This is a genomic window from Rhodoferax sp., assembly GCF_044236835.1.
In the GTDB taxonomy this organism is placed as follows: Bacteria; Pseudomonadota; Gammaproteobacteria; order Burkholderiales; family Burkholderiaceae_C; genus Allorhodoferax.
In genome coordinates this window covers 1-88,948 of sequence record NZ_JBIIGC010000015.1, presented here as the reverse complement: position 1 = coordinate 88,948, position 88,948 = coordinate 1, and the positions used below count along the sequence as shown (strand labels likewise).

Sequence of the window (88,948 nt, the reverse complement as noted above, 5' to 3'; positions counted from 1 at the left end):
GTCGTCCGGTGGGCGCCACACCAGCTTTGCCAGCGTGTTCGTGTACCCCGAGATTGACGACTCGATCGAGATCGACATCAACCCTTCCGATGTGCGCGTAGACACCTTCCGCGCCAGTGGTGCCGGTGGTCAGCACATCAACAAAACCGACTCGGCCGTGCGCCTGACCCACCTGCCCACCGGCATCGTGGTGCAGTGCCAAGACGGGCGCAGCCAGCACAGCAACCGCGACGTCGCCTGGAAGCGCCTGCGCAGCCGCCTGTATGACTTTGAAATGCGCAAGCGCATGGAAGCCCAGCAAAAACTCGAAGACACCAAAACCGATGTGGGCTGGGGCCACCAAATCCGCAGCTACGTACTCGACAACAGCCGCATCAAAGACCTGCGCACCAATGTGGAGGTCTCCGCCACCCAAAAGGTGCTGGACGGAGACCTCGATGTGTTCATTGAAGCCTCGTTGAAGCAGGGTGTGTGATGCCACTTGAAGCCCTGATCTTCGACATGGACGGCACCATGATCGACTCCATGCCGGCGCACAAACAAAGCTGGTGGGAGTTCGCCCGGCGCAAGCAGTTGGAGGTGGACATGGACGACTTGATGCGCCGTACCACCGGGCGCACCGGCGTCGAGTGCATGCGCGACCTGTTCGGCGACCCCGCCATGGACGAGGCCCACGCGCTGGCCCTGGTGCACGAAAAAGAAGCGGTCTACCGCGAGATTTTTTCGCCTGTGTTTGCCGAGGTGGCGGGCTTCCAGGCCTTTTATGACCACGCGCACCGCCGCGGCTTGAAACTCGGCGTGGGCACCGCAGGCGACCGCCACAACCAGGCGTTTGCCTACCAGCACCTGCGCATGCCCATCGCACCCCTGGCCACGGTGGGCGGCGACGAAGGCCTGCCGGGCAAGCCCGAACCGGCCATCTTTTTGGAAGTGGCGCGGCGCATCGGCGCCAACCCGGCGCACTGCATCGTGTTTGAAGACGCGCCGCTGGGCATCGAGGCGGCACGCCGCGCCGGTATGCGCGCCGTGGGCATCTGCACCAGCTACACCGCCGACGAGTTGGCAGGGCCGCATGTGATCGCCCACGTGCCCGACTACCACGCATTGATGAACCTGAATTTTCTGGAGACCCACCATGCTGCACACCCCCACGGATGACCTCGCAGGCGCGGCCCCGGCCCGCGTGATTCACCGCAGCGACTACAGCGCACCGGCATTCTGGATCGACACGGTGGACCTGTGCTTCGACCTGGACCCCGCCAAGACCCGTGTACTCAATCACATGCGCATCCGGCGCAACCCCGACGTTGCCGCACAGCCGCTGCGGCTTGACGGAGAAGAACTCAATTTGTCTCGGGTGCTGGTCAACGGCCAGGGCACTTCTTTCAAGCTCGACGGCAGCACCTTGGTGCTGGAGAACCTCCCCGAGGGCCACGAGGCCTTCACGCTCGAGATCTTCACCACCTGCTACCCCGCAAAAAACACCAAGCTCATGGGCTTGTATGTGAGCAACGACTCCTTCTTCACCCAGTGCGAGGCAGAAGGATTCAGGCGCATCACCTACTTTTTGGACCGGCCCGACGTGATGGCCAGCTACACCGTGACGCTGCGCGCCGACAAGGCCAAGTTCCCGGTGCTGCTCTCCAACGGCAATCTGGTGGAGCAAGGCCTGCTCGACGATGGCCGCCACTTCGCCAAGTGGGTCGATCCCTTCAAGAAACCCTGCTACCTCTTCGCCTTGGTGGCAGGCAACTTGGTGGCGCGCGAGCAGCGCATCACCACCCGCTCGGGCTCTGAGCACCTGCTGCAGGTGTTTGTGCGCCCCGGCGATTTGGACAAAACCGAGCACGCCATGCACTCGCTCATGGCTTCGGTCGCCTGGGACGAGGCCCGCTTTGGCCTGCCGCTGGACCTGGAGCGCTTCATGATCGTGGCCACCAGCGACTTCAACATGGGCGCCATGGAAAACAAGGGCCTCAACATCTTCAACACCAAGTACGTGCTGGCCAACCAAGCCACCGCCACCGACGCGGACTACAGCAACATTGAAAGCGTGGTCGGCCACGAGTACTTTCACAACTGGACCGGCAACCGCGTGACCTGCCGCGACTGGTTTCAGCTCAGCCTCAAAGAGGGTTTGACGGTGTTTCGCGACCAGGAATTCAGCCAAGACCTGTGCGCCGACCCCTCGGCCCGCGCGGTGAAGCGCATCGAAGATGTGCGCGTGCTGCGCACCGTGCAGTTCCCCGAAGACGGCGGCCCCATGGCGCACCCGGTGCGCCCCGACAGCTACATCGAGATCAACAACTTCTACACCGTCACCATCTATGAAAAAGGCGCCGAGGTGGTGCGCATGATGCAAACGCTCACCAGCCGCACAGGCTTTGCACAGGGCATGCGGCTGTACTTCGAGCGCTTTGATGGCCAGGCCGTGACCTGCGACGACTTCGCCCAAGCGATTGCCGATGCCAACCCCGAGTCGCCACTGACGCGGCTGCTACCCCAGTTCAAACGCTGGTACAGCCAGGCCGGTACCCCCCGGCTGGCCACGCGCGGCGAGTACAACGCCCAGGCCCGCACCTACACCCTGTTCTTCAACCAAAGCTGTGCACCCACGCCGGGGCAAGACAGCAAAGACGCGTTTGTCATCCCCATCAGCCTGGGCCTGCTCAGCGCCGCCACCGGCGCCGCCCTGCCCTTGCGGCCCCATGGCGCTGTATCGCCGCTGCAGCCCGACGGGGCTGCGGGTGCGCCACAGAGCAGCCACCTGTTTGTGATGACCGCACACAGCGAGTCCATCACCTTTGTGGATGTGGACGAAGCGCCGGTGCCGTCCATCTTGCGTGGCTTTTCAGCACCGGTGCTGCTGGACTTTGGCTACAGCGATACCGACTTGCTCACCTTGCTGGCCCACGATCCGGACCCGTTCAATCGCTGGGAGGCGGGCCAGCGCCTGGCGCTGCGCAGCGCCCTGGCCGCGCTTGAACACGGCGAGGCCTCGGGCCAGACCGACGTGCTGCACGCCGACACCATCGACGCGCTGCGCAGCGTCCTGCGCCACCCAACCCTGGACGCGGCATTCAAAGAATTGGTGCTCACCCTGCCGTCCGAGGCCTACATTGCCGAGCAGCTCACGCAGGTGGACCCGCAGCGGATCCACGCGGTGCGCGAGCGCATGCGTCTGCAGCTGGCGCTGGCTTTGCAAGCCGACTGGCAGTGGGCCTATGCGGTACACCAAGACAACGGCGCCTACCGGCCCGACGCGGTGTCAGCAGGAAGGCGCGCGCTGGCTGGCATGGCGCTGGGCTTTCTGTGTCTGGCCGCGGTCCACACCGGCGACTCTCTGTGGCCGGGCAAAACGCTGCAGCGCTTCAAAGACGCCAGCAACATGACCGACCGCTTCAACGCCCTCAACGCGCTGGTCGGCAGCGGCCACCCGCTGGGCGCGCAGGCGCTGGCGCGCTTTCACACGCTGTTCAAAGACGAGGCACTGGTGCTCGACAAATGGTTTGCGCTGCAAGCCAGCGCGCCTGACCGCGGCGGCAACGTCCTCCCAGCAGTGCGCCAGTTGCTGGCCCACCCCGACTTCCACCTGCACAACCCCAACCGCGCGCGCAGCCTGATCTTCAGCTACTGCAGCGCCAACCCCGGTGGCTTCCACCGCACAGACGCCGCTGGCTATGTGTTTTGGAGCGAACGGGTGCTGGAGCTTGACGTAATCAACCCGCAGGTGGCGGCACGCCTGGCCCGCGCCATGGACCGCTGGAGCCGCCTGACGGAGCCCTACCGCAGCGCCGCCCGCGAGGCGCTGGTGCGGGTGGCTGCCAAACCTGACTTGAGCAACGATGTGCGCGAAGTCGTGCAACGCGCGCTGGCCGACTAACTTCCCTCCACAGGACAACCCAACATGACCCACGCCGTCTCACTCACCCGCTACCTCGTCGAACAACAGCGCGCAGGCGGACTCATTCCGTCGCAGTTGCGCCTGCTGCTGGAGGTGGTGGCACGGGCTTGCAAAAGCATCAGCCTGGCGGTCAACAAAGGCGCGCTCGGCGGTGTGCTGGGGACGGCCGAGAGCGAGAACGTGCAAGGCGAAATTCAAAAGAAGCTCGACATCATTGCCAACGACGTGCTGATCGAGGCCAACGAATGGGGCGGCCACCTCGCCGCCATGGCCAGCGAGGAAATGGAAGGCATCCACCTGGTGCCCAACCGCTACCCGCAGGGCGAGTTTTTGCTGCTGTTTGACCCGCTGGACGGGTCGAGCAACATCGATGTAAACGTCAGCATCGGCACCATCTTCAGCGTGCTGCGCAAGCCCGAAGGCCCGGGCGTTTCCGAGCAAGACTTTTTGCAGGCAGGCAGCAAGCAGGTGGCAGCCGGCTATTGCATTTACGGCCCGCAAACCACCTTGGTGCTCACCGTAGGCGCGGGCGTGGCCATGTTCACCCTGGACCGCGAGCAAGGCTCGTTTGTGCTCACGCACGAGCATGTGCGTGTGCCCGAAGACACGCAAGAGTTCGCCATCAACATGAGCAATATGCGCCACTGGGATGCGCCCATGCGCCGCTACATCGACGAATGCCTGCAAGGCAAAGAAGGCCCGCGCGGCAAAGACTTCAATATGCGCTGGATCGCCAGCATGGTGGCCGATGTGCACCGCATCCTGACCCGCGGCGGCGTCTTCATGTACCCCTGGGACAAGCGCGAACCCGAAAAAGCCGGCAAGCTGCGACTGATGTACGAAGCCAACCCCATGGGCTGGCTCATCGAACAAGCCGGCGGCGCCGCCACCAACGGCAGCCAGCGGATTTTGGACATCACACCCGGCAAACTGCATGAGCGCGTGAGCGTGATGCTGGGCTCCAAAAACGAAGTCGAGCGGCTGCGCAGCTACCACGAAGCGGCCCGCTGAACCCACCGAGCCAGCACAGACCGCTGGCTATAATTCCTCGCTCACGTGCCGGTGTAGCTCAGTCGGTAGAGCAGCTCATTCGTAATGAGAAGGTCGGGTGTTCGATTCATCTCTCCGGCACCATTTTTTTCAATGAAATCAAGAACGTTCCGTTCTTGGCATCACTGACGCATGTTTGATTTCGTGCTGACATGGCCACCATGTAGCCAAACGCGTCGAACTTTCCCACCCTGCCCCGTCGGCACAACAGCCCAAAGTTTCTACCTAGGGACCAAAACTGTGGAGCACTTTCCTGGCCTACGACAATGGCTGTGTTGGCGTCTCGGGCCCACCAGCTGGGTCGGTGTTGGTGCGGGGCTCGGTGACACCGGCCTTGCCCAGGTGCTGCGCCGACGTGACGCCCATCGATACATAGATACTGGTCAGACCGTCCACGCCCAGAGGTGCGGGCGTGACCCAAGCCTGCGGCACATACAGCAATCCGCCACCCACCGGCACGGGCGAAGTGGGCACCATCACACCCAAATACGGCTCACCGCAGACGAGAACGGGCTCGGGCGTTGAGAGCAACCCCAGCACCGCGACTTGTCCTGGGCCGCCAAAGCGTAGCCATACCGGGCGCATGGAAGCCAAGCCATCCTTGTCTCTCTGCGAAAGCAAGTCCACCATTTTGCGCACGATGTCGTACACATGACGCACCAGTGGAATGCGCTGCATCACGCCATCCATCGTGCGGTGCAGTACCACGCGAAGCCGGGTTTGCACCAAAAGCCCCAGCATAAAAATGCACAGCAGCAGGGCGCCAACGCCAATCAGGTAACCCGCCACCTCCGAGCTATGCCCCAGGCCTGCGCGCGCCAGCCAGCCACCCACCAAGCTGCTAGGCCCTACCCAGTCGTACAGCAGGCGCACACCGGCCACAAAAATGAACACCGTCGCCGCCACTGGCAGGGCGGTGAGTAAGCCGGTCAAAAAAATTCGCGACAGATGGCGTGCTGTGGCGCGCATGGTGTGATGAATATGGCTCGGTTGTGGATGCTGGCAAAAATTGTAAGTGCAGGGCGGAGTTGGCCGTTCGGCGGGCGGGGGCGGACCTGACAACGCAGGGCCATCTGACCGTTTGTAGTTTCGCCGTCCACATGCCTTGCACACCACAAGCAACGACTCAGAGCACAGGTGATATTGGGTAAAAGTGAATCTAGGTTTCGTGGTCAATCGCTGCGCGATTCAACCACGATGGGTTTGTGTTTGACAAAGATGGGGAAGCCCTTGTAGTTTGACATGAGGGGCGTCCAAGGGCGATAGCCCTTGGACGCCCCTCTCGATGGAACGGTTAGGCATGCGTGGCGCCCCAGACGGAAAAGAGTTCCTCGAAGTTCTCTGGGTTCTCCGCGTACTGAAGCGAGGAGGCTGCGATATGAACCCAGTGTTGCTTGCTCGTCGTCCAGATATGTCCAGCAGGCTCCAACAGCGTCGTGTCGTTGAGCGTGCCCGGTTTAATGCTCATGATTTGGGACTGCCCAAGTATCTTGTGGAACAGCCGTGTCCCGCATGTTGGACAGAAACTGCAGGCCATGTTCCGACCGGAAGGCATAGTTCGAATCCACTCTTTGAGGTTGCCGCTCAGGAGCTGGGCATTGGCATCGCGTAACCAGAGCGCCATTCCGAAGGCGCTTGAAGACTGGCGCTGACACTCAGTGCAGTGACAAGCAAACAGTGTCACTGGCGTGCCAACGACGCGGTACTTCACGTCGCCGCACTGACACTGACCTTCAAATGTTTCGATCATGGTTGTTGATTGCGTTTGAAAACTGAGCCACTAATGCGCTAGTTTCGCTCCAAATTTGAGCCACGTCATCCACCTATGCTGCTTATTTTTTGAGCAGAGGTGGCAGGAGTGATTAACGTGGGAACCCTCAGCAAATTAAGGCGCATGGTTTTACGTGACAACGTATCCGTGCGCGAAGCAGCCAAGCGGTTGCGCATCTCCAGAAACACCGCAAAGCGCTGGCTGACTGAGCCAGAAATTGTCGAACCCAGTTACCCCAAGCGCGTGGCTGCCGAGCGGCTGATCGACGCCTATACCGACAGTCTGCAACTTTGGATTAAGGCCGACAGCCACCGTGGCAAACGCGATCGCCGTACCGTCAAGGCCTATTACGAGTCCATCCGCGCAATGGGCTACAGCGGTGGCCCAACACAGGTCTACCTGTATTGCAGGGCCTTCAAGCAGTCCCTGGACAACGCTCCACGCCACGCTGGCTTCGTCCCCCTGAGCTTTGAGCTCGGCGAAGCCTTCCAGTTTGACTGGAGCTGTGAATACGCCGTCATTGCAGGCTTGCGCAGACGCTTGGAAGTGGCCCACACCAAGCTCGCTGCCAGCCGGGCCTACGTGCTGGTGGCCTACTTCACCCAGTCACACGAAATGCTGTTTGACGCCCATACGCGGGCCTTTGCGGCTCTGGGTGGTGTGCCCAAGCGCGGCATCTACGACAACATGCGCACCGCCGTAGACAAGGTAGGCAAAGGCAAGGAGCGCAGCGTTAACGCCCGGTTTGAATCCATGACCGGGCACTACCTGTTTGAGGCCGAATTCTGCAACCGCGCCGCTGGCTGGGAGAAAGGCCGGGTGGAGAAGAACGTGCAAGACAGGCGTCGCCACATCTGGCGCGAAGCGGCTGAGAAACGCTGGGCCAGTTTGGCTGAACTCAACACCTGGCTGATCCAAGCTTGCCAGGACAGTTGGAGCGAACTCACCCACCCCGACTGGCCGGAGTTGACGGTGGCTGACGTCTTGCAGGATGAGCGTACGCGCCTGATGCAAATGCCAAAACCGTTTGATGGCTACGTCGAGCAGCCTGCCCGTGTTACAGCAACATCGCTAATCCACTTCCAGCGTAACCGCTACAGCGTGCCCTGCGAATGGGTCAATTCGGTGGTCAGCCTACGGGCCTACCCCGAATTCCTACGGGTGGTCAGCGTGCATGGTGAAGTGGTGGATCTGCCACGCAGCTTTGAGCGGGACCAAACCTTCTATGACTGGCAGCACTACATCAGCCTGATCGAGCGCAAGCCTGGCGCACTGCGCAACGGTGCGCCGTTCAAGACCATGCCCGAGCCGTTACAGGAGTTGCAACGCCAGTTGCTCAAGAACCCGGGCGGTGATCGGGTGATGGCGCAAGTCCTGAGTGCCGTTCCACTGCACGGATTGGATTCAGTATTGGCAGCCATAGAGATTGCTTTGCAGGCGGGGCGTGTCAGTGCCGAACACGTCCTCAACACCTTGGCCCATTTGAAGGACCAGTCCCGCCCCATGGCGGTTGGTGAGGTAAATACCCCACTGACACTGCAAACCCCACCGCTGGCCAACGTGACGCGCTACGACAGTCTGCGCGTCAACGACCTGGAGGCTGGCCATGTCCAATGACATCGTGACAGCCCTGAAGGGTTTGAGTTTGCATGGCATGGCCAGTGCGTGGCCGGAAGTGTTGGGCACGGCGCGTATCAAGACGCTGGATCATGAAACAGTTCTGCACCAGTTGCTCAAGGCAGAAGCTGCACAGCGTGAGGTGCGATCCATGGCGTACCAGACGCGGGTGGCACGCTTCCAGTCGCACCGAGACCTCGCGGGGTTTGACTTTACCCAAGCCGGCGTTGATGAAGGCTTGATTCGGGACTTGCACCAAATGAAGTTTCTGGAGTCGGCGCACAACGTGGTGCTCATTGGCGGGCCAGGCACGGGCAAGACGCATCTGGCCACCAGTTTGGGCGTTGAAGCCATTCGTACTCACGGCAAGCGGGTGCGCTTCTTCTCGACGGTGGAGCTGGTGAATGCGCTGGAACTGGAGAAAGCACAGGGCAAGTCAGGGCAGATCGCTTACCGGCTGATGTACGTCGATATGGTGATTCTGGATGAGATGGGGTACCTGCCATTTACCCAGGCTGGTGGGGCATTGCTGTTCCATTTGCTGTCCAAGCTGTACGAGCGAACCAGCGTGGTGATCACCACCAACCTGAGCTTCTCGGAGTGGGCCAATGTGTTTGGGGATCCGAAGATGACCACGGCTCTACTGGATCGGCTGACCCATCACTGCCACATTGTGGAGACTGGCAATGAGAGCTGGAGGTTCAAGAATTCCAGTGCACAGGTGCGTCCAGCACGCAAGACAAGTAAACCAAAATCAATGAAAGGAGAGCATCAAGAACAAGCCAATGACATAGACTTATCCACAACCGAGTAGGTAAATTTATCTTTAACCAGGTGGCTCAATATTGGTCCGAAATGCTGGCTCAGTTTGTACGCGAAATCAACACTGAGGGCTCGTTCATGTTTGCCTTTGATATATCCCGCAATTTTGCGGGATAACAAGGGAGGCAGTCAGATAACGTGGTTCGTTGTTCATCAAAAAACCTCTTGTTTTCATAGACTTACAGCAATATTCTGTTTTTATGTACAGGTATATTGAATCTGACAAAGTCGCCGCTCCCGTTGTGCACTCAGTTCGGCTGCTTGACCAACTTAGATAGCGCATTCCGTACCTTCACTATAGCCTTCAAACCGAAAAAGCTTACTTGTATTGGGCACGGTTTTTCATCCGTTGGCATGGACGCAACGGCTCCATGCGTCACCTTGGGTGCCATCGCTGAACCCTACAGCCTGCCAACCCAATTGCTGACTTGGGCCTTCGGGCCACGTCTACAGTTCGCTCGACCTGTGGCACCATGCCCCGCGCGCCACCACCTGCTGCACTCCCAACCACCCACCATGCCCCGCTTCGCCGCCAACCTCTCCCTGCTGTACAACGAACACGCCTTCCTGGACCGTTTTGCGGCCGCTGCTGCCGATGGGTTTTTGGGTGTGGAGGTGTTGTTTCCGTATGCGTTTGCAGCCCAAGATATCGCCAAGCGCTTGCAAGACTGGGGCCTGCAGCAGGTGTTGCTCAACGCACCACCGGGCGACTGGGATGCGGGTGAGCGCGGCTTGGCGTGTTTGCCCGGGCGCGAGGCGGAGTTTCGCGCGGGCTTTGGCCGCGCCCTCGACTACGCACACGCCTTGGCCTGCCCGCGCATCCACACACTGGCCGGCCTGGCTCCCGCTGACGTTGAGCGCGCAGCACTACAGACCACCTATGAAGCGAATCTGGCCTGGGCTGCCGAACAGGCCGCCGCCGCCGGGGTGCAAGTGCTGATTGAGCCGATCAACACGCGGGACTTCCCGGGCTACTTCCTCACCCACCAAGAGCAGGCGCACCACACGGTGCAGTCGTTGGGCATGGATGCGCTGAAGGTGCAGTTTGACCTGTACCACTGCCAGGTCATGGAGGGCGATGTCGCCACCAAAATCCGCCACTACCTGCCCACCGGGCGGGTCGGGCACTTTCAGATTGCGGGTGTTCCCCAGCGCCATGAACCCGACGTGGGTGAGCTCAATGCGCGCTACTTGCTGGGTGTGATTGACGAGGTTTCCGCGGCCTGCGGCTGGACGGGCTGGGTGGGTTGCGAGTACCGCCCGGCGCGCGGCGCGGTGGCGGGGGCCACCTCGGCTGGCCTGGGCTGGATGGCCTGATTTGCGCTGGCGCCAGCGCGTCGATAGGCCCGTTTCTGGCGCAAGCGGCTTTAGGCCGTAAAATCGCGCCCTATGAGCAAACCCGTTACCAAGTCTGCGATCCTGGATGATGGACTGCGTTACAAGTCCAAAGTGTCGGGATCACCGTTCACCTCCACCGCCTATGTGGGTGCCTCCACCATGTCGTGCTTCCTGTGCGGCAAGCACCGCCCACGCACCCAGCTGACGACCCGCAAACTGTTGGGCAAGTCGCAGGCGGTGTGTTCCCCGAAGTGCGAAAAGTAGCCCCTCGGCGCTAGTCCAATCACTGGCTGCGCTGCAGTATGCCCCGGCGCACCAGCGCTTCAAGCTGGTGGTAGTCCAGCGGCTTGGGCAGATAGGCCACACCATCCGGAAGACCGCCTTGTGCGCGGATCTCTCCGGTACTCAGCGCTGAGACCGCCACTACCGAGAGCTTTGCAAACCCCGAGCCGGGCTTTTTGAGTGCGCGCAGCATCGCGATGCCGTCCATGCCGGGCATCACCAAGTCGGTCACCACCATGTCCGGGGCGATTTCGCCGATCCGCACCAGCCCCTCAAACCCGTTGCCCGCCACCGTGATCCGGATGGGCAAACCCCAACTCTGTACCACCGAGCTGAAAAGCCGAACCAAGTGCACGTCATCTTCAACCAGAAGCAGGCTGAACGCTTGAACATCGATGGGTGGGGTGCTGGCGCCAACGACGAGGCTGCGTGCGCGGTCGGCCAGCAAACGCTCAACCGCGCTGCGCGCGATGCGCCGGTGTCCGCCTGCCGTGCGCCATGCGCTGAGCACACCGGATTCCACCCAAAGTTGCACCGTTCTTACCGCAACGCCCAAGGCCTCACCGGCTTGCCGGGTCGTCATCACATCGTCGTTGGCGGCGGTTTTACGCATGAAAATCGGGGGGAATCCAAGGCTTCGCCGATCATACAAGTTCACCCTGCAAGGGATTTATGTTCATCGCATCCAAACTGTTGGCACTGTTGGCGCAACCCCTGCACTGGGTGATTGCGCTGCTGCTTTTGGCCTTGGCGCTGCAGCGGCACCGCGTTGCGGCGCGGCGGCTCACTGCCAGTTCGGTGCTGCTGTTGGTGCTGCTGGGCTGGCAGCCTTTGCCGGACTGGTTGCTGCGCCCACTTGAGTCGGCGTACCCCGAGTTCGCCCCCAGCGCCGATCTGTCAGGCTACACCGGCGTGGTCGTGTTGGGGGGCGCACTGGAGCCAGGCTACCTCGCTCAAGACCATACGCAAGCACTTTTGGGCGAGAGCGCCGAGCGCATGACCGCCGCCGTGGCCTTGGCCCAGCGCCACCCCAATTTGCGCATTGTGTTCACAGGCGGCGAGGGCCAGCTTTTTGGCACTGGACCCACCGAAGCCGAGCGTGCCGCGCGCTTCTTTTCCAGCATGGGCGTGGATGCGCAAAGGATCACGCTGGAATCTTCCTCGCGCAACACCTACGAGAACGCGGTCATGGGTGCCGCCCTGCCCGGTATCGACATCCGCCAACGCTGGTTGCTATTGACCTCGGCGTGGCACATGCCGCGGGCGATGGGCAGTTTTGTGAAGGTAGGCTGGAACGTGACCGCTTACCCCGTGGACCACCGAACCGCACACGCGACGCCTTGGAGCCAGTACTCGCTGCACCTGGGCGCTGCGAAGTGGCAGTTGGTGTTGCGCGAATGGCTGGGCTTAGGGGCCTACCGGCTCGCGGGCCGGATCGAGTGAGTTACTGCCAAGCGCAATGCTGGCCCGCACCTTGTCGATGCGCTTACCGTCCAGTCCGGTGACTTCAAACTGCCAGCCGGCACAGGGGACACGGTCGCCCAGAGCAGGCACGCGGCCAGAGACCGTCATCAGCAGGCCAGCCAGCGTGTTGTAGCGGCCCCGGCCTTCCTGGGGCAACTCGTCTTCGATGGCGAGCCGGGTCTTGAACTCACCCACCGGCATCGCTCCGTCCAGCTCCCAGGAGCCATCGCCCAGCGCAATCGCCCAGGCTTGGGCTTGGGCGTCGGGCTGCAGCTCGCCGGTGATGGTTTCGAGCAAGTCCATCGGAGTAATCAGGCCCTGCACCACACCATACTCGTCCACCACAAAGACCATGCGCGCCGGTGCTTTGCGAAACTGTTCAATCAGCTCCATGCCAGTGAGTGTCTCTGGCACAAACGAAGCAGGCTCCACCAACGGCTCGACGCTGCCCTGGTGCGACGGCCCAAACTCCAGCAAACGCGCCACGCGCACTACGCCCACCACGTCGTCGAGCGAGCCACGGCACACGGGGTACCACGAATGCGCACCTTTGCTTCCGGCTGTACTGGCCGCCCGCAAACAGTCGGCCACGCTGTCGCCGAGATGGAACCAGGCGATGTCGGCGCGCGGCAGCATCATGGAGCTCAGCGGCCGGTCGTCGAGGTGGAACACATTGCGCACCATTTGGTGCTCATGCTCTTCGATGATCCCAGCGTCCACGCCCTCTTCTAGGCTGGCCGAAATCTCCTCCTCGGTGACCGCGCGCTGATTGGCGGTGTTCACCCGCAGCAGCACCAAGGTGGCCTGGGTGCAAAGGGCCAACAGCCGCACAAAGGGCTTGGCACCGATGGCAACCCAGGTCATGGGCCGTGCCACGACGCGGGCCACCGCCTCGGGGTACAACTGCCCAATGCGCTTAGGCACCAGCTCGCCAAACACGATGGTGATGAAGGTAATGACGGTCACCAGCAGCACCGTCGCGGTGATCGCCGCCGCTTGGTCCGACAACGCAAAGCTGTGCACCAGCCATGCAGCCAAGCCGTCGCCAAAAGCGGCCTCGCCTACGATCCCATTGAGCATGCCGATCGACGTGATGCCAACTTGCACTACCGACAAAAACTGGGTGGGGTTGCTCAGCAAGTCCAGCGCCGCCTTAGCGCCTGCGTCCCCCGCTTCGGCCATGGTTTGCAAACGCACTTTGCGGCTTGCGGTCAGCGCCAACTCTGACATGGCGAATGCACCGTTGAGTAGCGTGAGCACCAGAATCACCAGAAAGTCCATGCAATCCCAAGCAGAATAAACACCATGGCACTTTACCTGATCGGCGACGTACAAGGCTGCGATGCAGCGCTGCAGCGCCTGCTCGACACGCTGGCGTTTTCGCCCAGCCAAGACACCCTGTTTTTTCTGGGGGACCTGGTCAACCGCGGCCCCGAATCAGTCCAGGTGCTGCGTCGCTTGCTGGCCTACGGCAGTTCGGCACAGTGCGTGCTGGGCAACCACGACCTGCATCTGCTCGCGCTGGCCTGCGGTGCACGCACACCCTCGGCAAAAGACACTGTGGCCGACGTGCTGCAAGCGCCGGACCGCGACGCGCTGCTGCACTGGCTCGCGCAGCAACCACTGGCACGGCAGCTCTGGGTCGCAGACCAAGAAGTTTTGCTGGTCCATGCTGGCGTATTGCCGCAATGGAGTGCGGCCGACACCATCGAGTTGGCGCACGAGGTTTCGGTGGAATTGAGGCAAGCAAGTGGTCAGCCAGCCGGCGGTGCTGCCGCGCGCGCATTCTTTCAGGCAATGTATGGCAACACGCCCAACCACTGGTCTGCTGACTGGCAAGGCGCAGAGCGCACCAGAGTGGTCGTCAACGCCCTGACGCGCCTGCGCTTTTGCACCGCGCAAGGCGAGATGGAGTTCGATCACAGCGGAGCGGCTGACTCGGCGCCCGCAGGCTACCTGCCTTGGTTCGACGTGCCAGGAAGAAACACCAGCGACATCACGGTGGCCTTTGGCCACTGGTCACGGCTGGGTGCGTTGGCGCGCAGCGATGTATTGGCCCTGGACACCGGCTGCGTCTGGGGCGGCTGCTTGAGCGCGCTACGGCTGGCGCCAGGCGCGACTGGCCAGGGCCTCAACACCGAGCGCATTGCAGTGGCATGCGAGCCGGCCCAATCCCCGGGCGACTGAGCGCGCAACCCCGACTTCTGGAGTCCTCAGCACAGGCGCAGGCCAAGGGCAGCGACACGCACTGCCACTGCGCTGGCGTCCAATCGCTACGTCCCCAATCCCTACTTCCAAAACCACTTCAGGCCAAGCTGCCATGTGGTGTTGGCAGGTTCCGTCACGCTCGCGTTGATCTGGCGCTGCACATCAGAATCGTCCACCCAGCTCACGCTAAGGTAGGGCCTGAACTCCCCTGGCGCATAGCGGTAACTGCGCTCGGCACGCAGCGAGATGCCGCGGCTTTGGCGGTTCACCGCGTCGCCGTAGGAAGCAGACACCTGCGACAAATGCGAGACCGCCAGACCCTGCAGCAGCACGGCCGCTTCAAGCCGCCAATGCTGTGCGCCCTGGGACTGCGCTGGTGCGGCAGTCGACTGGTATCCAGCCAAGGCCCACAGACCATAGCGTTCGCGCTCGTAACCCACATGGCCCACGCTGGTGGTGCCCCGCAAATCGTTGTAGTAGGTCTGCCACTCCAACCCAGCGTCCCAGCGGCCTGCCGAGGCGGTGCCTGGTGCGCTCAGGCTGTACAACGCCCGCCACGCCGTGTCGAGGGTGGTTCGCCGGTCGATGGCGCCGCTGACTGGGCTGCTGTAATTGGGCGCAGACAGCAAGCCCTGCGCCTGCAGCACCCAGCGCTCCAGGCCCCAAGGCTGCGCCCACTCCAGCTGCACGCCGAGGTTGGGACCGGCGAGTTGCATCAACGACTCTCTGTAGTGGGTGTAGCCCGTGGACACCCCCAGCCGCAAGCCCGACTTGGTAACCAAGGGACCCGGTCCTGTGGCAAGGCCAGCAGAGGCGTCGGTGGGCGCGTCAGCGCGGGCGTCTGCTGCCGCGTCTGCCGAAGCCATCGGGGTCGGGATCGGAGGCGCAACCGGTACGCCGGACGTGGCTTGGACGTCCAGCGGCCCAGGCAACGTGTTCTGCGCCCAGGCTGCTGGCGCGAGCAGCAGTGCGATGCATGCCAGCGCCGCGCAGCGGCCGGCCAACAACCGGGGCACTGGCGCGGTCACCATCAGTTGGCCGCCCACTCGAAGCTAATCATGCGGACCTTGCCGTTGGACGGCAGCACGGCGGTGAGGTCTGCAGAGTCTGCTCCAACCACGACGCCCGTGGCGGCACTGCGAAAGCGACGCGACAGCGTGTCGTACAACGTCACTGAGGGAAATGGGTTGGCACTCAGCGGATCGGTGGCACTTGGGTCGGCAAAGTCATACGCGAAGAAGCGCAGGGACGCGATCTTCCAGGAGCCCGCGAAGGTAAAGGAATCACCCTTGGCGAAGATCCCGCACGCACGTCGACCTTGGTAGTTAGGGGCGCTGTACACGCACAACCGGGTGAAGTCCGCCGCGAACGGCGTTGGCGTTGGCGTTGGCGTTGGCGTTGGCGTTGGCGTTGGCGTTGGCGTTGGCGTTGGCGTTGGCGTTGGCGTTGGCGTTGGCGTTGGCGTTGGCGTTGGCGTGGGCGTGGGCGTGGGCGTGGGGGTGGGGGTGTCTACACCTGCCACTGCCAGCAGTTGGGCACCCGCCTTGGAGGTACGCAGCAGCGGGCGCGTCAGCGTCTGGCCGCTCAGGTTCAGCGAAATGCTCTTGTCACTGGTAAGTAGCGCAGCTTCAATTTCGGCCAGGCTGGCATTAGGCTTCAAGCCGCGCAGCACGGCCACCGCGCCCGACACCATGGCGGTGGCTGGCGAGGTTCCCGCTGCGGAGGTCCAGCATTCAAAGCCTTCGCTGGCGTTGGCGCAGGGGGTGGGCATGCTGTACTTGGCATCGACGTCGCCGCCAATGGCAAACAGTTTGACCTGGGAACTGAAATTGGTATAGGCCGCAGCGGCATTACCGCCGAGTTTGGCTGCGGCAACGCTCACCGTGTTGCTCACGCAGGCCGGGAACGAAATGGCTGAAGTGTTGTACGAATTGCCCGCAGCCACCACGGGCACCACGCCTTGCGCGCGCAAATTGGCAAAGGCCGTGTAGAAGAGGCCGCCGACGTATTCGGAATCGCAGGCAGCGCTGTAGCTGCCACCACCCAGGCTGAGGTTCACGGCCACGATGGGTGGCTGACCGGCCGCCTTGCGGGCCTGGGCCTGGGCCGTGACCCACTCGATACCTGCCAACAAGTCGCCCGAGTTGGCCGACACACTGACCTTGCCGTTGCTGTTGCTTCCGCTAAACACTTGTACCGGCAAGATGCTGGCCGCCTTGGCGACGCCACCCGCGGTGACCGAGCCATTGGTGTACGCCATCGCAGCCGTGGCCGCCATGCTGGTGCCGTGGCCGCAACCTCCGCCCAAAGCCTGAGCGCCATTGGCAGTGCCTAGCTTGTCTACGCAGCTGCGCCCGGCATCTGCACTCGTGGTGTCGGAAATCGCTTTGCTTGTCGCCCAAGAGGGGCAAAAGCCCACACCACCCACCGAGGGTGTGGAGAAGCACGCGCCCTGGAGCACTTTGCCGGTGCCGCTGAGCGCCGGGTGCCGCTCGTCCACCCCGGTGTCGAGCACTGCGATCACGGTGCCCGCGCCGGTGGCTTGCAGCGTGCTGCCGCCCACTGTGTAACTGGGCCACGCGGTGCCGCCGTCAAAGCCATCCACTACCGCCTTGTTGAAGGCGGCCACCGTAGAACTGGTAGCGACCCCATTGGTACTCAAGGGAATGTCGGCAAACACGCCCTTGACGTTACCGATTCTGGGCAGCAGGTTGAGTTCGCATGCGGTGAGTTCAATGCGCACCACCGTGCCACTCTTTGGCTTGTAGGCCTGGGAAATGCGGGCGGCCAAGGCTGCCACATCGCAGCTGCTTCCCGTGTCTGCACCTGCTGCTGGGCGCTGGGCGGCTTGCGCCAAGGCCGCAAGAAACTGGTCTTGGGCCAGCGCGCGTGCATCGTCTGCACTCAAAGTGGCGCCGCTGCTGGGCGTTACCGGCTGCAGCTCCACAAAAGCGCCCACGGTATCGGCCGGGTCGGCGGGCTGCAGATCTTGCACCTGCGCGCTCACCGCCGGGTTGGTGGTGGCTGGTGTGCTGCTTGCACTACCACCACCGGCACCGCCGCACGCCGACAGCACCAAGGCGCTCGCTAGCACCCAGCCCACACGCCAAGGTGGCGCGCGCGTGCCCCAAACGGGAACCCACGAAGACAGAGACGATTTCATAGGAAAACTCCTTTCTGATTCAATGTACACACCCGATTACCCAAAAAAAAGCTGCAGGAAACGCGCTATCGAGTCCGACTCGAAGGCAACACCCGACACACCACTGACTCGGGCTGCACCACCGAGCCGCTGGGGTAGCCGGTGACCTCAATGGCCACCGTGGTCTCGGGCTCCAAGTCGGCGCAGGTATCGCTTTGCGCCAGCCAGTCACCGAGGTCCACCTCTACGCCGTTGAGCAGAACAATCTGCTCACCCCTCAGCACCATGTCCGCACTGCCCCGAAACACCACCGCGGTGCTGCGACCCAGTGAGTCGCCTTCGCGCGGGGTGATCTCTTCTACGGTCCAGACGCCCGTGCGCTCGTCTTGGCGCAACCTAAAGCGCGAGAAGGTGCCCGCTTGCAATGCCTGCAGGGTGTCTGCGTTCAGGCGGTCAACTTCCACCCGGGCGCTGATACCCTGCACGACCACCCTGTTGTCCTGTGCATTGAATTGCACCGGCAGTCCGCTGATTTCCAGGGTGTTGCCCGCAAGCGCCGGGTTGCTGGGCAGGTTGGCCGAGCGCCAGTGCGCAGCGGGAATACTTGTCACGCCATGCCACGCTGGCAACTCCGTGGTATCCACCCACACCTTCACCCAGTCGCCTACCGCGACATCGCTGCCCGCGTCGGTGCCCTGCACACGCCGACCATCGCCGGTGTGCAACGTAAAGCTGCGCGAGCCCGGCTGAACCGTGACAACGGTGCCGGTGACCAGCATGCGCTGCGGCGGGATGCTGCGTTTCTCAATGCGCGACGCCACCAACACCCGGCCCTTGATGGGGTCGGCATCCACCCATGCACCGTGGACTTCCACCACATCACCTGCATCCACGTCGACAAGCTGGTTGAACCCTTCCAGATAGGTGCTGCTGCTTAAGGTGCTTTGGTAGGGCAAGGCGCGGCTGACAAAGCGCACCCACTGGCCCATCACCACCAGGTAGCCCTGTGCATCCGGTGCGCGCTCCACCGGCCCAAGCAAAGCCGGCAGGATCTCAGCCGTGCTGACCTGCCCCGCGCCGTTGACCAAGACCCGTACCCGCTGACCCAACTTGAACTGACCTGCAGCCAGGGTGCCGCTACCGTCATCCACCTGCACAAGCGCTTGGCTGTTGTCGTAGCGAACTCCATCGATGAACACGCTGCCAAAGCCGGTCACATTGCCTTCCTTCAAGCCGGTGCCGCCCGTGCCCACACCGGCGGTGAAATCGCCACCGCCGCAGGCCACCAGCATCGCCAACAGCAGACACAGCCAGTGGCGTGGGCGTGTCAGGGCCAGGTAGAGGGGCAGTGCTTCGCGCTTCATTCTTCAGTGTCCATGGTGTCTCGGTAGGTGAACATGCCCATGCGAAAGCGTTGGTTGCCGCCGCGCGGCTCATCGTGCTCACACAGCGGGGTGGCGGCGCGCACCACGTGGGCCATCGCGTCCATCCACAGCTTGGTGGACAGCCGCTCCAGAGCGTCCACCGATTCGCGGCTCAGACCGTCGGCAAACACACTCTGCTCCAGGTGCCGGTCGCCTGGCTGCGCGCCCAAGTTATGCATGCCCGCGGCCAGGTGGTCGCAGACGCTGTCGGCCAGCAGGTCTTGTGCAGTCTGGTCCTCGTCACTGGTCCCAACAGGCATGTAGGCGCGCTGGGTCAGCGTCACCTTTTGTCGCTGCGCATCCACCTGCACCACGCCCTGGCGCTCCAGTTCGCTGAGCAGCGCGCGCGGGTGCACATCGGTGGAGAGGGTCTGGGCCATGGCAGTGAAAGACTGAGCCTCGCCCGCCAACGGCAGGGTCATGCCGCTCTCGGAGCCCAGCCAGCGGGCGACCAGTTGCGCGGGCAAACTGGGGCGACGCTGACCCGCTACATGCGGCACAGCGTCACCTGCGGCATTGGTGACCAGGGTTTGTGCCTCGCGCCATGCCTTCACGTCTTTGCGGTGCAGGCCCGAGAGCAGGCTCAAGGAGGAATCGGTGACTTTGGTGTGGGTCCGCTCCAGTTCCAGTACCGCAGCTTCCAAAAACACCGGCTTGGCCTCTTGCATGAACTCGCGGTAATCGATACCACTGCGCAGCGCCCAACGCACGACCGGGCGCAACAGCCGAAACAAGGGCTTGGACGGACGACGCGGCGGGTTGGTCGGGGTGCTCACGCCGCCATTCTATATGGGAATTTTTCCCATTTTTTAAAAGTGCGGATGTTTTTCTCGGTCGCTACCAAAAAAAATGGCCACCCGCAGGTGGCCATTGCCCTGTACCCGCGTGGGCTGGCTACTCTGACTTGAACAGGGCTGCCACTTTGCGTTTGGGCTTGATATTGGCCGAAATACTGCGCGCCGCAGGCCGCACTGAGGCCTCCCACGCAGGGGGCGCTTCCTCGGACACCGCGGTGGGCTCGTAGGGCATGTCGAAAAACGGATCGCGCGGCTTGGCCGCTGGGCGGCTGTGGGCGCGCGCTGTGGGCCGCGCCTCCGGATGGCTGCTGCGGGCGTGGTCGCTGCCCTCGTCACGGTACATGCGCCGACCGTCGTTGATGCGGCCCTGCCGGCGTACGTCAGGTTGGTCTTCTTCGAACTCGATGGCTTCGAGTTCGATCTTGGTCTTGATCAACTTCTCGATGTCTGCCACCAAGCGGGCGTCGTTGTTACCGCCGACAAAGCTCACTGCCAGCCCCGACGCGCCAGCACGGCCGGTGCGGCCGATGCGGTGCACGTAGTCTTCGGCGTTGAAGGGGATGTCAAAGTTGAACACCGCAGGCACGTCCTTGATGTCCAAGCCGCGCGCGGCCACATCGGTGCAGACCAGCAAATCGACTTCGCCTTTTTTGAAGGCGTCGAGCGCTTTGAGGCGCTCATCTTGGCTTTTGTCGCCGTGCAAGGCCGCTGTTTTGAGGCCCTCGCGCTCCAGTGAGCGGGCTAGGCGCGCGCAACCCAGTTTGCTGTTAACAAATACGAAGGCCTGCTTCAGGCCGCGGGTTCTGAGAACCTGGTGCAGCGCATGTCGCTTGTTGTCTTCGCCTACGCTGTAGAAATGCTGCTCCACCGTGGAGGCGGTGGCGTTGGAGCGGGCGACCTCGATGGTGACCGGGTTTTGCAGGTAGCTGTTAGCGAGGCGCTTGATCTCGGGCGAGAAAGTGGCCGAGAACAGCAGCGTGGTGCGCTGCTTGGGCAGGTACGAGAGGATGCGTTGCAGGTCCGGCAAAAAGCCAATGTCGAGCATGCGGTCGGCCTCGTCCAGGACCACATACTCCACCTGGTTGAGCACCGCGTTTTTGGCTTCGATATGGTCCAACAAGCGACCCGGCGTGGCCACCAGCACCTCCACACCGGCCTTGAGTTCCAGCGTCTGGGGTTTCATGTCCATGCCGCCAAACACCACGGCGCTGCGCAAATGGGTGTACTTGGCGTAGAGCTTGACCTGCTGTGCCACTTGGTCGGCGAGTTCCCGGGTGGGCAGCAGCACCAAGGCGCGCACCGGGTGGCGAGCGGGCGAGGTGGACGCGTTTTCGTGCTTCATGAGGCGCTGCAGCAGGGGCAGCGCGAAGGCGGCTGTCTTGCCGGTGCCGGTTTGGGCAGCGCCCATCACATCTTTACCAGTCAGCACCACCGGGATGGCCTGCGCCTGGATCGGCGTCATGGTTTGGTAGCCCATTTCGGCTACGGCACGGGCCAGCGGTGCAGCCAGTTGCAGCTGGGCAAATGCCATGACTGGCGTGTCAGTATTGAGTTCGTTGCTTCCAGCAGAGTAGGTGCCAGAGAGAGGCGCGGGCTGCGCAGATGTGGGAGTCGGTGCGCTGGACAGGGCGGGCGCGTTGGGGGAGGTCGGTTCAGGTTTCAAGTCGGTCAGGCATAGCCAAGTGGGTGCTATCCATCCGATAGCAGGGTGGCCCCCAGACCGGGGGCGAGCCGCATTATCCCCTATCGGACTTTTCAGGCCTTGGGCAGCGTCACACCGACCTGGCCTTGGTACTTGCCGCCTCGGTCTTTGTAGCTGACCTCGCAAACGTCGTCTTTGTCGCTCTCGAAAAACAGCACCTGGGCACAGCCCTCGCCCGCATATATCTTGGCGGGCAGCGGCGTGGTGTTGCTGAACTCCAGCGTCACGTACCCTTCCCACTCCGGCTCAAATGGGGTGACGTTGACGATGATGCCGCAGCGCGCATACGTGCTTTTGCCCAGGCAGATCGTCAGCACATTGCGCGGAATGCGGAAGTACTCCACGGTGCGGGCCAAGGCGAAGCTGTTGGGCGGGATGATGCAGACGTCGTCGTGGAAATCCACGAAGCTCTTCTCGTCAAAGTTCTTCGGGTCCACCACAGTGCTGTGGATGTTGGTAAACACCTTGAACTCGGGCGCGCAGCGGATGTCGTAGCCATAGCTGCTGGTGCCGTAGGAGATGATTTTTTTGCTTTCGCGCTGGCGGATCTGACCCGGCTCAAACGGCTCGATCATGCCGGTGGTCTCGGCCATGTGGCGGATCCACTTGTCGCTTTTGATGCTCATGGGACGGGGCTCCTGGTGTGGCGCGGATTGTAAGCAGCGGCCTTAGCGTGGCTGTGCGCCCTGCGGCTGGGCGTCCAGCGCCTGCGATATGACGGTGCGCTCTACCAAGCGGTCGTCGCCCAACACAATCATCGAGAAGAGCAATTCATCCAGGTTCGCGGCCCGCGCCGTCTTGCGCGCCAAAAGCGGCGTGGCCTGCGGGTTGAGCACCACAAAGTCGGCCTCGCAGCCGGGCAGCAAGTTCCCCCAGGTGCATACGCCCCCGCCATGCTGGTTTCCTGCCAGCACCTCACCAGCGCCTGCGGTGTGTTGCCACCACAGATGCTGCGGTGACAAGGACACGCCAGGCTTGGTTTGCCCCTCGCGGCCCACGGTGTAGGCCGCCAGCATGGTGCGAAATGGGCTAAAGCTGGTACCACCTCCCACATCGCTGGCCAGGCCGTAGCGAAAGCCCACGCGGTCGGCACCCAGGTAATCAAAGAACCCGCTGCCCAAAAACAAATTGCTGGTTGGACTCACTGCTGCAGCCGCGCCGGTCTCACGCATCAGGGCGCGGTCGTCGTCATCGAAGTGGATGCAGTGGGCATAGACCGCGCGTGCGCGCATCAGACCGAAGTCGGCGTAGGTGGCAAGGTAGCTGCGCGAATCCGGAAACAGGGATCGCGCCCACGCGATCTCGTCTTTGTTCTCGGCCACATGCGACTGGATCCACACGTCTGGATAGCGCTGCGCCAACGCCCCGGCTCCGCGCAGTTGCGCCTCGGTGCTGGTGGGCGCAAAGCGCGGGGTGATGGCGTAGCCCAAGCGGTCTTTGCCATGCCAGCGCTTGATCAGCGCCTCGCTCTCCATCAGGCTCTGTTCGGTGGCGTCTGTGCCGTTTGGGCCGGCGCGGTTAAGCAGCTCGGCCGGTGCGTTGCGGTCCATCAGGCACAGGCCGGTGACCAGACGCATCTGCCGCTGCTGGGCCTGCGCAAACAAGGCATCGACCGACGCAGTGTGCGAGGTGGCAAAGGCCAAAGCGCTGGTGACGCCGTTGCGCAACAACTCGTCGATGAAAAAGGCCGCCGCCTCGGCGCTGTACGCGGGCGAGGCAAAGCGCATTTCTTCGGGAAATGTGTAGTTCTCCAGCCAGGGCAGCAGGCCCGAGGCGGGCGATCCAATCACGTTGGTCTGGGGAAAGTGAATGTGCAAATCCACAAAGCCCGGCGCGATGATGCGTCCGCTCAAGTCTTCAACCACCACGTCCGGGTACTGCGGGCGCAGGCTGTGCCAGTCACCAATGGCCTGCACCAGCTGCACGCCCCGCGCATCGGCGTCCACCACCAAGAGGCCGTCTTGCTCAAACCGGGCCTGCGGTGCGCCGCCAGTGTAGGGAGCAAACCACAGCAAGGACGCGCGGTAGGCCCTCATGGCTGTGGGCTGCGTCGCAGCGTGCAACCGTCGCCCAGTGCCTCGCGCCACACGCGCACCTGCACCACCTGTGGCAAGCGAGATTCCATACCGCGCCAAACGAAGGCAGCCAGGTTCTCCAAGGTGGCCGGGCCCAGGCCGGGCACCTCGTCAAGCAGCTGGTGGTCGAGTTGCGGGCGCAGCTCGGCAATGGCCAAGCGCACCCGACCCAGATCAACCACCATGCCGGTGTCCGCATGCGGTGTGCCTGCCAGCGTGACCTCGGCGTGGTAGGTGTGGCCATGGATACGGCGGCTGCCCTCGGCCTCGATCTCGCGCTGCAAGGTGTGCGCCGCGTCGAAAAAGAACTTTTGCGTGATTTCGAACTGGGCGAGCGCGGGTGGCGCAGCAACTGTGGTCATCGGATGCCTGTGATTTTGTGAGTTTGTAAAGAGAGCCGCCACGCCGGGCGTTGCAGGCACAGGGCGACGCAGCGCTCGGTGTTGGAAGTGCGCAGCAGGTTGTCCATGGGCTGAAGGTAGCGGTGCTGGAAATCGGCGGCCTCCAGCACGTCCAGGTCCAGGCCGGTTTGCGGCCACACCACCTTGAGCTCGTGGCCGCTGCGCTGCACCCAAGGCGCACCGGCTTTGGGGCTGACGCAGATCCAGTCAATACCCGCTGGTGCAGGCAGACTGCCGTTGGTCTCTACTGCGATATCGAACTGCAGTGCATGCAGCGCATCGACCAGCGCCGCATCCACTTGCAGCAAAGGCTCGCCGCCGGTCAGCACCACAAAGCGGTGGGCAGCGTCACTATCGGGCCACTGCGCGGCAATGCACTGCGCCAACTGCGCTGCGTTGTCGAACTTGCCACCCAAGGTGCCGTCGGTGCCCACGAAATCGGTGTCACAAAACTGGCAGACGGCGCTGGCCCGGTCCGCCTCGCGGCCCGACCACAAATTGCAGCCCGCAAACCGGCAAAACACGGCCGGGCGGCCGGCATTGGCGCCTTCCCCTTGCAGGGTGTAGAAAATTTCTTTGACTTGGTAGCTCATGCCGCGCCCTAGAGTGCAAGGGAGCAGCAGACACGCGCAGCGCGGTGCGCAGCCGTGAGGTTTTTGTACATGGTGGTCCTCGACATGGTCCCGCACGTTGGCAACACAGCTCCTGACCGGGACGCCCAGAGCGGCGCTGATTTTATCCGCCAGGGAGGCACGCCAAAGCAGGACACAAAGAAGCAAGCGTTTGGCCAGCCTTTTTGGGCTTTAGCCGCAAGCGCCGTCCCGAAAAATCAGGCCATTACCGCTTTAGCACTACCAACCATGTCACTCCAGTACCAACTCAAAGGCGGCGCCTACAACTTGTACGACCTCAGCACACCCACCAGTGCGATCACCGGCGAGCACCGGCTGCGGTTGCGCACCGACACGGTGGCCATCGCTTTTGATATGAACACCGGCAAGCTGCATGAGCATGGCAGCCCCACGCGCATCCACTCATGGGCGCAGCACACGCGCAGGCGTCTGCGCTCCAACGGCGATCTGGCGCAGGCCAATAGCATCGTCGTGGTGTCCGGCCCACTGCCGGTGGACGAAATCAACAAGTGTCTGACGATCCAGGGCTACTGCAGGCGCATGTTCAAGCGCCTGAGCAGCCTGCCCCACGGCAAGTGCATGGCGCACTGAGCCGAATCACTCAAACGTTTCAAACACCGCATCCAGTCGCGCGATGTGGCGGGCGCGCTCGGAGGGCTCGATGAAGCTGGCATCGAAGCTGTTGCGCGCAAGCTGGTAGGCGTGCTGGGCGCCCAGCCCCAAGGCGGCAAACGTCTGCGTGAAGTTGTCGTTGATGTAACCGCCGAAGTACGCCGGGTCATCCGAGTGCACCGTCGCCACCACGCCGGCTTGTAGCATGTGCCCCAAGGTGTGCTGGGCCAATGTGGGGAACACCCGCAGCTTGATGTTGGAGAGCGGACACACCGTGAGCGGAATTTTGTCCTGGGCCAGGCGGCGCATGAGCGCTGCGTCGTGGGTGGCCTGCACCCCGTGGTCGATACGCTCTACCTTGAGCACATCGAGCGCACCCCAGATGTAGGCGGGTGGCCCCTCTTCGCCGGCATGCGCCACCAAGCGAAAACCCAGCTGGCGGGCCCGGGCAAACACCTTGGCAAATTTCTCTGGTGGGTGCCCCACTTCGCTGCTGGCCAGCCCGATGCCCACCAGCATCTCCCGCATGGGCAAGGCCTCTTCCAGGCAGGCAAAGGCCTCGTCTTCGCTGAGGTGCCGCAGAAAGCACAGGATCAGCGACGCCGTCATGCCAAAGCGCGAAGGGGCATCCATGCAGGCACGGTGCAAGCCGCGGATGACGGTCGCAGCGCTCAGGCCGTGGCCGGTGTGGGTCTGGGTGTCAAAAAACAACTCGGCATGGGTGACGTTGTCGGCTTGCGCCCGCGCAAAGTAGGCGCAGGCCATGTCGTAAAAGTCCTGCTCGGTTTTGAGCACCAGCGTGCCTGCGTGGTAGATGTCTAAAAACTCTTGCAGGTTGTCAAACACATAGGCTTCTCGCAGCGCTTGCACGCTGGGGTAGGCCAAAGCGACGCCGTTGCGCTGGCCTAGCGCGAACATCTGTTCGGGTTCGAGCGAGCCTTCGATGTGGATGTGCAGCTCAGCCTTGGGCATGGCGCGCAGCAATGCGGGCAGGCGGTCAGCGGTGATGGGGCGGATGTGGGGTGGCATGGTGTGTACTCTTGGGGTGTGTTCTAGGGGTGGTTCGGTTTGGGCAGCACGGTTGGATACAGCGTTTGCGCATCAGAGCACGCCAAACCGGACCCCGCTGTGCTTCAAGAACCGGCGGTAGGCGCTTGACGCCCTATCTGCTGCGGTGTGCAACTCGCTGTGCCCCTGCAGCGGCAGACGCTTGGGGTACTGCGACTCCAGCACCGGCTGGTCTTGCAAAAAGATGGTGTGCTGGAACGCCTGCAAGTGCGTGTCTGGCGAGGTGAAGTCGGCCACTGCCAATCGAAACCACACCCGACTGCTTTGCGGCGTCAGCGGGCTGATGAACAGAGCAATCGACTCACGGTAGCCAGCCACCGCCGTACTGTTGGTGTCAGGCACTTTGCTCAACACAGCCGAGTACGGCGCCGTGACCTCGTAGCGGTACTCCACCTCGGCCGGCGCAGTGGAGTGCACATTGCTTTGCGGCTGCCAAGCCTTGCAGCCCGTAGCCACCAGGCCGGTGCGCGTGCTGGCCACGGTGTAGTCGGCCACGCGGGTGTGCTGGCGGCTGCCAAGCCAGCCTTCGTGCACAAAGCCGAAATGGGCCATGTCCAAAAAGTTTTCCACGATGCGTGGTGCGCTGGTCAGTACATCGTAGGGTCCGCAGTTGAGCTTGCGCAAATGGTCGTCATGCTCGGCCGCGAAGGCGGGCACCTCGGCGGCGTCGGCACCGCCGAGCGCCAGCCGCACCCAGACCAAGCCGTAGCGCTCCTGCGCCTCAAACACGGTTGCCCTGTGGCTCGGTGGTGGCACAAACTCTGGCATCGCAGGCACCTGGATGCATTGGCCTGACGCATCGAATTTCCAACCGTGGTAGGGGCACTCCAGCTGGCCATCGCACACCCGGCCCAAGGAGAGCTTGGCACCGCGGTGCGGGCATTGGTCGGCCCAGGCGTGAATGGTCGTGCTGCGGTCGCGCCAGAGCACCACGGAGCGCTCCAGCAGTTGCACAGCCACTGGGACGGCGCCCACATCCTGCACCTGCGCAACTGGGTGCCACAAGCGCGCTTCGACGGAAAGTTCGGATGCGGTCTCTACGGTGGTTGCTTCGCAATCGGCCATGTCACACCTTGCAACGTGGGGCGCTTGAATAAACAAAGGCCGCTGGAAAGCGGCCTTTGTTGGAACGCGTGTGCGGTAGCTTACTTGTTGTTTGGCACTTTGCCTTCCACGCCCTTGACGTAGAACATCACGCCGCTGAGGAACTTGTCGTCAGCCACCACGTCTTTGGCCAACTGCTCTTTACCAGTGTTGTCGACGATGGGGCCTTTCCAGATGGCGTAGGTGCCAGCCGCCAAACCACTGCGGATTTCGTCCACGCGGGCCTTGGTCTCGGCAGGCACATCTTCGGCGATGGACACCAAATCAATGGCGCCTTCTTTCACGCCCCACCAGCTGCTGCCCGTGGTCCATTTGCCTTCCAGCACGTCGCGGGTGGTCTTGATGTAGTACGGTGCCCAGTTGATGATGGCCGAACCCAAGTGGGCCTTGGGGCCATAGGCCGACATATCCGAATCCCAACCAAAGGCACGCTTGCCCTTTTCTTGGGCGGTCTTGAGGACGGCTGCCGAGTCGGTGTTTTGGAACAGCACGTCAGCGCCGCTGTTGATCAGGCTGGTTGCCGCCTTGGTTTCTTCTGGCGGGTTGAACCACTGGTTCACCCACACCACCTTGGTTTTGACCTTGGGGTTGCTGCTTTGGGCGCCCATGGTGAAGCTGTTGATGTTGCGGATCACCTCAGGGATTGGCACCGAAGCCACCACGCCCAAGGTGTTGGTCTTGGTCATCTTGCCAGCGATCACACCCGCCATGTAGGCACCTTCATAGGTGCGGCTGTCGTAGGTGCGCAGGTTCTCGGCGGTTTTGTAGCCGGTGCCGTGCTCGAACTTCACATCCTTGAACTCAGGGGCCAACTTGACCATGGTTTCCATGTAGCCAAAGGTGGTACCAAAAATCAGCTTATTGCCTTGGGTAGCCATGTCGCGGATGACGCGCTCTGCGTCGGCCGACTCGGGCACGTTCTCCACATAGGAGGTCACGATCTTGTCACCGAATTCTTTTTCCAGCGCCTTGCGTGCGGTGTCGTGCGCAAAGGTCCAACCACCGTCGCCCACCGGGCCGACGTAGGCAAATGCGATCTTGAGCGGTTCGGCCTTGGGTGCAGACGCGGCCGCAGCGGGTGCGGGGGCCGGTTCTTCTTTCTTGCCACAGCCCACCAATGCTGCACCCAGCACCGCGGACACCGCCGCTACTTTGAGCAGCGAGCGCTTTTGCAAATCTGTCATGTCAATTCCTTGTTGATAGAAGTTAGATGAGAAGAACTCAGGAGCCCGGATAGAACGGTTTGCCTATCGAGGCTGGCATGTTAATACGAATCCAGCGGGGATTTCGCGATATCAAGGCCAGCACCACGATGGTTGCCAAGTACGGCAGGCTGCTGAGCAACTGGCTCGGTACATCGACGCCCATGCCCTGAAAATGGAACTGCAACATGGTCACCCCACCGAACAAATACGCACCAAGCAATACCCGTGCCGGACGCCATGTTGCGAAGGTGGTCAGGGCCAGCGCGATCCAGCCGTTGCCCGCCACCATGCCCTCCACCCACAGCGGCGTGTAGATGATAGAAATATAAGCACCAGCCAGTCCACACAGGGCACCACCCAGCACCACCGCAGCCAGCCGAATCCAACGCACCGGGTAACCCAGCGCATGGGCGGACTCGGGGCTTTCGCCCACGCTGCGCAAAATCAGCCCGGCGCGGGTGCGATACAAAAACCAAATCAGGGCCAGCGCAAACATCACCGTGAGGTAGACCAGTGGATGGTGCCGAAACAAGGCGGGGCCTACCAAGGGAATGTCAGACAGCCAAGGCACTGCAAAGTTGTGCCGATCGGGGATTTTTTCTTGGACAAAACGGATACCGGCAAATGCCGAGAAACCCGCGCCAAACAAGCTCAGCGCCAGGCCAGTGGCGTACTGGTTGGTGTTGAGCCAAATCACCAGCACGCCGAACACGGCTGCCAGACCCGCACCAGCTAACACGCCTGCCGCAAAACCAGCGGTGTCGCTGCCGGTGCCCACCACCGTGGCAAAACCGGCGATGGCGGCGCACAGCATCATGCCTTCAGCGCCCAGGTTGACAATGCCGGCCTTTTCGTTGATCAGCAGGCCCAGCGAAGCGATGGCCAACACGGTGCCCGCATTGAGCGTGGCCGCCAGCAGCAGTGCGTAGGATTCCATCATGCGTTCCCCGCAGCCACCTTGGGCTGCGCACGGGTCCATTTGAAGCGGTAATTCACCAGGGTGTCGCAGGCCAGCAGGCTAAACAGCAGCAGCCCCTGGAACACGCCGGTGATCGATTTGGGCAGCCCCAAGCGGGACTGCGCCAGCTCGCCGCCGATGTAGAACATGCTCATCAGCAGGGCCGAAAACACCATGCCCACCGGATGCAGCCGCCCCACATACGCCACGATGATGGCCGCAAACCCGTAGCCTGCGGGTACGTAGGGCGTGAGCTGACCAATGGGTCCAGCCACTTCGAGCGCGCCCGCCAGACCAGCCATGCCACCCGAGACCAAAAAAGCCGTCCAGAGTGCGCGGCGCGACGAGAAGCCCGCATAGCGCGCCGCAGCCGGGGCGAGGCCGCCCACCTGCTGGGCGAAGCCTGATCGGGTGCGAAACAGAAAAACCCAAAGCGCGGCCACGCCGAGCAGGGCGATCAGCACCCCTATCGACATGCGCGAGCCCTCAAACAAACGCGGGATGCGTGTGGCCGCCTCGAAGGTCTTGCTTTGCGGAAAGTTGTAGCCCGCTGGGTCTTTCCACGGGCCGTACACCAGGTAACCCAATAGCTGCACCGCCACATAGACCAGCATCAGGCTGACCAAAATTTCATTGGTATTGAACTTGTCGCGCAGCAGCGCCGCCAGACCGGCCCAGACCATCCCACCCACGATACCAGCCAGCATCACGGGCACCACCATCCAGCCTCCGGTGGTGGCATCGGCCGTGAGCGCGATACCGCTAGCCGCAATGGCGCCCACCAGGTACTGGCCTTCGGCGCCAATGTTCCACACGTTGGAGCGATAACACACCGCCAGCCCCAACGCGATCAGTAGCAGCGGCGTGGCCTTGACCACCAACTCACCCAGGGCGTAGCCGCTGCGAATCGGCTCCCAAAAAAAGACCTGTAAACCGCGTACCGGGTCTTTGCCCAAGGCCGCAAAAAGGACGACGCCAATCACCACCGTGCAGACCAGCGCCAACAAGGGCGAGCCGTAGCTCCAAAACTGCGAGGGTTGGGGACGCGCTTCGAGCTTAAGCATGCTGCACCTCTGGCGTGGGCGCGCTTGTGACGGTGGCATCTGGCGCGTCCCACAGGCCGCTCATCCACTCGCCAATTTTCTCCACCGTGGCCTGCGCCACCGGGATCGAGGGCGAGAGCCTGCCACGCGCAATCACATGCAGTCTGTCGCTGAGCTCAAACAGCTCGTCCAGTTCCTCGCTGACCAAAAGCACCGCGCAACCGGCCTCGCGCAGCGCCAAGATTTCGCCCCGGATTTGTGCCGCCGCGCCCACATCGACCCCCCAAGTCGGCTGCGACACGATGAACAGCCGGGGTTTGGCATCCATCTCGCGCCCCACAATGAACTTTTGTAGATTGCCCCCAGAGAGCGAGCGCGCCACCGCATTGGGACCACCCGCCTTGACGTTGAAGGTCTCAATGATCCGTTGGGCGTGCGCCTCCAAGGCGCGCACCCGGATCCAGCCCCCGGCAAATCGTGGGTGCGAAATGGCGCCGGTGCGCGTGAGCAGCAGGTTGTGCGCCAAACTCAGCGTGGGCACCGCCCCGCGGCCCAAGCGCTCCTCCGGCACGAAGTGCAGACCCAGTTTGCGCCGTGCACCCGGATGCAAGGCGGAGACGTCCACTCCATCCATCTGGATGCTGCCCTTGGGCGCGCGGCAGTCCTCCCCCGACAGGGCGTACAGCAACTCCTTTTGGCCGTTGCCCGACACGCCGGCGATACCGACCACTTCGCCCGCGCCCACCTGCAGGCTGATGCTGTCCAAGTCCACACCGAACTGGTCCTCGCGCGCCAAGCGCAGGGAGTGCACGCTCAACACGGTTTTGCCCACGGTTTGCCGACGGTGTGCGAGCGGCGGCGGCTCGGCGCCGATCATCAGGCGCGACAGCGACGCGTTGGACTCCTCGGCAGGGTTGCACACCCCAGTGACCTTGCCACCACGCAACACCGTGCAGGCATTGCACAGAGCACGAATTTCATGGAGCTTGTGCGAGATGTACAGAATGCTGCAGCCCTGTTCGGCCAGCTTCTTGAGCACCACAAACAGCTTCTCCACCGCCTGTGGAGTGAGCACCGAGGTGGGCTCGTCCAGGATCAGCAGCTGCGGGTTGGTGAGCAGAGCGCGGATGATTTCCACCCGCTGCATCTCGCCCACGCTCAGGGTGTGCACCGGACGCGAGGGGTCAATCTCCAGCCCGTACTCGGCGGCCTTGGCGGTGATGCGCTCGGTCACCCGCGCCAAGGACATGGCCTTGTCCAAGCCGAGCCAGACGTTCTCGGCCACGGTGATGGTGTCAAACAGATTGAAGTGCTGAAACACCATGCTGATACCCAAAGCGCGCGCCTCTTTGGGATTGCGAATCTGGGTGATGCGGCCATTGAAAGCGATCTGGCCGGCATCGGCCTTGACCGAGCCATAGATGATTTTCATCAGGGTCGACTTGCCCGCTCCGTTTTCGCCGAGTACCGCATGGGTCTCGCCCGGCATCACCGCCAGGCTGATGTCGCTGTTGGCCACCACACCGGGGTAGGCCTTGGTGATTCCGCTGAGTTGAAGCCGGGGGACGGGAGCGATGGACATGACAAACCAGAAGCAGGATGTGTGCCCGACTTTACACGGCGGCGGCAGCTTGGCACCGGGGGATTTCCCGTTGTACCCTTGGCACATGACCGACACCTTGCACACCCACCCCTTGCGATTCGTCCGGCGCGGCCAGACCGTCACACTGCACAACATACCGCCCACCCGCACCCTGCTGGACCTGCTGCGCGAAGACCTGCATTGCACCGGCACCAAGGAAGGCTGTGGCGAAGGCGACTGCGGCGCCTGCACCGTGGTGCTGGGCGAAGAGCGGGACGGCACACTGCGCTTGGGCGCAGTCAATAGCTGCATCCGCTTGGCCCATTCCATCGACGGCATGGCCTTGTGGACCGTCGAGGACATCGCCCAACCCGATGGCACGCTGCACCCTGCGCAAGAAGCCATGGTGGCCTGCCACGGCTCGCAATGCGGCTTTTGCACGCCGGGCTTTGTGATGAGCCTGTTTGCCCTGTACCAAGACACCCAAGGGCAGCCCATCGCGCGCGAACAGGCGCAGGCGGCGCTCTCGGGCAACCTGTGCCGCTGCACCGGCTACCGCCCCATTCTCGAGGCGGCCAGCGCCATGCAAAACCTGCCGCGGCATTCGCTCGACGAAAGCACGGTGCGCGCGCAGTTGCGCGCCCTGGCCGACCCAAAGATCAAAGCAGCAGCACGAAAAGACAAAGCCTCCAGCGCCTACCTCGCGCCGCGCACCCTTGCGGAGCTGCTGCGCGCACGCGCCCAGCACCCGCGGGCCCAATTGGTCGCTGGCTGCACCGACGTGGGCTTGTGGATCACCAAAATGCACATGCAGTTTGCGCAGGTGATAGACACCACCCAGGTGGCCGAACTGCGCCGCATCGAGCACTACCCGCACCATCTGGCCATCGGCGCGGCGGCCAGCTTGACCGACGCATTCGCCGCTTTGGTGGCCGACCGGCCACAGCTGGCCAGCTTTGCCCACCGCTTTGCCGGCCTGCCGGTGCGCAACTCCGGCACCTTGGGCGGCAACGTGGCCAATGGCTCGCCCATTGGTGACTCCATGCCGCTGCTGATTGCACTGGGCGCCAACGTGGTGCTGATGTCCGAGCGCGGCCACCGCGAGATGCCCCTGGAAGACCTCTACACCGGTTACCGCAAAAACGTGATGGCGCCCGACGACGTGCTGGCTTGGATCAAAGTGCCCAAGGCAGTCCCACACGAGTTCAGTCGGGCCTACAAAATCTCCAAGCGCTTCGAAGACGACATCTCTGCGGTGTGCCTGGCCATCCACCTCACACTGGACGAAGGCCATATCGCCGCTGCGTCCATCGGCGTAGGTGGTGTAGCCGCCACCCCAGTGCGCGCCGTCAAAACCCAGGCGGCGCTGCAAGGCCAGCGCTGGACCCAAGACACCGCCCACACAGCTGCACAGGTGCTGCAAGCCGAGTTCCAACCCATCTCCGACCTGCGCGCCAGCGCGCTTTACCGCAAGCAGGTGCTGGGCAATTTACTGCAACGGCTGTGGCTGGAAAGCCAAGGCACCGCCAACGTGAACCTAGAGAACTTCGCTGCGACGGGGGTGGCCGCATGAGCAAGACCAGCACCCCCGGCGCGGCGACCGGGGCACCCATCCCAGCCGCGCGCCCCACGGTTTCCAGCGGCACCTCGGTAGCGCACGAAAGTGCCCGCGCGCAGGTGGCAGGCGCGGTCACTTACATCGACGACATGCCCGAAGTGCGCGGCACCCTGCATGCCGCGCCCATTTTGTCCAACGTGGCCCACGGCACGTTGCGCGGTGTGGACGCCAGCGCGGCCCTGGCCATGCCCGGCGTGGTCGATGTGATTTTGGCCGCCGACATTCCGGGCGACCCCATGCTGGCTGCGTTTGCTGGCGACGAGCCGGTGTTTGCCCATGGCACCGTGCAGTTTGTGGGCCAGGTGGTCGGCCTGGTGCTGGCGCGTACCACCCTGCAAGCACGCCACGCGGCGCGCAAAGTCAAGCTCGACATCGCGCCCTTGCCCGCCATCCTGACGGTGGCCGATGCGTTGGCGGCCCAAAGCTATGTGCTGCCGCCGGTGTTCGTGCGCCGGGGCGACGCTGCAGCGGCCCTGCAATCTGCGCCCCACACCTTGCACGGCATGCTCGAAGTCGGCGGCCAAGAGCACTTCTACCTGGAGGGCCAAATCGCCTACGTGCTACCCCAAGAGCAAAACCAGTGGCTGGTGCACAGCAGCACCCAGCACCCGGGCGAGGTGCAGCACTGGGTGGCGCACGCGCTGGGCATCGACAACCACGCGGTGCGCGTGGAGTGCAGGCGCATGGGTGGCGGCTTTGGTGGCAAAGAAACCCAGGCCGGGCACCTGGCAGTGTGGGCGGCGGTGGCAGCGGCCAAACACCAACAGGCCGTCAAGCTGCGGCTGGACCGCGACGACGACTTCATGGTCACCGGCAAACGCCACCCCTTTGCCTACGACTACACCGCCGGTTTTGATGCCACCGGACGGCTGACGGCGTTGCAACTGACGATGGCGGTGAACTGCGGCTTCAGCGCCGACCTGTCCGGACCGGTGGCCGACCGCGCCATCTTCCACAGCGACAACGCCTACTACCTGGAGCATGTGGAGATTGCCTCCTACCGCTGCAAAACCCACACCCAAAGCCACACCGCATTCCGTGGCTTTGGCGGACCGCAAGGCGTCATCCTGATTGAAACCGTGATGGGCGACATCGCCCGCCACCTGCACATGGACCCGCTCGATGTGCGCCTGCGCAACCTTTACAGCGACGAGCCCATTGCCGGCACAGCGCACAAGCGCGACACCACGCACTACCAGATGAAGGTGGAGGACAACATCCTCGCACCGCTCTTGACCCAGCTGGAGGCAAGCTCACAGTACCGCCAGCGCGTGCAGGCCATTGCGCAATGGAACGCCGCCAGCCCGGTGCTCAAACGCGGCTTGGCCATCACCCCGGTCAAGTTCGGCATCAGCTTCACCGCCACCCTGTTCAACCAGGCTGGCGCGCTGGTGCATGTGTACACCGACGGCAGTGTGCAGGTCAACCACGGCGGCACCGAGATGGGCCAGGGCCTGCACACCAAGGTGGCGCAAATCGTGGCCGATGAGCTGGGCATTCCCTTTGGGCGGGTGCTGGCCACTGCGAGCGACACCAGCAAAGTGGCCAACGCATCGGCCACTGCAGCGTCTGCAGGCACCGATCTCAACGGCCGCGCAGCACAATTTGCGGCGCGCCATGTGCGCGACAACCTGGCGGCCTTTGTGTGCGGGCTCGACGGCTGCGGCGCGGGAGCCATCCGCTTTGAGGGTGGGCAGGTGGTGTCGCCCAAGGCGACGCGCAGCTTTGACGAGGTGGTCAAACTCGCCTACGCCAACCGCATCCAGCTCTGGAGCGACGGCTTCTACCGCACGCCCAAGATTCACTACGACAAGACCACCTTGAGTGGCCGGCCGTTTTATTACTTTGCCTACGGCGCGGCCTGCACCGAAGTGGCCATCGACACCCTCACCGGCGAGAGCAAAGTGCTCAAGGTCGATGTGCTGCACGATGTGGGCCGAAGCATCAACCCCGCGATCGACATCGGCCAGATCGAGGGCGGCTTTGTGCAGGGCATGGGCTGGCTGACTACCGAGCAACTGGTGTGGAACGACAAAGGCTACTTGGCTACGCACGCGCCCAGCACCTACAAGATCCCCACAGCGGGCGACATCCCGGCCCACTTTCGCGTCGACCTGTGGCCCGAACCCAACCGGGAAGACAATGTGTTTGGCAGCAAGGCGGTGGGCGAGCCGCCCTTCATGCTGGCCATCAGCGTGTACGAGGCGCTGCGCGATGCCATCGCCCAAGCGCGCGGCGACGGCATGGCGGTCACACTCACCGCACCCGCCACCGCGGAGAACGTGCTGCACGCGCTCAGCAAACAAGCCACCCCATGAACGACACCATCACCCAATTCATCGCCCAGCACCGCATCCACGAAGTGGAATGCGTCATTCCCGACATGACCGGCATCGCCCGGGGCAAGATTCTTCCCAAAGACCTGTTCCTGGCAGCGGGCGAAATGCGGCTTCCCAAAAGCGTGCTGCTCAACACCGTCAATGGCCAGCAGCCCGACAACGGCCCGTTTGTCGGCGAGACCGACCCCGACATGGTCTGCATCCCCGACATCCGCACCGCCCGTGTGGTTCCCTGGGCGGCCGAGCCGGTCGCGGTGGTGATCCACGATTGCCAGGAGTTCGACGGCTCGCCTGTGACCTTGTCGCCGCGCAGCGTGCTGCGCCACGTGGTCGGCCTGTTCGAGGCCAAAGGATGGCAGCCAGTGGTGGCGCCCGAGATGGAGTTCTACCTGGTCGCGCGCCAGCAAAACCCGCACGAACCGCTGCAGCCGCCGCTGGGGCGCTCGGGCAAGCCCGAGGCGGGCCGGCAGTCGTACTCGATTGACGCGGTCAACGACTTTGACCCCTTCTTCATGGAGCTGTCGCAGTTTTGCGAAGTGCACCGCCTGGGCGTGGAGACGCTGATCCACGAAGCGGGCGCTGGGCAAATGGAAATCAACTTTTCGCATGGCGACCCGATGGACCTGGCCGACCGGGTGTTTTTGTTTAAGCGCACGGTGCGCGAAACCGCCTTGCGCCACGGCATTTTTGCCACCTTCATGGCCAAACCCATGGAGCGCGAACCTGGCAGCGCTATGCACATCCACCAAAGCGTGCTGGACCAAGACACCGGCCACAACGTGTTTTCGCTGCCCGACGGCAGTGCCAGCCCGCTGTTTACCCACTACATCGGTGGGCTGCAAAAGTACGTGCCCCAGGTCATGCCCATGCTGGCGCCCTACGTCAATTCCTACCGGCGGCTCTCGCGCTTCATGTCTGCGCCCATCAATGTGCAATGGGGCCACGACAACCGCACCTGCGGCATCCGCATCCCCAAGTCTGGCCCCGACGCGCGACGCGTAGAAAACCGAGTGCCCGGTGTGGACGTCAACCCTTACCTGGCCATGGCCGCCACCCTGGCCTGCGGCTACCTGGGCATGACCGAGCAGATCGCGCCGTCCAGTCCGATGACCAGCAGCGCCTGGGACCTTGACTTTGAATTGCCCAACCACCTCGAAGACGCGCTCTCGCGCATGCGTGCTTGCGAGGCACTGGAGAAGGTTCTGTTCCCCGAGTTCGTCAAAGCCTTCTGCGCTGTCAAAGAGCTTGAGTACGCTACCTACAACCGCGTCATCAGCTCCTGGGAGCGCGAACACTTGCTGCTGCTGGTGTAAACGAATCTGAAAAGCACCATGCCAAGCGCCACGCCCACCCCCAACACCAGCCCAGCGAGTGGCAGCGCGCCGCCGCACCCAGGCTTACCCGCAGCAGACGCTCCCAGCAACCCCACACCAGCGCGCCTTTCGGCCAGCCGTCTGCAAGCGATGGCCGCGTCCGAGCGCGCACGCTATGTCGCCGCCAACCCGCGCTCCCAGGCACTGGCCGAGCGCGCCGCCGCCCATTGGCTTTTTGGCGTGCCGCTGCATTGGATGAACGACTGGTCCACACCGTTTGCGCTGCATGTGGCGCACGCCAGCGGCGCCACCGTCACCGACGTGGACGGCAACATCCGTGTGGACTTTTGCCTGGGCGACACCGGCGCCATGTTCGGCCACGCAGCACCTGCCGTGGCACAGGCGGTAGCCACCCAGATGCAACGCGGCTGCACCACCATGCTGGCCACCGAAGACGCAGCCTGGGTGGGCGAGGAGCTGGCGCGCCGCTTTGGCTTGCCGGTGTGGCAAAGCGCCATGACCGCCAGCGATGCCAACCGCTTTCTGCTGCGCTGGGTGCGCGCTGCCACCGGGCGCAAAAAACTGCTGGTCTTCAACGGCTGCTACCACGGCACCGTGGACGATGTGTTTGTCGATCTGGTGCGCGGCAAGCCGCAGATGCGCGACAGCCTGCTCGGCCAGGTGGTGGACCTGACAGCGCACACCGTGGTGGTGGAGTTCAATGACCTGCCCGCACTGCAAGCCGCGCTGCAGGAGGGCGATATCGCCTGTGTGCTGGCCGAACCGGTGATGACCAACATTGGCATGGTGCTGCCAGAGGATGGGTTTTGGCAGCAGGCGCAAGCCCTGATACGCCAACACGGGGCCTTGCTGATCTTGGACGAGACGCACACCCTGAGCAGCGGCTGTGGTGGCTACGCCCAGGCCCACGGCCTGCAGCCCGATGCGCTGGTGCTGGGCAAACCCATGGGTGGCGGCGTGCCTTGTGCCGTCTACGGCTTCAGCGCGGAGCTGGCCCAGCGCGCCATGCAAGCCAAGCGCGACGCGCCGCCGGGCCACTCTGGCATTGGCACCACCTTGACTGCCAATATGCTGGCCATGGCCGCCATGCGCGCCACGCTGGGCGCGGTGGCCACCGAGGCCGCTTACGCGCACATGCTGCGAATAGCCGACCGCATGGCGAAGGGCCTGCGCGACTGCATTGCGCGCCATGCGCTGCCGTGGTGCGTGACCCAGGTCGGCGCGCGCTGCGAGTTCCAGTTCGGGCCGATCGCACCACGCAACGGCAGCGAGGCCGCCAGCCTGATGGACGCCGAGCTCGAACAACTCATCCACCTGGCCCTGCTCAACCGCGGCGTCATGATCACGCCGTTCCACAACATGTTGCTGGCCTGCCCCGCCACCACCGAGGCGCAGGTGGAGTCGCTCTTGCGCGCGCTCGACGAGGTGCTGGCGCTTCTCACGCAGCCTTGAAGCGCAGGCGCAGCCCGGCCACCGGCGAACCAGTACCCCAACCCGGACCAACGCAGTGCCCCGCCCAGCTCCATCTCAGGCCGAGCCCTGGCTCCCCTAGAGTGCCTGGACCGTTTGGTGCCTACACCCCGGCCAGCGAGCGCAGGCCCTTGGGGTCCACCAAATTGAGCACCCTTCCTGAGCCGCTGATGAGGCTGCGCTCGCGCAGGTGCCGCAACACCCGCGACAGGGTTTCCGGAGCGATTCCCAACTGGGCGGCGATCAGGCGCTTTCGCTGCTGCAAGCGCACTGCCATCACACCCATGTGGCTGGACTGCGCTTGGCTGAGCAGCCACTCGGCGAACCTGGCCTCAGCGTCCTTGGCCAGCCGGCTCACCGCCAGCTCGGCCTGGCGGCGGTAGGCGCGCGCCATGTCGGTCAGGACCGAACGCGTCCACTGCGCAGACTGGGTTAACTGGGCCTGAAACTCATCGATAGGTACCCAGCGCAGCTGCACTTGCGACTCGGCCAGGCCATCGACCGCACTGGGTAAGCCCAAAACGGCCGCATTGACCTCCAGCCAGCACGGGCCTTGCACCACGCCCAATTGGTGCTCCAGGACAGAGCTTGGTCCAGCGTCACCCGGGGCGGTGGCTACCGCCAAACCCAGGACCACCCGGCCGGACTCCAGAAAGACGGCTTGCGTGGGCCGTGCGCCACGACGCAGCAGCACCGCACCTTCGGCAACGGTGTGCACCGGGTAGGCAGACAGAAAATTGGGGGTGCCGCTGGCAAGCATAGCCCGCACTGTGCCGCCTTGACCCAGCTTGGGCTTTGAGACAGATCAAACATCGGCCGCCGGCGCTTGCGGATTCGGCACCAGCGAGCGGGGTTACAGCACCAAGATGGCGCGGAAGTCGTTGACGTTGGTGTGCGTGGGGCCAGTCACCAGCAAATCGCCAAGGGCCTCGAAGTAGCCGTAGGCATCGTTGCGATCCAGATGGTCGACCAGTTTGGCGCCCAGCGCCTGCGCGCGGGCCAGCGTGTCGGGCGCCACGTACGCACCTGCGTTGTCTTGGACCCCGTCAATGCCGTCGGTGTCCGCCGCCAACGCCCAGACGCCATTTTGCCCTTGCAAAGCCAGCGCCAAACCCATGCAGAACTCCCCGGCGCGCCCGCCACGCCCCTTGGCAGCGCCGGCGGGCAAGGGGCGAACCGTCACCGTGGTTTCGCCCCCGCTCAATATCACACAAGGCGTGGCGAATGGCTGACCTGTTTGGGCCACCGCGCGGGCCAGGGCCGCGTGCACTTTGGCTACCTCGCGCGACTCGCCTTCGATGGCGTCGCTGAGCACATAGGCCGCCAAGCCGGTTGCGCGGGCCGCATCTGCTGCAGCTTGCAGCGCCTGCTGCGGGGTAGCAATCAGGTGCACCTCGTTGCGCTCGAACACCGCGTCGCCTGGCTTGGGCGTTTCCAGCGCGCCGCTGGCCAGTTGCGCTGCGATGGCAGGCGGTACCGCAATGCCATAGCGCCGCAAGATGTCTTGCGCCTGGGCGCAGGTGGTGGGATCGGGCACCGTGGGGCCGCTGGCGATCACCGAGGGATCGTCGCCGGGCACGTCGCTGATCAGCAAGGTCACCGCCCGTGCCGGCGCACACGCTGCGGCCAAGCGCCCACCTTTGATGCGCGAGAGGTGTTTGCGCACGCAGTTCATCTCGCCGATGTGGGCACCGCTTGCCAGCAGGGCTTGGTTGATGCGCTGCTTGTCCTGCAATTCCAGTCCGAGCGCGGGCAGCGTCAGCAAGGATGAGCCACCGCCCGAAATGAGGCACAGCACCAAGTCCTGGTCGCTCAGGCCCTCGGTAAGCGCAAGCATGCGCTCGGCCGCCTGCAGCCCGGCGGCGTCAGGCACCGGATGCGCCGCCTCCACCACCCTGATGCGGGGCGCTACGCCGTTGGGGCGCTCCGGCGTGTGGCCGTAGCGGGTGACCACCAAGCCATCCAAGGCCGCATCGGCGGGCCACAAGGCCTCGACCGCGTGGGCCATGGCACCGGCCGCCTTGCCGGCGCCCAGCACCAGGGTGCGCCCACCAGCCGCAGGCCGCATGGGCAAAAAAGCAGCGGTGTTGTGCAAGGGCAGCGCGCGGCGCACTGCAACATCAAACAAGTACCGCAAAAAATCGCGCGGCTGGGTGTGGGGATCGGGCGCGCTGTCGGTCTGGTTCATGGTGTGATTGGAGCGGTCGGCGGACGCTATGATTGTGCCGCACAGCCCGGTATGCACGGCAACGAGGCGCTCGCCTGTGGAAGCAGCGCGGGCGGCCTCCATCGGGATTCGGCCTCGGTCTTTTTGTCTTTATCCCAGCCAAAAGCCATGCCGACCCTTCTTATCCACAACGCCCACACCGTAGCTACCCAAGACGCGACCCAGCGCGAGCTGCGCAACGCCTCGGTGTTCGTGTGCGACAACCGCATCGAATGGCTAGGCGCCACCGCCGACCTACCGCCACAGGCCTTGCAGGCGGACACTGTCATCGACGCCCGCGACCACCTGGTCACACCCGGCTTGGTCAACACCCACCACCACATGTACCAAAGCCTGACGCGGGCGATTCCAGAGGTGCAAAACGCCGAGCTCTTTGGCTGGCTGCGCGGCCTCTACCCGATCTGGGCCGGGCTTACGCCCGAGATGGTGGCCGTGTCCACCCAGGTGGCCATGGCCGAGCTGCTGCTCTCGGGCTGCACCACCAGCAGCGACCACCTTTACATCTACCCCAACGGCGTGCGCCTGGAAGACAGCATCGCGGCAGCCCAAGACATCGGCATGCGCTTCGTGGCCACGCGCGGCAGCATGAGCGTTGGGCAAAGCCAGGGCGGTCTGCCGCCCGACCAAGTGGTGGAACGCGAGGACTTCATCCTCCAAGACACCCAGCGCTTGATCGAAACCCACCACGATGCAAGCTGGGGCGCGATGACCCAAATTGCGGTTGCGCCCTGCTCGCCCTTTAGCGTCAGCCGCGACCTGATGCGCGAGTCCGCCGCCTTGGCGCGCGCTTACGGCGTGCGCTTGCACACCCACCTGGCGGAAAACGACCACGACCTGGCCTACTCGCAGGCGAAGTTCAACTGCACCCCTGCGCAATACGCCCAAGACCTGGGCTGGTTGGGTAGCGACGTGTGGCACGCGCACTGCGTCAAGCTCGACGCAGACGGCATCAGCCTGTTTGCTGCTAGCCGCACCGGCGTGGCCCATTGCCCCTGCAGCAACATGCGCCTGGCCAGCGGTATTGCCCCAATTCGGCGCATGCTCGATGCTGGCGTTCCCGTTGGGTTGGGCGTGGATGGCAGCGCCAGCAACGACGCGGCCCACATGGTCAACGAGGCCCGCACGGCTTTGCTGCTGGCACGTGTAGGCCGCGCCATGCAACCGCCCGAGATGCGCGATGGCCGCACGTTCTTTGGCTGCGACTTGGGCCCCGCTGAAATGACCGCGCGCGACGCACTGCGCATCGCCACGCTCGGCGGCGCAAAGGTGCTGGGCCGCGCCGACATCGGCGCTCTGTCACAGGGTATGTGCGCTGATCTTGCGCTCTTTGACTTGCGCACCTTGGGCTTTGCCGGCGGCGCAGTGCACGACCCGGTAGGCGCCTTGCTGCTGTGCGCCAGCCCGCAAGCGGCTTACACCATCGTCAACGGGCGCTTGGTGGTGCAGCAAGGCCAACTCACAACCCTTGAACTCGCGCCCCTGCTGGAGCGGCACAACCGCTTGGCAGTTCAATTGGCGCAGACCGCGCACTAGGTCGGTCAGGTAGCCCCTCGCTGCGCGTTGCAGCGACCCGGCCACTCTTGCGCTCCATCGCTCTGCAAGGTCGCCCGGTGCAGGCACACCAACCCCAATAAGCACTTGTAGCGCGCGGGGTAGTGTCCGTACTCGAACAGTAGCGCCCGCCCGGCGTTCTCAAGTCCCTAGAGTCCGACGGCGTCGAACGCCAGCTTCGCCATCCGCCCCCTGCGCGCGGAGCGCCCGTGGCGTCCGGCACGACCCACTCCACACGAAGTCCAAGGGCACCACCATGAAGAACGCTGCAGACCTGCTCCATACCATCGCCGTCAACCACGGCGTGGCGCTCCCCCCCGAGAGCCAGCCCACGCCCACCAAAGTGAGCGCAGCCAAGCGCCGCCGCAAGACCCAAGACGAAGACGACACCGCCCCCACCCACGCCGCCGAGGTCACATCAGACAGCTCCGACAGCGCCGACTCCACCCCAACCCACACAGCCCCCAGCAACACCAGCGTGCAAACCGCAGACGCTGCGTTCGCCGCCGGCGAAGGCGATGCTGCATCCACCCTGGGCAGCACCTACTCCAGCGCACTCCCCAGCACGCAGGGCAGCGAAGGCACTGCAGCCCAACGCAGCGCGTCAGACTCCAGCCCCCTATGGCTGCCGCTGACCGTGCTGGCCGCCGGTGGAGTCGCCAACTACTACGCCAACAGCAACACCGCCTCGCCATCCCCGACAGGCTTTACCGTGTCCGGCACTGCCGTCTTGGGGCCTGTGATTGAAGGCCACAGTCTCACGGTATTTGTCTACCGGGCCGATGGGACCTTGCTGCAGCAGGCCAGCGTCAACCCGGACGGCAGTTACGCGCTCAGCGTCACCGAAAACTACACCGGCGTGCTCTTGCTGCGCCTGGTCGACTCCAGCAGCGACGCCGACTACCGCGACGAGGCCAGCGGCACCGCCAAGGACTTGGCAGCTGATCTGCGTGCTGCCACCGTCATCACGGCGCCGGGCAGCTACACGGTCCACATCAACCCGCTGACCGAGCTGGTAGTGCGCCAGCTCGGCTTGGCCGGTGGCGACAACGCCAGCTCTGCGGTGAGCCTAGCCGGCGTTTCGGCTAGCGCCATCGCCCAGGCCAACAGCCTGGTGGCGACTGCGCTGGGCTTATCCGGCACCAACATCGTCAGCAGTGCCGCCGTTGCCGCCGTAGGCTCCGACGGCAGCGCCAACCCCGCCGTCAACGACTTGGGGTTGGTGCTGGCAGCCCTCTCGGGCATAGAAGTCGGGCACGGCTTCAATACGGAGCAGATGCTGCAAGACCTGTCCTTGCGCCTGACAGACAGCAGCGGCCATTCGGCACTGGCGTTTGATCTGATTGCTGGCCTGGCCAACGTGGATAGCGTGCGTGGGCGCATCGGCGCGTTTGCACAGTCTTTGGGTCTTTCGAGCACCGATGCACAAGCCGCTGCCAGCGCCTGGATCGCTATCTACGCGCTGGCCGATGGCAGCGCAGGCAGTGCAGCACGCCCCAGCGCTCAGGAGTACACCGCCATTGGCATCACCGGGGTGCAGCCGGCCCAAGCCAGCTTGCTGGGCGATGCCATCGAACTCCAGGGCCGCAGTGCCATCAACTCCGTGGGCGAGGTGCAGTCCCTGGCAGACATTGCAACCAAGGTCATGCTGCACGCAGCAGGGCAAGCGCAGACCCTCACCCAGGCAGAGCTGGAGTCTTTGGGCATCACCGCCCTCAACCCAGCGCGCTTGGCCGATCTGCTGCACACCTTAGAGGCCAGCCCAGACGATGGCAGCGGTGCAGACACCCTGGCCGAGCTCCAAGCCATGGTGGACAGCACCGCTCCGGGTGCGCCCAGCTTTGACTTCGCGGCACCCAGCGGCGAGCCTGCCCAGCCTTATGTGGTCAACATCGAGACCGCAGCAATCCCCTTGACGGGCGCAGTCGAGGGCGCGGCCACCACAGTTCTGCTGCAGATCGGCATTCTGGCGCGCGAGGTCGCTGTCACCAATGGGGTGTGGAGCTACACCTTAACGGCAGTCGACTTGGAAGCCCTGGACCAAAGCACGGTCAGTCTGGTGGCTACAGCGCGTGATGCGGCTGGCAATACCAGCGCACATTCCGACTCCTTGGAGTTGACCGTCGACCTGCTGGCGCCCGATGCACCCGCCCTCACCAGCGTCACCGCCGATAGCTTCTCCACGGATGCCGTCTCCGGCGCGGTCACCATCAATGTGCAGCGGCGCGACGCCAGCTCCGGTGTGGTGATCCGTGGTACCTGTGAACCAGGCGCCACAGAGGTTCGATTGGTCTTTGACAGCGCGCCAGGCACCGAGCACCTGACAGAGATTGACACCGCTAACAACACGTGGACCTACGTCCTGCGCGCAGGCGACATCGACGCCATGGAGCAAGGCCACGAGACCATCACCGTCACCCAGACCGACGCAGCAGGCAACACCGGAACCGCTTCTGCCTCCTTGAACCTCAACATCGACACCGTGGTGCCCGATGCCCCAGCGATCGCTTCGATCTCTACTGACAGTGCCTCCGACCAGACCACCATCAATGCAGCAGAGCGCAACTCCCAAGCCGGGGTGCTCATCAGTGGCACCAAGGAAGCTGGCGCCTCCGTGACCTTGCGCCTGGGCCAGCGCCCCGATGGCTCCTTCGCCAGAACCATTGAGATCGCAGCTTCCGCTGCCGAATCCTGGAGCTACACCCTCACTGAGGATGACTACTCTGCCATGGGCGAAGGCCTCGATGCCTTCTCGGTCACCCAGACCGATGCTGCGGGCAATACCAGTGTCGCTTTGGCTGCGCTGGATATCAGCGTCGATACCAATGCTCCGCTTGCGCCCACGGTCACCGCGGTCTCCGCTGGCGCCTCCATCAATGCCGCTGAGCGCGATGCCGGTGTCACCTTGAGCGGCACCGGCGAAGTCGGTGCCACCGTGACGGTGCACTTTAGCCATACGGAGTTGGGCAACACCATCTCCACCGAGGTGGGCACCGCCACCGTGGGCAATGACGGCAATTGGAGTGTGCGGGTTGCCCCTGATCAAATCCCTCAGATGGCCAGCGGTTCGGTCTCCTTCACGGCCACCCAGACAGACGTCGCTGGCAACCCCAGTGTAGATTCCGATGCGGTGCAAGTGAACGTCGATACCGAGATCGGCAGCATCGCTCTCCTACGCCCCCCCGCCTTCATCGGTCTCGGTGATGTCGACTTGACGGCCTTCAATGGCACGTGCGACATCGGCGCCTCGGTCAGGCTGTACCTTGATGGCGACACTGTTGGGCGCGCGATTGACGTCACCAACGGAACGTTCCGCTTTACCTTCAGCGAGTTGGAGGTTGAGCACATGCAACAAGGCGAGGAGACATTGAAGTTGGTGCAGACCGATGACGCAGGCAACTCCAGCGAGCTAACGTTCCGGGTCCATGTTGATACGTTGGCGCCTGATATGCCGGGATTTGAAGCAGTTGGCGGCGGAAGTCAGATCATCAATGCCAGTATGGCCTCTGCAGGCGTCACGCTAAAGGGCACCTGCGAACCCAACGCCCAAGTTACCGTGCACATCGATGGTGGAGACTTAAACGGTCAAGCGCTCGTAGCGCAAACCACCAACGGAAGGTGGCAGCTGGTGTTGACCCTGGAGCAACTGGCCAGTCTGACAGATGGACGTTACTCGTTCCAGGTGATTCAGCAAGACGAGGCAGGAAACCAATCCGAAAGCGCTGGTCGCTCAATCACCATAGACAAAACACCACCAATCGCTCCCACCATCGGTGTGCTCAACGGAGACACCAACTTCACCAGCGCCGACCTTGCAAACGGCGGCACAGTGACCCTGACGGGCAGCAAAGAAGCCAACGCTTCCGTTACCCTGCATTGGGGTCTGCGAAGCGATGGCACATTCGCCAGAACCATCACCTCACCGCACACCACAAGCACCACCTGGAGCTACACCCTCAATCCAGAAGACTACCTCGCAATGGGCCAAGGAGCGGACCAAATTTCGGTAACCCAGACCGACCTCGGCGGCAACACCGGAATTGCAACGACCTTGGATGTGGACGTTGACCTTAGCACCATTGCAGCGCCCACCATTGATACGGTGGCTGGTAACAACATCATTAACGCCACCGAGCGCGATGCCCCGACCGGCGTCACCATCAAGGGTACAAAAGAGAGCGGTGCAACTGTCTTGCTTATCGTGCGCAGGGCTGATGATTCCTCCAAGGCAATAGAAGTCACCCTGGCAAGCTCGCAGAGTACCGAGTGGAGCTATGTGATGACCAGCAGCGACTACACCGTGCTCGGTGAAGGTGTGATGGAGGTAGTTGCAAGGTCGTTCGACGCAACCAAGGGCTTGAGCCCAGACTCCACCTTGCAATTGACCATCGACACCGTGGCCCCAGCAGGGCCCCCAACCATCGTGGGCAACATCACGGGCGACAACATCATCAATGCGCAGGAGGCAGCAAACGGAGTCACCCTGACTGGCACTTGCGAACCCAACGCCAAGGTTCATTTGTCTATTACTTTGAGTTTACACATCATGGACGTGGAAGCAACGGTGGTCGGCACCACGTGGACCTGTTTTTTAAGTAGCGCAACCATTAAGCTTTTTTTTGGGACAGGTGACGTAGAGATCTCATTCAACCAGGAGGATGCCGCAGGCAATCTCGGTCCCACTTCAAGCTTCATGCTCAGCAACGACTTCATCGCTCCAGATGCTCCCACGATCGGTGTGCTAGGCGGAGACACCAACATCACCCGTGCCGACTTTGCAAACGGCGGCGCAGTGACCCTGACGGGCAGCAAAGAACCCAACGCTTCCATTACCCTGCATTTGGGTCTGCAAGGCGATGGCACATTCGCCAAGTCCATCACCTTGATCCGTCCCGCAAGCACCACCTGGAGCTACACCCTCACACCAGAAGACTACCTCGCAATGGGCCAAGGAGCGGACCAAATTTCGGTAACCCAGACCGACTTTGCCGGCAACACCGGAATTGCAGCGACCTTGGATGTGAACGTCGACACTGTCGCACTGCAAAACCTGTCCATCAATGCAGTCTCCACCGACAACACCATCACCACCACCGAAGTCGGCGCCCTGATCACCGGAACCCGCGAGAACGAGGCAACGGTCAGCCTGCGGTTGGGTACTGCAACGGCGCTCACCGTGAGCTCTGGCGCAGGCACCTCCTGGAGCTACGCGCTCACCCAGGCAGACATCACCAGCATGGGACTGGGCTCCGAAGATTTGACTGTGACCCAAACCGACCGCGCCGGCAACGTGAGCGCTACCACGACGCTCACCATCAACGTGGTCGCCGCAGCAGCACTGGCGCAGCAGAGCAGCGCCGGTGTGCAGCTTGCCAGCCCGGCCACTGCCGACCTCACATCCCTGTGGGCTGCCTTCAATGGCAGCAGCACCAGCCCCGGTACGCCGCAGGACGCGCCGCTGGGCTGGTTTGGCACGCTGGCAGTCCAGAGCGACTGGTCTGACCAGGCCAGCGCAACAGGCCACTACACCGTCTCGGTAGGCGGCGTGGTGGCTGAGGCCCAGGACAACGCGCTGCACTACGTGGCCTTGCAGGTGCTGTAGGCCCACAAGGCGCCCGCACCCACCGGGTGCTCGCAGCAGGCGAGCGCAGCGCGGGCTCAGTGGGTGGGGGCGCCGCCTTCAAACCAGCGCCGAATGAGGTCGCGCTCGGCCTCGGTGATGCCGGTGGAGTTGTTCATGGGCATGCTGCGGCTTACCACCACCTGTTGGTACACCGCTTGGGCGTGGGTGGCCAGTGCCTGGGGCGTGTCCACACGCACGTTTTTCATTTGCACCTGGTCGGCGTGGCACATGTAGCAGCGCTGGGCCAACACCGGCTGTATTTGCGCGTAGCCTACGGGGCCGCTCTGGGCCACAGCAGGCCCCGTGCCAGCACCGCTTGCTCCCCCAGCAGCAGTTGCACCTGCGCTGGAGCTTGCGTCCGAGGCTGCACTGGCAGTGCTGGGGCTTTGCGGCGCCGGAGCCAGCCAGGCCACGGCCCCCACAATGCACGCCACACCGACCGCCGCATACGGCCAAGGGTGGGCGTTGCGTCCCAGCTTGAATCCGTGGCGCAGCACAAAAAACTGGCGGATGGCGGCGCCCGCAAACATCATGATGATGAGCACCAGCCAGTTCTGCGGGTGGCTGTAGGTGAAGCTGTAGTGGTTGCTCAGCATGGCAAACAGCACTGGCAGGGTGAAGTAGGTGTTGTGCACACTGCGCTGCTTGCCGCGCTTGCCGTGGATGGGGTCCACCGGCTGGCCCGCCTGGATGCTGGCCACCATGGCACGCTGGCCGGGGATGATCCAGAAGAACACATTGGCGCTCATGGCGGTGGCGATCATGGCGCCCACCAGCAAGAACGCGGCGCGTCCGGCAAACCAGTGGCAGGCCAGCCAGGCCGCAATGCACACCAACACCGCCACCAGCGCGCCCACGATAGCGTCGCCGTTTTTGCGCTGCCCAAAAATGCGGCAAATGGCGTCGTAGGCGAGCCAGAACACCACCAAAAATCCCAGCGCTACCGCCACCGCCGCCGCCGGTGCCCAGTCCATCACCGACTTGTCAATCAGGTAGGTGCCCGCGCTCCACAGGTAGGACACGGTAAACAGCGCAAAACCGGTCAGCCAGGTGCTGTAGCTCTCCCAGTAAAACCAGTGCAGGTGCTTGGGCAGTTGCGGCGGCGCGCCGGCAAACTTGACCGGGTGGTAGAAGCCGCCACCATGCAACGCCCACAACTCGCCGCTGACGCCTTGGCGCTTGAGGTCCTCTTCCTCGGGCGGCGTGAGGCTGCTGTCCAAAAACACAAAGTAGAACGAGGAGCCCACCCACGCGATGGCGGTAATCACATGCGCCCAGCGCAAAAGCAAGTTGGCCCAGTCGAGGAGGTAGCTTTCCATGGTTGTTTATCCTGCGTGCGAAAAAAGGGGTTTTGGAGCCGAAGCGGTATCGGAACCAGCGGCGACTGTGTCAGTCTGCAGCCCCGCAGCCAACGAACTGGGCGGTGGCACAGCGGTCCGGCTGGCCACTTGCAAGAGTTGGGCCGCCACGCCCACGGCAATCACTTCGGGGCGCTTGTCGGCAATGCCTGCCACACCAATCGGGCAGGTCACATAGTCCAGCTCGGCCTGCGTGAAGCCGCGCGCCAGCAGTCGCTGGCGAAACGATGCCCATTTGGTTTTACTGCCGATCAGGCCCACGAAAGGCAGGTCGCCGCGCGCCCGCTGGCGCTGCAGGCAGGCGCTGACGATGTCCAGGTCTTCGGCGTGGCTGAAGCTCATGATCACAACCAGGCTGTGCGCGGGCAGGCTGGCCACGGCGCCATGCACCGGCTGCGAGTGCTCGCACTGCACCGACTGCGCCAGTTCTGGGGGGAACACGCTGTCGCGGCTGTCAATCCAGAGCAGCTGCACCGGCAGGCGCGAGAGCACTTCGGCCAGCGCCAACCCCACATGCCCGGCGCCAAACAGTGCCACCGGAACCCCCGCTGGTGCGAGTTGCCGCGCTAGCCGCGCCACATCGACCGCTCCCACCGGCTCAAAAGCCAGCACCACCTGACCGCCGCAGCACTGTCCCAGGCTGGGGCCCAGCGGGTAGCGTACGCTGGCGTCCACCGCCTCGCCCGCCAGCAGGCGGTGGGCGTGGGCCAAAGCGTCGAGCTCCAAGCGGCCACCGCCCACGGTGGCCAGCGCGCCATCGGCAAACACCGCCATCCAGGCGCCCACCTCGCGTGGCACGGAGCCCTGTGTGGATACCACTCGGACGAGCACCGCGTCCTGGGTGCGCAGCCGCGATAAGAATTGCGCCAAATGGTCCATCATTGGTGGCTGTTCCATCGCAACCGCCGCGGGCTGTGACAATCTCGGGCACAGTACGCGCCAGACGCCCCCAGTGGAGACCGACCATGTGGCAGCCCCCGACTAGCTATGTCCTTTGCGCAGCCTGCGCCCCCAACAAGCAAGCCGCCGTCCACGCTGATGCGGCCCGAAGTGCCCCAAGCAACCTGACGTGGCGCCCCCCTCGCTGCGCACTGGCGCTGGGGCTGGCTGCGTTGATCGCTGGCTGCGCCACACCGCCACCGCCCGCACCACCCCCCCCCGCAGCACAGACACAGCCGCCCCGCGTGGCGGCCCCGGTGCTGCCCAAACCGCCACCCGCGCGTGCGCCCGAGCCCAGCGGCCCGGTCTCGGTGGCCACCTCGCCACGGGCTTACCGGGTGGATGCGGCCTCGCACCTCTACGCGCGCAACGCAGAGCGCATCTTCAAGGGCCAGTTGCCGCCGCTGCTGTATGCCATTGGGGTGCTGGAGGTGGACATCGATGCTGTCGGCCGGGTGGCCGACCTGCGCTGGATGCGCGCGCCCAAGCACGCGCCTGAAGTGGTGGCCGAGATCGAACGCTCGGTGCACGCCGCCGCGCCCTACCCAGCACCGCTGCGCATGGGGCGAGTCACCTACACCGACACCTGGCTGTGGCACAAAAGCGGGAAGTTTCAACTCGACACCCTCACCGAGGGCCAACGATAAAGTCATGAGCCCCGGTAGGTGGAGTAGCTCCAGGGGCTGACCAGCAGCGGCACGTGGTAGTGCTGGTCGGCATGGGCCACGCCAAAGTCCAGGCTGACTTGGTTCAAAAAGTTGGGCTCAGGTAGCACGACGCCGCGCGCCTTGAAGTACGCCGCCACCTCGAACACCAGGCGGTAGGTGCCCACCTTCAGGCTCTGGTTGTCGTAGAGCGGGCCATCGGGGTTGCGACCATCGGCGTTCAGCACCAGCTGCTTGACCAAGGTTGCTGTTCCGCCCTCGGTGGTGTACAAGGCTACGGCCATGCCGCTGGCCGGGGTGCCGTGCATGGTGTCCAAAACATGTGTGCTCAATCCCATGGGGTGCCTCGCGGGTTGGATGCGCTTTGTATGCTGCGTTGTGGGTGCTGCGGTAGGAGATGCCGATTGCTCGGGCGCCAGGATGGAGCCAAGTGTATTCATCTTGCAACGCGGGAGATAACATCCGGGCATGCGCCCGCTCTCCAACCGTACTGCACCGCCCGCGCCCCGACGCCCATGAGCCACTACGACAGCACCCTGCCCTACCCCCGTGATTTAACCGGCTACGGCCGCACCCCACCCCATGCCGCTTGGCCCGGCGGCGCCCGCATCGCGGTGCAGTTTGTGCTCAATTACGAAGAGGGCGGCGAAAACAGCGTGCTGCACGGGGATGCGGGTTCGGAGCAGTTTCTTTCCGAGATGTTCAACCCGGCGAGCTACCCCGAGCGCCATATCAGCATGGAAGGCATTTACGAATACGGCTCGCGCGCCGGGGTGTGGCGCATCCTGCGCGAGTTTGAAAAGCGCGGCCTGCCGCTGACCGTGTTTGGCGTGGGCATGGCGCTGGAGCGCCACCCCGAGTTGACCGCCGCCTTTGTCGAACTGGGCCACGAGATCGCCTGCCACGGCTGGCGCTGGATCCACTACCAAAACATGGACGAGGCCACCGAGCGCGAGCACATGCGGCTGGGTATGGATGCGATTGAGCGTCTGGCCGGCAGCCGCGCCTTAGGCTGGTACACCGGTCGCGACAGCCCCAACACCCGCCGCCTGGTGGCCGACTATGGCGGCTTTGCCTACGACAGCGACTACTACGGCGACGACCTGCCCTTTTGGATGCAAGTGCGCAAAACCGACGGCAGCGTGGTGCCCCAACTCATCGTGCCCTACACCCTGGACTGCAACGACATGCGCTTTGCCCTGCCCCAGGGCTACTCGCATGCCGACCCGTTCTACCAGTACCTCAAAGACACCTTCGATGCGCTCTACGCCGAGGGCGATCCCGCTGGTCTGAACCAACCGTCCATGATGAGCATCGGCATGCACTGCCGCCTGCTGGGCCGTCCGGGGCGCATCACCGCCTTGCAGCGCTTTTTGGACCACATCGCAGCGCATGACAGGGTGTGGGTCTGCCGCCGCCTGGACATCGCCCAGCACTGGCGCGCAACCCACCCGTTTGTGGAGTAAGCGTGGCAGCCACCTTGCAGAAACTCAACACCGCCAGCGCCGAAGACGCGCTGGCCTTGCTCGACGGCTTGTACGAACACTCGCCCTGGATTGCGCAATCGGCGCTGGCGCAGCGGCCGTTTGTGTCGCTGGCCGCGCTCAAGCACGCTATGGCGCGCGTAGTGGCTGGCAGCAGCAAAGAGGCGCAACTGGCGCTCTTGCGTGCTCACCCCGAGCTAGCAGGCAAGGCCATGGTGGACAAAAGCCTGACCGCCGAATCCACCCACGAACAAAACACCGCCGGGCTGACCCGCTGCACGCCGCAGGAGTTTGCCCACATCCAGCAGCTCAATGCCGACTACAACGCGCGCTTTGGCTTCCCATTCATCTTGGCGGTGCGCGGGCCGCGCGGCACGGGATTGGGCAAGGCCGAGATCATCGCCACCTTCGAGCGCCGCCTGAAAAACCACCCCGACTTCGAGCTGCAAGAGTGCCTGCGCAATGTGCACCGCATTGCCGAGATTCGGCTGAGCGACAAGTTCGGCGTTTCACCCACGCTGGGCAACCTGGTGTGGGACTGGCAAGAATCGCTGGCGCAGCACACCGACCCCGGCTACGCCGAGCGCGGCCAGCTCACGGTCACTTACCTGACAGACGCGCACCGCGCCTGCATGCAGCAGATTCGCAACGACATGCTGCAAGCCGGCTGCGATATGGTGGACATTGACGCGGTGGGCAACGTGGTGGGGCGCTACCTGGGCGCGCATGGTGCCACTGCTGCCGCTGGTGGCTCGCCGCGCATGCCCGCGCTGCTCACCGGCAGCCACTTTGATACGGTGCGTAACGGTGGCAAGTACGACGGGCGGCTGGGCATTTATGTGCCGCTGGCCTGCGTCAAGACCTTGGCCGAGCAACAACGCCGCCTGCCGTTTGACCTGGAGATCGTGGCCTTTGCCGAAGAAGAGGGCCAGCGCTTCAAAGCGACCTTTCTAGGCTCGGGCGCACTCACCGGCGACTTTGACCCCAGCTGGCTGGACCAGCGCGATGCAGATGGCATCAGCATGCGCGAGGCCATGCACACCGCCGGTTTGAACCCGCAAGACATTGCCGGCCTGCGCCGCAACCCGGTCTACTACCAAGGTTTTGTGGAGGTGCACATCGAGCAAGGCCCGGTGCTCAACGCGCTGGACCTGCCGCTGGGCATCGTCACCTCCATCAATGCCAGCGTGCGCTACACCGGCGAGGTGCTGGGTACCGCCAGCCACGCCGGCACCACGCCCATGGACCAGCGCCGCGACGCTGCCGCTGCGGTCGCCGAGTTACTGCTGTTTGTAGAACAGCGCGCTCGCGCCGACGGCGACTCGGTGGGTACGGTGGGCCAACTGCTGGTGCCCAACGGCTCCATCAACGTGGTGCCCGGGCGATGCCAGTTTTCGCTGGACTTGCGCGCGCCCAGCGATGCGCAGCGCGATGCGCTGGAGCGCGATGTGCTGGCCGCACTGCAGCGCATCTGCAGCGCGCGCGGCGTGGACCACACGCTGACGCAAACCATGCGCGCCAGCGCGGCCCCCAGCGACATTGCCTGGCAGCGGCGCTGGGAGGCCGCCGTCGGCGCCCTGGGCGTGCCGCTGCACCGTATGCCCAGTGGCGCCGGGCACGACGCGATGAAGCTGCACGACATCCTGCCCCAGGCCATGCTGTTTGTGCGTGGACAGAACGCGGGCATCAGCCACAACCAGCTGGAGTCCACCACCAGCGACGATATGCAGCTGGCCATTGACGCCTTTACCCACCTTCTTGAACAACTCGCCAACGGGTCCAAAGACCAGCCATCCCCCACGCACCCCAGTCCAACCCGACACCAACCCTGAGACCGATTTGTAATGACTGTTTCACCTACAACGTACCAACAGCTAGACGCCTGGATCGATGCGCACTTTGATGAGCAGGTGCAGTTTTTGCAGCAACTCATCCAGGTTCCCACTGACACGCCACCCGGCAATAACGCACCGCACGCCGAGCGCGCCGCCGAATTGTTAGGCGCCATGGGTCTGCCCGCTGAAAAGCACCAGGTGCCCGCCGCGCTGGTGCAAGCTGCCGGACTGCAAAGCGTGACCAACCTGGTGGTGCGCCGCCGCTACGGCGATGGCCCCACGGTGGCGCTCAACGCCCATGGCGATGTGGTGCCGCCCGGCGAAGGATGGACCCACGACCCCTACGGCGGCGAGATTGAAGCCGGCAAGATCTACGGCCGCGCCGCAGCGGTGAGCAAATGCGACTTCGCCACCTACGCCTTTGCGGTGCGCGCGCTGGAGTCCTTGGGGCTGCCGCTGCAGGGCGCGGTGGAATTGCTGTTCACCTACGACGAAGAGTTTGGCGGCGAGGTGGGACCAGCGTGGCTGCTCGCCGAGAAAATCACCCGCCCCGATTTGCTGATTGCCGCCGGCTTTAGCTACCAGGTGATCACCGCGCACAACGGCTGCCTGCAAATGGAGGTCACGGTGCACGGCAAGATGGCGCACGCGGCCATCCCCGACTCAGGCATCGACGCGCTGCAAGGAGCGGTGACGATCCTGAATGCGCTCTACGCGCAAAACACCCTGTACCGCCAGGTGCGCTCGCAAGTCGAAGGCATCAACCACCCCTACCTGAACGTGGGCCGTATCGAAGGCGGTACCAACACCAACGTGGTGCCCGGGCGCGTCACCTTCAAACTCGACCGACGCATGATCCCCGAGGAAAACCCATCCCAGGTGGAGGCCACGCTGCGCGAGGTGATTGCCCGCGCCGCGGCGCAAACGCCGGGTATCACTGTCGAGATCAAACGCATCTTGCTGGCCAACGCACTCAAACCGCTGCCAGGAAACAAGCCACTGGTCGAGGCGCTGCAAAAGCACGCCAGCGCTGTCTTTGGCGAGGCCATTCCCGCGCTGGGCACACCGCTGTACACCGATGTACGCATCTTCTGCGAAGCCGGTATTCCGGGCGTGATCTACGGCGCCGGTCCGCGCACCGTACTGGAGTCGCATGCCAAGCGCGCCGATGAGCGCCTGGACCTGGCCGACCTGCGCCGTGCCACCCAAGTGGTGGCGCGCAGCCTGCTGGATTTACTGCAGCCGCCCAGCCCACGCTGAGCCCACCATGGCCACCATCGACGACGACATCTCCAAATGCACCGCCTTGGTGGTGGATGGCAATCCCAACTCACGCGCGATCTTGGTGGCGCAGATGCGCGACCTGGGCCTGCAAACCGTGGTCCAGTCCACGCGCACGGTCGACGCCCGCAGGAAACTCGAGACGCAACGCTTTGACTTTGTATTGTGCGAAATGCACTTTGCCGACGAAAGCGCGTCGGGGCAAGAGCTGCTGGACGACTTGCGCAACAGCCAGCTGCTGCCGTTCCAAACGGTGTTCATCATGATCACCTCGGAGGCCAATTACACCAAGGTGGCAGAGGCGGCAGAGTCCGCACTCGACGGCTACCTGCTTAAGCCCCACAAAGCCAGCCAACTGGCCGAGCGGCTGCAAGTTGCACGGATGCGCAAATTGGCTTTGCAGCACATCTTTAACGCCATCGATACACAGCAGTTCGACCGTGCCAGCGAGTTGTGCGCCGAGCGCTTTGCTTCGCGTGGCCTGTTTTGGTTGTACGCCGGGCGGCTGCGCGCTGAGCTGCTGCTGCGCCTGCAGCGCTACGACGACGCCATGGCGGTCTACCAAGCCATCGCGCAGGAGACCCCGGCGCCATGGGCCAAGTTGGGCATCGCACGTACCCACTTGGAAGCCGGGCGCTTGGGGCAGGCAACGACCGCTCTGGAGAGTCTGATCAAAGAAGACCCCAATTACGTGGAAGCCCACGACGTGCTGGGCCGCACCCACTTTGAGCTGGGGCAATTCGACAAGGCCTTGGCGACTTACAAAGAAGCCGCAGCGATCACACCGTCTGCCATAAGCCGCTTGCAAAACGTCGCGATGATGACCTATTACGCAGGTGACCAGGGCGAGGCGAGGCGCCTGCTGGACCGGGCCACCCGCGTGGGCCTGGAGTCCAAGCTGTTTGACCCGCAGACTGTGGTGTTGCTAGCGCTTTCTCGCTTGGGCATTGAAGACCGCAGGGGCCTGCAGCGCTGCCAGGACGACTTCGTTCGCCTCCTGGAAAAGTACCCCGAGAACCGGCGCATACGGCGTCTGGCCAGCGTCGTGGACATGGCGCTGGCGCTGCAGCGCCAGGACACCGCGAATGTGCTCGAAACCGTTCCGACAATGGCCGAGGACATCACCCACATCGATTTCGACTACGAAAGCGCCGGCAACCTGCTGGCGCTGTTGACCCACATGCGACTGCGCAACGTGCACTTCTACGAAGCCGAGCTCGCAGTCAAGACGCTGGGTATGCGCTTTTGCAGCAACCGCTCTGTTACCGAACTGCTGGCCGCCTGCGCCGCCGCCCATGTGCCCTATGCGCGGCACATTCGCAACGCCCAAGCAGCCGTGCTGGAGTTGGCCGAGTCGGCGATGGCACACAGCCGTGCAGGCAACATCAGCACTGCGGTGCAAACCCTGCTGGTCCACGCCCAAAGCACGCTCAATGTGCGCCTGATCGACAACGCCTACCAGCTGCTGGTACGCAACAGCACCAAGGTCAACGACTTTGAGTTGCTCAAGGCCAAAGCCTTGCAACTGCGCACCCGCGCAGGCGCCGGCAACCGCCGGGTGCTGCTGGGCAACCAACGCCGCCTTCCCGGTGGCTTGATGCTGCGCAGCACCGTGCGCATCACCGGCAGCGCACCCGAGCCCAGCACCGCCCCGGCCCCCTTGGGCCCCAGATAGAATGGCGCCCCATTGGAAGCTTGGCCGAGCGGTTTAAGGCACCGGTCTTGAAAACCGGCGAGGGTTTATCCCCTCCGTGAGTTCGAATCTCACAGCTTCCGCCAACACGGCCCTGCCTACCGTCGCTCTGACACCTGACCCATCGCCCGGTCACGCCCTTGGTCCAGCAGCACCAAGCCGTCACAGAAGTGACACACCAGACTGCCACGATGCCAATGGAATGCAGCCCACCAGGGCTGCAGCACACACCACAAGGACTCCGTGATGCAGTTGTTCAATGCAAAGATTTCCGTTGCCATCGCGCTGGCCTGCCTGCAGTTCACCGCCGCTGTGCAAGCGCAAAGCGCGCGCGCCAGCGACACCCTGAACTTCAACCGCATTGCCACGTTCGAAGTGCACCGCAATGTGCCCGTGGGGCGCAACGTCAGTAAAAAATCGGTCGCGGAGATCGTGGCGGCCAGCGAGGACGGACGCTTGCTGGCCTACACCGACGGCGAGCAACAAGGTATTGGCCTGATTGACATCAGCAACCCCGCCAGCCCCCGGGGTGCGGGCTTTGTGGGCCTGGATGGGGAGCCTACCTCGCTGGTGATTGTGCGTGGCAAGGTGCTGGTGGCGGTGGACACCAGCAAGCAGTTTTTTCAGCCAGAGGGGCACCTCGCGACCATTGATCTGGCCAGCCGCAAGGTGGTGGACCGGTGCCAGCTGCAGGGGCAGCCCGACTCGGTGGCGTTGGACAGTGGAGCCAAGCACCTGGTGGTGGTGATGGAAAACCAGCGTGACGAGGGCCTCAACAAGGGCGCGCTGCCGCAATTGCCTGCGGGCAATTTGACCATCTTGCCCCTGAAGTCGGGCGTACCCGATTGCACGCGCGCGCATCCCATTGGCCTGGATGGCCTGGCGCAGATTGCGCCTAACGACGCTGAACCCGAGTTTGTCAAAGTCAATGCGCAAGGCCTGGCGGTGGTGACGCTGCAGGAGAACAACCACATCGTGCTGGTCGATGTCGCCAAGCGCCGGGTGGTGGGCCACTTTTCGGCGGGCAGCGTCAACCTCAAGGAGGTAGACCTCAAGCGCGACGGCACCATCAAGCCCTCCGAGTCTGCGAGCGGCGTATTGCGCGAGCCCGATGGTGTGGCCTGGCTGGACGCGCGCCGTTTTGTGACCGCCAACGAGGGCGACTACCAGGGCGGCTCACGCAGCTTTTCCATCATGAACACCTCTGGCGCAGTCGAATTTGACAGCGGCGCCTTGCTCGACCACGAGGCCATTCGGCTCGGGCACTACCCCGAGCGCCGCTCGGGTGCCAAGGGTAACGAGCCCGAGAGCGTCGAAGTGGGCATGTTTGGCAAAGACCGATTGCTGTTCATCGGCTCGGAGCGCTCCTCGCTGATCACGGTCTGGTTGGACAGGGGACCCGGCAAAGCACCAAGCTATTTGCAGGCCCTACCAGCCGGTGCCGGACCGGAGGGCCTGCTGGCCATCCCCCAACGCAACTTGCTGGTGGTGGCGTCCGAGACAGATGGCGCTGCCCGCGCCTCGGTCATGATTTACCAACGCAGCAACGCACCTGCCAGTTACCCCACGATGATGTCCACCGACACGGCGGCTGGACCACCCATCGCCTGGGGTGCGATCTCCGGTACCTCGGCTGACATTGCCCGGCCGGGCCGCCTGTGGGCGGTAACTGACAGTGCGTACGCCACCACCCGCATCTTGCAAATCGATGCCAGCTTCACACCGGCCCTGATCACCCAAGAACTCACAGTCACGCTGGGCGGCAAACCTGCCAATTACGACGCGGAGGGCATCGCCCAGCGCGCGGACGGCAGCTTTTGGGTGGTGTCCGAGGGTGACCCTGCCAACAAGGACGGTGCTCTTAAGGACCTGCTGCTGCGCGTCTCCGCCAAGGGCGAAGTGCTAGAAGAAATCGAGCTGCCCGCCGCACTGGCCAGCCACGCAGTGCGATTTGGCTTTGAAGGCGTGACCCGCGTGGGCGCAGGCGCTGACGAAACCGTGTGGATCGCGGTGCAACGCGAATGGAAGAACGACCCCAAAGGTCATGCCAAGATCCTGCGCTACCAACCGGCTACCAAGACTTGGGGCGTATTGCATTACCCGCTCGATAGCAGCGCCGCCAAAGACGGCTGGGTGGGCTTGTCTGAAATCACCGCGGTCAGCCCCGACACCTTCGTGGTGGTCGAGCGCGACAACCAGTTTGGCGATGCGGCTATCAAAACGCTCAGGGCGTTTTCTGTAGCCGGCCTGACACCCGCTGCACCGGATGACGCGCGGGTTCCGGTGGTGCGCAAGCGCATGGTGCGCAACTTGGTACCCGATCTGCAAAAGCCCAAGGGCTATGTGCTTGACAAGGTGGAGAGCTTTGCCATCGACATCGCTGGCAACGCCTACGCTATCACCGACAACGACGGCGTGGACGGCACCAACGGAGAAACGCAGTTTCTGCGCCTAGGCCCTCTGCAGAACCTACGGTAAGGGCTGCGCTACCCGCGCGACTGCCGGTAGGCAATCCAACCTGCCACCAGGGTGAACACGCCAATGATGGCCACCACCACCCAAAAGCCGTAGGCGCTGTCGGCCAGCGGTACACCGCCGACATTCATGCCCAGCAAGCCGGCAATGATGTTGATCGGCAGCGCCAGCACGGTCACGATGGTCAGCACAAACAGGCTGCGGTTGTTGGCCTCGGCCACGCGGGCGGCTATCTCTTCTTGCAGCAGCTTGATGCGCTCTTGCAAAGCCGCCATGTCGCTGAGGGTCACGTTGAATTCTTCGGTGGACTGGCGCAGGTCTTGCAGGTCGTCCTCGCCAATCCACTGCGGCGGTGTGTTCAGCAGGCGAAACAACGCGGCCGGCTCCGGGGCTAGTAAGCGCTGCAAGCGCACCAACAGGCGGCGCAGGGCCCCCAGATTGGCGCGCTTGGTTTCTAGACGGCCCGCCAACAGCTTGTCTTCGATGTCATCGACCCGCGCGCTTGTACTGCGCAGAATATTGACCAACACATCGCCTTGGTCGTGCATCAAGTGCACCAGCAAAGCCACCGAAGTGCGCAAGCGTGAGCCACGTTTGACCGCCTCGCGCAACCGGTCAATTGCCAGCAGCGGCTGCAAGCGGGCGCTCACCACCAAACGCGGGCCCACCGACAGCCACAGGGTTGAAATGTCCGAGGGCTCAAAGGCAAAGTCGTATCGCACGTCGTTGACCACGGCCACCAAGGTGTCGTCGTCAAGCTCGATGCGGGTGGAGCGGGAGCCGTCGTTGAGCGACTCGTAAAACACATCCGAGAGCCGCAGGTTGTGTTGCAACCACTTGAGCGCGGCGCTGTGTGACAGGTTGAAATGCAGCCATACAAAAGCGGTGTCAGACGCTGGCGTTGCCACACATGTCAAAGCCTCTTCGGTCGAGATGGCCACACCATCGCCCCGCGCAGTGAACCGAAATCCACACACAAGGCCTGAGGCGTCGGCACCGTAGGCAGCAGCCTCCATCAGACGTTCCTGGTGATCGGCCTGCCAACTGCGTCAGGCTTAAGCCTGCACGCCCAGCAGCGGCACGCGGGTGAGCGCTTTGGCTTGCGCAGTGAGTACATCGTCCCAATACACCAGCTCCAGCGTGCCGTCCTGGTGCTCTACCAGCGCGGTGCGGCTTTCGACCCAGTCGCCATCGTTGCAGTACAGCGTGCCCTGGATGTCGCGCATCTCTGCGCGGTGGATGTGGCCGCAGACCACGCCGTCGTGGCCGCGGTTGCGGGCCTCGTTCGCCACCGCCACCTCGAAGTCGGTGACGTAATTCAGCGCCATCTTGACCTTGCCTTTGAGGTAGGCCGACAAGGACCAGTACGGCAGCCCCAAGCGCGCGCGCAATCGGTTGAAATGGCGGTTCATCCGCAAGGTGAATTCGTAGGCGTTGTCGCCCAAATAAGCCAGCCACTTCGCACACTGGATCACACCGTCAAAGTAGTCGCCATGCGTGACCCACAAGGTGCGGCCATCGGCGGTGGTGTGCACCGTGTCTTCGCGCACTTCGATGCCGCCAAACTGGTGTCCGACAAAGTTGCGCGCAAACTCGTCGTGGTTGCCGGGCACAAACACCACCCGGCAGCCTTTGCGGGCGCGGCGCAACAGCTTTTGCACCACATCGTTGTGGGCCTGTGGCCAGAACCAGCGCCGACGCAGCTGCCAGCCATCCACGATGTCGCCCACCAGGTACAGAAAGTCGCTGTCATGGTGCTTCAAAAAATCGAGCAAGGGATAGGCCTGGCAGCCCGCGGTCCCCAGGTGGATGTCAGAGATAAAGATGGCGCGGTAGCGTCTGCCGCCCGCATCTTCGTCCGCTCCGCTGCCAGGGTCTGTAATCTGGTCTTTCCAGTCAGCGCCCAAGGCATCGAAGGTGGTACGCATTTACGCCCCCAGAAAGTGTTTGCGGTAGCGGCTGGGCATGTCGCTAATGCGCAGCAGCATGGGCAAGTCGGCAGAGTTGAAGTCGGGGTCCCAAGCGGGGGCGCCCAGCACCTTGGCGCCTAGGCGCAGATAGCCTCGAATCAGCGCCGGCGGCTCCACCGGCAAGCTGCCGTCGAGCCGCTCCACTGGCAGCGGCAGGCGCGGGCGCACGTGGTACTCAATGGGGGCGAGGTGGCTTGCCTTGAGCTGACTCCAGATGCTGGCGGCCACATCGCCGCTGACGATGCCGTTGTGCAGCATGGGCACGCTGGCACAGCCGATCATGGTGTCGAGCTGATTGCGCTGCATGAATTCCGCAAGTGCTCCCCACAGCGCCATGATGACCCCGCCATGGCGGTGCTGGGGGTGCACACAGCTGCGGCCCAACTCCACCATACGTTCGCGCAGAAAGCGCAGGCGGGTCAAATCGAACTCGGTGTCGCTGTAGGTGCTGCCCACACGTTGGGCTTGGGCCGGAGTGAGCACGCGGTAGGTGCCAATCACTTGCTCGGTAGCCAGGTCGCGTACCAGCAGATGCTCGCAGTAGTTGTCAAACAGGTCGATGTCGTGGCCAGGCACCGGGGTGTTTAGGCGTGCGCCCATTTCGGTTGCAAACACATCAAAGCGCAGGCGCTGGGCGGCGCGCACTTCGTCGTGATGGCGCGCCCAGGACACCGCGATTCCCTGGGGTGCAGGCGGTGTGCGCAGCGCCGTTGCCGGCAAGGGATGGCCGTCTTGCAGAGGGAACGAGCGCGTGTGCAAGTTGGCGGCCGTGTGGGCGTGTGGATGCATATCGGTTTGCGTTGTCATGGTGCAAATTTTGGTCATGCTGCATGACCTATTCGTGGCGTTGGCATGAAGAATTCATGACATCGCACGGAGGTTTGGCACCGCCTGTCACGCCAATGACATCTTTGGGATTCATGCTCTTTGCCTTCGCGCCACCATGTGCCCTTAGCGCATCCAATTCGCACCACCCACTAACCGCCACGTAGGTTCACTATGCCCTCTGATACTCCCTCACAAGACGAGCTGGTTCGCCGCATTCGCCGCGATTTGCAAGACGACTACGATGAAGAGATCGAGATGGAACTGGAGGACCGCAACCTGGATGCCCTGAGCCGCGAAGGCGCACCTGAAAGCGATACCGAGCGTGACCAACGCCACAGCTACTTCAAAGAGTTGTTTCGCTTGCAAGCCGAGTTGGTCAAGCTGCAAGACTGGGTGGTCCACAGCAAGCACAAGGTGGTGATCCTCTTTGAAGGTCGCGACGCTGCAGGCAAGGGAGGCGTGATCAAGCGCATCACACAGCGGCTTAACCCGCGCGTGGCCCGCGTTGCGGCACTGCCCGCGCCCAACGACCGCGAACGCACCCAGTGGTACTTCCAGCGCTATGCATCGCACCTGCCAGCGGCCGGCGAGATGGTGCTGTTTGATCGCAGTTGGTACAACCGCGCCGGCGTGGAGCGGGTCATGGGCTTTTGCTCAGATGCGGAGTACGAAGAGTTTTTCCGCAGCGTGCCGGAGTTCGAGAAGATGCTGGTGCGTTCCGGCATCCAGCTCATCAAGTACTGGTTCTCGATTACCGACGAGGAGCAGCATGTGCGCTTTTTAGGCCGCATCCACGACCCACTCAAGCAATGGAAACTCAGCCCCATGGACCTGGAATCGCGGGCGCGCTGGGAGGAGTACACCAAAGCAAAAGAGACCATGCTGGAGCGCACCCACATTCCCGAGGCGCCTTGGTGGGTGGTTCAGGCGGTGGACAAAAAGAAGGCCCGACTCAACTGCATCCAGCATCTGCTCGATCAGATTCCCTACAGCGAGGTGGTGCACGCGCCTGTGCACTTGCCCGCGCGGGTGCGCAACGCCGACTACATCCGCAACCCGGTGCCACCCGAGATCATCGTGCCCGAGCGCTACTAAAACCGCCCAGACAACGCGCACAGGAATGGGCCGACCGGCCAATTAACGCACTTGTCACAGGTCCTGTCACCGGTCTGCAACAAAGCGCCACTAGCATGCGCGAACCCTTCTACGGAGCACCCCGATGCAAGAATTTTTTCGCCAACTCCAGGTTCAGCGCTGGGACGACCACCGCTACTACCACCACAGCCGCATCAACCAGACGCTGCACCTCATCAGCGCGTTGAGTTTTCTGGTGGCCTACGTGCTACTGTTCATTGATCCGGCGATGGCGGCCTTGGTGGCATGGCTGGTGTCCATGACCACACGCCAAAGCGGGCACTTCTTCTTTGAGCCGCGTGGCTACGACGAAGTCAACCAAGCCACACATGAGTACAAAGAGGAAATCAAGGTGGGCTACAACCTGCGCCGCAAAGTGGTGCTGCTGGCCATCTGGGTGGCCGCGCCGGTTGCACTGGTCTTGGACCCCACGCTGCTGGGCTACTACGAAGCCCACACTTCACTGGAAGAGTTGGCGCGCCACACAGGCGAGCTGTGGTTGGCGCTCGGCGTAGGCGGCCTGGTGTTTCGCACGGTGCACCTGTTCTTTCTGAAGGACGTGATGGCCGGTCTGGTATGGGCCACCAAAATCATCACCGACCCGTTCCATGATGTGTACCTCTACCACAAGGCACCTTTGGCACTGCTGCGCGGCGAGCTCATCGAGCGCCGCACTGCAGACCACGCGGCTTAAGCCTGACGGCGCGCCAGCCCCGCGCTGGTGCGCCTGAGCCCTTGACACCAAGCGCCACCCCGCACTGCCTTGCAGCGCCAGGCTCAGATGGGCAGTGCCCGGCCTCACCGGGCACTGAGAGGGACTACCACTTGGCTGCCAGCATCTCCCGCAGAAGGCGGCGCTTGATGGTCTTGTTGCTTGCTGCGCCATCGGACCACCACCAACCATCGGCTTGCATGGCCTGTGCCGCTTTCACAAAGCGCTGGGCCGCCTGCTCAAAGTCAGCGTCGCTGAAGTTCAGGCTGAAGATGATGCGACCGGTTCCGACCCAACTCAAAGCCAATCCCTCCAGGCGCATATAGTGCTGCAACAACCAGTTGAAACATGCGGGCTGCGTGTAGGTAACCGTCCACACCGAGGACATATTGGCGACCTGGACTGGCACACCAGCCTCGCGCAGGCGCTGGTTCAAGCCGCTGGCGCGCGCGTCCCAGGTGGCATCCAGACCTTGGTAGAGCCCAGCAATGTCAGCGTCGTCCAAGCGGCGCAAAAACGCGTTCATTGCGCCCATGACATAGGGGTGCGAGTTGAAGGTGCCACGCGCGAAACAGATGTCGGCCGGCGCACCATCGCGAAAGCGGCGCATCCACGCGGGTTGGCCGCACAGCACGCCAATGGGCAGACCACCGCCCAGCGTTTTTCCGTAGGTGACCATGTCGGCGCGCACGCCAAAGTATTCCTGCGCGCCGCCCTTGGCCAGCCGAAAGCCCATGAAAACTTCGTCAAAAATCAGCGCGATGCCGCGCGCATCGCAAATGGCGCGCAGCGTCTGCAGCCAGGCGGTGTAGGCAGCGCGGTCAAAGTGGGCCTTGCGGCCGCTGTCAAGCAAAGCGCCGTCACTAGGTGCTGCCCCGTTGGGGTGCAGCGCCTGCAAGGGATTGACCAGAATGCAAGCAATGTCCTTGCGTTTGCGCAGAACCCTCAAAGTTACCTCGCCCATTTCGGTGAGGGTCAGGGTGTCCTGCGCTGGCATTGGGTTGCCAATGCCGGGCTGCACATCGCCCCACCAGCCGTGGTAGGCGCCGCAAAAGCGCACCAGTTTTTTTCGCCCCGTGTGGTAGCGCGCCAGCCGTACCGCCTGCATCACCGCCTCGGTGCCCGACATATGGAAAGACATTTCGTCCAGTCCCGAGATCTGCTGCATGCGCCGGATGTTGTCCAGCACCACCGGGTGGTAAGCACCCAGCACCGGACCGAGCGCGCGCACCGTGTCTGCGCCTCGGTCAATGCAGTCCTTGTAGAAATCGTTGCCAAACAGGTTCACGCCGTAAGAGCCGGTCAGGTCGATGAAGGTATTGCCATCCAAGTCGGTCACCGTCATGCCGGCGCTGGACTGCATGAAGGAGCCCACTTTGAGGCCTTGGTCTGCCAGCCCGCGGAACTGGTAGGGCAGCCGGTATGCACTGACGAACTGCAGATCGGACAGACCCTGGGCCGCCTGTGTTGTGGCGGCCAGGCTTTTGGGAAAGCGCTGCCGGTACTGCGCCACCAAGCCCTCGAACGCGGCCCGGCGCTGGGCCACCACCTCGGGCGGCGCACCGTCTACGCCAAAGACCTGCGTGTCGTCGTAGCGGTAGTTCGGCAGCAAGGCCGCGATGCGGCGCGCGGTGCGCGGGTGGCCGGCCAAGGAGCGGTGCTTGGCCAGCGAGAGTTCGGCCCGTGCCTTGGCCTTTTGCAAAGCCGCAAGCGCTGCGACGCCGCCCGCCGCATACAGCGCCAAGGTGTTCCATTCCAGAGATTCGTTCACAGCCATTTGCCTTTCGTACACAAGCTATCCAACCTACTTTGAAAGCACCGCACGCCATGACTTTTCGCCACGCCTTGCAGCGCCTGTTGGCCCAAGAGGACCTGAACTTTTTGCTCACCAACCGCCTGCCCCGCCAGACCCTGACCCGGTTCATGGGGTGGTTCAGCAAGATCGAGCAGCCCCTGGTGCGCAGCGCGTCGATTGCCATCTGGAAGTTCTTTGGTGACCTGGACTTGCGCGACGCCAAAAAGCAAACCTTCACCAGCATGCACGACTGCTTTACCCGCGAGCTGCAAGACGGCGCGCGCGTGGTGGACCAGGCTACCGATGTGCTGTCCAGCCCGGTGGATGCCATCGTGGGTGAGAGCGGCCCGATCGAGGGTACGAAGGTGTTCCAGGCCAAAGGCTTTCCCTACACCTTGCAAGACCTGATCGGCCCCGACGAAGACGTGGCGCCTTGGCGCAACGGCAGCTATGTGACGCTGCGCCTCACCTCGGGCATGTACCACCGATTTCATGCGCCTTACGACTGCACGGTGGAGAAGCTGCGGTACTTTTCGGGCGACACCTGGAACGTCAATCCGGTGGCGCTCAAGCGGGTGGAAAAGCTGTTTTGTAAAAACGAACGTGCCTTTCTGAGCACGCGCCTGCGCGGTGGGCCGGTGGACGGGCAACGCATCGCATTGGTGCCGGTGGCGGCCATTTTGGTGGCCAGCATTCGGCTGCATTTTTTGGATGTGCTGCTGCACCTGAAGTACCACGGGCCCAAGGCTCTGGCGTGCAACGCTCCATTGAGCAAAGGGCAGGAAATGGGCTGGTTCCAGCATGGCTCCACCGTCATCGTTCTGGCGCCCCACGGCTTTCACCTGTGCGAGGGTTTAGCGCCCGGCGCGCGCGTTCGCATGGGCCAGGCTTTGCTGCAGTGGCGCGGCTAGGACCTGCGCATGGCGCTCGATCGCGCTGCGCAGCGTCGCAACAAAACTGTCCACGATCGCGTCCCAGCCCAGGTGCGCCACGCTCGCCGGGGCGGCTGCGCGCAAGCGCGCTACCAGCTCAGGGTTGCTGGCAAGGGTGATGGCCGCCTGCAGGTAGGCCACCGAGTCTGCTGCCTCCACCGCCAAACCGTTGTCACCGTTTGCAATCAGTTCGCTGGCGGCGGCGTGCGCATACGACAAGACCGCCAGGCCGCTGGCCAGCGCTTCGGGCACCACGTTGCCGTAGGTCTCGGTCAGGCTGGCAAATAAAAACAGATCGGCCGAGGCGTAGTGAGCCGCCAGCTCCTCGCCCTTGCGCACACCGGCAAAGTGGGCGTCGGGGCAGGCCTGCTGCAGCGACGCCCGCAAAGGGCCATCGCCCACGAACACCAGCCTGGCGCGCGGGTTGTGCTGGCGCAGGGCTGAAAACGCGGCCAGCACCTGCCCCACGTTTTTCTCTTTGGCCAAACGCCCCACCAGCAACGCCACCGGGTCCTGCGGTGCTGCACCCCAAGACTGGCGCAGAGCCTCGGAGCGCTTGGCGGGGTGGAACAGTGCGGTATCGACGCCGCGCGCGAGCAGCGTGACATGTTTGTAGCCACGCGCTTGCAGCGCCTGCACCAGCGCTTGGGTGGGAACCATGGTGGCCAGGGTGCGGTTGTGCAGTTTGCGCAAGTAGGTGTCGATGGGCGACTTCAACAGACCGACGCCGTAGTGCTGCGAGTAGCTGTCGAAGTTGGTGTGAAAGGAACTGGTAATGGGCAGCTGCAAGGTGCGCGCTGCAGCGACCGCCGACCAGCCCAGTGGCCCCTCGGTCACCACATGCACCACATCGGGCCGGCGTGCAGACCACAGCTTGATCAGCCGACGCTTGGCCGGCATGCCAAAGCGCAATTCACCATACGAAGGCAAGGGCACCCCGCGCGAGAGCACTTGGTGCAGGCCATCGCGCAGCGCAGGCGCACCCTCCAGTGGCTGACGCGGGCGCACCAGTTCCACGGTGTGGCCGCGCCGGATCAGGCCGTCTACGATGCGGCCCAGGGTCATGGCCACGCCATTGACTTCGGGCGCATAGGTCTCGGTCACCACCGCCACGCGCAGGCTGGCAGGCAAGGCGGAGAAGGACTCCACCAGAATGTCATCGATTGTGTTCACCTTAGAGAGCCTAGGGCCCCAACATCACAGTTTGATGACGAATTTTTGACAATTTGAAGCAGGTGCTGTCAGCCGTTCATGTCCACAGATCCAGCGGTGGATCGGCCACGACGGCGCGCAGCACGTCGGAGCGGGACACAAAGCCGATCACCTGGCCCGCGTCGTCCACCACCGGCAAGCCGGGCAGACCGGTATCGAGCAGCACCCGCGCAAGGCGCCGGATATCGGTGTCCGGTGCGACGCTGGGAACAGGCGTCCACATCACCTCCAGCACGCTTTGCATCTGCAGTGCGCGCCACACCAGCGCATGCGCATCGGGCCCAGGCAAGCGGTCGGGGTGCAGCAGGTCGGCGCGCGTGAGCAGCCCCACCAGCACCCCTTGTGCATCCACCACCGGCGCCTGACCCACATGGCGCTGGGCCAGCGTGCTCCAGGCCTCGGCCACGGTAGAAGCGGCGGCCACCAACACCACCGCGTGGCTCATGATGTCTTGCACCCGGCTCAAGGGGTGGCGGGGGATGCCGGGCTGCGCCGCACTGGCATAGGCCGCCATGGCACCACGGTGCGTCTGGTCGTGGGCGGTGCCTGCGTGGGGCTGGGCGCGGTCTACACCGGCGGCGGTGTCGGCGCCCGTGGCGACCGGAATGATCTTGGCAATGCGGGCGCTTCGCGTGGGAGGGCCGATGGCGCGCAGCTCTTCGAGAGAGCCCCGAAACAAACGGCCTGCGGTACCGTACAGCGAGAACATGGCAACACCCCCGCGCTCAAGGCCCCACACGGGCCTTACTGGGGCGCATTGGACAGGAAAAGAGCCTGCAAGTCACTCAAAAAATCGAAGCCGCGCTCGGTGGGCCACACCCGTGCAAAGTCGCGCCCAATGAGACCTTTGCACTCGGCCTCTCGAAGGGCTGCTTCGATGGAGGACAGCGGCAGCCCGGTGCACTCGCAGAAGTCACGCGAACCAAAGCCTTCGCGCAAACGCAGGGCGTTGAGCATGTACTCAAAGGGCAACTCTGCGCGGGGCACCTCAGTGTCTTGCGCCAATGCAGCGCCAGCCAAGGCCTGCGCCATGTAGCGCTGCGGATCGCGCAGGCGCACCTGGCGCACCACCCGGTGCGCGAAGCTGAGTTTGCTGTGGGCACCTGCGCCAATGCCGAGGTAGTCGCCAAACCGCCAGTAGTTCAGGTTGTGCGCGCAGCGGTGGCCGGTGCGCGCGTAAGCCGACACCTCGTAGCGCTCCAAGCCGACAGCGGCGGTGGCGTCGGTGATGTGGTCCAGCATGGCGTAGGCGGTGTCGTCTTCGGGCACCACCGGTGGAAATTTGGCGAAGTAAGTGTTGGGCTCGATGGTGAGGTGGTAAACCGAGAGGTGCGGCGGCGCAAACTGCAATGCGGTGGCGATGTCCTGCCCAAGTTGCGCCAGGGTCTGCCCGGGCAAGGCGTACATGATGTCGAGGTTGAAGGTGGCAAACACCTTGGCCGCCTCCTCCACGGCCGCCAGCGCCTGGGCGCGGTCGTGGACGCGGCCCAGCGCCTGCAGGTGGGCATCGTTGAAACTCTGCACGCCCACCGACAGCCGCGTAACGCCGGCCTGCGCAAAGTCGCGAAATCGGTTCTTCTCGAAGGTCCCGGGGTTGGCCTCCAGCGTGATTTCGCACTGCGGCTCCAAGCGAAGACGGGCCCGCACATCACCCAGCAAACGCTCAATGGCTTGTGGCGAGAACAGGCTGGGTGTGCCACCGCCCAGAAATACGCTGTGCACGGTGCGCCCCCAGACCAAGGGCAAGGCGGCCTCCAAATCGGCCAGCAGTGCGTCAATGTAGCGCTGCTGCGGCAGCTCAGACGGCGCTTCGTGCGAGTTGAAATCGCAGTAAGGGCATTTGCGCATGCACCACGGCAAATGGATGTACAGGCCCAGCGGCGGCGGCGCTGGTAACTGCAGCGTGCCGGGCCGCAGGTAGTGCAGCAGGTCGGACGGCGCGGTGCCGCCCTGCTCAACCATGCGCGGGGTCCAGCCAGCGTGCACGTATCAAGGCCACCATGGCCTGCGCCGCACGGCCACGGTGGCTGTGGGCATTTTTCACTTCGACCGGGAGCTGGGCAAAGGTCTGGCCAAACTCAGGAATCCACATGACCGGATCAAAACCAAAACCATTGCTGCCCACTGGCGCGCGGGCGATCTGGCCGACCACGCGGCCGCTGGCGATGAGGGGCTCAGGATCCTCGGGAGAGCGCACCGCGACCAAGGTGCTGACCAATGCGGCGCGGCGGTCGTCTATGGCCTGCATTTGCTCCAGCAGCGCGCGTACGTTGTTGTCGTCGCCTTTGGGGTAGCCAAACTCGGTGGCGTAGTACGCGGTGTCCACACCGGGGCGCCCACCGAAGACGTCCACACACAGGCCCGCATCATCGGCCAGGGCTGGCAAGCCGGTGTGGGCAGCTGCGTTGCGCGCCTTTGCCAGCGCGTTTTCCACGAAGGTGCGAAAGGGCTCCGGCGACTCCGGTACACCAAGCTCACCTTGCGCGACCAGCGCGCATCCCATAGGTGCAAACATCGCTTGCATTTCGGCCAGCTTGCCCGGGTTGTTGGAGGCGAGAACGATTTTCATAGTGCAAGTTCTTGGGGTCAGGCGCAGTTGCTACGCAAAGGTGCTAAGCATCGGTGTTCGGCATCGGCGGGGCAACTGCTTCATGCCTGCAGCGCTTGCTGTTGCAGCGCCATGAGTTGCACGATGCCTTTTTCGGCCAGGCCCAGCATGGTGTCCATCTGGGCGCGGCTGAAGGCCACGCCCTCGGCGGTGCCCTGCACTTCCACAAAATGGCCGGCACCCGTCATCACAACATTCATGTCGGTATCACAAGCGCTGTCTTCGGTGTACTCCAGGTCCAGCAAGGCAGTGCCCTGAACGATGCCCACCGAAATGGCGGCAAGCCCCGAGATGATGGGGTTGTGCGCCAGCTTGCCCGCTGCCAAGAGGCCACGCACCGCGTCTTGTGCCGCAACGTAGGCGCCGGTGATGGCCGCGGTGCGGGTACCACCGTCGGCTTGCAGCACATCGCAGTCGAGCACCAGGGTGCGCTCGCCCAGGCGCGTGAGGTCAAACACCGCGCGCAGCGAGCGCCCAATCAGGCGCTGGATCTCTTGGGTGCGACCACTTTGCTTGCCACGTGCCGCCTCGCGGTCGCTGCGGGTATGGGTGGCGCGGGGCAGCATGCCGTACTCGGCGGTCACCCAGCCTTGGCCGCTGCCACGTTGATGGGGCGGTACTTTGTCTTCCACGCTGGCGGTGCACAGCACCTTGGTGGCACCAAACTCGATCAGTACCGAGCCCTCGGCGTGCACCGTGTAAGCGCGGGTGATGCGCACTGGGCGCAGTTCGTCTGGGGCGCGGTTGCGATTGCGGACAAAAGCAGTCATTCGGGTTCTTTCATAAAGCGAAGGTGGTGGGTATGGCGGTCAAGGCCGGCTGCGCGGCAGTGCGCCCAAGGGGCTCAGGGCTTTCGGGCCGCGGCACGGCGAATGGCTTCGTTGATCTCAGCAATCGAGCGCTCGATGGTGGCGTCATCGAGGTCCTCCACCGCAGCGTCCACCCAGCCCGTTTGGACCGTGGAGGCGAACACGCCATCATCAACCTGGGCGGAGGACACGCTGGTTTGCGAATCCAGCGCGTCGGGCGCCTCCCATTCGACGGCCACCAAGGTGACGTTGTCGCTGTGCGCGCCACCTTTTAGCAAGGCCTGATCAACCAGCTCTGGGGCGGCTGCATGCACGGGCTTGGCCTGCAGCTGGCTGACGATGTCCTCGTCTTGCAAGTTGCCCCACAGCCCGTCGGAGCACAGCATCATGCGATCACCAAACTTCAAGGAAAGCGGGCCCGCAACATCCACCACCGGTTTGGACGGCGACCCCAAACAAGTGAACAAAATGTTGCGGCTGGGCAGCGCTTGGTCAGAAGGGCGTTCGCCTTGACGCTGCACCAAATAGGAGTGGTCCAAGGTTCGCGCTAACAACTGGCCTTCTCGCACAAAGTAAAACCGGGAGTCTCCACAGTGCGCCCAATAGGCGACACCACCTTGCACCACCGCCAAAACCAGGGTGGTGCGGGGGTTGTCGGCGAGGGCCTTGTCAGCGGCATAGCGCAGGATGCGGCGGTGTGCGGCCATCACTGCGGCGCTGACAAAGGCCCTGACATCAGACAAGACGGGTCGGGCCTCTTCCTGAAACATGGCAGAGATCGTCTGCAACGCCAGTTGAGCCGCCATCTCGCCTTCGGGATGACCGCCCATGCCGTCGGCCAACAAGAAAATTGCCGAGCGGTCGGTGTAGCAATAGCCCATGCGATCTTCGTTTTTGTCACGCCCGCCTTTGCGGCTGATCTGAAAAACCGAGAACTTCACTTGGACTTGGCCACGGGCTGCGCGGCTTTGGTGGGCTTCTTGGAATCGGACACCATGGTGTCGATCTGCAGACGCAAGCGCTCCGCTATCGACAGCTTGGTGTATCGGCGCTCACCCTCGCGGCTGAGTTCCTTTTGAAGGTCGTACACCGACTGGGGACGCGCAAGGGGATCCAAGGCCATGCACCATTCGACCACCTCGATCAGACTGTCGGAATACACACCGCGTAAACGACCCAAGGTAATGGGGATGCGATCCTTCTCTTGGCGCTGCGGCGCCTCGTTCGGTGGGTAACCTACCATGCAAGCGTAGATGCAAGCACCAATGGCGTAGATATCCGTCCATGGGCCCATGGCCGCATCGCGGCGGTACATCTCGGGTGCAGCAAAACCTGGGGTGTACATCGGGCGCACAAAGTTGCTTTCTTTGGAAAGCACCTCGCGGGCAGCTCCGAAATCGATCAGTACTGCCGCGTTGTCGTCGGTGATGAACACGTTTGCCGGCTTGATGTCCAGGTGCAGCATCTTGTGTTGGTGCACGATGCGCAGACCGCGAAGTATTTCGTCAAACAATGAACGGATGGTGGATTCGCGAAACACCTTGCTGCGCTTGAGGTCCCGCGCTGTGACGATGAAGTCCTGCAAAGCCGCGCCCTCAAGGTAATTCATCACCATGTATACGGTTTCATTCTCTCGAAAAAAGTTCAGCACGCTCACCACAGAAGGGTGGGAAATTTGGGCGAGCGAACGGCCTTCCTCGAAGAAACTCTTGAGCCCGAGCCGGTACAAGGACAGCTTCTCGGGCAAAACTTGGGGTGCGAGCTCGCCCTCTGCGCGGGTGGCCAGCGAGGACGGCAGGTACTCTTTGATGGCCACCTGCTGGTCTTGCGAATCGAGTGCAAGGTAGACGACGCCAAATCCGCCGGCTGCCACTTTTCGCACAACGCGGTAACCGCCGATGAGGGTGTCCGCTGGGAGCGGTGAGGGCTTGACCTTTGACATAAACTGCGCCCTAGGGCTGAACTTGCCAAGTGAATCGGGTTATTCTCGACGCCACACTAACAACGTATACCAACACACCACGATGCCAGTTTACAGCATGACTGGTTACGCCAGCGGACAGCACAACACTGCCTCGAGCAGCACCGACGCAAGCGCCCATACCACCTTGGGCTTGGAAATCCGATCCGTCAACAGCCGCTTTTTGGACTTGTCTTTTCGCCTGCCGGAAGACCTGCGCCAACTTGAGCCCGCCTTGCGGGACCTGGTGTTGGGAAAGATCAAGCGCGGCAAGGTCGAGCTGCGCGCCTCCATCGAACGGTCGCAACACGCGGGCGTGACCGATCCCTCGCCCAAACTGCTACAGCGGCTCAATGCAGCGCAAGACAGCATTCGGTCGTGGCTGCCAAGTGCAGCGCCCTTGGGCGTGGCCGATGTGCTGCGTCTGGCAGCGGCCGAGCAGTCCAACACAGGCGACTTCGGCGTACTGGTGCTGCCCCTGGCTGAAAAGGTTCTCAAAGACTTGCTGGCGGCCAGGCAACGCGAAGGCGCGCGGCTTTCGGCCATGCTTGAGGGCCATATTGAGCAGTTGCGATCGCTGGCGACACAGGCTGGGCCCTTGGTGCCGCAGTTGGTGGCGCAGCAGCGCCAGCGCTTTTTGGACCGCTGGACCGAAGCCATGGCACTCGCGTCCGATGCCGCGCTGCCAGAGGCCGCACAAGACCGTGCGCTGACCGAAGCCACGGCCTTCGCCATCCGCATCGATGTGGCTGAAGAACTCACACGCATACGCTCGCACCTCGATGAACTCGAGCGATTGCTAAAAAAGGGGGGCGAGATTGGGAAGCGGCTGGACTTCCTGATCCAAGAGCTTCACAGAGAGGCCAACACCATGGGATCGAAGTCCTCCGCACTGGAACTGACCCACATCGGCGTAGACATGAAGGTGCTTATCGAGCAAATGCGCGAACAGGTGCAGAACATAGAATAAGTGCCCCAGCGCCAACCGCAGCAGCCACTCATGGACTACCCCGGAAACCTGTTTGTCGTCGCGGCGCCCAGCGGTGCTGGCAAGTCCAGCCTGGTCAAAGCCCTGCTTGAACTCGACGCCCGCGTGCAGCCCTCGGTATCTCACACCACACGCGCGCCACGTGGGCAAGAGAAGCACGGCCGCGAGTACTTCTTCATCTCGCCCCAAGAGTTCGAGGCCATGGTCGCGTCCGAGGCGTTTGTGGAGTGGGCCCATGTCCACCGCCAACGCTACGGCACCTCCAAGAAAGCCATTGCCGAGCGCATGGAACAAGGCGCAGACGTCATCCTGGAAATTGACTACCAGGGCGCTATACAAATCAAAACCATTTTTTCCAACGCGGTCTGCATTTTTATCTTGCCGCCCAGCTGGGACGAGCTTCGCGCGCGGCTGGAGCGGCGCGGCGAAGATGCACCCGACATCATCGAGATGCGCATGCAAAACGCGCAGGCCGAGGTGGTGCACGCCGATAAGTTCGACTTCGTTATAATCAACGAGTCTTTTGACCGAGCGCTTTTTGACCTGAAAGCCATCGTCCATTCCCAGCGGCTCAAGTTTGCGGCGCAACGCCGTGCCAGAGCCGAAACATTCAAAGCACTGCACATTCCATAGTCTTTGCCAACCGCATTTTGGAGAATTTCATGGCCCGCATCACCGTCGAAGACTGCCTCACCCAAATCCCCAATCGCTTCCAGCTCGTCCTGGCCGCAACTTACCGCGCACGCATGCTCAGCCAAGGGCACACGCCCAAGATCGAAAGCAAGAACAAGCCCGGCGTCACTGCTCTGCGTGAGATTGCAGCAGGCAAAGTGGGCATCGAAATGCTCAAGAAGGTCCCCATCTGAATGGGGCAACACAAAAAGGGCACCGCTTGCGGTGCTTTTTTTTCGCCTGGCGCTGGCAAACCACGCATGCCCCCAGGCAGCAAGCCTGCGCTACATTTAGCGCATGGGTACACCACCTCTAAGCTCGGTTGTGAATGCAGCGGTCGCCAACGCGGCGTCCGCAAGCTTTGCCGGCCTCACCGCGAAGCTTGATTACCTCTCTGCCGGCGATGTTGAGCAAGTGCGCCTGGCCTACCGGTTCGCTGACGAAGCCCACTTGGGGCAACTTCGCAACAATGGCGAACCATACATCACCCACCCCATAGCAGTTGCGGCCCAGTGCGCTGCATGGAAGCTCGATGCACAAGCCCTCATGGCGGCCTTGCTGCACGACGCATTGGAGGATTGCGGTGTCACCAAAATCGAACTGATTGAACGCTTTGGCTCTCCGGTAGCGGAGTTGGTGGACGGACTCACTAAGCTCGACAAGCTGCAATTCAACACCCGCGAAGAAAACCAGGCCGAATCCTTCCGAAAAATGCTACTGGCCATGGCACGCGATGTGCGTGTCATCCTGATCAAGTTGGCCGACCGGTCGCACAACATGCGCACCCTGTCCGACACCCCCAAGTCCAAGTGGCGCCGCATTGCCTCGGAAACCCTCGACATCTATGCGCCGATCGCCCACCGTTTGGGCTTAAACCAAACCTACCGCGAGCTGCAAGACCTGGCATTTCAACACCTGTGGCCCTGGCGCTATGCAGTGTTAACCAAAGCGGTGACAAAGGCGCGCAGCCGCCGGCGCGATCTGATCCAGAAGGTGCAAAAAGAGGTGGAGGCCAGCTTCGCGGACTGCAGCATGAAGGTGCGCATTGCGGGTCGCGAAAAGTCGCTCTATTCCATCTACAAAAAAATGGATACTAAGCACCTGAGCTTTGCCCAGGTCACCGATATCTACGGGCTACGGGTGCTGGTGGCCAACACCATCGACTGCTACACCGCCCTCGGCGTCTTGCACCAGCTCTACAAGCCAGTGCCAGGTAAGTTCAAAGACCACATTGCAATCGCCAAACTCAACGGATACCAGTCGCTGCACACCACCTTGGTCGGACCTTCTGGCATCAATGTGGAGTTCCAGGTTCGGACCGACGCCATGCATCTGGTGGCTGAGTCCGGGGTGGCTGCGCATTGGCTCTATAAGGTCAACCACCCCGAAGACGCGTCCCTTGGTCGACTTGGAACCCAATGGCTACAGTCGCTCTTGGACATCCAAAGTGAGACCCGAGATGCCGCAGAGTTTTGGGACCATGTCAAAGTGGACCTGTTCCCCGATGCGGTCTATGTCTTCACGCCCAAGAGCCAAATCATGGCCTTGCCGCGAGGCGCGACCGTCGTAGACTTTGCGTACGCCATCCACAGCAATGTGGGTGACCGCACCGCCGCGGCCCGCATCAATGGCGAGCAGGTGCCTTTGCGCACCGAGCTCAAAAACGGCGACGTAGTGGAAGTCGTCACTGCCGCAGTGTCCACGCCCAATCCTGCTTGGCTGGGGTTTGTACGTACCGGCCGCGCACGCTCAAAAATTCGCCACCATCTCAAGACCATGGCGCAAACCGAATCAGAAGAGCTGGGTGGTCGGCTCCTGTTGCAAGCGCTACGTTCAGAAGGTATCGAAAGCCTGCCTAGCGAAAACCCGCGCGACGTAACGATATGGGACAAGCTGCTGCGCTTCACAGGCAACCGTAACCGGCATGAGTTGCTGACCGATATCGGACTAGGAAAGCGCATCGCCAACATCGTGGCCAAACGCATGGCGCATCTCATGGTCGAGTCGGGTCAACGTCCCGATGCGCTGCTGTTGACACGCGAACGCTTCACCTCGCACGAGTCCAACGCGCAGGGCGCCATCACGCTTGATGGCAGTGAAAACGCATCCGTCCAGTTCGCGCGGTGCTGTCGCCCGGTTCCCGGCGATGCAATTCTGGGTTACCTTGGCCGAGGCGAAGGTCTGGTGGTTCACACGCGCGATTGCCCGGTGGCCCGCAAGTTGCAGAACAAAGACAGCGAGCGCTTCATCGGCGTGGACTGGTCCGAAGATCCGGTACGCAGTTTCGAGACCGCCATTGTCGTCACCGTCGCCAATGGGCGGGGCATGCTGGCCAAAGTTGCAGCAGCGCTGGCCTCCACCGAGGCCGACATCGTGCACATCGATATGGGTCAAGAAGGCGCACAGGACGCATCGGATCTGCGCTTGCTGGTGATGGTGCGCGACGCTGCTCACCTCGACGCAGCCTTGGTCAAGCTGCGGCGTACTCCCTCGGTGCTGCGCGCCAAGCGCAGCGGTGGCATGGCGCCGGAGCTCTGAACTACGCGTCGGGTTTGGGCTGCGGCGCGGGGTATTCCACCGCAAGCACCTCAATCTCGCCAACCCGGTCCGGCATTACAAAGCGCAGGCTGTCGCCCAAGCGCGCTTTGAGCAAGGTGCGTGCAATGGGCGACACCCAGCTCACCTCTCCCAAGGCGCTGTTGGCCTCATCAATGCCTTTGATAGTGATAGTTCGCTCTGCACCAGCTTCGTCTGCATAGGTGACGCGCGCGCCGAAAAAAATCTGGTCGTTGCCCCAGTGCACTGCCGGGTCGATGATTTCGGCAATCTCCAGACGCTTGGTGAGAAAACGAATGCGCCTGTCGATCTCGCGCAGCCGCTTTTTGCCGTAGAGGTAGTCACCGTTCTCGGAGCGGTCGCCGTTGCTGGCCGCCCAGTGCACCACCTCGACCACTTTGGGACGCTCGCTGTCGATCAGCGCTAGCAACTCGTCGCGCAGCGCGGCGTAGCCCACGGGGGTGATGTAGTTTTTGCCGTTGTGCGCAAGCGCTGGCATTTGCACATCGTCATCTGCGTTGTCGTCGCTTTCTTTGGTGAACGCTTTGCTCATCACCGCACTGTAATGGAAGGGCCTGCGCGCTCACTCGCCTGTGACCTGCCCGTCAATGACCTCGATGGTCCGGTCGCAGCGCGCAGACAGGGCCACGTTGTGCGTCACAAACAAAACGGTGGTTCCATGCTCGGCGTTAAAGCGCCGCAACAGCGCAAAGACTTCGTCGGCGCTTTGCGTATCCAAGTTGCCCGTGGGCTCGTCGGCCAGCAGCAGCGCCGGGGCCATGGCCAGGGCCCGGGCCACTGCCACACGCTGCTGTTGGCCACCGCTGAGCTGGCCTGCGCCGTTGTCCTTCCAACGCGTCAAGCCGACGCTGTCGATCAATGCCTCTGCGCTCGTGCGCATGGCCGCCGTAGGGAACTCTTGCGCACCCAGCATCGGCATCATCACGTTCTCCAACGCGGTGAACGCGGTGATGAGGTGGTGGTATTGAAAAACAAAGCCGATGCTGTGGCCGCGCAGCCGGGTCAGCGCCCGGTCGTCGAGCACGGTAGTCTGTTCGCCGCATACCTCCACCGTGCCCGACGTGGGCCGGTCCAACAGCCCGACGATGTTGAGCAAGGTGCTCTTGCCCGAGCCCGAGGGACCGACGACGGCACAGAACTCGCCATGGCGTACCCTGAGATCAATGCCGTGCAAGACCTCCGTCTCAAAGTTGGTGCCCAGGTTGAACGACCTGCGCACGCCTTGCAATTGCACAATGATCGGGTGCTGGCTGTCTTTAACCATGGATGGCCACCACCGGGTCCAGGCGCGCTGCCCGCCGCGCCGGTGCCAAGGCCGCAGCCAGCCCAGTGACCGTTGCCAACGCCAGCGCTTGGCCAAAGAGCGCGGGCTCCAATACCAAGGCGAACAGTGGCGTGCCATCGGGGTTGTGTACTGAGCGCTGCCACAGCACCAGCACCCCCACGCCCAGCAAGGAGCCGGCCACCGAGCCGAGCCCTGCTAGCAGCCCCCCTTGCAGCAAAAACACCCGCATCACCTGCCCCCGCGAGATGCCCATAGCCCGCAAAATGCCGATCTCGCGCGACTTTTGCACGACCACCACGGCCAGCACGCTGGCGATACCAAAGGCCACGGACAGGCCAACGAAGAAGCGGATGGCGTCGTTGGAGGTGTTCTGCGCGGTGATGGCGGTGAACAACTCGGCGTTGGTGCTGATCCAACTGTCGGCATCGACACCTGTGGCTGCCGTGATGCGCTGCGCCACCACCTCAGCGGCGTAGACATCGCGCACGGTCACATCCATGCTGGTAACCCCACCTGGAAGCGCCAGCAAGCTCTGTGCGGTGCGCAGGGACACAAAGGTACTGCGCCCATTGGCGGCCTTGTTGCCCAGGTCGAAGATGCCTGCAATCGCCAAAGTGGTGTCGGCGCCATTGGCGGTGCTTAAGCGCAGCTTGTCGCCCACGCGCACACCCAGATCGGCGGCCAGCTCGGTGCCCACCAGCATCTCGCTGCCGGTCAGGTCGGCGCTGCCCTGGACGATCTTGTCTGGCAGATTAACAACGCGGTAGTACAGCGCGGGCTCGATGCCCACCAAACTGACAGCCCGGCTGGCCACGCCGCGCACCACCAAGGCCGAACCACCCGCCACTGGCGACACGACCAGCACCTCGGGCATGCTGCGTATCTGCTGCGCCACCGCCTGCCACTGGTCGATGGATTTGAGGCGCTGCAAGGGCACCTGCACCGTGGCCGCCTCCACTTCACCGGGCCGCGCAGACGCACCCATGCGCAGTAGGCGCGTGACCTCTTTGGGCGGCAGCAACTGAATGTGCCCCTGCGCCGAGAGCACGCGGCGGATGAAACCGGTCTGCAATCCCGAGATCAGCGCAGACATGAAGACGATCACCGCCACGCCCAGCGCGACGCCCGCGATGATGAACAGGGTCTGCAAGCGGCCCTCACGCAAAAAGCGGATGGCCACAATCCATTCGAAAGGCAGCCAGGTGGTGTGCATCGCGCGAACGCCTTGAATCAATTCGGCGCGGCAATAACTGGCGCTGCTGACGTGGCTGGCGCTGCTGACGTTGCTGGCGTGGTTGGCGCGCGGCGTACACGGGCACCAGCCGCAATGTCGGCTGTGCCTACGACCACTTCATCACCCTGCAACACACCGCCAAGCACCTCGGCCACACCGCCGCTGCGCAAACCCAGCTGGACCGGCCTTCGCATGGCACGCCGCCCCTCCAGCCGCAAAACCCACGGTGCGGTGTCAACACCGTGCACTGCAGACAGCGGAACCAGGAGCGCGCTGGCGCGTCGGGCCACCTCGATGTCCACCGAGACGGTCATATCCTGCTTAAGGACCGCAGGCGGCGCCTCCACATCGAGTTTGACCTCGACCGCGCCGGTCGTGGCATTGACGCCGGGGTTGATGTAAGCCAAGCGCGCCGTAAAGCGTTCATGGGGGTAGGCGTCGGCCGAGCCCAGCGCCGGCTGTCCCAGGGCTAGCAGCGCGAGGTTCTTCTCGTCGATGGCCACCACCAACTGCGTGCGGCCTTGGGGCGAGAGCGTCATCAACACCTTGCCCGGTTGCACCACATCGCCCACCTCCACACTGCGCGCGATCAGCGTACCAGCCACTGGCGCCTTTAGCAGGGTGTAGCCGGTGCGCGCACCAGCGGCCTGCGCATTAGCCTGGGCGCTGGCCACACTGGCCAAGGCCAAGGCGTAGTCACTGCCACTTGCGGCCGTGGTGTCGACTTGCTTTTGCGCGGCGCGCACTTGCGCATCGGCCAGCACGGTCGCCTCGCGTGCAACGTCCAGCGCGGCTTGTCCGATGAAACCTTGGTTAAACAGTGCGGTGCTGCGCGCCAAGGTGGCGCGGGCGCTAGCCAAGCCGGACGCAGCCTGGCGCAGCGTCTGCACCGCCACGGGGCCCTGCACCTCTTGCAGTTGGCGCAAGCGCGCCTGCGCCTGCACAACAGCAATCGCCGCCTGGCGCGCGGTGGCCTGCAACTCAGTGGCATGGAGCTCCACCAAGACATCACCGGCCTGCACGACTTGGCCTTCGGCGACTGGAATGCGCCGCACCGTACCGGTGATCTGCACCGAGACATCCAGCCGATGGGGTGCCTGGACGCGGCCACTGGCGACCAGGGTCTGCACCAAGTCATGCACAACCACCACCTGGGTGCCCACCAGCGGCCCCAACCACCAGCGAAACCCTAGCCATGCCGCACACAGCAGCACCAACATGGCTGTGAGCAAGTGCCAGCGGTAGCGTCGCACGAACGATGGAGCGGCTTTGCCCACCTGCGCTGACGCTGGCGTTAGCGTTGGTGCGGTGCTAGGCCCTGCCGTCGGCGTTGGGGCTGGTACAGGCGCAAGCCCAGACTCCTGCGGTGGTCCTCGCTCCTGAAGCTGCGAGTGGGGTGGCTCTTGTGGTGAGGTCGGCATGGTTTGGATTGGGTTGTCAGGTCGTCAGGACTGGCTCAGATGCATACCGAGGCTCGCCAAGGCTGAGCGCGCCGCCTGCACGGCTCGACATCACAAGACAGCGATGCGCAGGTTAGGTGCAGCTTGGTTTTCGCACCGTGCGGCAACGCACATGCCAAGTGCCTGGTGTTACCCGGCCTGTGCCTGCGTGTGCGCTGTCGCACCGACGCACAGACCAGCGAGGTACAAGCTTTAGCCTTCTCAACCCACAGGACACAACATGATGAAAACCGATGCGCAACTACAAAAGGACGTAATGGCTGAGCTGAAGTGGGAACCCGCTGTGCATGCGGAACAGGTTGGCGTAGAGGTGAAGAACGGCGTGGTGACACTGGCTGGCGAGGTCGGCAGCTACACCGAAAAGTGGAACGCCGAGCGCGCCGCCCAGCGCGTGCACGGCGTCATGGCGCTGGCCGTGGAGATGAAGGTGCGGCTTTCGGGCTTGGGCCAGCGCAGCGATGCCGACATCGCCGAGTCGGCCAGCAACATTCTGGGCTGGACCAATTCCTTGCCCCCGCAGGCCGTGCGGGTGATGGTCGAAAGCGGTTGGCTCACGCTCTCGGGTGAGGTGCCATGGCAGTACCAACGCCAAGACGCAGCCCATGCAGTGCGCTTTCTGATGGGCGTTACCGGGGTCAGCAACCAAATTGAGATCAAGCCTTTGGCATCGGCGACGGCCATCAAGTCGGACATTGAAGCTGCGCTCAAACGCCGCGCCGCAGCCGACGCCAATTCGGTAGCAGTAAGCGTGCACGGCGGCGACGTGACGCTCACCGGCACGGTACACAGCTGGGCTGAGCGCGACCTGGCAATCGAGTCCGCCTGGGGTAGTGCAGGCGTGCGCAAGGTGGTGGACCAGCTTGAGCTGTCTTACTGAACCAGGCGCAGCCAGATCTCGTTTCGCCGCAGGAACCAGGGCTTGAAAGGTGCGTCGTAGCGGGCGACCACCGGCAAGCCTTCCCACGCCAGGCCTGCCGCCTGCAGCGCTGTATGGAGCTTGTTGAGATGGTCAGTGTCATTCGACTCCGACCAAAAGCCGGAGTACCGGATCACAGCCACGCGGTGAGGCGGCACATCGCGCAGCTGGATGCGCGCATCCAACGGCTGCGGCGCGCTCTCTGCACTGACGCCCTTGGGCAGCACGAACTGCACCAGGAATCCACCGGGTGCGGCTGTCTGGGTGACGGGCGCGGTCATCTCCAGTTTGACTGGCGTCGCGGTCTGCGTCACAGGTGCGGTCATCGCAAACTTGCGCTCGCCTTTGTTGTTACCAAAGATGTAGCCCGCCAGGATGGGAAAGGCCTGGCTGCCCGCCTCGCTGGATGGGCCGCTGACCACGACTTCGGCGACGGCATATCCGGCGTACTGCCGCACCTCGGCGCCCTCCAGCGCACGAACAAGCTGGTACAGGGGCTCTTCGGTGGCGTGCGTGGGCATGGGTAGGGCACTCAGTACAAGGGTTGAGAACAGGGCGGCGAATAGCGCCCAGCTGGGGCCGCGCGGATGTCGTAACAGGCAAAGTGGCATGGGAGGATGTTCGCATGGACAGCGGCAGGCTTCTGTGTGCCGTCGCACGGACGCCGACGTGCGCGCGCGCTACCTTGGCCGCCATTCCCTCCTATGGGCCGATCCACTGCAAAGCCAGAGAAGCTGTCGACGCGCTGCAACGCGCAAACAAGCGATGCGCCACGGCAGCTACCTGACGCCCAACCCACGAAAGCCCTTGCCATGAGCCTGTACCACGCCGTTGCCTTCGTCGACCACTACGCCGCAGACGTTCTGCAGTTCGGCGCCCAACATGTGGTGGAGCACACACTGCACCAGCAGCTCAAGTTCACGCGCGCACACCACAGCGGCGTGCGTACCGAACACGTGTTCTTTGGCCAGATCTGCGATGCACTCGATGGCATCACCGAGGTCTTGGTCACCGGCGGGCACACTGCGCTGGCCGACTTCCGCCACTACGTCGACAAGCACCGACCACAGACCGCCGCGCGCATTGCCGGTTATGAGGTGGTGGACCATCCCACCGAAAAGCAGTTGGTGGCGCTGGCGCGCAAGTACTTCGCCAAACACGATCAGTTTGTTGGCATCCGGCTTCCGACCTGAGCCGAAGCGCGCGCCAGACGGCGAAGAACGCCCGGAATGCACTCGGGCAGGTCCTGCGCCAACAGCCCCGGACCGAACCGGCTTGCCGCCGCGCCGTGCAGCCACACGGCAGCCGCTGCCGCGAGCCATGGCGCCATGCCCTGCGCCAACAGGCCCAACACCAAGCCCGCTAGCACGTCCCCTGCGCCGGCGGTGGCCAGGGTGGGTGGGGCGTTGGTGTTGATGATGGCCAAACCATTGGGCGCGGCGATCACGGTGTCGCTACCCTTGAGCACGACGATGGCACCGCTGGCCCGTGCAGCTGCGCGGGCAGCGCTGAGCTTGTCGCACGCGTTCGCTGCGGCCGCACCGAACAAGCGAAGGAACTCACCTGAGTGCGGGGTCAGTACGCAAGCGCCTTTGCTGTACTTTGCAATTGCGTCAAACAGCACCTGCGGATCGTGCTCAAAGGCCGTCAGCGCATCCGCATCGAGAACCATCGGCCGCCCCGTGCCGAGCATGGCGAGCACGCGCGCCCGCGTCTCCCGCCCCGCACCCGCGCCCGGGCCCATCAAAAGCGCCGTGAAGCGCCCGAGGCTAAGCAACTGCGAGAGGTCCTCGGGGCCAGCCACGGTCTGCACCATCACACTGGTCATGGCAGCGGCGTATACATTCAACGCAGCTTCTGGCACCACAATGGTGGTCAGCCCAGCCCCCACCCTAGCGGCTGCCATCGCAGCCATGCGGGCAGCCCCGGTCGTGGGCCAACCGCCCCAAACCAACGCATGCCCTCGGGTGTACTTGTTGTCGCTGGGGACCAGAGCGGGCAGCGCATCGCGCCACAGCACGGGACCGTTCTCGAAAGTATCAGCATCGACCTCATTGGGCCTCCAAGCTGGCGTGTCGATATCGGCCACGACCAACTCGCCGCACAGGCTTCTGCCGGGTTGCAGCAGGTGGCCGGGCTTCTTGTGCCCGCCGGTCACAGTGACCACGCAGGCCACGGCCCCCAGACTGAGGCCGTTGTCGGCCAAGACGCCACTGGGCAGATCGACAGCAACCATGGCAATCTCGCGGGTGGCAGCAGCGGCCGCGGTGTCCAGCGCTGCATGATGCACAGCGCGACCTGGACGCCCAAGCCTTGCATCGCGACGTCACCGCTGGCACCCTCCGCGGCGCTCCACAGCTCGGGCTGCGCCCCGTGCGCTGAGGTCAGCGAGGCAGTGCAGAGATCGGGCTCGGAATCAGTTGGGAGCATGCAGGAATCTAGGTTGGGGAAAGCGAGTGTGCGCGGCGGGGTGTCGAAGCTCTGTTCGTTGTCGCACGCAATGGCGCGCGACAGGGTCAGGACGGAATGGAACGCGGCACTGGACGGGTCACGGACACCGGACGAAAGCGGCCCAGAAAATGAAAAACCCTCTGAAACCTGACGATTTCAGAGGGTGTTCATTTGGTGCGGCTGGCAGGAATTGAACCCACGACCCCTTGGTTCGTAGCCAAGTACTCTATCCAACTGAGCTACAGCCGCGAAGCCGCGCATTGTAGCACGGCAAAATGTGCCTCAGGCCCGTCAGGCACGGCACCTGTCAGAACTTGCAGACCATGGTGGCCGGCCCTGCAGTGGAGCGGCAAAACGATGGCATAGCTTTACGAATGGTAGGCCGTGTTGGACTTGAACCAACGACCAAAGGATTCAGGTTGGCATGGGTTTCCCCATTCCCTGGACTATCTCACCACCCTCGCCACGGACTGCTCCGCGCGTTAGGGTGCCGGGCGCTCTGGGGGTGCTTATCGGCTTGGCTCCTCACACCCTAGTCTCTGCACCTTCTCACCTACCGGTCTGTCGACCTGCCTTCGGTGAGCTTGGCTCAGGGTTGCCGGGCCACGGTGTGGCGGGCGGTTTCCCTGAATTCACCCGGTTTTTCCATTGCCGCTTTCGCAGCAAGGTCACCATTTTGATGAGTCCTCTGCTCTAACCAACTGAGCTAACGGCCCATTCGTAAAACCACCGCAACGGCCCATCGGATCGACACCGCTGGGCGCGTGCTGCAAAGCGAGGCATTGTACCGGCAGGCTTTGTGCGCAAACACGTCGCTATTTGTGGTGGCTCAGCGCGTGACTGACCAGCTTGGAGGTGATGTCAACGATCTGAATCATGCGGTCGTAAGGCATGCGGGTGGGACCAATCACGCCCAAGGTACCCACGACTTTGCCGTCGACCTCGTAGGGGCTACTGACGATCGACAGGTCTTCAAAAGGCACAACCTGGCTTTCGCCGCCGATGAAAATGCGCACACCTTCGGCCTGCCCCGCCACATCGAGCAGCCGCATGAGTTGGGCCTTTTGCTCAAACAGATCGAAGGCACGGCGCAAATTCCCCATGTCGCTGGAAAAGTCGGAGACCGACAGCAGGTTGCGCTCGCCCGCAATCACCACTTCGTCACGCGATTCGTTGAGGGTTTCGGTACTCACTTTGACCGCCGCCTGCATCAGGGCGGCGATCTCGGTGCGCAAGCTCTCGACTTCCAACAACAGGCGCTCGCGCACTTGGTCGATATCCATGCCCACGTAGTTGCTGTTGAGGAAATTGGCGGCCTCAATCAGCTGCGCCTGGGTGTAGTCCGCCTCGGTGAAGATCACTCGGTTCTGCACATCGCCATCGGGAGACACGATGATCACCAACAGCCGCTTCTCCGACAGCCGCAGAAACTCGATATGGTGAAACACCGAGCTGCGCTTGGGCGCCATCACCACACCGACAAATTGCGATAGGCTCGACAGCAAATTGGCTGCGTTGGCAATTACTTTCTGGGGTTGGTCGGCGGCCAGGCGGTGGTTAGCGTAACTGCCAGATTGCACCGTGAGCATGGTGTCAACAAACAACCGATAACCCCGCGCAGTAGGGACCCGTCCCGCCGAGGTGTGTGGGCTGACAATCAGACCCAAGTCTTCCAAGTCGGACATGACGTTACGGATCGTCGCCGGCGAGAGCTCAAGCCCGGAGGCCTTAGACAATGTGCGACTGCCGACGGGTTGCCCATCGGCGATGTAGCGCTCGACCAGCGCTTTCAGTAACAACTTGGAACGGTCATCGAGCATCGGGGCATTTTACTGTTCACGTGGTCGGAGTGCAGGCCGATTTGCGTGGGGCAACCGTGTGATGGGCGCTAATCTGCCGATAAAGAACTGAGGTACAAAAGCGCAAGAGGGAAATGGCAAACCTCAACAGCGCTTGGCCGTGAACAACCAAGGGCGTCAGCATCGGCGAACACTGCGCCAACGTTTGACATGAGGGGCTCGACCCGGCTTGCCGGGGCGAGTCCTCTCGATGGAAGGGTTAGCCATCAATGTTGCGGCGGACTGATGTGTCAAGTTGCTGACGAGATATGAATCGTGCATCTATTCGCTGACGGAACGAACGTTCGGTTCTTGTGCCGAGCGCTGACTTGGCTAGCCATGCGAAGCTACCTAATCCAAAGAAGAGCATGCAGAAGAAACCAAATACGGTGCCATTCTCAACGGTGCCTCGAATTAACACTGCCTCGGATGGCCGATTTGGATCGTAGTAGGCGGACATACGCGCGCCACGTGGATAGCCGTTCGCTCGGATTTCGACTGCTGCCTTGTTGGAGCACAAGCCATTGCCGAACCAAATTCTCTTGCTTGAGTATTGCGTGCCATCCACTTTATAGGTGTACTCGACATCAAGTGAATGGCTGGGACCATACCGCCAGCTCCCACAGTCTCGCTCTGCTGATGCCTTCACCACGACGACCTCAGTCGCACGCCAGTCTCTACTGGCGACGTAGGCCTTGTAGGCTGCCAAACCATACTGCGCGGCGCCGATGAGGGATAGCACGCCGACTGTGAGCGGAATCGCGAGCAGCGATACCATGATGCTAATGTCCCCAAAGCGTCGAAGGCGATCGGCAAGCTGCATTTGTTGATGGCTAACGTGAAGATGACCGGACCACAACAACTGGCGGCGAAGCCGCATTCAGCTGTTGTGGGTCCATGTCGATTGGCATGTTAAGCCGTGGGCAGCTTCGTTTCATGGGTGTGTCCGAGGAGTTGTGTCAGCCGTTGGTCGAGGACTTGTTGTTTCGCCGAACGTCCCATGCTGGCCTCCGCCAACGCGAGCAGCTTCAAGATTTCGACGGATTCCCAGTTGGTTTCTTCGACGATTGACCTTAGCCAGTCACCAGCAATACCGAGTTCGTTGTGCTCAAGGAACTCAGCTACTTCGTCAAGTGCGCCAGTCGTCGCAGGCGTAGGTGTGACGAGCGCCTTTGCCTGCAGCAAGTACTGCTCTGTGCGACTCCAGGAAGAGCGTAGTTCTGGCGTGACCATGACTCGTCGAGTTGATTAACTTTGATATATCCCGCAATTTTGCGGGATAACAAGGGGGGCTGTCAGATAACGTGGTTCATTGATCATCAAAAAATCTCTTGTTTTCATAGACTTACTGACCTGCCCCCCATAAACCGTACCAGCCAAATTTCCAAGAAGTCCATCCACCCGGAGAATGATGGACATGAGAACAAGCAAATTCAGCGAAGAGCAGATCATTGGCTTTCTGCGCCAGGCCGAG

Annotated in this window: 77 protein-coding genes and 3 tRNA genes; 34 read left to right on the top strand and 46 right to left on the bottom strand. The window is 63.2% G+C overall.

Annotated elements, in window-relative coordinates:
- The 5 genes from ACILRC_RS11590 to ACILRC_RS11570 form a co-directional block, all read left to right on the top strand.
- Nucleotides 1-475 (top strand): peptide chain release factor-like protein (locus ACILRC_RS11590; RefSeq protein ID WP_395669530.1); only part of this gene is annotated, 475 nt, incomplete at its 5' end.
- A complete protein-coding gene (locus ACILRC_RS11585) occupies nt 475-1,158 on the top strand; it encodes an HAD family hydrolase (protein WP_395669529.1) in 684 nt (227 codons plus the stop codon). The genes ACILRC_RS11590 and ACILRC_RS11585, both read left to right, overlap by 1 nt.
- Nucleotides 1,136-3,883, top strand: a complete 2,748-nt coding sequence (gene pepN, locus ACILRC_RS11580; protein ID WP_395669528.1) for an aminopeptidase N — start codon at nt 1,136-1,138, stop codon at nt 3,881-3,883. Before ACILRC_RS11585 ends, pepN begins: the two co-directional genes overlap by 23 nt.
- Before the next feature lie 24 nt (nt 3,884-3,907).
- On the top strand, nt 3,908-4,915 hold the full coding sequence (locus tag ACILRC_RS11575) for a class 1 fructose-bisphosphatase (RefSeq protein WP_395669527.1): 1,008 nt from the start codon (nt 3,908-3,910) through the stop codon (nt 4,913-4,915).
- 47 nt (nt 4,916-4,962) lie between these two features.
- Nucleotides 4,963-5,038: transfer RNA gene (locus tag ACILRC_RS11570), tRNA-Thr, on the top strand.
- A gap of 174 nt (nt 5,039-5,212) precedes the next feature.
- Here ACILRC_RS11570 and ACILRC_RS11565 read toward each other — a convergent pair.
- Complete coding sequence (locus ACILRC_RS11565) at nt 5,213-5,923, bottom strand: DUF502 domain-containing protein (protein ID WP_395669526.1); 711 nt, start codon at nt 5,921-5,923, stop codon at nt 5,213-5,215.
- 325 nt (nt 5,924-6,248) lie between these two features.
- Nucleotides 6,249-6,704: a GFA family protein gene (locus ACILRC_RS11560; protein ID WP_395669525.1), complete on the bottom strand. Its 456-nt coding sequence runs from the start codon at nt 6,702-6,704 to the stop codon at nt 6,249-6,251.
- Between the two features lie 117 nt (nt 6,705-6,821).
- On the opposite strand from ACILRC_RS11560, the gene istA reads away from it, so the two are divergent.
- The 4 genes from istA (at nt 6,822) to ACILRC_RS11540 (ending at nt 10,766) form a co-directional block, all read left to right on the top strand.
- A complete protein-coding gene (istA, locus tag ACILRC_RS11555) occupies nt 6,822-8,342 on the top strand; it encodes an IS21 family transposase (protein WP_395669524.1) in 1,521 nt (506 codons plus the stop codon).
- A complete protein-coding gene (istB, locus tag ACILRC_RS11550) occupies nt 8,332-9,156 on the top strand; it encodes an IS21-like element helper ATPase IstB (protein WP_395669523.1) in 825 nt (274 codons plus the stop codon). Before istA ends, istB begins: the two co-directional genes overlap by 11 nt.
- Before the next feature lie 524 nt (nt 9,157-9,680).
- On the top strand, nt 9,681-10,481 hold the full coding sequence (gene otnI, locus ACILRC_RS11545) for a 2-oxo-tetronate isomerase (RefSeq protein WP_395669522.1): 801 nt from the start codon (nt 9,681-9,683) through the stop codon (nt 10,479-10,481).
- Between the two features lie 72 nt (nt 10,482-10,553).
- The gene (locus ACILRC_RS11540; RefSeq protein ID WP_395669521.1) at nt 10,554-10,766 is read left to right on the top strand and encodes a hypothetical protein; all 213 of its coding nucleotides are present in this window, start codon (nt 10,554-10,556) and stop codon (nt 10,764-10,766) included.
- Between the two features lie 19 nt (nt 10,767-10,785).
- Here the strand turns inward: ACILRC_RS11540 and ACILRC_RS11535 are convergent, their stop codons facing one another.
- Complete coding sequence (locus ACILRC_RS11535; RefSeq protein WP_395669520.1) at nt 10,786-11,397, bottom strand: response regulator; 612 nt, start codon at nt 11,395-11,397, stop codon at nt 10,786-10,788.
- A 59-nt stretch (nt 11,398-11,456) separates the two neighbouring features.
- Here ACILRC_RS11535 and ACILRC_RS11530 point away from each other — a divergent pair, with 59 nt between their 5' ends.
- A complete protein-coding gene (locus ACILRC_RS11530) occupies nt 11,457-12,227 on the top strand; it encodes a YdcF family protein (RefSeq protein ID WP_395669519.1) in 771 nt (256 codons plus the stop codon).
- Here the strand turns inward: ACILRC_RS11530 and ACILRC_RS11525 are convergent.
- Nucleotides 12,192-13,529: a hemolysin family protein gene (locus tag ACILRC_RS11525; protein WP_395669518.1), complete on the bottom strand. Its 1,338-nt coding sequence runs from the start codon at nt 13,527-13,529 to the stop codon at nt 12,192-12,194. The genes ACILRC_RS11530 and ACILRC_RS11525 overlap by 36 nt on opposite strands.
- Nucleotides 13,530-13,553: 24 nt before the next feature.
- Here ACILRC_RS11525 and ACILRC_RS11520 point away from each other — a divergent pair, with 24 nt between their 5' ends.
- Nucleotides 13,554-14,435: a symmetrical bis(5'-nucleosyl)-tetraphosphatase gene (locus tag ACILRC_RS11520; RefSeq protein ID WP_395669517.1), complete on the top strand. Its 882-nt coding sequence runs from the start codon at nt 13,554-13,556 to the stop codon at nt 14,433-14,435.
- 101 nt (nt 14,436-14,536) lie between these two features.
- On the opposite strand, the gene ACILRC_RS11515 is transcribed toward ACILRC_RS11520, so the two are convergent.
- The 9 genes from ACILRC_RS11515 to queE form a co-directional block, all read right to left on the bottom strand.
- Entirely contained in the window at nt 14,537-15,502 is a 966-nt protein-coding gene (locus tag ACILRC_RS11515) for a hypothetical protein (RefSeq protein ID WP_395669516.1), read from the bottom strand.
- On the bottom strand, nt 15,487-17,619 hold the full coding sequence (locus ACILRC_RS11510; RefSeq protein ID WP_395669515.1) for a S8 family serine peptidase: 2,133 nt from the start codon (nt 17,617-17,619) through the stop codon (nt 15,487-15,489). The genes ACILRC_RS11515 and ACILRC_RS11510 overlap by 16 nt, the downstream gene beginning before the upstream one ends.
- Before the next feature lie 65 nt (nt 17,620-17,684).
- Nucleotides 17,685-18,962 (bottom strand): hypothetical protein, encoded by a 1,278-nt coding sequence (locus ACILRC_RS11505; RefSeq protein WP_395669514.1) that lies wholly within the window; start codon nt 18,960-18,962, stop codon nt 17,685-17,687.
- Nucleotides 18,959-19,798 (bottom strand): DUF6502 family protein, encoded by an 840-nt coding sequence (locus tag ACILRC_RS11500; RefSeq protein ID WP_395669513.1) that lies wholly within the window; start codon nt 19,796-19,798, stop codon nt 18,959-18,961. The genes ACILRC_RS11505 and ACILRC_RS11500 overlap by 4 nt, the downstream gene beginning before the upstream one ends.
- 118 nt (nt 19,799-19,916) lie before the next feature.
- The gene (locus tag ACILRC_RS11495) at nt 19,917-21,350 is read right to left on the bottom strand and encodes a DEAD/DEAH box helicase (RefSeq protein ID WP_395669512.1); all 1,434 of its coding nucleotides are present in this window, start codon (nt 21,348-21,350) and stop codon (nt 19,917-19,919) included.
- A gap of 224 nt (nt 21,351-21,574) precedes the next feature.
- Entirely contained in the window at nt 21,575-22,147 is a 573-nt protein-coding gene (dcd, locus tag ACILRC_RS11490) for a dCTP deaminase (protein ID WP_395669511.1), read from the bottom strand.
- Nucleotides 22,148-22,189: 42 nt separating this feature from the next.
- Nucleotides 22,190-23,557 carry a guanine deaminase gene (gene guaD / locus ACILRC_RS11485; RefSeq protein WP_395669510.1) on the bottom strand — a complete coding sequence of 456 codons (1,368 nt, stop codon included), beginning with the start codon at nt 23,555-23,557 and terminating at the stop codon, nt 22,190-22,192.
- Nucleotides 23,554-23,958 carry a 6-carboxytetrahydropterin synthase gene (locus tag ACILRC_RS11480; RefSeq protein ID WP_395669509.1) on the bottom strand — a complete coding sequence of 135 codons (405 nt, stop codon included), beginning with the start codon at nt 23,956-23,958 and terminating at the stop codon, nt 23,554-23,556. The genes guaD and ACILRC_RS11480 overlap by 4 nt, the downstream gene beginning before the upstream one ends.
- Entirely contained in the window at nt 23,955-24,590 is a 636-nt protein-coding gene (gene queE / locus ACILRC_RS11475; protein ID WP_395669508.1) for a 7-carboxy-7-deazaguanine synthase, read from the bottom strand. The genes ACILRC_RS11480 and queE overlap by 4 nt, the downstream gene beginning before the upstream one ends.
- A gap of 267 nt (nt 24,591-24,857) precedes the next feature.
- Here queE and ACILRC_RS11470 point away from each other — a divergent pair, with 267 nt between their 5' ends.
- Nucleotides 24,858-25,220 (top strand): hypothetical protein, encoded by a 363-nt coding sequence (locus ACILRC_RS11470; RefSeq protein WP_395669507.1) that lies wholly within the window; start codon nt 24,858-24,860, stop codon nt 25,218-25,220.
- A 6-nt stretch (nt 25,221-25,226) separates the two neighbouring features.
- Here ACILRC_RS11470 and ACILRC_RS11465 read toward each other — a convergent pair whose 3' ends face one another.
- From ACILRC_RS11465 to ACILRC_RS11440, 6 genes are all read right to left on the bottom strand, one after another.
- Complete coding sequence (locus tag ACILRC_RS11465; protein WP_395669506.1) at nt 25,227-26,270, bottom strand: adenosine deaminase; 1,044 nt, start codon at nt 26,268-26,270, stop codon at nt 25,227-25,229.
- A gap of 72 nt (nt 26,271-26,342) precedes the next feature.
- The gene (locus ACILRC_RS11460) at nt 26,343-27,374 is read right to left on the bottom strand and encodes a Rieske 2Fe-2S domain-containing protein (protein WP_395669505.1); all 1,032 of its coding nucleotides are present in this window, start codon (nt 27,372-27,374) and stop codon (nt 26,343-26,345) included.
- An 80-nt stretch (nt 27,375-27,454) separates the two neighbouring features.
- A complete protein-coding gene (locus ACILRC_RS11455) occupies nt 27,455-28,597 on the bottom strand; it encodes a BMP family ABC transporter substrate-binding protein (RefSeq protein ID WP_395669504.1) in 1,143 nt (380 codons plus the stop codon).
- Between the two features lie 37 nt (nt 28,598-28,634).
- A complete protein-coding gene (locus ACILRC_RS11450; RefSeq protein ID WP_395669503.1) occupies nt 28,635-29,555 on the bottom strand; it encodes an ABC transporter permease in 921 nt (306 codons plus the stop codon).
- Nucleotides 29,555-30,640 (bottom strand): ABC transporter permease, encoded by a 1,086-nt coding sequence (locus ACILRC_RS11445; protein WP_395669502.1) that lies wholly within the window; start codon nt 30,638-30,640, stop codon nt 29,555-29,557. The genes ACILRC_RS11450 and ACILRC_RS11445 overlap by 1 nt, the downstream gene beginning before the upstream one ends.
- Complete coding sequence (locus tag ACILRC_RS11440) at nt 30,633-32,201, bottom strand: ABC transporter ATP-binding protein (RefSeq protein WP_395669501.1); 1,569 nt, start codon at nt 32,199-32,201, stop codon at nt 30,633-30,635. Before ACILRC_RS11440 ends, ACILRC_RS11445 begins: the two co-directional genes overlap by 8 nt.
- An 85-nt stretch (nt 32,202-32,286) precedes the next feature.
- Between ACILRC_RS11440 and xdhA the strand changes: the two genes are divergently transcribed.
- The 4 genes from xdhA to ACILRC_RS11420 are packed head-to-tail and all read left to right on the top strand — an operon-like array spanning nt 32,287 to nt 38,944.
- Nucleotides 32,287-33,774, top strand: coding sequence for a xanthine dehydrogenase small subunit (gene xdhA / locus ACILRC_RS11435; RefSeq protein ID WP_395669532.1), 1,488 nt, complete (start codon nt 32,287-32,289; stop codon nt 33,772-33,774).
- Nucleotides 33,771-36,137: a xanthine dehydrogenase molybdopterin binding subunit gene (gene xdhB / locus ACILRC_RS11430; protein ID WP_395669500.1), complete on the top strand. Its 2,367-nt coding sequence runs from the start codon at nt 33,771-33,773 to the stop codon at nt 36,135-36,137. Before xdhA ends, xdhB begins: the two co-directional genes overlap by 4 nt.
- Nucleotides 36,134-37,471 (top strand): glutamine synthetase family protein, encoded by a 1,338-nt coding sequence (locus tag ACILRC_RS11425; protein ID WP_395669499.1) that lies wholly within the window; start codon nt 36,134-36,136, stop codon nt 37,469-37,471. Before xdhB ends, ACILRC_RS11425 begins: the two co-directional genes overlap by 4 nt.
- Nucleotides 37,472-37,489: 18 nt before the next feature.
- A complete protein-coding gene (locus ACILRC_RS11420) occupies nt 37,490-38,944 on the top strand; it encodes an aspartate aminotransferase family protein (protein ID WP_395669498.1) in 1,455 nt (484 codons plus the stop codon).
- A gap of 121 nt (nt 38,945-39,065) precedes the next feature.
- On the opposite strand, the gene ACILRC_RS11415 is transcribed toward ACILRC_RS11420, so the two are convergent.
- On the bottom strand, nt 39,066-39,722 hold the full coding sequence (locus ACILRC_RS11415) for a Crp/Fnr family transcriptional regulator (protein ID WP_395669497.1): 657 nt from the start codon (nt 39,720-39,722) through the stop codon (nt 39,066-39,068).
- A gap of 93 nt (nt 39,723-39,815) precedes the next feature.
- On the bottom strand, nt 39,816-41,150 hold the full coding sequence (locus ACILRC_RS11410) for a glycerate kinase (RefSeq protein ID WP_395669496.1): 1,335 nt from the start codon (nt 41,148-41,150) through the stop codon (nt 39,816-39,818).
- Nucleotides 41,151-41,297: 147 nt separating this feature from the next.
- On the opposite strand from ACILRC_RS11410, the gene ACILRC_RS11405 reads away from it, so the two are divergent.
- Nucleotides 41,298-42,722 (top strand): 8-oxoguanine deaminase, encoded by a 1,425-nt coding sequence (locus ACILRC_RS11405; protein ID WP_395669495.1) that lies wholly within the window; start codon nt 41,298-41,300, stop codon nt 42,720-42,722.
- Nucleotides 42,723-42,996: 274 nt separating this feature from the next.
- The gene (locus tag ACILRC_RS11400; protein WP_395669494.1) at nt 42,997-48,342 is read left to right on the top strand and encodes an Ig-like domain-containing protein; all 5,346 of its coding nucleotides are present in this window, start codon (nt 42,997-42,999) and stop codon (nt 48,340-48,342) included.
- 56 nt (nt 48,343-48,398) lie between these two features.
- On the opposite strand, the gene ACILRC_RS11395 is transcribed toward ACILRC_RS11400, so the two are convergent.
- Nucleotides 48,399-49,682 carry a urate hydroxylase PuuD gene (locus ACILRC_RS11395; protein ID WP_395669493.1) on the bottom strand — a complete coding sequence of 428 codons (1,284 nt, stop codon included), beginning with the start codon at nt 49,680-49,682 and terminating at the stop codon, nt 48,399-48,401.
- A 6-nt stretch (nt 49,683-49,688) separates the two neighbouring features.
- Nucleotides 49,689-50,618, bottom strand: coding sequence for a xanthine dehydrogenase accessory protein XdhC (xdhC, locus tag ACILRC_RS11390; protein ID WP_395669492.1), 930 nt, complete (start codon nt 50,616-50,618; stop codon nt 49,689-49,691).
- 167 nt (nt 50,619-50,785) lie between these two features.
- Between xdhC and ACILRC_RS11385 the strand changes: the two genes are divergently transcribed.
- Nucleotides 50,786-51,307, top strand: coding sequence for a hypothetical protein (locus tag ACILRC_RS11385; RefSeq protein ID WP_395669531.1), 522 nt, complete (start codon nt 50,786-50,788; stop codon nt 51,305-51,307).
- 2 nt (nt 51,308-51,309) lie between these two features.
- On the opposite strand, the gene uraH is transcribed toward ACILRC_RS11385, so the two are convergent.
- Nucleotides 51,310-51,663, bottom strand: coding sequence for a hydroxyisourate hydrolase (gene uraH / locus ACILRC_RS11380; RefSeq protein WP_395669491.1), 354 nt, complete (start codon nt 51,661-51,663; stop codon nt 51,310-51,312).
- A gap of 177 nt (nt 51,664-51,840) precedes the next feature.
- Here uraH and puuE point away from each other — a divergent pair, with 177 nt between their 5' ends.
- The 6 genes from puuE (at nt 51,841) to ACILRC_RS11350 (ending at nt 60,096) form a co-directional block, all read left to right on the top strand.
- Nucleotides 51,841-52,791, top strand: a complete 951-nt coding sequence (gene puuE / locus ACILRC_RS11375) for an allantoinase PuuE (protein ID WP_395669490.1) — start codon at nt 51,841-51,843, stop codon at nt 52,789-52,791.
- 2 nt (nt 52,792-52,793) lie between these two features.
- Nucleotides 52,794-54,641: a 2-oxo-4-hydroxy-4-carboxy-5-ureidoimidazoline decarboxylase gene (uraD, locus tag ACILRC_RS11370; protein ID WP_395669489.1), complete on the top strand. Its 1,848-nt coding sequence runs from the start codon at nt 52,794-52,796 to the stop codon at nt 54,639-54,641.
- 12 nt (nt 54,642-54,653) lie between these two features.
- Complete coding sequence (locus tag ACILRC_RS11365; protein ID WP_395669488.1) at nt 54,654-55,904, top strand: M20 family metallopeptidase; 1,251 nt, start codon at nt 54,654-54,656, stop codon at nt 55,902-55,904.
- A gap of 7 nt (nt 55,905-55,911) precedes the next feature.
- Entirely contained in the window at nt 55,912-57,600 is a 1,689-nt protein-coding gene (locus tag ACILRC_RS11360; protein ID WP_395669487.1) for a tetratricopeptide repeat protein, read from the top strand.
- Nucleotides 57,601-57,614: 14 nt separating this feature from the next.
- Nucleotides 57,615-57,704, top strand: a tRNA-Ser gene (locus ACILRC_RS11355).
- 160 nt (nt 57,705-57,864) lie between these two features.
- Complete coding sequence (locus tag ACILRC_RS11350) at nt 57,865-60,096, top strand: esterase-like activity of phytase family protein (protein ID WP_395669486.1); 2,232 nt, start codon at nt 57,865-57,867, stop codon at nt 60,094-60,096.
- A gap of 8 nt (nt 60,097-60,104) precedes the next feature.
- On the opposite strand, the gene ACILRC_RS11345 is transcribed toward ACILRC_RS11350, so the two are convergent.
- The 3 genes from ACILRC_RS11345 to ACILRC_RS11335 are packed head-to-tail and all read right to left on the bottom strand — an operon-like array spanning nt 60,105 to nt 62,870.
- A complete protein-coding gene (locus tag ACILRC_RS11345) occupies nt 60,105-61,109 on the bottom strand; it encodes a transporter (protein WP_395669485.1) in 1,005 nt (334 codons plus the stop codon).
- Nucleotides 61,110-61,148: 39 nt separating this feature from the next.
- On the bottom strand, nt 61,149-62,021 hold the full coding sequence (locus ACILRC_RS11340) for a UDP-2,3-diacylglucosamine diphosphatase (protein ID WP_395669484.1): 873 nt from the start codon (nt 62,019-62,021) through the stop codon (nt 61,149-61,151).
- Nucleotides 62,022-62,870: a GNAT family N-acetyltransferase gene (locus ACILRC_RS11335; RefSeq protein ID WP_395669483.1), complete on the bottom strand. Its 849-nt coding sequence runs from the start codon at nt 62,868-62,870 to the stop codon at nt 62,022-62,024.
- A gap of 192 nt (nt 62,871-63,062) precedes the next feature.
- Here ACILRC_RS11335 and ppk2 point away from each other — a divergent pair, with 192 nt between their 5' ends.
- The gene (ppk2, locus tag ACILRC_RS11330; RefSeq protein ID WP_395669482.1) at nt 63,063-63,986 is read left to right on the top strand and encodes a polyphosphate kinase 2; all 924 of its coding nucleotides are present in this window, start codon (nt 63,063-63,065) and stop codon (nt 63,984-63,986) included.
- A 124-nt stretch (nt 63,987-64,110) separates the two neighbouring features.
- On the top strand, nt 64,111-64,719 hold the full coding sequence (locus ACILRC_RS11325) for a hypothetical protein (RefSeq protein ID WP_395669481.1): 609 nt from the start codon (nt 64,111-64,113) through the stop codon (nt 64,717-64,719).
- Between the two features lie 124 nt (nt 64,720-64,843).
- Here the strand turns inward: ACILRC_RS11325 and ACILRC_RS11320 are convergent, their stop codons facing one another.
- Nucleotides 64,844-66,508, bottom strand: coding sequence for an aminotransferase class III-fold pyridoxal phosphate-dependent enzyme (locus tag ACILRC_RS11320; RefSeq protein WP_395669480.1), 1,665 nt, complete (start codon nt 66,506-66,508; stop codon nt 64,844-64,846).
- Nucleotides 66,509-66,564: 56 nt separating this feature from the next.
- Here ACILRC_RS11320 and asd point away from each other — a divergent pair, with 56 nt between their 5' ends.
- Nucleotides 66,565-67,443 carry an archaetidylserine decarboxylase gene (asd, locus tag ACILRC_RS11315; protein WP_395669479.1) on the top strand — a complete coding sequence of 293 codons (879 nt, stop codon included), beginning with the start codon at nt 66,565-66,567 and terminating at the stop codon, nt 67,441-67,443.
- Here the strand turns inward: asd and ACILRC_RS11310 are convergent.
- The 7 genes from ACILRC_RS11310 to ACILRC_RS11280 all read right to left on the bottom strand — a co-directional run bounded on the left by ACILRC_RS11310 (nt 67,387) and on the right by ACILRC_RS11280 (nt 74,035).
- Complete coding sequence (locus tag ACILRC_RS11310; RefSeq protein ID WP_395669478.1) at nt 67,387-68,637, bottom strand: glycosyltransferase family 4 protein; 1,251 nt, start codon at nt 68,635-68,637, stop codon at nt 67,387-67,389. The genes asd and ACILRC_RS11310 overlap by 57 nt on opposite strands.
- A gap of 76 nt (nt 68,638-68,713) precedes the next feature.
- Entirely contained in the window at nt 68,714-69,385 is a 672-nt protein-coding gene (locus ACILRC_RS11305; RefSeq protein ID WP_395669477.1) for an HPP family protein, read from the bottom strand.
- Nucleotides 69,386-69,420: 35 nt separating this feature from the next.
- On the bottom strand, nt 69,421-70,638 hold the full coding sequence (gene hemW, locus ACILRC_RS11300) for a radical SAM family heme chaperone HemW (RefSeq protein ID WP_395669476.1): 1,218 nt from the start codon (nt 70,636-70,638) through the stop codon (nt 69,421-69,423).
- Entirely contained in the window at nt 70,631-71,245 is a 615-nt protein-coding gene (gene rdgB / locus ACILRC_RS11295; RefSeq protein WP_395669475.1) for an RdgB/HAM1 family non-canonical purine NTP pyrophosphatase, read from the bottom strand. Before rdgB ends, hemW begins: the two co-directional genes overlap by 8 nt.
- A gap of 80 nt (nt 71,246-71,325) precedes the next feature.
- Entirely contained in the window at nt 71,326-72,054 is a 729-nt protein-coding gene (gene rph / locus ACILRC_RS11290) for a ribonuclease PH (RefSeq protein ID WP_395669474.1), read from the bottom strand.
- A gap of 74 nt (nt 72,055-72,128) precedes the next feature.
- Nucleotides 72,129-73,034 carry a PP2C family protein-serine/threonine phosphatase gene (locus ACILRC_RS11285; protein WP_395669473.1) on the bottom strand — a complete coding sequence of 302 codons (906 nt, stop codon included), beginning with the start codon at nt 73,032-73,034 and terminating at the stop codon, nt 72,129-72,131.
- Nucleotides 73,031-74,035 carry a serine/threonine protein kinase gene (locus ACILRC_RS11280; RefSeq protein ID WP_395669472.1) on the bottom strand — a complete coding sequence of 335 codons (1,005 nt, stop codon included), beginning with the start codon at nt 74,033-74,035 and terminating at the stop codon, nt 73,031-73,033. Before ACILRC_RS11280 ends, ACILRC_RS11285 begins: the two co-directional genes overlap by 4 nt.
- A gap of 82 nt (nt 74,036-74,117) precedes the next feature.
- On the opposite strand from ACILRC_RS11280, the gene ACILRC_RS11275 reads away from it, so the two are divergent.
- The 4 genes from ACILRC_RS11275 (at nt 74,118) to ACILRC_RS11260 (ending at nt 78,251) form a co-directional block, all read left to right on the top strand.
- The gene (locus ACILRC_RS11275; protein ID WP_395669471.1) at nt 74,118-75,023 is read left to right on the top strand and encodes a YicC/YloC family endoribonuclease; all 906 of its coding nucleotides are present in this window, start codon (nt 74,118-74,120) and stop codon (nt 75,021-75,023) included.
- A 30-nt stretch (nt 75,024-75,053) separates the two neighbouring features.
- On the top strand, nt 75,054-75,674 hold the full coding sequence (gmk, locus tag ACILRC_RS11270; protein ID WP_395669470.1) for a guanylate kinase: 621 nt from the start codon (nt 75,054-75,056) through the stop codon (nt 75,672-75,674).
- A gap of 29 nt (nt 75,675-75,703) precedes the next feature.
- Complete coding sequence (gene rpoZ, locus ACILRC_RS11265) at nt 75,704-75,907, top strand: DNA-directed RNA polymerase subunit omega (protein WP_395669469.1); 204 nt, start codon at nt 75,704-75,706, stop codon at nt 75,905-75,907.
- Nucleotides 75,908-76,010: 103 nt separating this feature from the next.
- Nucleotides 76,011-78,251, top strand: coding sequence for a RelA/SpoT family protein (locus ACILRC_RS11260; RefSeq protein WP_395669468.1), 2,241 nt, complete (start codon nt 76,011-76,013; stop codon nt 78,249-78,251).
- 1 nt (nt 78,252) lies between these two features.
- Here ACILRC_RS11260 and greB read toward each other — a convergent pair whose 3' ends face one another.
- The 4 genes from greB to ACILRC_RS11240 are packed head-to-tail and all read right to left on the bottom strand — an operon-like array spanning nt 78,253 to nt 82,062.
- The gene (greB, locus tag ACILRC_RS11255) at nt 78,253-78,822 is read right to left on the bottom strand and encodes a transcription elongation factor GreB (RefSeq protein WP_395669467.1); all 570 of its coding nucleotides are present in this window, start codon (nt 78,820-78,822) and stop codon (nt 78,253-78,255) included.
- Nucleotides 78,823-78,852: 30 nt separating this feature from the next.
- Nucleotides 78,853-79,554, bottom strand: a complete 702-nt coding sequence (locus tag ACILRC_RS11250) for an ABC transporter ATP-binding protein (RefSeq protein WP_395669466.1) — start codon at nt 79,552-79,554, stop codon at nt 78,853-78,855.
- Entirely contained in the window at nt 79,547-80,788 is a 1,242-nt protein-coding gene (locus ACILRC_RS11245) for an ABC transporter permease (protein ID WP_395669465.1), read from the bottom strand. Before ACILRC_RS11245 ends, ACILRC_RS11250 begins: the two co-directional genes overlap by 8 nt.
- Nucleotides 80,789-80,805: 17 nt before the next feature.
- Nucleotides 80,806-82,062: an efflux RND transporter periplasmic adaptor subunit gene (locus ACILRC_RS11240; RefSeq protein WP_395669464.1), complete on the bottom strand. Its 1,257-nt coding sequence runs from the start codon at nt 82,060-82,062 to the stop codon at nt 80,806-80,808.
- Between the two features lie 427 nt (nt 82,063-82,489).
- On the opposite strand from ACILRC_RS11240, the gene ACILRC_RS11235 reads away from it, so the two are divergent.
- Nucleotides 82,490-83,146, top strand: coding sequence for a BON domain-containing protein (locus tag ACILRC_RS11235; protein WP_395669463.1), 657 nt, complete (start codon nt 82,490-82,492; stop codon nt 83,144-83,146).
- Here the strand turns inward: ACILRC_RS11235 and ACILRC_RS11230 are convergent.
- Nucleotides 83,140-83,706 (bottom strand): SOUL family heme-binding protein, encoded by a 567-nt coding sequence (locus tag ACILRC_RS11230; RefSeq protein WP_395669462.1) that lies wholly within the window; start codon nt 83,704-83,706, stop codon nt 83,140-83,142. The genes ACILRC_RS11235 and ACILRC_RS11230 overlap by 7 nt on opposite strands.
- A 291-nt stretch (nt 83,707-83,997) precedes the next feature.
- On the opposite strand from ACILRC_RS11230, the gene ACILRC_RS11225 reads away from it, so the two are divergent.
- A complete protein-coding gene (locus ACILRC_RS11225; protein WP_395669461.1) occupies nt 83,998-84,378 on the top strand; it encodes a hypothetical protein in 381 nt (126 codons plus the stop codon).
- On the opposite strand, the gene ACILRC_RS11220 is transcribed toward ACILRC_RS11225, so the two are convergent.
- The 6 genes from ACILRC_RS11220 to ACILRC_RS11195 form a co-directional block, all read right to left on the bottom strand.
- Nucleotides 84,348-85,475, bottom strand: coding sequence for an NAD(P)H-hydrate dehydratase (locus tag ACILRC_RS11220; protein WP_395669460.1), 1,128 nt, complete (start codon nt 85,473-85,475; stop codon nt 84,348-84,350). The genes ACILRC_RS11225 and ACILRC_RS11220 overlap by 31 nt on opposite strands.
- Before the next feature lie 333 nt (nt 85,476-85,808).
- Nucleotides 85,809-85,885: transfer RNA gene (locus ACILRC_RS11215), tRNA-Arg, on the bottom strand.
- Between the two features lie 566 nt (nt 85,886-86,451).
- Nucleotides 86,452-87,456 carry a heat-inducible transcriptional repressor HrcA gene (hrcA, locus tag ACILRC_RS11210; RefSeq protein ID WP_395669459.1) on the bottom strand — a complete coding sequence of 335 codons (1,005 nt, stop codon included), beginning with the start codon at nt 87,454-87,456 and terminating at the stop codon, nt 86,452-86,454.
- Nucleotides 87,457-87,694: 238 nt separating this feature from the next.
- The gene (locus ACILRC_RS11205) at nt 87,695-88,297 is read right to left on the bottom strand and encodes a DUF3592 domain-containing protein (protein WP_395669458.1); all 603 of its coding nucleotides are present in this window, start codon (nt 88,295-88,297) and stop codon (nt 87,695-87,697) included.
- Nucleotides 88,298-88,386: 89 nt separating this feature from the next.
- Nucleotides 88,387-88,707: a hypothetical protein gene (locus tag ACILRC_RS11200; protein ID WP_395669457.1), complete on the bottom strand. Its 321-nt coding sequence runs from the start codon at nt 88,705-88,707 to the stop codon at nt 88,387-88,389.
- 15 nt (nt 88,708-88,722) lie between these two features.
- Nucleotides 88,723-88,948, bottom strand: a 226-nt coding sequence (locus ACILRC_RS11195; protein ID WP_395669456.1) for a hypothetical protein, incomplete at its 5' end; no start/stop codon positions are given.

Coding starts and splice junctions, on each gene's coding strand:
- ACILRC_RS11585 (WP_395669529.1), top strand. CDS start 475: ATGCCACTTGAAGCCCTGATCTTCGACATGGACGGCACCATGATCGAC.
- pepN (WP_395669528.1), top strand. CDS start 1,136: ATGCTGCACACCCCCACGGATGACCTCGCAGGCGCGGCCCCGGCCCGC.
- ACILRC_RS11575 (WP_395669527.1), top strand. CDS start 3,908: ATGACCCACGCCGTCTCACTCACCCGCTACCTCGTCGAACAACAGCGC.
- ACILRC_RS11565 (WP_395669526.1), bottom strand. CDS start 5,923: ATGCGCGCCACAGCACGCCATCTGTCGCGAATTTTTTTGACCGGCTTA.
- ACILRC_RS11560 (WP_395669525.1), bottom strand. CDS start 6,704: ATGATCGAAACATTTGAAGGTCAGTGTCAGTGCGGCGACGTGAAGTAC.
- istB (WP_395669523.1), top strand. CDS start 8,332: ATGTCCAATGACATCGTGACAGCCCTGAAGGGTTTGAGTTTGCATGGC.
- otnI (WP_395669522.1), top strand. CDS start 9,681: ATGCCCCGCTTCGCCGCCAACCTCTCCCTGCTGTACAACGAACACGCC.
- ACILRC_RS11540 (WP_395669521.1), top strand. CDS start 10,554: ATGAGCAAACCCGTTACCAAGTCTGCGATCCTGGATGATGGACTGCGT.
- ACILRC_RS11535 (WP_395669520.1), bottom strand. CDS start 11,397: ATGCGTAAAACCGCCGCCAACGACGATGTGATGACGACCCGGCAAGCC.
- ACILRC_RS11530 (WP_395669519.1), top strand. CDS start 11,457: ATGTTCATCGCATCCAAACTGTTGGCACTGTTGGCGCAACCCCTGCAC.
- ACILRC_RS11525 (WP_395669518.1), bottom strand. CDS start 13,529: ATGGACTTTCTGGTGATTCTGGTGCTCACGCTACTCAACGGTGCATTC.
- ACILRC_RS11520 (WP_395669517.1), top strand. CDS start 13,554: ATGGCACTTTACCTGATCGGCGACGTACAAGGCTGCGATGCAGCGCTG.
- ACILRC_RS11510 (WP_395669515.1), bottom strand. CDS start 17,619: ATGAAATCGTCTCTGTCTTCGTGGGTTCCCGTTTGGGGCACGCGCGCG.
- ACILRC_RS11505 (WP_395669514.1), bottom strand. CDS start 18,962: ATGAAGCGCGAAGCACTGCCCCTCTACCTGGCCCTGACACGCCCACGC.
- ACILRC_RS11495 (WP_395669512.1), bottom strand. CDS start 21,350: ATGGCATTTGCCCAGCTGCAACTGGCTGCACCGCTGGCCCGTGCCGTA.
- dcd (WP_395669511.1), bottom strand. CDS start 22,147: ATGAGCATCAAAAGCGACAAGTGGATCCGCCACATGGCCGAGACCACC.
- guaD (WP_395669510.1), bottom strand. CDS start 23,557: ATGAGGGCCTACCGCGCGTCCTTGCTGTGGTTTGCTCCCTACACTGGC.
- ACILRC_RS11480 (WP_395669509.1), bottom strand. CDS start 23,958: ATGACCACAGTTGCTGCGCCACCCGCGCTCGCCCAGTTCGAAATCACG.
- queE (WP_395669508.1), bottom strand. CDS start 24,590: ATGAGCTACCAAGTCAAAGAAATTTTCTACACCCTGCAAGGGGAAGGC.
- ACILRC_RS11470 (WP_395669507.1), top strand. CDS start 24,858: ATGTCACTCCAGTACCAACTCAAAGGCGGCGCCTACAACTTGTACGAC.
- ACILRC_RS11465 (WP_395669506.1), bottom strand. CDS start 26,270: ATGCCACCCCACATCCGCCCCATCACCGCTGACCGCCTGCCCGCATTG.
- ACILRC_RS11460 (WP_395669505.1), bottom strand. CDS start 27,374: ATGGCCGATTGCGAAGCAACCACCGTAGAGACCGCATCCGAACTTTCC.
- ACILRC_RS11455 (WP_395669504.1), bottom strand. CDS start 28,597: ATGACAGATTTGCAAAAGCGCTCGCTGCTCAAAGTAGCGGCGGTGTCC.
- ACILRC_RS11450 (WP_395669503.1), bottom strand. CDS start 29,555: ATGGAATCCTACGCACTGCTGCTGGCGGCCACGCTCAATGCGGGCACC.
- ACILRC_RS11445 (WP_395669502.1), bottom strand. CDS start 30,640: ATGCTTAAGCTCGAAGCGCGTCCCCAACCCTCGCAGTTTTGGAGCTAC.
- ACILRC_RS11440 (WP_395669501.1), bottom strand. CDS start 32,201: ATGTCCATCGCTCCCGTCCCCCGGCTTCAACTCAGCGGAATCACCAAG.
- xdhA (WP_395669532.1), top strand. CDS start 32,287: ATGACCGACACCTTGCACACCCACCCCTTGCGATTCGTCCGGCGCGGC.
- xdhB (WP_395669500.1), top strand. CDS start 33,771: ATGAGCAAGACCAGCACCCCCGGCGCGGCGACCGGGGCACCCATCCCA.
- ACILRC_RS11425 (WP_395669499.1), top strand. CDS start 36,134: ATGAACGACACCATCACCCAATTCATCGCCCAGCACCGCATCCACGAA.
- ACILRC_RS11420 (WP_395669498.1), top strand. CDS start 37,490: ATGCCAAGCGCCACGCCCACCCCCAACACCAGCCCAGCGAGTGGCAGC.
- ACILRC_RS11415 (WP_395669497.1), bottom strand. CDS start 39,722: ATGCTTGCCAGCGGCACCCCCAATTTTCTGTCTGCCTACCCGGTGCAC.
- ACILRC_RS11410 (WP_395669496.1), bottom strand. CDS start 41,150: ATGAACCAGACCGACAGCGCGCCCGATCCCCACACCCAGCCGCGCGAT.
- ACILRC_RS11405 (WP_395669495.1), top strand. CDS start 41,298: ATGCCGACCCTTCTTATCCACAACGCCCACACCGTAGCTACCCAAGAC.
- ACILRC_RS11400 (WP_395669494.1), top strand. CDS start 42,997: ATGAAGAACGCTGCAGACCTGCTCCATACCATCGCCGTCAACCACGGC.
- ACILRC_RS11395 (WP_395669493.1), bottom strand. CDS start 49,682: ATGGAAAGCTACCTCCTCGACTGGGCCAACTTGCTTTTGCGCTGGGCG.
- xdhC (WP_395669492.1), bottom strand. CDS start 50,618: ATGGAACAGCCACCAATGATGGACCATTTGGCGCAATTCTTATCGCGG.
- uraH (WP_395669491.1), bottom strand. CDS start 51,663: ATGGGATTGAGCACACATGTTTTGGACACCATGCACGGCACCCCGGCC.
- puuE (WP_395669490.1), top strand. CDS start 51,841: ATGAGCCACTACGACAGCACCCTGCCCTACCCCCGTGATTTAACCGGC.
- ACILRC_RS11365 (WP_395669488.1), top strand. CDS start 54,654: ATGACTGTTTCACCTACAACGTACCAACAGCTAGACGCCTGGATCGAT.
- ACILRC_RS11360 (WP_395669487.1), top strand. CDS start 55,912: ATGGCCACCATCGACGACGACATCTCCAAATGCACCGCCTTGGTGGTG.
- ACILRC_RS11350 (WP_395669486.1), top strand. CDS start 57,865: ATGCAGTTGTTCAATGCAAAGATTTCCGTTGCCATCGCGCTGGCCTGC.
- ACILRC_RS11345 (WP_395669485.1), bottom strand. CDS start 61,109: ATGGAGGCTGCTGCCTACGGTGCCGACGCCTCAGGCCTTGTGTGTGGA.
- ACILRC_RS11340 (WP_395669484.1), bottom strand. CDS start 62,021: ATGCGTACCACCTTCGATGCCTTGGGCGCTGACTGGAAAGACCAGATT.
- ACILRC_RS11335 (WP_395669483.1), bottom strand. CDS start 62,870: ATGACAACGCAAACCGATATGCATCCACACGCCCACACGGCCGCCAAC.
- ppk2 (WP_395669482.1), top strand. CDS start 63,063: ATGCCCTCTGATACTCCCTCACAAGACGAGCTGGTTCGCCGCATTCGC.
- ACILRC_RS11325 (WP_395669481.1), top strand. CDS start 64,111: ATGCAAGAATTTTTTCGCCAACTCCAGGTTCAGCGCTGGGACGACCAC.
- asd (WP_395669479.1), top strand. CDS start 66,565: ATGACTTTTCGCCACGCCTTGCAGCGCCTGTTGGCCCAAGAGGACCTG.
- ACILRC_RS11305 (WP_395669477.1), bottom strand. CDS start 69,385: ATGTTCTCGCTGTACGGTACCGCAGGCCGTTTGTTTCGGGGCTCTCTC.
- hemW (WP_395669476.1), bottom strand. CDS start 70,638: ATGGTTGAGCAGGGCGGCACCGCGCCGTCCGACCTGCTGCACTACCTG.
- rdgB (WP_395669475.1), bottom strand. CDS start 71,245: ATGAAAATCGTTCTCGCCTCCAACAACCCGGGCAAGCTGGCCGAAATG.
- rph (WP_395669474.1), bottom strand. CDS start 72,054: ATGACTGCTTTTGTCCGCAATCGCAACCGCGCCCCAGACGAACTGCGC.
- ACILRC_RS11280 (WP_395669472.1), bottom strand. CDS start 74,035: ATGTCAAAGGTCAAGCCCTCACCGCTCCCAGCGGACACCCTCATCGGC.
- ACILRC_RS11275 (WP_395669471.1), top strand. CDS start 74,118: ATGCCAGTTTACAGCATGACTGGTTACGCCAGCGGACAGCACAACACT.
- gmk (WP_395669470.1), top strand. CDS start 75,054: ATGGACTACCCCGGAAACCTGTTTGTCGTCGCGGCGCCCAGCGGTGCT.
- rpoZ (WP_395669469.1), top strand. CDS start 75,704: ATGGCCCGCATCACCGTCGAAGACTGCCTCACCCAAATCCCCAATCGC.
- ACILRC_RS11260 (WP_395669468.1), top strand. CDS start 76,011: ATGGGTACACCACCTCTAAGCTCGGTTGTGAATGCAGCGGTCGCCAAC.
- greB (WP_395669467.1), bottom strand. CDS start 78,822: ATGAGCAAAGCGTTCACCAAAGAAAGCGACGACAACGCAGATGACGAT.
- ACILRC_RS11250 (WP_395669466.1), bottom strand. CDS start 79,554: ATGGTTAAAGACAGCCAGCACCCGATCATTGTGCAATTGCAAGGCGTG.
- ACILRC_RS11245 (WP_395669465.1), bottom strand. CDS start 80,788: ATGCACACCACCTGGCTGCCTTTCGAATGGATTGTGGCCATCCGCTTT.
- ACILRC_RS11235 (WP_395669463.1), top strand. CDS start 82,490: ATGATGAAAACCGATGCGCAACTACAAAAGGACGTAATGGCTGAGCTG.
- ACILRC_RS11230 (WP_395669462.1), bottom strand. CDS start 83,706: ATGCCCACGCACGCCACCGAAGAGCCCCTGTACCAGCTTGTTCGTGCG.
- ACILRC_RS11225 (WP_395669461.1), top strand. CDS start 83,998: ATGAGCCTGTACCACGCCGTTGCCTTCGTCGACCACTACGCCGCAGAC.
- hrcA (WP_395669459.1), bottom strand. CDS start 87,456: ATGCTCGATGACCGTTCCAAGTTGTTACTGAAAGCGCTGGTCGAGCGC.
- ACILRC_RS11205 (WP_395669458.1), bottom strand. CDS start 88,297: ATGCAGCTTGCCGATCGCCTTCGACGCTTTGGGGACATTAGCATCATG.
- ACILRC_RS11200 (WP_395669457.1), bottom strand. CDS start 88,707: ATGGTCACGCCAGAACTACGCTCTTCCTGGAGTCGCACAGAGCAGTAC.